The sequence below is a fragment of the Streptomyces caniscabiei genome (assembly GCF_014930365.1).
Classification (GTDB): domain Bacteria; phylum Actinomycetota; class Actinomycetes; order Streptomycetales; family Streptomycetaceae; genus Streptomyces; species Streptomyces caniscabiei.
Map to the genome: position 1 here is coordinate 1 of NZ_JABXWI010000032.1, position 91,405 is coordinate 91,405.

83 protein-coding genes are annotated in these 91,405 nt (G+C 71.4%); 16 read left to right on the forward strand and 67 right to left on the reverse strand.

Annotated elements, in window-relative coordinates:
- Nucleotides 1-1,130 precede the first annotated feature (1,130 nt).
- From HW837_RS45440 to HW837_RS45450, 3 genes are all read left to right on the forward strand, one after another.
- On the forward strand, nucleotides 1,131-1,847 hold the full coding sequence (locus HW837_RS45440) for a hypothetical protein (RefSeq protein WP_045563678.1): 717 nt from the start codon (nucleotides 1,131-1,133) through the stop codon (nucleotides 1,845-1,847).
- Complete coding sequence (locus tag HW837_RS45445; RefSeq protein ID WP_045563677.1) at nucleotides 1,844-2,317, forward strand: helix-turn-helix domain-containing protein; 474 nt, start codon at nucleotides 1,844-1,846, stop codon at nucleotides 2,315-2,317. Before HW837_RS45440 ends, HW837_RS45445 begins: the two co-directional genes overlap by 4 nt.
- 798 nt (nucleotides 2,318-3,115) lie before the next feature.
- Nucleotides 3,116-3,808, forward strand: a complete 693-nt coding sequence (locus HW837_RS45450; RefSeq protein ID WP_193381945.1) for an SMI1/KNR4 family protein — start codon at nucleotides 3,116-3,118, stop codon at nucleotides 3,806-3,808.
- A 55-nt stretch (nucleotides 3,809-3,863) separates the two neighbouring features.
- Here the strand turns inward: HW837_RS45450 and HW837_RS45455 are convergent, their stop codons facing one another.
- Both HW837_RS45455 and HW837_RS45460 read right to left on the reverse strand, forming a co-directional pair.
- Nucleotides 3,864-4,706 (reverse strand): nucleotidyl transferase AbiEii/AbiGii toxin family protein, encoded by an 843-nt coding sequence (locus HW837_RS45455; protein WP_234442876.1) that lies wholly within the window; start codon nucleotides 4,704-4,706, stop codon nucleotides 3,864-3,866.
- A 157-nt stretch (nucleotides 4,707-4,863) separates the two neighbouring features.
- Nucleotides 4,864-5,793 carry a type IV toxin-antitoxin system AbiEi family antitoxin domain-containing protein gene (locus HW837_RS45460; protein WP_078854020.1) on the reverse strand — a complete coding sequence of 310 codons (930 nt, stop codon included), beginning with the start codon at nucleotides 5,791-5,793 and terminating at the stop codon, nucleotides 4,864-4,866.
- 194 nt (nucleotides 5,794-5,987) lie between these two features.
- On the opposite strand from HW837_RS45460, the gene HW837_RS45465 reads away from it, so the two are divergent.
- Nucleotides 5,988-6,494, forward strand: coding sequence for a GNAT family N-acetyltransferase (locus tag HW837_RS45465; RefSeq protein ID WP_045563607.1), 507 nt, complete (start codon nucleotides 5,988-5,990; stop codon nucleotides 6,492-6,494).
- A 152-nt stretch (nucleotides 6,495-6,646) separates the two neighbouring features.
- Here HW837_RS45465 and HW837_RS45470 read toward each other — a convergent pair whose 3' ends face one another.
- Together HW837_RS45470 and HW837_RS45475 are read right to left on the reverse strand one after the other, a co-directional pair.
- Nucleotides 6,647-6,958: a replication initiation protein, RepL2 gene (locus HW837_RS45470; RefSeq protein WP_045563608.1), complete on the reverse strand. Its 312-nt coding sequence runs from the start codon at nucleotides 6,956-6,958 to the stop codon at nucleotides 6,647-6,649.
- 228 nt (nucleotides 6,959-7,186) lie between these two features.
- On the reverse strand, nucleotides 7,187-7,648 hold the full coding sequence (locus tag HW837_RS45475) for a carboxymuconolactone decarboxylase family protein (protein WP_045563602.1): 462 nt from the start codon (nucleotides 7,646-7,648) through the stop codon (nucleotides 7,187-7,189).
- Nucleotides 7,649-7,715: 67 nt separating this feature from the next.
- Here HW837_RS45475 and HW837_RS45480 point away from each other — a divergent pair, with 67 nt between their 5' ends.
- Entirely contained in the window at nucleotides 7,716-8,600 is an 885-nt protein-coding gene (locus HW837_RS45480; RefSeq protein ID WP_045563603.1) for a sigma-70 family RNA polymerase sigma factor, read from the forward strand.
- Between the two features lie 246 nt (nucleotides 8,601-8,846).
- The gene (locus tag HW837_RS45485; protein WP_045563604.1) at nucleotides 8,847-9,305 is read left to right on the forward strand and encodes a carboxymuconolactone decarboxylase family protein; all 459 of its coding nucleotides are present in this window, start codon (nucleotides 8,847-8,849) and stop codon (nucleotides 9,303-9,305) included.
- A 175-nt stretch (nucleotides 9,306-9,480) separates the two neighbouring features.
- On the opposite strand, the gene HW837_RS45490 is transcribed toward HW837_RS45485, so the two are convergent.
- Nucleotides 9,481-11,022 (reverse strand): MFS transporter, encoded by a 1,542-nt coding sequence (locus HW837_RS45490; protein WP_093792645.1) that lies wholly within the window; start codon nucleotides 11,020-11,022, stop codon nucleotides 9,481-9,483.
- Nucleotides 11,023-11,396: 374 nt separating this feature from the next.
- Here HW837_RS45490 and HW837_RS45495 point away from each other — a divergent pair, with 374 nt between their 5' ends.
- Both HW837_RS45495 and HW837_RS45500 read left to right on the forward strand, forming a co-directional pair.
- Complete coding sequence (locus HW837_RS45495) at nucleotides 11,397-12,965, forward strand: MFS transporter (protein ID WP_093792647.1); 1,569 nt, start codon at nucleotides 11,397-11,399, stop codon at nucleotides 12,963-12,965.
- Between the two features lie 209 nt (nucleotides 12,966-13,174).
- Nucleotides 13,175-13,858, forward strand: coding sequence for a gamma-glutamyl-gamma-aminobutyrate hydrolase family protein (locus HW837_RS45500; protein WP_063819975.1), 684 nt, complete (start codon nucleotides 13,175-13,177; stop codon nucleotides 13,856-13,858).
- A gap of 33 nt (nucleotides 13,859-13,891) precedes the next feature.
- Here the strand turns inward: HW837_RS45500 and HW837_RS45505 are convergent, their stop codons facing one another.
- The 23 genes from HW837_RS45505 to HW837_RS45615 form a co-directional block, all read right to left on the reverse strand.
- Nucleotides 13,892-15,100, reverse strand: coding sequence for an FAD-dependent monooxygenase (locus HW837_RS45505; RefSeq protein ID WP_045563636.1), 1,209 nt, complete (start codon nucleotides 15,098-15,100; stop codon nucleotides 13,892-13,894).
- Nucleotides 15,101-15,316: 216 nt separating this feature from the next.
- Complete coding sequence (locus tag HW837_RS45510) at nucleotides 15,317-16,786, reverse strand: FAD-dependent monooxygenase (protein ID WP_060888029.1); 1,470 nt, start codon at nucleotides 16,784-16,786, stop codon at nucleotides 15,317-15,319.
- Between the two features lie 77 nt (nucleotides 16,787-16,863).
- Complete coding sequence (locus HW837_RS45515; protein WP_060888028.1) at nucleotides 16,864-17,763, reverse strand: alpha/beta fold hydrolase; 900 nt, start codon at nucleotides 17,761-17,763, stop codon at nucleotides 16,864-16,866.
- A gap of 40 nt (nucleotides 17,764-17,803) precedes the next feature.
- The gene (locus tag HW837_RS45520) at nucleotides 17,804-18,640 is read right to left on the reverse strand and encodes an NAD(P)H-binding protein (RefSeq protein ID WP_045563671.1); all 837 of its coding nucleotides are present in this window, start codon (nucleotides 18,638-18,640) and stop codon (nucleotides 17,804-17,806) included.
- A 34-nt stretch (nucleotides 18,641-18,674) separates the two neighbouring features.
- Nucleotides 18,675-20,150, reverse strand: a complete 1,476-nt coding sequence (locus tag HW837_RS45525) for an FAD-dependent monooxygenase (protein ID WP_045563672.1) — start codon at nucleotides 20,148-20,150, stop codon at nucleotides 18,675-18,677.
- A gap of 188 nt (nucleotides 20,151-20,338) precedes the next feature.
- On the reverse strand, nucleotides 20,339-21,418 hold the full coding sequence (locus HW837_RS45530) for a ScyD/ScyE family protein (protein WP_094030735.1): 1,080 nt from the start codon (nucleotides 21,416-21,418) through the stop codon (nucleotides 20,339-20,341).
- Nucleotides 21,419-21,615: 197 nt separating this feature from the next.
- Nucleotides 21,616-23,058, reverse strand: a complete 1,443-nt coding sequence (locus HW837_RS45535; RefSeq protein ID WP_193381944.1) for a nitrosuccinate lyase — start codon at nucleotides 23,056-23,058, stop codon at nucleotides 21,616-21,618.
- Nucleotides 23,055-25,061 (reverse strand): FAD/NAD(P)-binding protein, encoded by a 2,007-nt coding sequence (locus HW837_RS45540; protein ID WP_193381943.1) that lies wholly within the window; start codon nucleotides 25,059-25,061, stop codon nucleotides 23,055-23,057. Before HW837_RS45540 ends, HW837_RS45535 begins: the two co-directional genes overlap by 4 nt.
- Before the next feature lie 190 nt (nucleotides 25,062-25,251).
- The gene (locus HW837_RS45545; protein WP_193381942.1) at nucleotides 25,252-26,067 is read right to left on the reverse strand and encodes an MFS transporter; all 816 of its coding nucleotides are present in this window, start codon (nucleotides 26,065-26,067) and stop codon (nucleotides 25,252-25,254) included.
- A 234-nt stretch (nucleotides 26,068-26,301) separates the two neighbouring features.
- Entirely contained in the window at nucleotides 26,302-26,973 is a 672-nt protein-coding gene (locus tag HW837_RS45550) for a response regulator transcription factor (RefSeq protein ID WP_234442864.1), read from the reverse strand.
- Nucleotides 26,974-27,288: 315 nt separating this feature from the next.
- Nucleotides 27,289-27,693, reverse strand: coding sequence for a GNAT family N-acetyltransferase (locus HW837_RS45555; RefSeq protein WP_045563482.1), 405 nt, complete (start codon nucleotides 27,691-27,693; stop codon nucleotides 27,289-27,291).
- Nucleotides 27,677-28,963, reverse strand: coding sequence for an adenylosuccinate lyase (purB, locus tag HW837_RS45560; protein ID WP_078854009.1), 1,287 nt, complete (start codon nucleotides 28,961-28,963; stop codon nucleotides 27,677-27,679). The genes HW837_RS45555 and purB overlap by 17 nt, the downstream gene beginning before the upstream one ends.
- 380 nt (nucleotides 28,964-29,343) lie before the next feature.
- Nucleotides 29,344-30,849, reverse strand: a complete 1,506-nt coding sequence (locus tag HW837_RS45565) for a type I glutamate--ammonia ligase (RefSeq protein ID WP_045563480.1) — start codon at nucleotides 30,847-30,849, stop codon at nucleotides 29,344-29,346.
- 4 nt (nucleotides 30,850-30,853) lie between these two features.
- Nucleotides 30,854-32,272 carry an amidase gene (locus tag HW837_RS45570; protein WP_193381941.1) on the reverse strand — a complete coding sequence of 473 codons (1,419 nt, stop codon included), beginning with the start codon at nucleotides 32,270-32,272 and terminating at the stop codon, nucleotides 30,854-30,856.
- Nucleotides 32,262-34,208, reverse strand: a complete 1,947-nt coding sequence (locus tag HW837_RS45575; protein ID WP_193381940.1) for a hypothetical protein — start codon at nucleotides 34,206-34,208, stop codon at nucleotides 32,262-32,264. Before HW837_RS45575 ends, HW837_RS45570 begins: the two co-directional genes overlap by 11 nt.
- On the reverse strand, nucleotides 34,205-34,534 hold the full coding sequence (locus HW837_RS45580; protein WP_199819172.1) for a 4Fe-4S dicluster-binding protein: 330 nt from the start codon (nucleotides 34,532-34,534) through the stop codon (nucleotides 34,205-34,207). The genes HW837_RS45575 and HW837_RS45580 overlap by 4 nt, the downstream gene beginning before the upstream one ends.
- A gap of 71 nt (nucleotides 34,535-34,605) precedes the next feature.
- A complete protein-coding gene (locus HW837_RS45585; RefSeq protein WP_045563477.1) occupies nucleotides 34,606-36,045 on the reverse strand; it encodes an alkaline phosphatase family protein in 1,440 nt (479 codons plus the stop codon).
- A complete protein-coding gene (eboE, locus tag HW837_RS45590; RefSeq protein ID WP_093792533.1) occupies nucleotides 36,042-37,214 on the reverse strand; it encodes a metabolite traffic protein EboE in 1,173 nt (390 codons plus the stop codon). The genes HW837_RS45585 and eboE overlap by 4 nt, the downstream gene beginning before the upstream one ends.
- Nucleotides 37,215-37,217: 3 nt before the next feature.
- Nucleotides 37,218-38,090, reverse strand: coding sequence for a TatD family hydrolase (locus HW837_RS45595; protein ID WP_045563687.1), 873 nt, complete (start codon nucleotides 38,088-38,090; stop codon nucleotides 37,218-37,220).
- 175 nt (nucleotides 38,091-38,265) lie between these two features.
- On the reverse strand, nucleotides 38,266-38,820 hold the full coding sequence (locus HW837_RS45600; RefSeq protein ID WP_045563688.1) for an EboA domain-containing protein: 555 nt from the start codon (nucleotides 38,818-38,820) through the stop codon (nucleotides 38,266-38,268).
- The gene (locus HW837_RS45605; protein ID WP_093792529.1) at nucleotides 38,817-39,662 is read right to left on the reverse strand and encodes a sugar phosphate isomerase/epimerase family protein; all 846 of its coding nucleotides are present in this window, start codon (nucleotides 39,660-39,662) and stop codon (nucleotides 38,817-38,819) included. The genes HW837_RS45600 and HW837_RS45605 overlap by 4 nt, the downstream gene beginning before the upstream one ends.
- Entirely contained in the window at nucleotides 39,659-40,663 is a 1,005-nt protein-coding gene (locus tag HW837_RS45610; RefSeq protein ID WP_093792527.1) for an SCO3242 family prenyltransferase, read from the reverse strand. The genes HW837_RS45605 and HW837_RS45610 overlap by 4 nt, the downstream gene beginning before the upstream one ends.
- Nucleotides 40,660-41,790 (reverse strand): inositol-3-phosphate synthase, encoded by a 1,131-nt coding sequence (locus HW837_RS45615; protein ID WP_093792525.1) that lies wholly within the window; start codon nucleotides 41,788-41,790, stop codon nucleotides 40,660-40,662. Before HW837_RS45615 ends, HW837_RS45610 begins: the two co-directional genes overlap by 4 nt.
- Nucleotides 41,791-42,542: 752 nt before the next feature.
- On the opposite strand from HW837_RS45615, the gene HW837_RS45620 reads away from it, so the two are divergent.
- Nucleotides 42,543-43,628, forward strand: coding sequence for a methyltransferase (locus HW837_RS45620; RefSeq protein ID WP_078854030.1), 1,086 nt, complete (start codon nucleotides 42,543-42,545; stop codon nucleotides 43,626-43,628).
- 170 nt (nucleotides 43,629-43,798) lie between these two features.
- Here the strand turns inward: HW837_RS45620 and HW837_RS45625 are convergent, their stop codons facing one another.
- The 10 genes from HW837_RS45625 to HW837_RS45670 all read right to left on the reverse strand — a co-directional run bounded on the left by HW837_RS45625 (nucleotide 43,799) and on the right by HW837_RS45670 (nucleotide 54,386).
- Nucleotides 43,799-45,334, reverse strand: a complete 1,536-nt coding sequence (locus tag HW837_RS45625) for an FAD-dependent monooxygenase (protein ID WP_093792521.1) — start codon at nucleotides 45,332-45,334, stop codon at nucleotides 43,799-43,801.
- Between the two features lie 106 nt (nucleotides 45,335-45,440).
- Nucleotides 45,441-46,928, reverse strand: coding sequence for an FAD-dependent monooxygenase (locus tag HW837_RS45630; RefSeq protein WP_193381939.1), 1,488 nt, complete (start codon nucleotides 46,926-46,928; stop codon nucleotides 45,441-45,443).
- A gap of 2 nt (nucleotides 46,929-46,930) precedes the next feature.
- Nucleotides 46,931-47,875, reverse strand: coding sequence for an aromatase/cyclase (locus tag HW837_RS45635; RefSeq protein WP_045563582.1), 945 nt, complete (start codon nucleotides 47,873-47,875; stop codon nucleotides 46,931-46,933).
- 29 nt (nucleotides 47,876-47,904) lie between these two features.
- Nucleotides 47,905-48,693: a 3-oxoacyl-ACP reductase FabG gene (fabG, locus tag HW837_RS45640; protein WP_045563581.1), complete on the reverse strand. Its 789-nt coding sequence runs from the start codon at nucleotides 48,691-48,693 to the stop codon at nucleotides 47,905-47,907.
- A gap of 15 nt (nucleotides 48,694-48,708) precedes the next feature.
- Nucleotides 48,709-48,978 carry an acyl carrier protein gene (locus HW837_RS45645; protein WP_045563580.1) on the reverse strand — a complete coding sequence of 90 codons (270 nt, stop codon included), beginning with the start codon at nucleotides 48,976-48,978 and terminating at the stop codon, nucleotides 48,709-48,711.
- Between the two features lie 58 nt (nucleotides 48,979-49,036).
- The gene (locus HW837_RS45650; RefSeq protein ID WP_060887407.1) at nucleotides 49,037-50,251 is read right to left on the reverse strand and encodes a ketosynthase chain-length factor; all 1,215 of its coding nucleotides are present in this window, start codon (nucleotides 50,249-50,251) and stop codon (nucleotides 49,037-49,039) included.
- Nucleotides 50,248-51,519 (reverse strand): beta-ketoacyl-[acyl-carrier-protein] synthase family protein, encoded by a 1,272-nt coding sequence (locus HW837_RS45655; RefSeq protein WP_045563578.1) that lies wholly within the window; start codon nucleotides 51,517-51,519, stop codon nucleotides 50,248-50,250. The genes HW837_RS45650 and HW837_RS45655 overlap by 4 nt, the downstream gene beginning before the upstream one ends.
- A complete protein-coding gene (locus HW837_RS45660; RefSeq protein WP_045563577.1) occupies nucleotides 51,516-51,845 on the reverse strand; it encodes a TcmI family type II polyketide cyclase in 330 nt (109 codons plus the stop codon). Before HW837_RS45660 ends, HW837_RS45655 begins: the two co-directional genes overlap by 4 nt.
- A 281-nt stretch (nucleotides 51,846-52,126) precedes the next feature.
- Complete coding sequence (locus HW837_RS45665; protein ID WP_045563576.1) at nucleotides 52,127-52,822, reverse strand: antibiotic biosynthesis monooxygenase family protein; 696 nt, start codon at nucleotides 52,820-52,822, stop codon at nucleotides 52,127-52,129.
- A 52-nt stretch (nucleotides 52,823-52,874) separates the two neighbouring features.
- Complete coding sequence (locus HW837_RS45670) at nucleotides 52,875-54,386, reverse strand: FAD-dependent monooxygenase (protein WP_456340291.1); 1,512 nt, start codon at nucleotides 54,384-54,386, stop codon at nucleotides 52,875-52,877.
- A gap of 124 nt (nucleotides 54,387-54,510) precedes the next feature.
- Here HW837_RS45670 and HW837_RS45675 point away from each other — a divergent pair, with 124 nt between their 5' ends.
- Nucleotides 54,511-55,017, forward strand: coding sequence for a nuclear transport factor 2 family protein (locus HW837_RS45675; protein WP_193381937.1), 507 nt, complete (start codon nucleotides 54,511-54,513; stop codon nucleotides 55,015-55,017).
- A gap of 62 nt (nucleotides 55,018-55,079) precedes the next feature.
- Here the strand turns inward: HW837_RS45675 and HW837_RS45680 are convergent, their stop codons facing one another.
- The 6 genes from HW837_RS45680 to HW837_RS45705 form a co-directional block, all read right to left on the reverse strand.
- Complete coding sequence (locus HW837_RS45680) at nucleotides 55,080-55,499, reverse strand: pyridoxamine 5'-phosphate oxidase family protein (protein ID WP_193381936.1); 420 nt, start codon at nucleotides 55,497-55,499, stop codon at nucleotides 55,080-55,082.
- A gap of 42 nt (nucleotides 55,500-55,541) precedes the next feature.
- A complete protein-coding gene (locus HW837_RS45685; protein WP_159041017.1) occupies nucleotides 55,542-55,685 on the reverse strand; it encodes a hypothetical protein in 144 nt (47 codons plus the stop codon).
- 36 nt (nucleotides 55,686-55,721) lie between these two features.
- Complete coding sequence (locus HW837_RS45690) at nucleotides 55,722-57,278, reverse strand: condensation domain-containing protein (RefSeq protein ID WP_093792512.1); 1,557 nt, start codon at nucleotides 57,276-57,278, stop codon at nucleotides 55,722-55,724.
- A gap of 292 nt (nucleotides 57,279-57,570) precedes the next feature.
- On the reverse strand, nucleotides 57,571-58,389 hold the full coding sequence (locus HW837_RS45695; protein WP_045563491.1) for a 4'-phosphopantetheinyl transferase family protein: 819 nt from the start codon (nucleotides 58,387-58,389) through the stop codon (nucleotides 57,571-57,573).
- Between the two features lie 152 nt (nucleotides 58,390-58,541).
- Nucleotides 58,542-60,320, reverse strand: coding sequence for an acyl-CoA dehydrogenase family protein (locus HW837_RS45700; protein ID WP_052683223.1), 1,779 nt, complete (start codon nucleotides 60,318-60,320; stop codon nucleotides 58,542-58,544).
- Complete coding sequence (locus tag HW837_RS45705) at nucleotides 60,317-61,270, reverse strand: aromatase/cyclase (protein WP_045563492.1); 954 nt, start codon at nucleotides 61,268-61,270, stop codon at nucleotides 60,317-60,319. The genes HW837_RS45700 and HW837_RS45705 overlap by 4 nt, the downstream gene beginning before the upstream one ends.
- A 427-nt stretch (nucleotides 61,271-61,697) precedes the next feature.
- Here HW837_RS45705 and HW837_RS45710 point away from each other — a divergent pair, with 427 nt between their 5' ends.
- The gene (locus HW837_RS45710; protein WP_045563493.1) at nucleotides 61,698-61,943 is read left to right on the forward strand and encodes a DUF6059 family protein; all 246 of its coding nucleotides are present in this window, start codon (nucleotides 61,698-61,700) and stop codon (nucleotides 61,941-61,943) included.
- Between the two features lie 108 nt (nucleotides 61,944-62,051).
- On the opposite strand, the gene HW837_RS45715 is transcribed toward HW837_RS45710, so the two are convergent.
- The 4 genes from HW837_RS45715 to HW837_RS45730 form a co-directional block, all read right to left on the reverse strand.
- A complete protein-coding gene (locus HW837_RS45715) occupies nucleotides 62,052-63,317 on the reverse strand; it encodes a ketosynthase chain-length factor (protein ID WP_045563494.1) in 1,266 nt (421 codons plus the stop codon).
- Nucleotides 63,318-63,319: 2 nt separating this feature from the next.
- A complete protein-coding gene (locus HW837_RS45720; RefSeq protein WP_045563495.1) occupies nucleotides 63,320-64,591 on the reverse strand; it encodes a beta-ketoacyl-[acyl-carrier-protein] synthase family protein in 1,272 nt (423 codons plus the stop codon).
- The gene (locus HW837_RS45725) at nucleotides 64,588-65,370 is read right to left on the reverse strand and encodes a thioesterase II family protein (RefSeq protein WP_045563496.1); all 783 of its coding nucleotides are present in this window, start codon (nucleotides 65,368-65,370) and stop codon (nucleotides 64,588-64,590) included. The genes HW837_RS45720 and HW837_RS45725 overlap by 4 nt, the downstream gene beginning before the upstream one ends.
- 339 nt (nucleotides 65,371-65,709) lie before the next feature.
- Complete coding sequence (locus HW837_RS45730) at nucleotides 65,710-66,531, reverse strand: AfsR/SARP family transcriptional regulator (protein ID WP_045563497.1); 822 nt, start codon at nucleotides 66,529-66,531, stop codon at nucleotides 65,710-65,712.
- 290 nt (nucleotides 66,532-66,821) lie between these two features.
- Between HW837_RS45730 and HW837_RS45735 the strand changes: the two genes are divergently transcribed.
- Nucleotides 66,822-67,067 (forward strand): hypothetical protein, encoded by a 246-nt coding sequence (locus HW837_RS45735; RefSeq protein ID WP_143671839.1) that lies wholly within the window; start codon nucleotides 66,822-66,824, stop codon nucleotides 67,065-67,067.
- A 204-nt stretch (nucleotides 67,068-67,271) separates the two neighbouring features.
- The gene (locus tag HW837_RS45740; protein ID WP_045563499.1) at nucleotides 67,272-68,288 is read left to right on the forward strand and encodes an AfsR/SARP family transcriptional regulator; all 1,017 of its coding nucleotides are present in this window, start codon (nucleotides 67,272-67,274) and stop codon (nucleotides 68,286-68,288) included.
- An 81-nt stretch (nucleotides 68,289-68,369) separates the two neighbouring features.
- Here the strand turns inward: HW837_RS45740 and HW837_RS45745 are convergent, their stop codons facing one another.
- The 9 genes from HW837_RS45745 to HW837_RS45785 all read right to left on the reverse strand — a co-directional run bounded on the left by HW837_RS45745 (nucleotide 68,370) and on the right by HW837_RS45785 (nucleotide 76,662).
- Complete coding sequence (locus HW837_RS45745; RefSeq protein ID WP_045563500.1) at nucleotides 68,370-69,215, reverse strand: AfsR/SARP family transcriptional regulator; 846 nt, start codon at nucleotides 69,213-69,215, stop codon at nucleotides 68,370-68,372.
- Between the two features lie 286 nt (nucleotides 69,216-69,501).
- A complete protein-coding gene (locus tag HW837_RS45750) occupies nucleotides 69,502-70,110 on the reverse strand; it encodes a ScbR family autoregulator-binding transcription factor (protein ID WP_045563501.1) in 609 nt (202 codons plus the stop codon).
- A gap of 11 nt (nucleotides 70,111-70,121) precedes the next feature.
- Complete coding sequence (locus HW837_RS45755; protein ID WP_193381935.1) at nucleotides 70,122-71,711, reverse strand: acyl-CoA carboxylase subunit beta; 1,590 nt, start codon at nucleotides 71,709-71,711, stop codon at nucleotides 70,122-70,124.
- 119 nt (nucleotides 71,712-71,830) lie between these two features.
- Nucleotides 71,831-72,028, reverse strand: a complete 198-nt coding sequence (locus HW837_RS45760; RefSeq protein WP_045563524.1) for an acyl-CoA carboxylase subunit epsilon — start codon at nucleotides 72,026-72,028, stop codon at nucleotides 71,831-71,833.
- A gap of 238 nt (nucleotides 72,029-72,266) precedes the next feature.
- On the reverse strand, nucleotides 72,267-72,893 hold the full coding sequence (locus HW837_RS45765; protein ID WP_193381934.1) for a ScbR family autoregulator-binding transcription factor: 627 nt from the start codon (nucleotides 72,891-72,893) through the stop codon (nucleotides 72,267-72,269).
- 170 nt (nucleotides 72,894-73,063) lie between these two features.
- Nucleotides 73,064-73,735, reverse strand: a complete 672-nt coding sequence (locus tag HW837_RS45770; protein WP_045563522.1) for a ScbR family autoregulator-binding transcription factor — start codon at nucleotides 73,733-73,735, stop codon at nucleotides 73,064-73,066.
- 140 nt (nucleotides 73,736-73,875) lie between these two features.
- On the reverse strand, nucleotides 73,876-74,649 hold the full coding sequence (locus tag HW837_RS45775; protein ID WP_045563521.1) for an SDR family NAD(P)-dependent oxidoreductase: 774 nt from the start codon (nucleotides 74,647-74,649) through the stop codon (nucleotides 73,876-73,878).
- A complete protein-coding gene (locus tag HW837_RS45780; protein WP_045563520.1) occupies nucleotides 74,646-75,389 on the reverse strand; it encodes a haloacid dehalogenase in 744 nt (247 codons plus the stop codon). Before HW837_RS45780 ends, HW837_RS45775 begins: the two co-directional genes overlap by 4 nt.
- Nucleotides 75,390-75,426: 37 nt before the next feature.
- Entirely contained in the window at nucleotides 75,427-76,662 is a 1,236-nt protein-coding gene (locus tag HW837_RS45785) for a cytochrome P450 family protein (protein WP_045563519.1), read from the reverse strand.
- Nucleotides 76,663-76,948: 286 nt separating this feature from the next.
- Here HW837_RS45785 and HW837_RS45790 point away from each other — a divergent pair, with 286 nt between their 5' ends.
- Nucleotides 76,949-77,887, forward strand: a complete 939-nt coding sequence (locus tag HW837_RS45790; protein ID WP_045563518.1) for a ScbA/BarX family gamma-butyrolactone biosynthesis protein — start codon at nucleotides 76,949-76,951, stop codon at nucleotides 77,885-77,887.
- A 225-nt stretch (nucleotides 77,888-78,112) separates the two neighbouring features.
- Here HW837_RS45790 and HW837_RS45795 read toward each other — a convergent pair whose 3' ends face one another.
- The 7 genes from HW837_RS45795 to HW837_RS45825 form a co-directional block, all read right to left on the reverse strand.
- The gene (locus tag HW837_RS45795) at nucleotides 78,113-78,514 is read right to left on the reverse strand and encodes a DUF6009 family protein (RefSeq protein ID WP_045563517.1); all 402 of its coding nucleotides are present in this window, start codon (nucleotides 78,512-78,514) and stop codon (nucleotides 78,113-78,115) included.
- Nucleotides 78,511-80,025 (reverse strand): DNA primase family protein, encoded by a 1,515-nt coding sequence (locus tag HW837_RS45800; RefSeq protein ID WP_045563516.1) that lies wholly within the window; start codon nucleotides 80,023-80,025, stop codon nucleotides 78,511-78,513. Before HW837_RS45800 ends, HW837_RS45795 begins: the two co-directional genes overlap by 4 nt.
- Nucleotides 80,022-81,143: a bifunctional DNA primase/polymerase gene (locus HW837_RS45805; protein WP_193381933.1), complete on the reverse strand. Its 1,122-nt coding sequence runs from the start codon at nucleotides 81,141-81,143 to the stop codon at nucleotides 80,022-80,024. Before HW837_RS45805 ends, HW837_RS45800 begins: the two co-directional genes overlap by 4 nt.
- Nucleotides 81,144-81,720: 577 nt before the next feature.
- A complete protein-coding gene (locus HW837_RS45810; protein ID WP_193381932.1) occupies nucleotides 81,721-82,104 on the reverse strand; it encodes a DUF6009 family protein in 384 nt (127 codons plus the stop codon).
- Between the two features lie 190 nt (nucleotides 82,105-82,294).
- Nucleotides 82,295-83,827 (reverse strand): DNA primase family protein, encoded by a 1,533-nt coding sequence (locus tag HW837_RS45815; RefSeq protein WP_093792901.1) that lies wholly within the window; start codon nucleotides 83,825-83,827, stop codon nucleotides 82,295-82,297.
- The gene (locus HW837_RS45820; protein ID WP_193381931.1) at nucleotides 83,824-84,843 is read right to left on the reverse strand and encodes a bifunctional DNA primase/polymerase; all 1,020 of its coding nucleotides are present in this window, start codon (nucleotides 84,841-84,843) and stop codon (nucleotides 83,824-83,826) included. The genes HW837_RS45815 and HW837_RS45820 overlap by 4 nt, the downstream gene beginning before the upstream one ends.
- Before the next feature lie 734 nt (nucleotides 84,844-85,577).
- On the reverse strand, nucleotides 85,578-85,778 hold the full coding sequence (locus HW837_RS45825) for a hypothetical protein (protein ID WP_193381930.1): 201 nt from the start codon (nucleotides 85,776-85,778) through the stop codon (nucleotides 85,578-85,580).
- 194 nt (nucleotides 85,779-85,972) lie between these two features.
- On the opposite strand from HW837_RS45825, the gene HW837_RS45830 reads away from it, so the two are divergent.
- Together HW837_RS45830 and HW837_RS45835 are read left to right on the forward strand one after the other, a co-directional pair.
- Nucleotides 85,973-87,235, forward strand: coding sequence for a ParA family protein (locus HW837_RS45830; RefSeq protein ID WP_193381946.1), 1,263 nt, complete (start codon nucleotides 85,973-85,975; stop codon nucleotides 87,233-87,235).
- Nucleotides 87,232-88,290, forward strand: a complete 1,059-nt coding sequence (locus HW837_RS45835; protein WP_193381929.1) for a ParB/RepB/Spo0J family partition protein — start codon at nucleotides 87,232-87,234, stop codon at nucleotides 88,288-88,290. Before HW837_RS45830 ends, HW837_RS45835 begins: the two co-directional genes overlap by 4 nt.
- Before the next feature lie 558 nt (nucleotides 88,291-88,848).
- On the opposite strand, the gene HW837_RS45840 is transcribed toward HW837_RS45835, so the two are convergent.
- The 3 genes from HW837_RS45840 to HW837_RS50195 all read right to left on the reverse strand — a co-directional run bounded on the left by HW837_RS45840 (nucleotide 88,849) and on the right by HW837_RS50195 (nucleotide 90,387).
- Entirely contained in the window at nucleotides 88,849-89,112 is a 264-nt protein-coding gene (locus HW837_RS45840; protein WP_193381928.1) for a hypothetical protein, read from the reverse strand.
- A gap of 205 nt (nucleotides 89,113-89,317) precedes the next feature.
- Complete coding sequence (locus HW837_RS45845) at nucleotides 89,318-89,713, reverse strand: hypothetical protein (RefSeq protein WP_193381927.1); 396 nt, start codon at nucleotides 89,711-89,713, stop codon at nucleotides 89,318-89,320.
- Entirely contained in the window at nucleotides 89,707-90,387 is a 681-nt protein-coding gene (locus tag HW837_RS50195; protein ID WP_193382975.1) for a replication/maintenance protein RepL, read from the reverse strand. Before HW837_RS50195 ends, HW837_RS45845 begins: the two co-directional genes overlap by 7 nt.
- Between the last annotated feature and the right edge of the window lie 1,018 nt (nucleotides 90,388-91,405).

The following is a 91,405-nucleotide window of genomic DNA, read 5'->3' on the forward strand; positions in this document are numbered from 1 at the left end:
GGTCCCCTATCGCTGCGCGATAGGCAAGCGAACACCCGCGCTGCGCGCGGGTGTTGCGTTCCCGCTCCGCGGGAACGCCGACGGGATGCTGCGCATCCCGCTCACCTCCGTTGCTGCGCAACGGAGGTGACGCTCCGTCCGCTGCGCTCCCGGAGCCTACGGTCGCTCCCGGAACCTACCGTCACGCAAGCGGCCTCCGCTGCGCTCCAGCCGCCCGAACACTCTCCGGCCAAAAGGCCCGCCCGCTGCGCAAAGCGGCCCGGGCAACGGGAGGAGTCTGAGGGGCGGGACACAACCCTGGAGTGCGAGGGGAGGTGACGGAGGGTCAAGTGCGAATGAATCGCCGAGGCGCACCTGCCCCCATCGGGTGGTCGGCAGCGACTTCACATGCATCACTTTGCAGTAATAGATAGAGTCTGGAACCGATAGGGCGTACCACTGCCACCGGAAAAAGCTGTTCAGATTTTGCTTTTGATTTCACCGAAAGCCAACACGGATAGAGGATGAAAAATTCACCTTCGCTGCACTGGCCTTAACCACAGAACGGAACCTCAGAAATGAGTAACTCGAAATTCGGCGTGCGGAGGTACCGGAGCCGTACGGCCCCCAGGGCCGGGCGGCGGAACCCATTGCAGGCCTACGCCACGCCTTTGCTGCTGCTTGTTCGTCACGGCCGGCACCACCCGAGACTCAGAGCCGCTGATGCCGCCTACGGTCTACGCGGGCCCACGGGCCCGCACGCGAAGCCGCCTCAGCCACAACGGGTCCGGCCAGCGCCTGCGGGAAGACCTCAGCCACCTAATACTTACCCAGATCAAGAACCCGCAGGTCAGCGACGCGCACATCCGGCGATCTGTCCCCTCAGGAGGTACACAACGCCCTCGATATGTACCTCTTGAGGAGTCACATCGACGGCTAAATGTCAGCCAGGCCGACAGTTCCGGGCCCAAAACGTCAGCCACGCCGACATTCGCAACGGCGTCCCGTTGAGCGGTCCGCAGGAGCACCCAGGGGGAGATCTGTCCCCCTGAGGGGACACAACACGCCGGAACGTCAGCCAGACCGACATATCTGTCGGTCTGGCTGACATACTTCCCCCGTCGAAGATCAGCGAAGTGGAGAGCAGCCTCGTGTCATCCGAGCCACAGCGCCGCCGTCCCGCACCGAAGCGCGCGCCGCGCCGACCGCCGGAGCTGCCCCTTGTTGATGACGAGATCCAGGCATGGTCCAAGCCGGTCCGGTCGGTAGGGGACGACCTGGACTCCGTCGCCAACCGCTACCCCGACCGGCATCTGTCGCTGAGCAGCAAGCGCAAGCCGATGGAGTTCTACGACACTCCAGAGCGGCCCAAGGCGTTCTCCATGGACTCGCTGGAGTTCTTCTTCCTGATCGCGCAGTACTTCCGTGAGGCACTGCCGCTGCGGTTGATCCTGCTGATGATCGCCTGCCAGAAGGCCGGCGGGCAGATCCGCCTGACCCAGGACGAGATGTCGACGGTCCTGGACGTGCAGCGAGCGAAGCTCAACGAGGCCCTCGCGGAAGTCATGTCGCACGGCATCGTCTTCAAGGTGCGCCGGGGCGTCTACCAGTTCAACCCGCCCTACTCGTACCGTGTAGCTGAGTTCATCCCGGGCACCGAGCTGGTCGAAGCCGAGTATGTCCAGGTCGACCAGGACAAGACGATCGCAAAGATCCGCAAGGATGAGAGCCTGCCGCAGCTCGTGCGGTTCCCGTCGCTGGAGCACATGCGCGAGGCGATCGAGGAACTGCGCAAGCAGCGGGCCGAAGAACGCGCTGTACGCCGGTTGACCCGTGCCCAGCGCCAGGAGGAGGGAACAGCCCAGTGAGCACCCTGAAGTGGGCAGCGACGAACGCCGACAGCCTTCTCGCCGACCTGGACCTGCCGCCCGCCGCCTACCGCGCGCTGCTGAAGCTCCGGGCACGCAGCGAGCCCGGAGGCCGTATCGCGATGGACCAGGCCACCCTCGGTGAACTGCTCGGGCTCAGCCGCCCCAGCGTGAACGCCGCGCTGCGGGAGCTGGAGCTGGCCAGGCTCGTCAAGAAGGTCCGCAACGGCGTCTACCAGATCAACCCGATGCTGGCCGGCTACACCTCCCCCGAGGACGCCCTGGCCGCCGTCCAGGCGATGCCCAAGGCCGACCGCCTGGACAGCAAGAGCTACGTGGCGAACTACCACAAGGCCGTCGCCGACTACCAGGACCAGCTTGCCGAGCAGCGCAAGAAGCGAGCAGCTGCCGCGGCCGCGAAGAAGGCCGCGGCAGCCAAGAGGCGCGGATCGCTGCATGCCGTCGGCTGACCCAGCCGCCCGCCCGGTCGGGTGACGCGACATCGCGGCGCTGCACCTGCGGGTGCAGCGCCGTTCGTGTGCTTGGTGGCGACGTCGACACCAGAGATCCCCGTCAGCGTGTACAGCGCTCCGGAACTCAACAGTTCCGGAGCGCTGTCAGGTACTCGAGGAACGTACGCGACGATCGTGATCGACCCCAGGGCGCTCACGTAGTAGATCACCCGCACGCCGTCGATCTCGGCGACGTAGTCGCGCAGCAGGGTGTCGGGCACCTCAGTGCCGAGCAAGGGCGGCATCCGGGTACTCCGCCATGCTCCACACCCGGCCGACGTGGCCACGAGGGTGCCGACGTCGATTACTTCGCCGAACCAGCCGTCGAATAGCAGAGCCGGTCCGTCGAGCTGCCCAGCCTGAAGGAGCAACTCGGCAAAGCGGTCGGCCTAGAGCAACTCGGGGTGCCGGTAAGAACGCTGTCACCTGTCGCAAACGAGGTGTGTCACGTGCGGCGGGGTCGCGTTCAGCGACGTGTCGGGCGACTGAGTCGACGCCGGGGCGGACGTACCGCTGCAGGGAGCGGACGGAGGCGTGGCGGGAGCGGGCCAGCAGCATCGGCGTGGACGTGCCGTCCTCGGCGTCGTGCGGGAGGGCAACTGGTCAAGGAAGCCGACACTGGCCGGCTGATGCTGTCAGGTGCCTGATCAGCCGGGCAGCCGCCTCAAGGCCACGTCCCTACTTCGAAATCTGTCGTCACGGCAGAGGCCGTGAGCAGGTCACTTATGATCATTGCGGACGGAACGCTCACTCGCAGTGAGTGATGATCCCATCGGCTTGGGGCCTGCCATGATCAAAGAGTTGCTTCAGGAACTCATGTCGACCGCGTTCGGTGGCTGCAATCCGAACGACGGATGCACTGATGCCGAAGTCACGGCTGTCGGGGATCGCTTGGGGATCAGTCTGCCGGACGCATTGCGTGACTTTTACGCTGCCGCAGGCCGGCACCCTGGGCTGATGGGCATGAGCGGCCACGAGCACAGCCTCCGGGTGACGGCTCCCGAGCACCTGGGTGTCGAGGACGGGCATCTGGTCTTCTGCGGGGAGAACCGATGGCCCGCCCAGTGGAGCGTGCGCCCGGATGATGCCGGCTGGCCCGACCCCAGGGTCTATGGCCGAAGCGAGCCGGGCGGGAAGTGGTACAGCGAATCCCGGAGACTGTCGTCCTTCCTGATCAATGTCGCCGGCAGGCAGGCCGTGAGGTCGCTGCCGCACCAGGCCACCTGCCGGATCCGTGAGCAGCAACTGGGGGTCGTCGAGTCACTGCTCAGCTACGTTGGGTCTCGCGAGATGCAAAAGGGCGGTGACTGGCTGAGCTTCGTCGACCCATCGCGACGCATTCTGGCCAGTTACTCCTACAACACCGACTCTTTGCGCGTCGCGGCCGTGGACCACACCGCACTCGAATCCCTGCACGAGCGTTCAGGTCTGCCACTCGAAGCGGCATGAAGCCGGGAATCGGCTACACGCACTCAAGGCAGACGGCAGACGCGCCGGATGCCGTTCAGGAGTCCGAATGACGCCATGCTGCGCGGGCGGGATCCCAGTCGCCGGCGACGGTGCTGTCCAGGAGCGGGTCGAGGAACGTCTGCGCTGCCTGCACAGCTTCGGGAAGGGTCCGACAGCCCTTCAGGCCGAGCACCAGGGCGGCGGCGCTCGGGTACTTGTCGTGCCAGTCGGGGCCCGGCACTTCGAAGGAGCGGGGCAGAGTGACATCAATGCCGCCCTGGCGACGTTGTTCCGCTTCCTGATGAATGGCCTGGCAGGCGGCCGCGCCGTTGATCTTCTCCCGCTGGCTGATCAGCAGGAGGTCTGCCAGGTCGCGGTAGCGACTTGAGGTCCCCTGGGGGTGGCGTTCGTAGAGGGCGCAGACCTTGTCGGCGATGTGATCGATGAGTGGGTAGAGCCGGACGACGGGCCAGTCGACGGGCCAGGGCAGGTCGACGGCCGAGACCAGGGGTGTGGTTTCCGGAGCTCCGGTGAGCGTGCGCCTCACGGCGATGTCGACCTTGACGCCGTCGACGCGGGTGGGGCCGAGGAAGACCTGGAAGTGCTGGGAGCCGCCGCGGTCCGGATCGGCGGAGGTGGTGTACTTGCCCGGGGCGAAGCGCAGGAAGTCGCCCAGATCGTGGGCGGCTGCTTCCAGGACACGGGCACGCGCCTCTTCGGGAGCCAGTCCGGGCTGGGCGGCTTGCAGGTCGATGTCGCCGCTGAGGCGTGCGGCGCCGCGGTAGCGGACGAGGAGGGCCTGGCCGCCCTTGATGAGCCACCCGTCCGGGTCGAGGGTGAAGACCCGGGCTGCGAGCCGGTTGAAGTAGAAGATGCGCATCAGGTCAGAGACGTTCATGCCCGTCTCCTTGGACATCTTCTTCGCGGCAAGGTTCAGAGCGGTTCTGAATGCCGTTGGAGTCGCGTAGGTCTTGCCCATGATTGGCCCCCTGGCGTACTGGCTTGAGTCTGCAGACTCTACGCCCGAGTTGATCACCCTTCAGCTCCGTTGCGGGTCAGTCGGTGTCCTCTCCTTCGGGCGGCAGAACGCCGGCCTGCCGGAGAGAACGCACCACAGCAGGGTCGAGCTGCTTCAGCGTGCGCTGTGCCTCTTCCAGGGGCGGACTGGACTTGTTCAGCTGCCGGTCCATCTCCTGGAGTGCTTTGAGCACTGCGGATTTTCCCGTGGTTCTGGTGTGGACAAGAGCCAGCGCAAGGTCAGGGCGTTCGGCCAGGAGATGGACGGCTGCGTCGAAGCCTTCCTGACTGGCCCGGTCGACCTCCTGGCGGCGCAGGCTCTCACCGGCCTGGGTGACGAGATGGTCGATGAGGTCGCGTCCGGTAGCGGTGGCTTTGAGGCCGTACTTGCGGGCATAGGGCTGCAGATGTTCGGCGAGATCGTCCACAGTGATCAGGTCGCGGCGTTCGGCTTCGGCGATGACGCCGCCGACGTGGCCGCCGTCTGCTTTGGCCTTCAGCAGGTCGGTGATGGTGCGGGTGGCGGTGGTGACGGGAAGGCCGTCGACCACTGTGATCTCCGTTGAATCCAACGGTGCGGTGCGCAGGCGGACGAACGGCTCGTGCGTGGTGCGCCGACGGGGCACAGTGATCTCCACATCAGGGGCGGGAATGTCGCCCAGTTCGTGGAGCTGGCACGCCGAGGCATGAGAGATGACGCCGGAATCGGGGTGACCGGGAGGGCGGTTCCAGGCGAACTCTCCCGGCTGCAGACGCAGCCAGGCTGCCTTGATGTCCAGGTGCCGGGGCATGCCGCTGGTGGACAGGAAGTACACGCCCCGGCTGACGTTCTCCAGCAGGCCGACCTCGGTCAGGCGCAGCAGCTGGACCGCGTTCAAGCCGAGCTCTTTGGCCTGCGCAGTGGTGACCAGGCCCCACTGGTCGGCTGCGGCAGACGAGAGCACGGCAAGCTGTTCAGCACGGTTCATACAGAGATGATTACATAGTTTGGCAGAGATAGTTACACCTGAGCGTAACCATCTCTGCGTCGATCACGGGAAAGGCGTAATTAACTCTGCTTCTTACCACCGAAGGAGGTGAGAAGGCGGCGGAGCCTGCGGCGGTATGGGTCACGGAGCCAAATGGTTCGCGGATCAACCGTGTGGTTCGTAGCCTGATCTCCGTGATCACCCTTGGGCTTTCCGACAGGGCGGGGCGACGTGTCGTCCTGCATGAGGTGAATGACGAGAACTGGCGTGCTGTCGCGGACGTCGCTCCGCTGGACGACCAGCGCCGATACGTGCCCGCGTTGGCGGCTCGCTACCTGCTTCTGTCACTGCGCGAAGGCATCTGGCACTCGATGGCGGTCTGCGCCGACGACACCGTGGTGGGGCACATCATGTGGGGTCGTGACGAAGACGGCTCCTACTGGCTCGGGGGCATGGTGATCGATGGCCTCGAGCAGGGCCAGGGGGTCGGGCGGGCGGCGGTGCGAACCCTCATGAAGTGGCTGGCCCAACGTGAGGGCTGCCAGGAGCTTCGTCTGTCCTATCACCCGGACAACGCCGTGGCCGCGAGCCTGTACGCCTCCGTGGGCTTCCAGCCGACGGCCGAGTCTTCCGGTGACGAGGTCGTTGCCAGTCTGTCCTTGCTCGACCATCCGAAAGCCCCGGTCGGTTCGCAGGCCTGAGGGGCGAAGGGCTTCGTTCCGCCGCGTGGATCTCTGCGCACACCGCGCTGGGCCCACCCCACCAGAACTCATGTACGTGAGGTCAATGAGCACCGCTCCCGGGAGCGGTGCTCATTGACCTCACGTACATGAGTTCTGATCCTTGGAACCGTTCAGGTCGCGCGGTGCAGAGGGACGACGACGTCCTCGCCCGTGCTCTTCTCGCTGAGCCGGTAGTAGCTGATGTGCGCGAGGCGTTCGGATTCCTCGAGCCATCCGGCCTCCACGACCTGTCGACGGGTGCGGGAGAAGACGGTCGGGGACATACCGACGAGCTTGGCGAGGTTGGCGCCGGTGTCGATGACGGCGCCGCCGCGGTCGGTGGGGTGCACCGCGTAGAGCATGACGACCAGGCGCTGGTTCGCGGTCATGCCGGCGGTGCGGTGGAGGACGTCCAGGAGCTTTCGCTTGTCGTCGTTGTTCATGAACACCACCCGACAAGCCGCAGCCGCCCGACCACCAGCGGCTCCCTCGGCGCATCGGAGGCCCCCAAGGGCCGAGGATGTGGCGAACCCTGGGCGCGGAGAGCGGAATCTCGTCCGCTGAGCCGGGGTCAGGAGGCGCGGCTCCTCGCCCCTCGCCCTCAGCTGTCCGCCGATCCGGCGGGCCCTGCGGGTGCGTGCGTCGAGCGCACCCGCTTCGCCTGCGGCGGGTCAGTTCCAGGAGGCGCCGGCGGGTTCTTCGATGGTGGTGTTGATGCGGTTGAAGAAGTTGGTCAGGCTGATCATCAGGATGATCGCGGAGAGCTGCTCCTCGTTGAAGTGGTCCGCCGCCTGGTCCCAGATCTCGTCGGGGACCGCCTTTCCGGGGCGGTCGGCGATGCGTGTGGCGGTCTCGGTGAGTGCCAGTGCGGCGCGCTCCTCCTCGGTGAAGAAGGGGGCCTCGCGCCAGGCCGCGACGGAGTGCAGGCGCTCGTCGGTCTCGCCGTGCTTCTTCGCGCCTTCCACACCCGCGTACACGCAGGCGCTGCACCCGTTGATCTGGCTCGCGCGCAGGTGGACCAGTTCCAGCAGCGTGGGCGAGACGCCGCCCTGGTACATGGCCTTGTAGATGCTCTGGATGCCCTTCATGGCGTCCGGCAGTACCACCGCGGGGTTCTTCATGCGAGCGTTCATCTCAGTCTCCTGTGCATCGGTTAGCGTCCCTCACCAGTACGACGGACGCCGACACGAGGGTGTGACAGTGCGGGAAGAGAAAGTTCTGGCCGAGCGGTTCGAGGCGGAGCGGGTTCGGCTCCGGTCGGTGGCCTACCGGATGCTGGGGACGATCGCCGAGGCGGAGGACGCTGTCCAGGAGGCGTGGTTCAAGCTCAGCCGCAGTGACGTGAGTGAGGTGAAGAACCTCGGCGCGTGGCTGACGACCGTGGTGGGGCGGGTCTGTCTGGACATACTGCGCTCGCGTGCGTCGCGGCGGGAGGATCCGCTGCCCGAGCAGGACGGGCGGGTGCGGTTGCCCGATCCGGTGGTCAGCGGGCTCGGGGTGGTCAATCCGGAGCAGGAGATCATGGTCGCGGACTCGGTCGGGATCGCGCTGATGGTCGTACTGGAGACGTTGTCGCCCGCGGAGCGGCTGGCGTTCGTGCTGCATGACATGTTCGACGTGCCTTTCGAGGACATCGCGTCCGTGCTGGGGCGGACGTCGGCCTCGACCCGGCAGCTCGCCAGCCGGGCCCGGCGCCGGGTGCAGGGGGCCGCTCCGGCCTCCGACACGGACACGGCGCGCAGGCGTGAGGTGGTGGACGCGTTCCTGAGCGCGTCGCGTGGGGGTGACTTCGAGGCGCTGCTGGCGATTCTCGATCCGGATGTGGTGGCCTGCTCGGACGGGGGTGTGCAGGTGGCGAGTGTGTTGCGGCGTGGAGCCGCCGATGTCGCCTCGCAGGCGGTCGAGTTCGCCCGGTTCGCTCAGGACGCTCATGTGGTGTTGGTCAACGGGTCGCCGGGGGTGGTGTCGTTCGCCGATGGGCGGGCGATCTCGGTGCTGTCGTTCACGATCCGGGGCGGGCGGGTCGTGGCGTTGGACGTGCTCACCGATCCGGGGCGGCTGGAGGCGTTGGGGCTGATTCCCTGAGGGTTCGCTCAAGGGTGGGTCGAGGAACGCTTTTGCGCTGGTGGAGGGGTGGTCCGGGTGGACCGTGGGGGTGCGGGAGGTAGGGCATTGTGGTTCTCGGTCTCCTGCGGACGCAGGCCGGAGGGGCGACGTCGGGCGCGTGTCGGGGGGTTCCTTGTCGCGTGCTCTGCCGGTGCCGCCCTCACTCGTCGTGGTCCGGCTCGTCAGTGCGAGAGCAGTAGGCACCCTGTGGATTTTGGAGGAATCATGACCGCCCGTATCCCGAACCCCGCCTTTGCCGCCGGCCCGGACGTCCTGCCGGCGCTGATGGGGGTGGCGGGGGCCGTGAACAAGACCGGGCTGCCGGAGACGACGCTCAACCTCGTCTACCTGCGGGCCAGCCAGATCAACGGCTCCAGCTGGAACGTGAACAAGCACGCCTTCGATCTGAAGGCGGCCGGAGAGAGCGACGAGCGTGTGAACGCCGTGGTGGCCTGGCGCGACACGCCGTTCTTCACGGACGCCGAGCGTGCGGCGCTGGCGCTCGCCGAGGAGGCGACCCGTCTGGCCGGTCCCGACCCGGTGTCGGACGACGTGTGGGCCGAGGCCGCCAAGCACTACAACGAGCAGGAGCTCGCCGGTCTGCTGCTGGCGATCGGTTTCAACAACCTGTGGCACCGGTTGATGCCGACCACCCGTCAGCCCGCGCAGTCGCTGGCCGGCTGAGCGTCGTAGCGTCGGTCGAGTTCAAGTTCGAGTTCGTGTCCGGCCGTTCCTCTTTTCCGGCGGCGTCGTCGGGCTGAACCGGGCCCGGATCGCGCGCGGTTGGCCGCGCTTCACGGCATGACGAGGCCCCGCCGCTCCTGGGTGGGGCGGCGGGGCCGGGGGTGGGTGGTGGGGTTCAGTGCTTGCTGTCGGTGGCGAGGACGGCGCCCGCCGGTGCTGCCGGTGCGACGGCCTCGGTGGGCTGCTGGGTGGGCTCCTTGGTGGTGGAGCTCGTCGGCTTCTGACCGCGCGGCATCAGGAAGGTGACGACGAGCAGGGCGACGAAGCCGAGGACGGCGGCCGACAGGAAGGCGTGGTGGTTGGCGGTCTCGTATGCCTTGGTGATCAGGCCCGGGTCGCCGTCGGCCGAGGCCAGCCTGGCGCCCATGCCGTTGTAGGCGATGGTGGCGATGATGGCGAGGCCGAGGGCGCCGCCGGCCTCCTGGCTGGTGTTGATCATGCCGGCGCCGACGCCCGCCTCCTCGCCGGAGACTCCGACGAACGCGGCGATCTGCAGGGTCACGAAGACCATGCCGCAGCCGAGGCCCAGCAGGATGAACGGGGCCAGCAGGTCCACCGCGTAGTGGCCGTCGGCCGGAGCGCGGACGAGCAGCAGGAGGCCGGCGACCGTCAGGGTCAGGCCCAGCATCACCACGGCGCGTGCGGCGACCTTGTTGACCAGGCCGGACGCGACGCCGGCGCCGACGGCGACGGACACGGCCAGGGGCACGTAGGCGAAGCCGGCCTTCAGCGGGGAGTAGCCGAAGACGTCCTGCATGAAGAGGCTGGCGAAGAAGAACAGGGCGCTGAAGGTGCCGAAGACCAGCACCGCGGACAGGTTGGCGGTGCGCATGGTCTTCAGGCGGAAGAACCGCAGCGGCATCATCGGCGACTTGACCTTGGTCTCGATGACGAGGAAGGCGGCGAGCAGCGCGGCGACACCGACGAGCGAGCCGATGGTGCGGAAGCTGTCCCAGCCGACGGTGGTGGCCTCGCCGAGCGTGAAGATCAGCAGCAGCAGGCCGCCGGTGAGGGTGGCGGCGCCGAAGGTGTCGAACTGGCCGCGGTTGTCGGCCTTGCTCTCGGGGATGAGCCGCGGGGCGAGCAGGGCGGCGCCCAGGCCGATCGGCACGTTGATCCAGAAGATCCACCGCCAGCTGGCCGCGTCGGCGAGCACACCGCCGAGGATGACGCCGAGGATGGAGGCGATTCCGGAGAGAGACCCCCACAGGCCGAGGGCCTTGTTGCGCTCGGGGCCCTCGGTGAACGTGTTGGTCAGGATCGCCAGCGCGGCCGGGGTGATCATGGCGGCGCCCAGGCCCTGGACGGCGCGGGAGATGATCAGCACGTCGCCGCTCTCGGCGAGGCCTGAGGTCAGGGATGCCAGGGCGAAGATCGTGAAGCCGATCTGGATCATCCGGCGGCGGCCGAAGGTGTCGGCAAGGCGTCCGCCGAGCAGGAGGAAGCCGCCGAGAACCGTCGCGTACGCCGTGACGATGTAGTTGAGACTGACGTCGGACATGTCGAGCCCGCTCTGGATCGACGGCAGAGCGAGGTTCACGATCGACACGTCGGTGAAGACCATGAACTGGCCCATGCACACGAAGGCCAGGATCGCCCCGGGGTTGAATCCCGCCCCGAGGCCTGACCGGCTCGTGGTTGAGTCGGGGGCAGCCATTGTGAACTCCTCAACTGTGCAGGATCGGGTCGTCAAAAGCGGTCCTGGACGAAGGAGCCGCCGGGTTTGCCGTAACTCCCGTTGTCGGTGACAAGGTCACGAACGTGGCGTGGAGCCCTGCGGTCCGAAGACGGGTCTCGGAAAGTACACAGGCCCCCGGCACAGAACGGCTCGAGAGAGACTTGAGCCCGCCGTCCTCCCGGACGGTCGGCCCGGCGCATGTGCGCACGGGCTTCGGCGGGTCTGCCGGTCAGGGGACCGACGTGAGCCTGGTGTGCGGGGCTTGAGCTCCGCTCAAGAAGGCGTCCAGCAGGGCGTGATCGGTTGTCGGCAGTCGTGTTATGCCCGACCGCCCCCGGCAAAGGACGCCCGCCATGACGACCAGACCCCCCGCCCGGCCGGACACCGTCTCCGTGTTCCGGTCGTCCGGTGCGCAGCCGGCCGGGACCGGTACCCGACCGGCCGGGACCCCTCCGCGGGCGGCCGGGCCCGATCCTCGGGCGGCCGAGCCCGATCCGCTGCGCTGGTGGGCGCTGACGGTGATCGCCCTGGCCCAGTTGACCGTCCTGCTGGACGGCACGATCGTGAACATCGCGCTGCCCTCGGCGCAGGCCGATCTGGGCATGGGGGACGGCAGTCGGCAATGGGTGATCACCGCCTACTCGCTGTCGCTGGGCGGGCTGTTGCTGCTCGGCGGGCGTGTCGTGGACCTGGTGGGACGCAAGCGGGCGTTCGTCGTGGGACTGCTGGGCTTCAGCGTCGCCTCCGCCGTGGGGGGTGCCGCGACGACACCGGTGATGCTGTTCGCGGCGCGGGCCGGGCAGGGGGCGTTCGCCGCGCTGCTGATGCCGACCGCCCTGTCGCTGGTGGTGACGATGTTCACCGATCCCAGGGAGAGGGGCCGGGCGTTCGGGGTGTTCGGGACGATCTCCGGGGTCGGGTCGGCCGCCGGGCTGATCCTCGGTGGACTGCTCACCGAGTACCTGGGCTGGCGGTGGTGCATGTACGTCAATGTGCCGATCGCCCTGGTGGCGATCGGCGGCGGGCTACGGGTGCTGCGCGAGGACGAGCGGAGCGCGGGCGGGGCGCGGCTGGACGTGGTGGGGGCGCTGTGGGGCTGCGGCGGGGTGGCTGCGGCCGTGTACGGCTTCAGCACGGCCGAGGCGCGGGGCTGGGCGGACGCGGTGGTACTGGGGGCGCTGGCCGCGTCCGCGGTCCTGCTCGTGGTGTTCGCCGTGCGTCAGGGGCGGGTGCGTGATCCGCTGCTGCCGCTGCGCGTCGTGCGCGAGCGGATGCGGGCAGGTGCGCTCGGGATCGCTGCGCTGGGGCAGATCGGCACCTTCGCGGTGCTGCTGTTCGTGACGTACTACCTGCAGGTGGTCCTCGGGTATTCGGCGGTCGCCGCGGGGGTCGCGTTCCTGCCGCTGACGGTGGGGATGACCTGCGGAGTGACGCTCGCGGCGCGACTGGCTCCACGGCTGTCGGCGGGGCCTGCCCTGGTCATGCCGGCGTTGCTGGTGGCCGCGGCCGGGGCGCTGCTGCTGACGCGGGTGGGAACGGACTCCTCGTACGCGACGCTGGTGCTGCCCGCGCTGGTGCTGTGCGGGTTGGGGCTGGGCGGTGCGGCGATGACGGCGATGACGGTGGCGACGGCGGGGGTCGCGCCCGCGGACTCGGGGGCGGCGTCAGCGGTGTTCACCACCGCGCAGCAGGTCGGCGGGTCGGTGGGTACGGCTGTGCTGAACACGGTGGCGGCGTCCGTGGCGGCCGACCGGCTCGCGGGGGCGGCGTCCGAGGGCGCGCGGGCCGAGGCCGTCGTGCACGGGTTCACCGTCGCGCTGTGGGCGGTGGTGGGGCTGCTGGTCGCGGGTGCGGCGGCGGCGCTGTTCCTGACGACGCGACGAGGGGCCGGCGTGGCGCGGGGGCGGGCGGGGGCACGGTGAGGTGCCGAGGCCCTCGGTGGGGGTGTGCGGCGGTGCGCGAGTGAGGGTCCAGGGGTGTGCGGTGGGCTGCCTTGTGGAGCGGACCGCGGGGCGTTCGGCGTGGTCATCGGTGGTGGTGGCTTCGCCCGGTGACGGGGCGTGGGTGCGGGCCGTCCGCGTGGGCCTCAGCAACGGACAGACGTCGACTCAGTGAAGGATGTGCATTGTTCATGAGCGGACCGGTGGTGGCCGTCACGGCCGATACGAGCGTGCTCAGCTGGACCATCTGGAAGGACGTGCCCAGCGCCGTCCTGCCGCTGGCCTATCTGGAGAAGGTGACCGGTGCGGGCGGCTCGCCGTTGCTGGTGCCGCCGTTGCCCGACGCGGTCGAGGACGTGATGGGCCGTGTCGACGCGCTGCTGATGAGCGGGGGGCAGGACATCGATCCCGCCCGTTACGGCGCCGTGCCCGGGCCGTACGCCCTGCCGTCGGACCCGGTGCGTGACGAGGCGGAGCTGCGGGCTCTCGCGGTGGCCGAGCGGCGTGGTATCCCGGTGCTCGCGATCTGCCGGGGCCTGCAGTTGGTCTCGATCTCCCGCGGTGGCACCCTGCACGAGCATCATCCGGAGCACTCGCCGAAGGTGCCCGGTCACTACGACCGGCGCGCCGTTCGTCTCGCGCCCGACTCGCTGGCCGGGTCGGTGATGGGCGCGTCGGCGAGCGTGTACTGCCATCACCACCAGTCCGTCGACGTGTTGGGCGCGGGGCTGGTGGCCACCGGCTGGGCCGAGGACGGGCTCGTCGAGGTCGTCGAGGATCCCTCGGCCCGGTTCATGGTGGGCCTGCAGGCGCACGCCGAACTGGGCGAGGACACAAGGCCGTTGTTCAGGGCGTTCGTCGACGCCGCCCGCTGACCCGGCCCCGCGCGGGGCCGCACCCGCACTGGGTCACACCCGCGCGGCCAGGTCCGCCTCCACGTCGTAGGACTGCGCCAGGGCGACGTCCCGGACCAGTTGCTGGATGCCCGCGCGGGGCGCGTCCGGGGCGTTCCGCGGGGCGGACAGGCGCTCGGAGCCGCCGCCGAGGGAGCCTTCGCGTACGCGGCTGGTGTGCGCGAGGCGCAGGTTCTCGTAGCGGGTCAGGGCGGCGGTGAGCGCGTGCGCGCCGTCACCGCGTCCCGCGAGGCAGGCCGCCAGGGCCACGGCGTCCTCGACGGCCTGGCTGGCGCCCTGGCCGTGGTGGGGCAGCATCGGGTGGGCGGCGTCGCCCAGCAGGGTGGTGCGGGCGGTGCTCCAGCGTGGCAGGGGAGCACGGTCGTACAGGCGCCAGTGCCCGGCTTCGGTGGCGGCCTCGACGAGGGTGCGTGCGGCGGGTTCGGCGCCCGCGAACGCGGCCCGCAGCGCGGCCAGGTCGGCGGGGCGGCTCCAGGAGTCGCCGGAGGCTGCCGTGCCGTCGGAGGCCTCCGTGTCGTCGACGACGGCGACGAACGCCCATGCCCGGGTGCCGCGCACGGGGTGCGCCAGGAGTCGTCCGGCCGGACCCGCCCAGGTCAGCAGGGTGTTCGTGGGCAGGCCCGGGACGTCGCTCGCGGGGACGACGGCGCGGATCGCGGCGCTGCCGGAGAACACCGGCCGCTCGGCGCCGACGAGTGAGCGGCGCAGCACGGAGTGCACGCCGTCCGCGCCGACCACGACGTCCGCGCGGCGGGTGGTGCCGTCGGTGAAGTCGATCGTCACGCCGTCGGTGTCCTCGGTCATCGCGACGGCGCGCTTGTCCAGGTGGATGTGCGCGGCGGGCACCTGGGCGGCGAGCAGGGCGTGCAGGTCGGCCCGGTGCAGGGTGTAGTGGGGGCCGTCGAACCGGTCGGCCCAGGCCTTGCCCATCGGCTGGCGCATGAGGACGGCACCGGTGGCGAAGGCCCGTACCTCCATCGCCTCGGGCTGTACGGCCACCGCGTGCAGCTGTGCGCCGAGGCCGAGGCGGGCGAGCAGGCGGCTGCCGTTGGGGGCGAGGTGGATGCCGGCGCCGATCTCGCCCAGCGCGGGCGCCTGTTCGTAGACGTCGACGTCGATGCCCACTCGGCGCAGGGCGATCGCGGTGGTCAGTCCGCCGATGCCTGCTCCGACGACGGCGACGTGCGGCTGTTGCTGGCTCATGTGGTGCCTTTCGGCTCGCGCGTCCTGGTGCCCCGCGCGGTGTGCGCGCCGCCGGTGTCCGGGTCTTCGCCGGTCCGGTACGGCAGGCGGGAGGTGGCGGCAGGGGGCGCGTGTGCGCCGCGTCCAGGTCCCTGCCGCCGCCTCCCGCGTGGCGCCCGGGGGCGCCTTCGACCCTAGGGCCGCCCCGCTGCCCGGGGCGGCCCGGTGGACCGGTCCTCAAGCGGTCCCGAACCACCGCCTGAGCGCCTGTGTGAGGTCCGCGTCGTCGGGCGCGGCCCAGGCGATGTGCCCGTCGGGGCGCACCAGCAGGGCGTGCGGGGTGTCGGGGTGGCGGGTGTCGTCGTCGAAGTCGCCGGTGACGACGTCGACCCGGCTCGCCCAGGGTGCGGCGGCGGTGCGCAGGGTTTCGGCGTCGGGGGCGGCGGAGGTGATGATCAGGACGCCGCGGGCGGTGTGCAGCAGGTCGGCCACGCGGGCGGGGTTGCCGTCGGCGAGCTTGAGCGGCAGGTCGGGGCGGAGTCTGAGGCCGAGGCGGGGGTGGGAGCCGGCGCCCATGTCGTAGCGGACGTCGAGGCCGCTGACCTGGCCGGCCAGGTGGCGGGCGACGTCGGGGTCGGCGACGAGTTCCTGCATGACGGCGCGCAGCGGTTGCATCTCCTCGCCGCTGAGGTAGAGCTTGGTCTGGGCGCGGGTGTTGCGCATCAGCAGTTGACCGACGGGGTGCCGTTCGGTGTGGAAGGTGTCCAGCAGTCCTTCGGGGGCCCAGCCGTTGATGGCGGCGGCGAGTTTCCAGCCGAGGTTGGCGGCGTCCTGCACGCCCACGCTCATGCCCTGGGCGCCGGCGGGCATGTGGATGTGGGTGGCGTCGCCGGCGAGGAAGACACGGCCCTTGCGGTACTGGGCGGCCTGCCGGGTGGTGTCGGTGAAGGAGCTGATCCAGCGCACCTCGGCGTCGTGGATGCTCTCCCCGGTCATGTCCTGCCAGGCGTCGGCGATCACGGAGAACGTCAGGCCGCTCTTGTCCTCCGGCGGGCGCAGGGACTCGTTGTGGATGACGATGCGGGTGACGCCGTTCTGGAGGTTGAAGGACATCACCATGCCGCCGGGGACGCGTTCGCCGATGGGCCGGTGGGGGATGTCGGTGTTCACCAGGTCGGCCATGTACATCCCGCGGGTGGCCTCCCAGCCGGGGAAGTCGATGCCGGCCATCCGGCGTACCAGGCTGCGGGCGCCGTCGCAGCCCACGAGGTACCGGGCGGCGAGTTCGCCGGGGCCGTCGGGGCCGCGGTAGTCGACGACGACGCCGTCGGCGGTCTCGCGGTAGCCGAGGACCTCGTGCGAGCGGCGGATGTCGACGCCGAGTTCGTCGAGCCATGCGCACAGGATTTCTTCAGTGCGGTACTGCGGGATGCCGCGCACGCTGAAGTGGTTGTCCTGCAGTTGGGAGAAATCGATGCGCACGCCGCCGAAGTGGCCCTGTGCCCATTCGACCTCGCCGAAGCGGGCGAGCAGGCCGCGCTGGTCGAAGACTTCGGCGGCGCGGCGGGTGAAGCCCACGCCGCGGGATTCGCCGCTCGGGGCGGGCAGTCTCTCCAGCACCGTGACGTCGACGCCGCCCAGGCGCAGTTCACCGGCGAGCATCAGCCCGACCGGCCCGGCGCCGACGATGATTGCGCCCTTTGGCATGTTGTACTCCTCACACAACTGGCCGCCGCGGGCGGGCGGTTGCCAGGTCGGCTGTGGTCAGTCAGGTCAGCATCGGGTCAGCGGAAGAAGTCCAGCAGGTAGTGGGTGACGAGCTCGGGTTCCTCTTCGGGGAAGTAGTGCACCGACTGCTTGACCCGTTCGACGCGGACGTCGTCGGCGAGGGTGGGCAGCGTGGTGCGGAAGTGGTCGTGGGAGAAGCGGGAGCCGATGCCCAGCAGGGGTGCGGTCACCTTCGGGTACGTCTTCAGGTCCTCGATGTCCTGGTGGTAGGCCTGGTACCAGCCGCAGGCGGCGCGGATGCCGTCGGGGCTGTCGTAGGCGGCGGCGTAGATGTCGCGGTCGCGGTCGCCGATCAGGGACTGGTCGGCGAGGGCGTGGCTGAACAGCCAGTCGATGACCTGGCGCATGTGGCCGGCGTAGAGCACCTCGGGCAGGTTCTGGACCTGGTTGAACGCCCACCACCAGCGGGTGATGCCGGTGCCGGGGCGGGCGATGAGCCGCAGGTCGTAGTAGCTGTCGTCGGGGTGTCCGGTGTCCAGGAGGGCGACCTTGCGGGTGGCTTCGGGGTGGTTGGCGGCGAAGGCGAAGGCGACCATGCCGCCCATGTCGTGGCCGGCGATGTGGACGTCGTCGTGGCCGAGGTGGCGGATCAGCGCGTGGATGTCGGCGGCCATCGTCTTCTTGTCGTATCCGCCCGCGGGCCGGTCGGATCCGCCCATGCCGCGCAGGTCGGCCGCGATGACGGTGAAGTGCCGCGCCAGGTCGGGCAGTACCTTGTGCCAGGCCCACCAGGTCTGCGGGTAGCCGGGCAGCAGCACCAGTGGTTCGCCGGTGCCGCCGGTGACGTAGTGCAGGCGGGTGCCGCCCGCGTCGGCGTGGTGGCTGGTGAAGTCGCCGGGCAGTTCGCGCGCGAGTGCGTCGTCGGTCGGGGCGGTGCGGCCGGCTTGCGCTGTCATGTCGCTCTCTTCCGTGCTGCGGCGTGCGGCGGGCGGTCCGTCAGGCGGCGAAGGCGGCCGCGTTCTGCTTCGCCCACTCGCTGAAGGGGCGGGCGGGGTGCCCGGTGAGGGTCTCGACGTCCCGGCTGAGGGGGACGGGCCCGGTGGAGGCCGCCCACAGCTCGATCAGGGCGTCCGCGATGTCGTCCGGCATGGAGTCCGGTTTGTGGGCGCGCCACACGGCGGGCGGGATCGGCTGGACGGGGATGTCCCGGCCGGCGGCCTCGGCGATGACGGCGACCTCCTCGCGGAAGCTCAGTGAGGCGGGGCCGGTGAGGTGGTAGGAGCGGCCGTGCACCTCGGGGCGGGTGAGGGCGGCGTAGGCGCACTCGGCGATGTCCCGCTCGTCGATGGGGTCGGCGTAGCTGTCGGGGAAGGGCAGGGTGACGGTGCCGCGGGCGCGGAGCACGTACGCCCAGGAGGCGGCGTTGGAGGCCAGCGCTCCGCAGTTGAGGGTGGTGACGGTCAGCGGGGAGGCGGCCAGCGCACGTTCGACCGCCAGGTGCGGGGCGGCGATCGGGTTGGTGTCGGCGTCGGCGCGCAGCACGGCGTCGGCGGACATCACCACGACGTGCTCGACGCCCGCGGCGACGGCGTCGGCGGTGAACTGCCGGATGTGGGTGGAGTCGCAGTACAGGAACACCGAGGTGACGCCGGAGAGGGCGGTCGCGAAGGTGGCGGGCTCGTCCAGGGCGAGTCGTACGGTGGGGACGCCGTCGGGCGGCGTCAGTTTCTCGGGGCTCGCGGAGCCGGCTCTGACGGGCACGCCGCGTTCGGCGAGGAGCCGGACGAGCAGCGATCCGACCTTGCCGCGGCTGCCGGTGACGAGGACGGTCATGACGGGTTGCCTCTCCTAGGGGGTCGCGGGGCCGTCAGGCGGTGGGGCGGCCGAACCAGCGGTTCAGTGCCTCGCGCAGGTCTGTGCCGTCGGGGTCCGTCCACACGATGTGGCCGTCGGGGCGCACCAGGACGGAGGTGAGCTGCTGCGCCGGGCCGGTGTCCTGCGGGGCCCAGGTGCCGGTGACGACGTCGACGCGGTCGGCCCAGTCGGCGGCTGTCTTCGCGGCGGTCTCGTCGTCGCCGGTGACGACGAGTACGCCGCGGGCGCCGTGGAGGAGTTCGGCGACTTTCGTCCGGCTGCCGTCGGGGCGTTCCACCACCTGGTAGGGGGCGAGACGCAGGCCCAGTTGCGGGTGGCCCGCGGGGCCGACGTCGTAGCGGATGTGCAGGCCGCTGACGCGTCCGGCCAGTTGGCGGGCGACGGGCTCCAGCCGCACCAGTTCGCGCATGACGGCGCGCAGGGGCTCGATCTCCTCGCCGCTGAGGTAGAGCAGCGACATGGCGTGTACGTCGGCCATCAGTTTCTCGCCGATGGGGTGCCGTTCGCTGTGGTAGGTGTCGAGGAGTTCGTCGCCGGCGTGGCCGCGCAGTACGGCGGCGAGTTTGAAGCCGAGGTTGACGGCGTCCTGCAGACCGACGCTGACGCCCTGGGCGCCGAGCGGGGCGTGGTCGTGGGCGGCGTCGCCGGCGAGGAGGACGCGGCCCTTGCGGTACTGCTCGGCGAGGCCGGTGGCGTTGGTCAGGGCGCACATCCAGGAGGCGTCGGCGTGGTGGATGTCCTCGCCGGTCAGCCGCTGCCAGGCGTCGGCGACCTCGGCGAAGGTCAGTTCGCCCTCGCCGTGGTGGGGGCGGACGCCGGGTTCGTGGATGACGATGCGGTCGACGCCGGGTCGGAGGGTGACGGACAGGACCATGCCGCCGCCCGGGACGCGTTCGCCGATGGGCCGCATCCGCAGGTCGGCGCCGACCACGTCCGCCAGGTACAGGCCGCGGGTGGCCTTGTCGCCGGGGAAGGCGATGCCGGCCAGGCGGCGTACGGTGCTGTTGCCGCCGTCGCAGCCGACGAGGTAGGCGGCCGTGTCCTCCACGGGGCCGGTGGGGCCGTCGAAGTGGGCGACGATGCCGTCGTCGGTCTCGGTGAAGGAGGTCAGTTCGTGTCCGCGGCGCACGTCGACGCCGAGTTCGGCGACCCAGGAGCCGAGTGTGTCCTCGGTGACGGACTGGGCGAGGCCCATGACACCGAAGTGGCTCTCCTCCAGCAGTGAGAAGTCGATGCGGATGCCGCCGTAGTGGCCCTGTTTGCCCCAGCGGATGTCACCGAGGCGTTCCAGCAGGCCCCGCTGGTCGAACACTTCGGCGGTTCGGCTGGTGAATCCCAGGCCGCGGGATTCGCCGCTCGGGGCGGGCAGCTTGTCGTAGACGACGACGTCCGCGCCACCGAGGGCGAGTTCGCCCGCGAGCATCAGGCCGACCGGACCGGCTCCCACGATGATCACGCCGTGTGGCATGTCGACTCCTCGGTACAGGTGGATGGGCATCAGGAAAGCCCGCTGGTCTCGACGGGTGGTGCAGTCCGGCTCAAGCGGGGGGGGGTGGCGCAGGGGGGAGGGCGGGGTGGCGCGAGGGCCGTGGCCGGGGCAAGGGGGCGGCCCCGCCGGACGGGGGAATGCCGACGGGGCCGCGCTGGGGGATGGGGTCAGTAGCGGACCCGGACGAGCTGGCCGTCGGCGCTGTGGGCGTTGTTGGTGACGTACACCTGGTTGCGGGGGCCGACGGCGAGGCCGGTCGGCTGGTTCAGCAGGCCGCCGGTCGGGATCTCGGTGACGGTCCTGGCCGCCGTGTCGATCTTCGACAGCTTCGCCGGCAGCGGCGGTCCGGCCTGGAAGCCCTCGGTGAAGGACAGGGCCAGCAGGTCGCCCTGGCAGTCCACCGCCAGGTCGATCAGGTTCGTCAGGCCGGTGACGAGCACCTCGGGCTGCTGCCCCGGCACGGCCTTCCAGATCCGGGCGGAGCCGGCGACCATGCCGCTCATGTCGGCGAAGTACACCGTGCCGTCCTTGGCGCGGACGATGCCGGTGGGTACGGCCTCGGCGGTGCGTACGGGGGTGACGTTGACCGGTACGAGGAAGTCGGTGGAGGTGGTGCCGTCGCCGTGGACGCGCACGATGTCGTTGGAGCCGGCGTCGGTGACCTGGAAGCCCGAGCCGCTGCGGATCAGACCCCACGGGTTGGCGTGCACCTCGCCGGCGTCCGGGTTGAGCCGGGTCTCGTGGGCGGCGAGGTCGCCGAGGATCTTGCCGTCGCGGGTGCGGAAGACGGTGCCCAGGGTGGCCGCGTCGGGGCCCAGCGAGTCCCGGTAGTCGGTGGTGCCGCCGAGGTTGCTGACGACGTCGTAGCCGCCGCGCGGGTCGGGAACGACGTCGGTGGGTCCGGTCGCGCTGACCGGGGCGCCGGCCGCCACGCCCTCGGCGTGGGAGGCGAGTCCGGTCACCACGCGGCCCTTGGAGTCGCCCTTGACCTTGTAGACGCCACCGGTGCGGCCGACACAGCTCTGGCCCTCGGCGCAGCCGGGGAGGCCCTCGCCGGCCTCGGCGACCAGGATCGTGCCGTCGGACAGGACGGTGATGCCGCGCGGGTTCTTCAGGTGGTCGGCGACGACCTCGATCGTGGCCGTGTCGGCGTGCGCCGCCGGAGCGGTGAGCACGGGGGCCGCGACGGCCGCGGCGGCGGCCGCCGTCATCAGGCCCGTTCTCCAGGACCTGCGTGATATCGACATGATTCTCCCTAGCTCGCTTCTCGCTCCCCGTTTCTTCCGGAGCAGCAGCTGTGCAATCTGCGCCAGAATAGGGGAGAAATGGGTTTCACATAACCGAGAAAAACAATTTCCAAGTTAGTCGCCAGATATTTTCGAGGCACTTACCAGGAAATTCCCAAGATTATTGGATCGATATTCGAGTGAGGCTCCACGGGTATTTATTCCGGCCGTCGCCCGGAGGGTCGCGCCCGGTCGAGCGCCTGGTCCACCAGGGCGGCGGCGGCTCCCGTGTAGTCGGCCGGGTCGAGCAGCCGGGACAGCTGACGGGGTGTCAACAGACGCTGTACATCGGGGTGTTCGGCGAGGATGTCGGCGAGCGGCCTGGCCGTGTTCGCCGCCCGCAGCGAGGCATCGGTCAGCAGCTGCCGCGCCGCGGCCCTGCCCAGTCGCGGGGCGAGGGCCGCCGCGAGGCGTTCGGAGACGAGTTGCCCTCCCGTGGCCGCCAGATTGGCGCGCATCCGTTCCGGACGGACGGTCAGACCGCGGGCCAGTTCCACGGCGGTGTGGGCGGCGCCGCCGGTCAGCCGCAGGCATTCGCGCAGGGGCTGCCATTCGGAATGCCACAGACCCGCCGAGCGTTCGTCCTCGGTCGCCAGACACTGCGACAGGACGGTGGCAAGGGCGGGCACCTGGAGGGCGGCGGAACGGATCAGGGTGGCCAGGACCGGGTTGCGCTTGTGCGGCATCGCCGACGACACGCCGCGGCCCTCGGGAGCCGACTCGGCCACCTCGCCGATCTCCGTACGGGCCAGCACCAGCACATCCGCGGCGATCTTGCCGAGGGCGCCCGTGGCACAGACGAGAGCGGCCCCCAGGTCGGCGACCGGGGTGCGCAGCGCGTGCCAGGGCAGGGCGGGCACGCAGAGCCCCGTCTCCGCGGCGAAGGCGGCCGGCAGGGTGTCCAGCAGGCCGGCGGGGGTGGTGTCCTCGCCCGCGTACTGCGCATAGCCCGCGAGCGTGCCGGCCGCGCCGCCCAGGGACACCGGCAGCCCGTCCCGCGCCACCCGCTCCAGGCGCTCGACGGCGTCGAGCACCAGCTGCCGCCAGCCGGCCGCCTTCAGCCCGAACGTGGTGGGTACGGCGTGCAGGGCGAGCGTGCGTCCCGCCATCACCGTGTCCCGGTGCTCGGCGGCGAGCCCCGCGAGCGTGTCGGCCACCGTCCGCAGGTCGGCGGTGATCAGCCGCAGCGCCCGGGCGGCCACCAGCATGGCGCCGGTGTCGAAGATGTCCTGGCTGGTGGAGCCCCGGTGCACGTACTCCACGGCGTGCGGCGCGTCCTCGGCCACCGCCGCCGTCAGCGCCCCGATCAGGGCGACGACCGGGTTCGCCGTCTCCCGGGACGCCAGCGCCACCTGCCGTACGTCGACCCGCTCGGCGCGCGCCGCGGCCGTGATCGCCTCGGCGGCCGACGGCGGAACGGTGCCGCAGCGCGCCTGGGCGCGGGCCAGGGCCGCCTCCGCGTCCAGCATCGCCTGCAACCAGGCGACGTCGCCGACCGCGCCCTCGACGGGGGTGCCGGCGCGCACCGGGGAGAGCAGTCCGGTGTCCGGTTGGGACGTCCGCTCCCGTGCTCCGAGCGGTCGTTCATGCGTCGCGGTCATGCTGCCCTCCGCGGCGTCACCGGTGCTGCCGTCGGGGCGGTGTCACGGGTGGCGAGGGCCGACCGGAGCTTGGCGGGGGCCCGGGTGCGGGCCGCGGGGAGGGCGAGGACCGCGCCCGCGATGGCGTCGGAGTCCTCCAGCGTGACCGAGCCGACCCCCGGCCTGATCCCGGCCGCGGTCACCCAGTGCACGGACTCGGTGGGCACCCCGTAGGCGAAGCGCCGCGGATGCGGCACGTCCTCGGCGTCCAGCAGGTGGTAGGGCCGCTCGCTCACCGCCAGGCCGCCGGTCTCGTAGTCGCCGCCACTGCCGGGGACGCGATGGGGCCGGCACCGGCCGGTGAGGAGCAGATGCCGCATCAGCGGGTCCGCGGTGCGCCGCAGGTCGATCTCGGGCAGCCGGGCCTCGATCAGGACTCCCGCCCGCACCCGTACGTCCTCGATCTCCGTGGAGGTCGCGACGAAGCAGGGGCCCTGCGGATCGGCCTCGACGCGGATGCCGGGGCCGGTGACCTGGAGGATCCCGGCGTCCATCAGCGCGGCCATCTCCTCGATGCGGGAGGCGGGCGGACCGATCGACAGGTAGGCGTTGAGCGGCGTGTACCAGCCGTCCAGTTCCTCGCGGTGCGAGTCGGCGTCGAGCCCGGCGTGGTCGACCGCGAGCCGCACCTCGTTGCGCAGGTCCCGCAGCACGTCCAGGGCCGCCTTCACGGGGCCGCTGACGTTGCCCTCGCGGGCCAGGCGCACGTCCTCGTCCAGGTAGTCACGCAGCCAGAGGTGGAAGGACGCGGCGTCCTCGAAGCGACGGTCGCCGTAGGGGCGGGTGATCAGCCGCCAGTCCCAGCGCTCCTCGGGCCCGATGCCCACCTCCTGGAGCAGCCGGGTCTCCTCGGGGCTGCCCGTCCCGCAGGCCAGGTAGCGGCGGGCGAACTCGGCCACCCGCTCCGGCTTCTCACGGTCCGCCAGCAGGGTCTCGCTGTAGACACAGGCCACTTCTTTCGAGATCAGCGGCCACAGGTCGGTGCCGAAGCGCAGCGGCCTGCGGCCGGGCGCGCGCAGCGAGGCCAGGTACTCCGGGGTGAGCAGGCGCGGGAGGTAACGGCCGTGCGCGCCCTTCTCGTTGTCGCCGCGCGCCTGGTACGGCACCCCGCGCCGCGAGCCCGCGTACAGGCGCGGTTCCCGGCCCGAGGGGCGGTAGACGAGGCGGCCGTCGGCGTCGCGTGCGAAGACACCGCCGCGGGCGTGCGTGAACAGCGCCATGTAGTCGAAGAAGTTCAGGCCCAGACCGCGCAGCAGTACGGTCTCGCCCGGCGCGATCCCCGACAGGTCCACGTCGGCGGGGTTGGCCGGGAGGACGTAGGTCAGGCCGTGGCGGTCGGCGAAGGCGGCCAGGTCGCGTTCGGTGTCCGTCGGTGCGACCGGCACATGGCCCTGGGCCAGCACCACCGCGGACAGCCCGGTCAGGCGTGTGCCGTCCTCCAGCACCACGGTCTGGGGGGCCGCGGCCGGCTCGACGCGGGGGTCCTCCTCCAGGGCCACGGCCCGCTGGGTGTGCACCCGTACGGTGACATGGTCCGGGGCGCCCGCGGTGACCTGTTCGAACACCCACGTCAGGTAGTGGCCGTACAGGGCGCGGGTGGGGTATCCGTCGGGGCCGAGGTCGCGTGCCTCGGCGAGGGTCTCGTCGTCGTGGGGCAGGCCGGTGCCCGGGACCCGGGCGTCCGGCAGCAGGGCCGCCGCCCACTCGTACAGGCTCGGGCCCCCCTCCAGCGGTCCTTCGATACTGACGCTGGCGTCGGTGTAGACCGTGACCTGCGAGGCGACGGTGTTCATCAGCAGGTGCCGGGACTGCGTGGGCCGCCACACCCGGCCCGATCCGGCCGGGCCGGGGTCGACCACGTGCACGACGAGTTCGGCCCAGCGGGGAGAACCGCGTTCCTGGGCGCACAGCCGCTCCAGGACGGACAGCCCCCGCGGTCCGGCGCCGACGAGGCACACTTCCATACGTCCGCTCCTCACAAGGACAGACCTCTTCCTGAGGGTTCCGGGCGAGCGGGACGGGCACCTTCATCCCCCACGACGCCTCCTTCCTCCGCCGCCACGGTCGGCCGAGGCGCTCAAACGGGGGTGGGACCTCGGTGGAGAGGGTGGTGGCGCGGGGTGACCCAAGCGCCTGACGGGGCGTCAGGCGGCGTCAGGTGACGGGGAGTCCGGGCAGCAGTGGTGTCAGCCAGCCGATGGCGTCGAGGATCACCCGCAGCGCGCCGTCCACGGCCGGGGCGGGTGTGGTGCGGGCGCGGGTCGTGAGGTGGACCAGGGCGGTGACGGCGAGCAGCAGCAGGCCCGCGCGGCGGTAGTCGCCGCAGGCCCGCTCGTGCCGCGGCGGGGGCAGGGCCGTGGCCAGGGCGAGCGCCAGCGCGCCGAGGGACACGGTGGCCCAGGGCACCCACAGGTGGGTGGCGAGTGTGACGTCGGCCAGGCGGCCGGTGGACAGCGCCAGCACGCTCGCACCGACGAGGGTGGCCAGGTAAGGGCCCCGTTCGCGCGCGGGGACGCGTTCGGCGAACAGTGCCACCACGCCGGCCGTCGCCCCGCCCGTCCCGAGGCCCTGGACGACGCGCGCGGCCAGCAGCGGACCCGCGTCCCGGGCGGCGGCGCCGAGTACCGTGCCCGCCACCAGGAGGGCGAGGGAGCCGATCACGGCGCAGCGGCGGCCGTGCCGGTCGGCGAGGGCACCGAGGGCGGGCAGGGCGGCGGCCGTCAGCAGCGGGGACCCGGTCGCCGTCCATGACGGACCGCCGTGCGCCGCGGACAGGTCCAGCTGGCAGAGCAGGATCGTGAGGACGAGCGGGGGCAGCAGCAGGCTCGCGGCACGGTCGCGCACCATGGGCCCGGTGCGCCGTACGGCTGCCATGAGCGGTGTGTGCCGGGTGTGCCGCGTGTCCCGCGTGTGCGGCGTGGTCGTCGCCGCCTCGGGGCGCAGCGGCGCCCGTCCCGGTCGCTGAGGCAAACCGGACTCACCCCCTCTCCCCCCGCTCGTTCGTCGACGCCACCGCACGGGGCTGGCAGTACAGCAAGGGCCGCTCAAGGGCGCGTAGAGGCCGGGTGCACGGCGGGGTGCAGGGAGGCTCGGGGCGGGGAGGCTCGGGGGTCGGCCGCGGGCCGGGGGCGGTGGTCGGCCGTGAGGGCGAGCGGGGGTCGGCCGTGGGCCGGAGGCGTGCTCAGCCGTGCCGTTGGGCGGTGCTCAGCCGTGCCCGAGTTTGAAGCCGACACCGCGCACGGTCACGATCCAGCCGCTGGCGCCGAGTTTGCCGCGCAGGCTGCTGACATGGGTGTCGACCGTACGCCGGGACCAGGTGTCACCCCAGACCCGGTGGAGCAGTTGCTTGCGCGGGATGACCGTCTCGGGATGCGAGGCGAGCAGGCACAGCAGGTCGAACTCCTTACGGGTCAGGGCCACCTCGACGCCGTCCACGGTGACTTCGCGGGAGTTGACGTCGATGCGCAGCGAGCCGTGCCGGATCTCCTGGACGGCGCTCGGCTGCCACTGGGCGCGGCGCATCACGGCCTCGATGCGGGCCATCAGCTCGCGCATCCCGTAGGGCTTGGTGACGTAGTCGTCGGCGCCGGCCTGCAGGCCGAGCACACAGTCCAGTTCGGAGTGGCGGGCGGTGACGATGATGACCGGGACGCGGCTGACGGAGCGGATGGCGCGGCACACCTCCAGCCCGTCCAGGTCGGGCAGTTCGAGCGCGAGCAGTACCAGGTCGGCGTCCCCGTAGGCCTGGAGCGCCGCGCTGCCCCGGGTGACGCCGACGGGTGCGTGGCCGTGCCGGCGCAGCTGCGCGATCAGGGGGTCGCCGAGGTCGGGGTCCACCACCAGGACGCGCACCGCCGTGGAGGTCGGGGTCGCCATGGAGGCCGGGATCGCCGTGGAGACCGGGGCCGTCGTAGCAGCCGGGGCCGCCGGGGCCGTCATGGAGGCCACGGGTACGCCGTCGGCCGGGCGAACCGGCTGCGGGGCGGGTGTGTGAAGCTCCGGCAGCGCCTGTGCCGTCGTCATCTGGCTCATGCCTCCCCCAAGGGTCCTGCGCGGTCCGCTCACGACCGTAGGCACCGGCGGTCGAGTCCCGCTGAAGCGCGGGTATGTGCCCGCGTCCAGCCGAATGATCGACGACTCGGTGATCCGGTGCCCCCGGGTGCCCGGGGTGACCCCGGCCGTTCGTGTTCGCTAAGGATTCAGCACCCACGCCGAGTTGTGGGCGGTGAAGCCGAGGTGCGGGTAGTACTCCGTCGCGGCCGGGGCCGACAGCAGCACGATCTTCGCCGTCGGGGCCTCCTTGCGGGTGGCGTCGATCAGGGCGCGGCCGATGCCGGAGCGCTGGTGGGTGCCCGACACCGCGATGTCGGACAGGTAGGTGACGTAGGAGAAGTCGGACACGCTGCGGGCGATGCCGACGAGGGTGCCGTCGGATTCGCGGGCGATCAGGACGAGGTTGGCGTTGCGCACCATCGCCGCCATCCGCTCGCGGTCGTCGGCCGGGCGCCGCTCGCCCAGGCCGGAGGAGCGGTACACCTCCAGCACCTCGTCCAGGTCCAGGGCGGCGCCCTCCACCCGCTCAATCGTCCAGGTCACGAAGAATCTCCAATCGGCTGCGCACCACGTCGTGGTGGGTGAGGAAACGCTCGGGCTCGAGCGCGGGAAGGTCGATCCCCTCGTGGGCGAGCGTGGCGGAGAAGTGCTCGCCGGTGGCGATCGTCCGGTTGGCCGCGGCCTGCACCGAACGGTAGGCACGCTCTCGCTCGACGCCCTCGCCCAGCAGGTCGGCGAGGACCGACGAACTGTAGATCAGGCCGTCGGTGGAGTCGATGTGCGCGCGCATCCGCTCGGGGTGCACGGTCAGCGCCTCCACCAGCTCGGCCGCCTTCGTCGCCTGGAAGTGGCCCACGGACAGGCTGTCGGGCAGGGCGACCCGTTCCACCGACTGGTGGGCGAGGTCCCTCTCGTGCCACAGCGCCACGTTCTCCAGGGCGGCGGAGGCGTAGCCACGCAGCAGGCGGGCCAGCCCGCACAGCCGCTCGCTGGTGGTGGGGTTGCGCTTGTGCGGCATGGCGCTGGAGCCCTGGTAGGCGCCGGTCCGGGGCTCCTCGACCTCGCGGACCTCGGTGCGTTGCAGCAGCCGCAGTTCCAGGGCCACCTGTTCGACGCAGGCGCCGAGCGCGGCGACGGCCTGAAGGAGCTGGGCGTGCCGGTCGCGGGCGACGACCTGACTGGGTACGGACTCCACGCCGAGGCCGAGCGCCTGGCACACGTGGGCCTCGACGGCCGGGTCGATCAGGGAGTAGGTGCCGACCGAGCCGGAGATCGTACCGACGGCCACGGCCTCGCGGGCGGCGGCCAGCCGGGTCAGGGAGCGGTCGACGGCGAAGGCGTAGCCGCCGAGTTTGTGCCCGAACGTGGTGGGCTCGGCGTGGACGCCGTGGGTGCGGGCCACCATGACGGTGTCCCAGTGTTCGAGGGCCTTGTCGACCAGGACGCGGCGCAGCCGCCGCGCCGCGGCGATGAGGAGGTCGGTGGCGCGGGCCAGGGTGTGGCCGAGGGCGGTGTCGACCAGGTCGTAGCTGGTCATGCCGAGGTGGACGAAGCGGGCGGAGTTCTCCGGGATCCGTTCGCAGTAGGCGGCGAGGAAGGACAGCACCTCGTGGTCGCGTTCCTTCTCGATCTCGGCGACGCGGGCGGCGAGCGGGACGGGCGCGCGGCGCATGTCGTCGAGGGTTTCCCCAGGTACGCGGCCGAGTTCCACCTGGGCCTCGGTGGCGAGGATCTCGACCTTGACCCAGGTGGCGTAGCGCGACTGATCGGCGAAGAGGTCGGCCATCTCGGGCAGGGTGTAGCGAGCAATCATCGTCGGCCTTCGTCCGGGGGCGGTTGGGAGAAGGGGGTGGGGCCAGGGGTCTGCCGCGGCTATTACGCCGTAATAGCCGTGGGAGGGAACGGGGCGAGAGCCGGGGACCCGGTCAGGGACCCGCCGCTAGCTATTACGGCGTAATAGCTACGGGCGGGCAGGGGCGAGAGCCTGGGACCCCAGCCACGGACCCGCCGCCCGTAGCTATTACGGCGTAATAGCCGCGGACGGTCAGCGGCGAGAGCCTGGGACCCCGGCCACCGACCCGCCGCCCGTAGCTATTACGGCGTAATAGCCGCGGGCGGGCAGAGGCGGGGGCTTGGGGCCCGGTGCGGGGGTGGCTTCAGGTCCGCACCGGGCCCGGCTTCGGCAGCGCTCCCTCAGTACGCTCCGAAGTACTCGCGCTGCTCCCACTCGGTGACCTGCCCCGGGGTGGGGGCGGCCTGCGTCGTCCAGGCCTCGTAGCGGCGCAGTTCGCTCTCCTTGAGCCTGGTCAGGCAGGCGGTCAGCGGGGCGCCGAGGAGTTGCTCGGCGCGGCCGCCGGCGAAGGCCTCAAGGGCCTCGCGCAGGTGCTGCGGCACCACCTGGCCGGGGCCGTCGTCCGGTCTGTCGCCGGCTCCGGCCGGGGCGGCGGTCAGGCCGTCGAGACCGGCGAACAACTGGGCGGCGATGTTCAGGTAGGGGTTGGCGCACGGCTCGCCCATGCGGTTCTCGATGTGGGCGCCGGCGCCGCTGCCGACCAGGCGGAGCATGGCGGTGCGGTCCTCCACGCTGTAGCCGACGTGGGTGGGGGCGAGGGCGTGCTCGGCGGCCAGGCGGCGGTAGCCGTTGACGGTGGGCACCGACAGCAGGCACAGCTCGCGGCCCCAGGACAGCAGGCCCTCGGCGTACGCCTTGCCCTGCGGGGACAGCCCGCCGGAGAAACCCTCGGCGGAGAAGGTGTTCCGGCCGGTGGCTGTCTCCACGACGGACTGGTTCAGGTGCCAGCCGCTGGGGTCGGCGGCGTCCAGCAGCGGCTGCGACATGAAGGAGGCGTGGTGGCCGCGGCGGGCGCAGAACCGCTTGGTGTGGGTGCGGAACAACAGCATCGCGTCGGCGGTGTCCAGGGCCGACATGGGGCTGAAGGTGGTCTCCACCTGGCCGGGGCCCGACTCGTGCTCCATCGACCTCAGCGGCAGGCCCAGGGCGAGCAGGTCGAGGGCGAGCGGGTCGGTGACGGGGGCGACGGTGTCGTAGGCGGCGTCCAGGTTGAACTGGTAGCCGGCGTTGACGGCGGACACCCGCGGGGCCCGGCCCTGGAGGCCGAAGCCGTTGCCCTCGTTGCCGGGCTCGTCGTCGAGGCGGCGGGTGAGGTACCACTCGACCTCCAGGCCGAGCACGGGGGCGAGTTGCCGGTCGGCGTAGGCGGCGAGGACGCGGCGCAGGACGGCACGCGCGGACAGCGGGTGCGGGGTGCCGTCGCGCAGGTACTCGTCGCCGATCACCCAGGCGGTGCGCGGGCCGGGGCCGGGCAGCACCTGGAAGGTCAGCGGGTCGGGCACCAGGATGAAGTTGCCTGCGCCGGTGATCTCGTCGACGCCGATGCCGTGGTCGCCGCGGAAGTCGACGGCGACGGCGTGCCCGGTGTCGAACAGGAACGGGCCGGGGCTGAAGTTCATGCCGCCCTTCAGCACGCCGCGGAAGGCCTGCGCGGTGAGCGTCTTGGAGCGGGCGAGCCCGTGCGGGTCGGCGAAGGCGACCCGCACGAAGTCGACGTCGTCGAGGCCGGCTTCGATGTGTTCGGCGGCGTCCAGCTGGGCGGCGTCCCACAGCCCGTGGTCGGTGACGAACGACGGGCGCCCGACACTGCCTTCCGCGACGGGGACGGACCATGACCTGGCATACATGGCTTCAGAGCGTCCTTTCGCCGGTGACGGCGGGGGTGAGGTCGGGCACGGGCGGGTGCGGCATCGGTGGCAGCAGCGCCTCCAGGCGGCGGGCCACGGTCAGGACGAGGTCGTCGGCGCCGACCGGACCGACGAGTTGGAGTCCGGCCGGGAGCCCTGAGCGGGTCAGTCCGGCGGGCAGGGACACGGCCGGCTGGCCGGTCATGTTGTAGGGGTAGGAGGCGGGCGCCCAGGACAGCCACATGAGGTCGCGCGGGTCGGCCGCCCAGGTGGGTCCGATGGCGTCGGCGTCGAACGGCTCGACGGGCACGGTGGCCATGGCGAGCAGGTCGTAGCGGTCCATGACCGAGCGCAGGGTGGAGCGCAGGTTCTGACGTACTTCCTCGGCCTGGATGACCCGTACGCCGCTGAGGGTGCGGCCGTGCCGGACGATCTCCAGACGGCCGGGGTCGCAGAAGGCCTCGATCTCCGGCGGGGTGCCGGCGGCCTCGGTGGCGGCGAGGATGTCGACGACGGCCGGATAGAGGTTCTGGCAGCGCACCTCGACGTCCTCGACGCGGTGCCCCTCCGCGAGCAGCGCCAGCTTGCCCTGCTCGGTGACGCGGCGGATCTCGTCGTCGGTGCCCTCGTACTCGATCCAGCCGATCCTGAGGGCCCGCAGGTCGCGCGGGGAGTCCAGGGAGCCGAGCCCGGAGTCGGGGTCGTTGGGGTGGGGGCCGGCGATGACCTGGCCGAGCAGGCCGACGTCGGCGACGCCGGCGGCGAGCGGGCCCTGGTGGGCGAGGCGGTCGGCGCCGTTGGGCCAGTAGGGCACCCTGCCGTACGACGGCTTGTAGCCCACGACGCCGCAGAACGCGGCCGGGATGCGGATGGAGCCGGAGCCGTCGGTGCCGAGCGCGCCCTCGCACAGTCCGGAGGCGACCGCCGCGCCCGCGCCTCCGCTGGAGCCGCCCGCGGTCAGCCGCGGGTCGTAGGGGTTGCGGGTGGGCGGGGCGACGCGGCCGACGGTGGAGGCGCTCCAGCCGAACTCGGAGGTCGTGGTCTTGCCGACGACGACGGCGCCGGCCGCGCGCAGCCGGGCCACCGCCGGGGCGTCCTCGCGGGGCCGGTCGTTGGGCAGCAGCGAGCCGCGGGAGGTGGGCAGGTCCCGGGTCTGCAGCAGGTCCTTGACGGAGACGGTGACGCCGAGCAGCGGCTGCTCCCACCAGGCCTCGCGGCCTCGTTCGCGGATGAGGGCGTCGGCCTGCTCGGCGGTTCGCAGTGCCTCCTCGCCCGCGACAGCGACGTACGCGCCCAGGGTGTCCCGTTCGTGGATGTCGGCCAGGACGGAGCGGACGTGGTCGACGACGGTGAGCTCTCCTCGGGAGAGGAGGTCCTTGAGGTGGCTGATGCCGCGGGGTCCGCCGTGCGGGTCAGGACGCACGGCGGACCTGCCCGGTGGCGGCGTGGGTGCCGCCCGCGACGGCCGACCAGTGCCAGGCCGAGTCGAACGCGGTGACCTCGACGGGCCGGCCGGCGACGGCCAGGGCCGCGACGAGACTCGTGGCGCGGGCGACGAACGCCGACACGCGGTGTGCGGCGAGCAGGTCCTGCTCGTGGAAGGGTTCGCCGGCGCAGCGCAGCAGCCTGAGGTCCATGAAGCCGTTGAAACGGTGTCCGTCGACCTCGACCGCCTGCGGGGTGCGCAGCGCGAACCGCACGTTGTTGTTGACGTGCCCGTGGTGGTGCTGGTCGGAGTAGAAGGAGATGTCGGGGATGGTCGGGGGCACGAAGTGGTCGCGGTCCCTCACCTCGGGTTCGCGGGGCAGGTTGCCGGCGATGAAGTGCCAGGAGTTGTACTGCATGCGTGAGGACATCGCCCAGGCCGCGTCGGCGAGGGCGGCCTCGGAGCCGCCGAAGTGGCGCCGCGCCTCGGGGTCGGGCACCACGCAGCAGAAGAAGCGGGTGATGTCCCAGTCGCAGATCTCGGCCCAGCGTTCCTCGCGCAGTGCCGTGATCAGCTCGGGCAGCGAGCGCATGCCGCGGCTCATGGTGAAGTCGGCCTCGAACGCCTCGGTGGTCGCGGCGACCGTCTCGTAGACGAGGGCTTCCAGGCCGGTGCCGAAGTCGCCGTGCGGGTCGGCGAGCCAGTCGGGGGAGTCGGCGAGGTGGTCGCCGAGGTCGGCGAGGGTGGCGCCGGTCAGCGGGAGTCTCTCGCGCAGTCTGGCGCAGACGGCGTCCTCGCGGGCTCGGGCCTGTTCCCCGGGGGCGTCGGCCACGCGCTCGATCTTGTGCATGAGGGCGCCGTGGATCTCGCGGTAGAGCTGGGCGCCGCGCTGCGTCTCAAGGCGGTGTTCGCGTAGTGAGACGGCGAGGGCGTCGAGCGCGCGGATGTCGTCGGAGGCGGCCGGTGGGATGGTCTCGCCGCCCAGGACGGAGTTGTAGCCGCGCCGGATGCGTTCCAGCATGTGGGCGACGTGTCCGACGGTCAGCTGGGTGCCGTTGGCCTCCTCGACCCGGCCGGGGCCGGCCGAGCGGATGAGCAGGGTGAGGCAGACCAGCAGCTGCACCTCGCTGTCCGACCACAGGTCCAGCGATGTCTGCTGAAGGCTGCTCAGGGCGCAGTCGGGGTGGCCGGGCCACAGGGTCTTGCCGGTGAGATTGTTGGGGCCGCGGAAGTTCGTGTACAGCTTGTCCTGCTGGTACAGCACGAACGGGGCGGTGCGCAGCGCCGCCTCCTTGGCCTGCTCCAGCAGTTCCTGCCGGCCCTGTTCGCCCTGCTGGTGCAGCCAGGTGCGGCAGTCGGCGGCCGAGCGGGCGTCCCGTTCGGCGGCGTGGCGCAGTTGCTCCCGGTAGGCCTGGAGGGTGCGGGCCGTCCACGGCACGGGCCGTGCCCCGCCGACCAGTTCCTGTCGGCCGAGGGGCTCGCCCTCGGGCACCCGCACCCTGATGCGGCCGCCGGTGGACAGGCCGATCTCGCCGAGGAAGGCGGGCTCCTGCCCTTCCCGCGGGGCGGGCGCCGACGTGTTCTCCTCGCGCGACGCATCGCTCGGGGAGTCGTGCGACGACTCGCGCCAGGACATCCCGCACAGCGCCCGCAGGGCGGCCTCCTCGGGGCCGCTGAGCGCGCGCAGTTGGATGTCGGCGGGGACGTGCCCGTCGAGGGTCAGCAGCACGTCGACGAACGAGCGCAGGTCGTCGGCCTGTTCGGCGCGGCGCCAGGTGTCGTTCAGCAGTCCGGGGAAGCCCGCGTCCGGGTCGAAGGCGTGGTCCGGTTTCTGGGTGCCCGCCGGGATGCCGAGCCGGCTGGGACGGCGGCTGATCCGCTTGCGGGCGTTGGCGGCGCGGCGGCTCTCGGCGCGTTCGGGCGAGCCTCTCATGGGGTTTCCTCGGCGGTCAGCCCGATGTGGTTCCACATCGCGTCGTCGGTGGGCGTCCAGTCCTCGTCGACGTAGATGCAGTCGACGGGGCACTCCAGCACGCACGAGGGGCACCCCGAGCACAGCTCGGGAATGATCACCACGTCCAGGCCTCGGTCGAAGATGGCCCCGAACTCGGCAGGGCAGCTGCGCAGGCAGGTGTCGCAGGTGATGCACTCGGACTTCTCGATGCGGCGGGGCGGTTTCTTCCAGGTGTCGGGGCGGGCGCGTTCGGCGATGCGTTCGGCCCGCCCGGACAGCGCGGCCGACGAGGCGATCTTTTTCACGGGCAGAGACCTTTTCGTGAGTCGTCTTGACCACAGCCGGAGTCGGACGCCCTTGATGCTCCGGCACGTATCTAGACCGGTCCCTGAGCTGAGTTAAAGACCGGGTCGAGCCCTTGGGAGGGACTGCTTCCGGTCAGCCCCGCCAGCTCCAGCAGCAGCCCTTTCACTCCGGTCGCCGGTACCCGGCCGGACACCGTGCCCGGTGCCGAGCACAGCAGCACCGGGGCGTCGTCGTCGCGGTCGGGGAGCCGGCCGTGGCTGCCGCGCACCGGCGCGGGGTCGAGGGGGACGACGTCCATGAGGTAGCGCAGGCCGAGCTTCTTGCGGGCCAGGGCCGTGGCCGCCCGGACCCTCACATAGGGGTCCTCGGGGTCCAGGAACAGTTCGGCGGGGTCGTAGCCGGGTTTGCGGTGGATGTCGACGAGCCGGGCGAAGTCGGGGGCGCGGGCGTCGTCGAGCCAGTAGTAGTACGTGAACCAGGCGTCCGGCTCCGCGACGGCGACGAGGTCGCCGGAGCGCGGATGGTCGAGGTGGTGGGCCTTCTTGCCGTCGTCGTCGAGGAGTTGACCGATCCCGGGCAGGTCCGCCAGGGCTGCCCTGGTGGCGTCGAGGTCCTCGGGGCGGCGTACGTACACGTGGGCGATCTGGTGGTCGGCGACGGCGAACGCCCGCGAGGCGAGCGGGTCGAGGTACTCCATGCCCGCCTGGGTGTGGACCTCCAGCAGTCCGGCGCGGCGCAGGGCTCGGTTGATGTCGACGGGCCGGCTCACCCGGGTGATGCCGTACTCCGACAGCGCGACGACGGTACGGCCCTGGGCGCGGGCGTCGTCGAGGAGCGGTGCCAGGGCCCGGTCGAGGTCGGCGGCGGCCCGGTGCGCGCGCGGGTCGTCGGGGCCGTGGCGTTGCAGGTCGTAGTCGAGGTGGGGGAGGTAGGCCAGGGTCAGGTCGGGGGCGCGGGAGGTCATGACGTGCCGTGTGGCGTCGATGATCCAGCGGGAGGAGGCCAGACCCGCGCCGGGCCCCCAGTAGGAGAACAGCGGGAACGTGCCCAGTTTCGCGGTGAGTTCGTCGTGCAGGGCGGCGGGGCGGGTGTAGCAGTCGGGTTCCTTGCGGCCGTCGGCGTGGTAGACGGGGCGTGGGGTGACGGTGTAGTCGGTGTCGGCTCCCATCGCGTACCACCAGCAGATGTTGGCGACGGTGTAGCCGGGGTGGGCACGGCGGGCGGCGTCCCAGAGGCGCTCGCCGTCGATGAGCCGGTGGCTCTGCCGCCACAGCAGGACCTCGCCGAGTTCACGGAAGTACCAGCCGTTGCCGACGATGCCGTGTTCGGCGGGGGTGCGGCCGGTGAGGAAGGTGGTCTGCACCGAGCAGGTGACGGCGGGCAGCACGGTGTCCAGTACGGCCCGGGACCCCTGTGCGCCCAGGGCGGACAGGCGCGGCATGTGGGCCAGCAGGGCGGGGGTGAGTCCGACGACGTCCAGGACGAGCAGCGGGGTCGGCTTCCGGGTCACGGCAGTTCCTTCAGCCCGAGGTCGGTCAGCAGGTCGTGGGCGAGGCCGAGTTCGGCGGCGATGCCGTCGGCGAGCTCGTCGCGGGTGGCGGGGCGCAGCCGGGGCGGCAGGGCCTGCCAGGTGTACGTCTCCACCTCCAGGTGCCGCGTCAGCGGTGCGGGGCCGGTGAGCAGGGCGTCGAGCGTGCGGCGCAGCACCGGCAGCGTGGAGGTGAGGGGCGGGGTGGGGGCGGCGTGCAGGGGGACGTGGAAGTGGGCCCGCCAGGGTGCGGTGTCGGGCAGGGGGCCGTCGTCCGCGAGGGCCTCGGCCAGGTCGTCGGTGCCGTACAGGCCGGCCGGCGTGCGGGTGCGGGTCTGGTGCAGGAAGCGGGGCTCGGCGAAGGCGGCCAGTGCGCGGCGGACCTCGGGCCGGTCGGGGTGCTCGGCGTGCAGGGCCGCCGACAGCTGGGTCTTGACCACGCGCACCCCGGCGGCGGTGAGCCGGTCGACGGCGGGCCCGGGTTCCTCGAAGGAGGTGGCCAGGTGGCAGGTGTCGACGCACACGCCGACCCGGTCGTGGCCGAGGGCGGTCAGCGGGCCGACGGCGTCGTCGAGGGTCTCCACCACGCAGCCGGGTTCGGGTTCGAGCGCGAGGCGGATGGAGCGGCCGGTGGCGTCGGCGATGTCGTCCAGCCGCCGGGCCATCTCCCCGAGCCGGGCGTGGGCGCGTTGGTCGCGGGGGGTGCCGCAGCGGGTGCGCCAGGCCAGCGGCAGGGTGGAGATGCTGCCCTCGGTGACGTCGTCGGGCAGCAGGGCGGCGAGGATCCGGGCGAGCGCGGTGGTGTGCTCCAGGCGTTCGGGATCGGCCCAGTCCGGCTGGTAGACGCGGTACTTGACCTCGCCCGTGCCGAACCCTTCGTAGGGGAAGCCGTTGAGGGTGACGACCTCCAGGCCGTGGCGGTCCAGTTCGGCGCGCAGCCGGGACAGGGCGCGCGGGTCGGTGTCCAGGGTGCGGGCGGCGCCCTCGGCCAGCCACAGGCCGACGCCGAGCCGTCGCACGCCGAGGCGGCGGCGCACCGGCGCGCAGTGGTCGCCGAGTTGGGCGAGGACGCCGTCGAGGTCCTCGGCGGGGTGCACGTTGGTGCAGTAGGCGAGGTGGACGACGCTGCCGTCGTCGTGCCGGAAACGCATGGCTCACCGCCCGGCGGGGGTCGGTCGCGCGGAGGTGCCGCGCAGGACGGAGTTGCCCTGGTGGGTGGGTTCGGTGGCGGTGACGGAGAGGTCGAGGCGGCCGGAGAGGGAGTAGAAGGCGACCGGGTTGCGCCACAGCACGAGGTCCACGTCGTCCTCGTCGAAGCCCGCGGCGAGCATGGCGCGGCCCACCTTCGCGGTCTTCAGCGGGTCGCTTCTGCCCCAGTCGGCGGCGGAGTTGACCAGCATCCGCTCGGGGCCGTACTCCTCGAGCACGGCCACCATCCGGTGCTCGTCCATCTTGGTGTCGGGGTACACCGAGAATCCCAGCCAGCAGCCGCTGTCCCGGGCGGCGGCGACCGTGGTCTCGTTCAGGTGGTCCAGCAGCACCCGGCCGGTGTCCAGCGCGGATTCGCGTACGACGTCCAGGGTGCGCCTGAGTCCGGCGAGTTTGTCGCGGTGCGGGGTGTGCACGAGGGCGGGCAGGCCGTGGTCGGCGGCGAGGTGCAGCTGGGCGGCGAGTGCGGTGTCCTCGGCCGGGGTCATCGCGTCGTAGCCGATCTCGCCGACGGCCACGACGCGGTCCTTGACCAGGTAGCGGGGCAGTTCCTCCAGGACCGGCAGGCAGCGGGGGTCGTTGGCCTCCTTGGGGTTGAGGGCGATCGTGCAGTGGTGGGCGATGCCGTACTGGGCGGCTCTGAAGGGCTCCCAGCCCAGGAGGGTGTCGAAGTAGTCCACGAAGGAGGCGGGTGAGGTGCGGGGTTGGCCCTGCCAGAAGGAGGGTTCCACGACCGCGCGGACGCCCGCGGCGTGCATGGCCTCGTAGTCGTCGGTGGTTCTGGAGGTCATGTGGATGTGTGGGTCGAAGATGCGCATCGGCGTTCTCCTCCGGCGGGGCCTTGGTGGGGTGCGGGTCGGTGGGGGCTTGTCGCGCGGGTCCTCGCGCCCCTAGGGCGTGTTGCGAAAGTCCCGTCGTTCGCCCGAAGGGCGGGCCTCGCGGCGAGAGTGCGTGCATGGCGTCGCGAGGCAGGCGGGACTTTCGCAACACGCCCTAGAGGGGCTCGGTCAGGGTGAGGACCCGGGTGAGGTCCTGGGGGATCGGGCGGCCCGCCGCGGTGCGTTCGGTGGCTTGGGCCCGCAGCATGCGGGTCAGCTCTGTGTCCCCGCGGGCTCGTTCGGCGAGCCCGGCGATGCCGCTCACGGGGACGCCGGTGAACAGGCACTTCAGGACGGCGTGCCGCCAGGTGTGGGCGTCCAGGTGCCGGGCCGCGTACGGGCCGAGGGCGGCGGCCAGCAGGCTGGTGTCGTTGGTGCGCAGGGCGTCCTCCACCAGTGGCACCCCGGCCGCCGCCGGGAGGTCCAGGCGGGGCAGGGCCAGCAGGACGGCGCGGCGCTCGGCGGGCGTGCCCTGCCGGTACAGCAGGCTCACCTCGGCGGGGTCGGGGCGGGCGGCGGTCAGCAGCCGCACGCGGGCGTCGAGCGCGTCGGCGCCGCAGCGGCGGCCCGCTTCGGCGAAGCGCAGCGTCCAGCCGGGTGCGCGGGCGGCGGCCTGGGCGAGGGCCTGCTCCAGCCAGCTCTGCCGTGCGGTGTCGAACGCGGCGGTCATCTCGTCCCTCCGTTGCGCAGGAAGTCCAGGGATTGCGCGGCGAGGGCGGGGCCGGCGTGGGAGTGCCGGGGCAGTTCCACCACGGTCAGTCCCTGGTAGCCGCTGTTCTCCAGGGCCCGCAGCACGGGCGGGAAGTCGATCTCGCCGTGGCCGAACGGCAGGTGCTCGTGCACCCCGCGCCGCATGTCCTCGATCTGTACGTGCCTCAGCCAGGGCGCGGCCTGCCGCACGCACTCCTGCGGCGGGAGGGGCTCCAGGCACTGGCAGTGGCCGATGTCGAGCGTCAGGCCGAGCCCGTCGGGGTCACCGAGTTCGGTGCGCAGCCGGTGGAAGCCGGCGAGGTCGGCCAGCAGATGGCCGGGTTCCGGTTCGACGGCCAGCGGCAGTCCGGCCTCCTCTGCGGCCTCCAGCACCGGGGCGAGCGTGTCGGCGAGCCGTGTGTAGCCCGTGTCGGGGTCCACGCCGTCGGGCAGGGTCCCGCTGAAGAGGTGTACGGCGTGTGCGCCGAGGTCGGCGGCTACGCGGACCGCGCGGATCAGCAGCCGGACGCGGGCCCAGCGGCCGTCCTTCTCCTCGTCCAGCAGGCTGGGCCCGTGCTTGCGGCGTGGGTCGAGGACGTAGCGCGCGCCGGTCTCCACGGTCACGCCGAGCCCGAGAGCGTCCAGTCGCTGCCGTACGCGGCGGGTCCGGGCGGCGAGTTGCGGGGCGAACGGGTCGAGGTGCATGTGGTCGAGCGTCAGTCCGACGCCGTCGTAACCGAGGTCGGCCAGCAGGGCGAGGGCGTCGTCCAGGCGCAGGTCGGTCAGCCCGTTGGTGCCGTATCCCAGGCGCAGTCCGCTCATGTCACGCTCACCCGGCGGGCCAGCCGCGCGGCGGCGGGCGCGAGCGCGGCCGTCAGCAGCCCCGTGCCGGGTGCGCCCGCGCGCGCGGCGAGGGCGCCCTGGAGCGGGATCATCGCCCGTATGCCCGCTCCGACGGCGCGCTGGGTCAGGGGTGGCGAGGGGTTGAGGGCGGCGTGCAGGAGAGGCCTGGCGACGGTGAGGGCGTAGCCGGCGGCCAGGGCGGCGGGCACGACGGCGGCCCGCCCGGCTGCGGGGGCGGCCTGGCCGGGTGCGGTGCCGGGGCGGCGGGTGAGGGCGGTGGTGAGGGCTGCCGCCGTGGCCAGGCCCAGCAGGGGGGCCGTCGCCGAGCCGCCCTCGGCCTCGCGGCGGGAGACCAGGGTGACGGCGCAGGTGTGGGCGCCGAGTGCGACCGCCGAGGGGAGGGCCGGGCGCAGGGCCCGCGTGGTGGCCGCGCCGAGCAGCAGGTCCAGGGAGCGGGCGGCGGCCATGGCGGCCGGTCCCGCCGCGGTGTGCTTCAGCTTCAGGTCGTACGCCCACACCGTCGCCGCGAGCGGTGCCGCGACGGCGAACGCGCTGCGGCCCGCGCAGGCGGCCAGGGCGAGGCCGGCCGCGGTGAGCGTCCCGGCCGCGGTGAGGGCGGCGCCGGGCCGGACGCGGCCGGAGGGCAGCGGCCGGTGCGCGCGGGTCACGGCGTCCTCCTCCCGGTCCGCCCAGTCGTTGAGCGCCATTCCCGCCTGGTACAGGCAAAGTGAGGTGCCCACCGCCAGGGCGGTACGGCGTCCGGGCCGTGCCCCGGCGGCCGCGGCCCCCGCGAGCGCGTCACCGGGGACCGTGAACAGCGCCGGGAGCCTGAGCAGTTCGGCCCAGGCCCGGACCCGCTCCGGGGCCGGGCGTCGCACGCCCCGGGCGGTGCCGGCGGACACCGGTCCGCGCGCCTGCCGGGCCTGCCCCTTCGGTCCCGTCGGTTCTGTCGGTCCCGGCGGTCCCGTCGGCGTGCTCATCGGGGGTCCTTCAGGCGTTCGGCGAAGGCGAGCAGGTTGGCGTACTGCTCGGCCAGGGGGGCGGGGGCGCCGGGGTCGGGATCCTTGAAGTAGAAGGCGAGTTCGGGGCGTGGGCCGGACAGGCCGCGTTCCTGGGCGCGGGCGAGCAGCCTGGCCAGATCCAGGACCAGCGGGGCGGCCAGGGCCGAGTCGCAGCCCTGCCAGATCGTCTGCAGGACCATGCGGGCACCGAGGAAGCCGTCGAAGGCGACGTGGTCCCAGGCGGTCTTCCAGTCACCGAGCGCCGGTACGTCGTCGATGTGCACCTCGCCCTCGGGCGTCGTGCCGAGGGTGTCGGTGAGCACCCGCTCCTTTCCGGCGTTCTTCGCGGCCGCCGCGGCCGGATCGGCGAGCGAGGCCCCGTCGCCGCCGCCCAGCAGGTTGGTACCGGACCAGGCCCGCACGGCGAGCGCCCGCTGGGCGAACATCGGCCCGAGGACCGAACGGAGCAGCGTCTGCCCGGTCTTGCCGTCCTGGCCGGCGTACGGCAGACCCGTCACCGGCGCGGTCACGGCGAGTTGGGGGTGGCGCAGCCCGGTCGAGGGCGTGAAGTTGACGTAGGGGCAGCCGACGCGCAGGGCGGCGGCCGCGTACAGCGAGCTGGCGGGCCAGCCGCCCTGCTCGGGAGCGGGCTCGGTGCTGGCGACGTTCACCACGACGGTGCGGGCCGCGCCGGTGGTGTGCGCGAACTCCCGCAGGTGCCCGGCGAAGACGCCGGTCAGTTCCTCGTGGCCGCGTTCGTCACCGGGCAGGGGCCCGCCGGGGCGGATCCGCGCTTCGACGGCGGCCAGTTCCTCCTGCACCGCGGCCGGCAGCCAGTGGGGCAGCACTTGCTGGGCGGCCAGTTCCTCCGCCCGCTTGGCCAGCGGGGTGTCGGCCGTGTCGTGGCCGCCGAAGACCAGCGAGGGCAGCGGGGGCAGGCCGCTGTCGGCGAAGGGCTCGGTCTCGGTGACCAGGCCGGTGGGCGGAATCAGACCGGCCGCCAGCGCGGCGCAGCCGGCGATCGCCGTGGTGGCGACCGATCCGCGCGCCCCGATCAGCCACACACCGGTCGGCGCGGGGGCGGGAGTCTTCGGGTGAGGGGACACAGGCAGCCTCCAGTAGCGTCGGACGAGGCGGGTCGGCAAGCGGATGCCCGGTCAGAATGCCGAGCGGCCCGGCGGGCGGGCGTCGTTCTCCGGCGTGCGTCGAGCGAGCTCCGAGCCGGTCTGCGCCGGATGTGGTGCGCGGCTGGGGCTCTTCCTGTGGACGGCCGCAGGGGCGGCGGACTCATGGCCGCGGCCGGGGTGGCGGGGGCCGGTGGATCCGGGGCCGGGTGGGGTCGGGGGGCGAGTGGGTCCGGGGCCGGGTGGATCCGGGGCCGGGTGGGGTCGGGGGGCGAGTGGGTCCGGGGCCGGGTGGATCCGGGGCCGGGTGGGGTCGGGGGCGGGTGGGGTCGGGGGCGGGTGGTGGATCCGGGGGCGCGCTGCCGTGTGCGGGAGCGGAGGATCCGGTTCATGGCCTGTGGTGGTGGGGCGATACTCACCGGCGTCGGCCGAGTGCCGCCGAGCCCGCCCTCACCCCTGTGCGCGCTCACTCCCCCGTCCGCACCCTCACCCCCCGTCCGCGCCCGCCTTCCCCCGTCGCCGTCGCCCCGGGGAGGGCCCCCGGCGGCAGGAGCGTCCACGGCTCGGATCGGTCACGGCTCGGAACGGTCGCCGTTGTCAAACCGGTGCGCCGGAACTCCAGCGGTGTCCGAGTCGCTCTCCAGGGCTGCGCCAAGGCCCGTCCCTACCGTGGTGGCCGGGTCCCTTCCGGCGGTTGGGACGCCCCTTTCCCGCTCCTGTCCTGGAGGAATCTGATGCCCGAACTGCCGCCCCCGCACGTCGTCCGGGAAGCGGAGAAGGCCCGTGCGGATCTGCAGCGGCAGAGCCGTCAGCTGGCGCCTCCGCCGTTCGCCCTGCTGGAACTCGCCATGGGGTCCATGGTCACGCAGGCGTTGTATGCCGTGGCACGGCTGCGGGTCGCCGAGGCGCTCGTGGACGGTCCGCTCGGCGTCGAGCAGATCGCCGAGCGGACCGGCGCCGACGCCGACGCCCTGGGCCGGGTGCTGCGGCTGCTCGCCTCGCACGGTGTCTTCGCCGGACGGCCGGACGGCACGTACGAACTGACCCCGATGGCCGACGCGTTGCGCGCCGACCACCCCATGACGATGCGTGACATCGCCGTCCTGATGGGCCATCCCACACACTGGGACGACTGGAGCCGTCTGCTGGACTCCGTCGTCACCGGCGAGCCGAGCCTGCCCAAGCACCGCGGGATGGGTGCCTTCGAGTACCTGGAGCAGAACCCGGAGTACGGGGAGGTGTTCATCCGGGGCATGGGCAACATGTCGGACACCGAGACCGACCCGGTCGTCGCCGCGTACGACTTCTCGCGGTTCGGCACGGTCGTCGACTTCTGCGGCGGACGCGGCGGGCTGCTCTCCGGCATCCTGCGGCAGGCGCCCGGGGCGCGGGGCATCCTGTCCGACCCGCGGGTGGAGGGCAACGGCGCGGCCGAGTTCCTCGCCGGGCAGGGCGTCGCCGACCGCTGCACCACCCACGCCGGCGGGCTGTTCGACCCGGTGGTGGAGGGCGGGGACGCCTATGTGCTCAAGCACATCGTCCACGACTGGCCCGAGGAGCAGGCCCTGCAGATCCTGCGCAACATCCGGTCCGCGATCCGGCCGGACGGCCGGCTGCTGCTGGTGGAGATGGTGATCCCGGAGGACGGCGACGGGCCGCACTCCGGCAAGCTCGTCGACCTGTGGCTGATGCTCCTGGTCGGCGGCCGGGAACGCACCGCCTCGCAGTACGCCGACCTGCTCCAGCGGGCCGGCTTCCGCCTGGAGCGTGTGGTGGAGACGGCGTCCGCGGTCTCGATCGTCGAGGCGATCCCGGCCTGACCGGCCCGGCACGACGTACGGCCCCCGTGGCACCCACCTGGACCAGGTGGGCGCCACGGGGGCCGTTGCCGTATCCGCGGGGGCCGTCCGCGTGCCGCGGGTTCCACGAACGCCGGAGCGGGGCACCGCGTCACCCGGTGCCCCGCTGCCCGCGCCCCGCCGCCCGACGGTCAGCGGGGCGGGCCGAACCACCGCCGTAGGGCCGGCTCCAGGCCGGTCGTCGTGGCGGTGTCCGTCGCCCAGGCCACGTATCCGTCGGGGCGGATCAGGACGGCCGTGGTGGTGGCCAGCGGGTCGGGGCCGTCGGTGGGCTTCAGGGTCGCGGTGACGACGTCGACCCGGTCTTCCCGGCCGGTCGCCGCACTGCGGGTCGCCGCGTCGTCGGCCAGGTCCAGCAGGACGCCGTGTCCGGTGTGCAGCAGCCGCGCGACACGGGCCTCGCCGGTCGCGCCGATCAGCAGGCGCGGAGGCATCCGAAGACCGGTCAGGGGGTGGGCCGGGGCTTCGGCGTCACCGGGCGCGGTCAGGTCGTAGCGGATGTCGAGGTGGCTGACGAGGCCAGCCAGGTGGCGCTTGACCTCGTCGTGGGCGATGAGTTCGGTGAACAGCGCGCGCAGCGGCTCGGACTCGGCGCCGCCGAGGTAGACGGTGCCCTGGGCACGGGTGTTCATCAGCAGGCGGCGGCCGACCGCGTGACGTTCGCCGTGGTAGGTGTCCAGCAGCGCCTCGTCGGCGTCGCCGCGGATCACGGCGGCCAGCTTCCAGCCGAGGTTGGCCGCGTCCTGCACGCCGGTGCTCAGCCCCTGGCCACCGGCGGGGAGGTGGATGTGGGCGGCGTCGCCGGCCAGCAGGACACGGCCCCGCCGGTACTCGGAGGCCTGACGGGTGGCGTCGGTGAAGGAGCTCACCCAGGAGGCACTGCCGGCGCTGATGTCCTCCCCGGTGATGTGCCGCCAGGCCTCGGCGACCTCCCCGTAGGTGACGGTGCGCTCGCGCTCGTGGGCGGGCTGGCCGTCGGGGCAGACGATGATGCGCCAGACGTCCTCGGTGAGCGGGGCGGACATCACCATGCCGTTCGGGTAGCGCTCCCCCAGGTGCCGGGCGCGCAGCGTGACTCCGGTGATGTCGGCGAGGTACATGCCGCGCCGGGCGTCGCTGCCGGGGAAGTCGAAGCCGGCCGCCTTGCGCACCCGGCTGGCGCCCCCGTCGCAGCCCACCAGGTAGGCGGCGCGCAGCGTGCGGTCCTCCCCCGCGGGGGTGCGGACGGTGATCTCGACCGTGTCGCCGTCGAGGTGGCCGTCGGCCAGGGACACGAACTCCCAGCCGCGCCGGATGTCGGCGCCGGTCTCCGCCGCCCAGCTCTCCAGCACCGCCTCGGTGTCGCCCTGGGGGATGCCTCGGGCGCCGAAGTGGGCGTCGGGCAGCACGGTGAAGTCGAAGACGGTGCCGCCGAAGTGGCCCATCGGGCTGGTCTCCAGGCTCTCGCCCTGTCCGAAGCGGGGCAGCAGGCCGCGCTGGTCGAACGTCTCCATGGCGCGGGCGGTGAAGCCCAGGCCGCGGGACTGCCCGGTGGGGGCGGCGAGCTTCTCGATCACGACCACACGGGCCCCGCCCAGGCGTAGTTCACCGGCGAGCATCAGTCCGCTCGGGCCGGCCCCGACGACGATGACGTCGGTGTCGGTCGCGGTGCCTTCCACGGGTTCCATAGGGGTTGTTCCTTCCTGGCTACGGGATCATGTCGGGCCCGGCAAGGGGGTGGCGGTCACCGGCAGGGCGGGGAGAGGGAAGGGGGTGGGGGGTGGGGTCGGTGGTTCAGTACTCCAGCCGGGGCACCGGCTTGGGCGGGCCGAACCAGCGCGTCAGGGCCTCCTCCAGGCCGGCCCCGGTGCCACCCTGGCCGACCCAGACGATGTGGCCGTCGGGGCGCAGCAGCAGGCGGTCGGCGCCGTGCAGGAGGCTGTCGTCCTCCGCGCGGACCGGCACCGCGCTGACCCGGTCGGCCCAGCCGGCCGGCGGTTCCGTGGCGGCCCGGGCGCGCAGGTCCACCAGGACGCCGCCGCCGGTGCGCAGCAGGCGCGCGGGGTGGACGCGGCGGTTCGCGATGTGCAGGGCGGTGTGCGGCATCCGGGCGCCGAGCAGCGGGTGGGGATCGCCGTCGAGGTCGTAGCGCACGTCGAGGCCGCTGATCATCCCGGCGAGGTGGGTGCGTACGTCCTCCTGTCCGATGAGTTCGGCCAGCAGCGTGCGCAGCGGTTCCACCTCGGGTCCGCCGAGCAGCAGCTGGGCCTGGGCCCTGATGTTGGCGAGGACCCGTCTGCCCACCGCGTGCCGTTCGGTGTGGTAGGTGTCCAGCAGGTCGTCGCCGATCTTGCCGCGCAGGTGCAGCGCCAGTTTCCAGCCGAGGTTGAAGGCGTCCTGCAGGCCGAGGTTGAGGGCCTGGCCGCCGATCGGCATCTTCTGGTGGGCGGCGTCGCCGGCGAACAGGATCCGGCCGTGCCGGTAGTGCGTCAGCTGCCGGGAGGCGTCGCCGAAGGCGTTGACCCACAGCGGGGTGCCGCCGCTGATGTCCTCGCCGGTGACCCGTTTCCAGACGGTGATGATCTCCTCGAACTCGGCGTCCCCGGGGCGCTGCCCGGCGCTGGAGCCGAACTCGTGGACCATCACCCGGGTCACGCCGTCGGGGCGGCGCGCGGCGATGGCGAGCCCGTGTTCCCGGCGTTCGAAGCGCCGGTTGGGGATGTCGATGCCGGCGATGTCGGCGCGGATCAGCTCCCGGTGGGCGTCCTCGCCGGGGAAGTCGGCGCCGATGAGCCGGCGGACGGTGCTGTCCTCGCCGTCGCAGGCCACGAGGTAGCGGCAGCGCATGCGCAGGACGCCCTGGTCGCCGAGGGCCTCCAGTTCGACCCAGTCGCCCACCTCGCCGACGGCGACCAGCTCGTGCTTGCACTTCATCTCGGCGCCCGCGGCAAGCGCCCACTCCTCCAGGACGGCCTCGGTCTTGGTCTGCTGCACCTTCCACTGGCCCGGGTGGGTGCTGGGCAGGGTGAGGTCGAGGGGGATGCCGCCGAAGTGGCCGCGTACCTCGTTCGGCGGCTCGCCGAGATCGGGGATCAGTCCCCGGCTCTCCAGGATCTCCATGGTGCGGGCGTGCAGGGTGGAGGCCCGCGACGTGGTGTCCGGCGCGCGCCGTTTCTCCACCAGCACCACGTTGACGTCGCGGGCCAGTTCACCGGCGAGCATCAGCCCGACGGGACCGGCCCCGACGACCACCACATCGGCAGTGAGGCGCTCCGCTGTCACGGTCAGGCCTGCTTCTGCTCGGCGTAGGCCTTGGCGTGGGACAGCGTGGCGCGGCTGTTGGTGGACAGCGCCGTGTGCACGTACTCGCGGGCGTCGGCGACCGTGGCGTCGGGGCCGAGGATGCGCGCGATGTTGGCGGTGTTGAGGGTGACGGTGTGCTGCGAGGAGGCGGCGGTGCCCTCCTCGGTCTCCACGAACGTCCATTCGCCGGTGTGCAGGGTCATCAGTGCGGGCAGCGTGACCTGCTTGTAGGCGATCTTGTGATGCGGGAAGACCACCCGGTAGGACTTGGTGGTGTGCACCGAGCCGTCCTTGGCCCGGGTGTCCATCTCCAGTTCCTGCAGGCCGGGCGTCTCCTCGGCGAGGCGTACGACGGCCACGTGCGGCAGTCGCTCGGCCCACCGGTCGGCCTCGTTGACGAAGTCGTAGACGTCCTTGGCGCTTCCGGCGACGTGCACGGTGTCGGTGAAGGAGAAGGTGAGCTCCTCGGTGTCGGCGGCGTGCGCCCGCTCGACGTTCTCCTTCAGCGCGGCGAGTTCCAGGGTGCTGTTCTTGTCCACGGCCCGCTCGATCCACAGCAGGTCGTGCGGGTCGTCGCCGAGGGCGCTGTAGTCGTGCAGGAGGCGCACCCGGGAGCTCGCCTCGCCGAGCGGTTCGATGATCCAGGTGCCGCCCATGTGCTTGACGGGCGGTGCCGGGATCTCCTGGCGGAAGGTGATGGTCAGGTTGGCGGGGTCCAGGGTCCGGCGCGAGGTCCAGTCCTTGGGCTTGCCGTTGGCGGTGGCCCAGATCCGGATGCGCTCCTCGTCGGCCTGTGCTTCCAGGCGGTCGACGTGGATGGTGGGCGGGAAGATCCGCGGCCAGTTGGTCACGTCCGCGAGCAGTTCGTAGATGGCGGCGGCGGGGGCGTCGATGCCGATCTCGTGCTCGACCTCACGCGTCGTCATGAGGTTCTCCTCGAAGAAGGTCGGGTCGGTCAGAAGTTGCCCAGGCCACCACAGACGTTGAGGGCCTGGGAGGTGATGGAGGCGGCGGTGTCGGAGGCCAGGTAGCCGACGAGGCCCGCGACCTCCTCGGGCGTGGAGTAGCGGCCGAGCGGGATCTTGGACTGGAACTTCTCGAGGATGGCGTCCTCGGAGGTGTCGTAGGCGGCGGCGTAGCCCTGGCGGACCCGCTGGGCCATCGGGGTCTCCACATAGCCCGGGCAGACCGCGTTGACGGTGATGCCGGTCGGGGCGAGCTCGTTGCCGAGGGCCTTGGTGAAGCCGACGACGCCGTGCTTGGAGGCCGAGTAGGGCGCGCCGAGGACGACGCCCTGTTTGCCGGCCGTGGAGGCGATGTTGATGACGCGGCCGCGGTTCTTGTGGCGCATGCCGCCGGTGGTGAGTACGGCGCGGGTCATCCGGAAGACGCTGGTGAGGTTGGTCTCCAGGACGTCCTCCCACAGTTCGTCGGTGAGGTCGGCGGTCACTCCGCCGCCGGAGCGGCCCGCGTTGTTGACGAGCACGTCGACGGTGTCGAAGCGGTCGACGGCGGCCTGCACGAAGGCGTCGACGGAGGCGCTGTCGCGGACGTCGACGACCGTGCCGTCCACCTCCAGGCCCTCGGCCTGGAGTTCCTTGACGGTGGCGGCGACGTTGTCGGCGTTGCGGGCGCCGATGAAGACGCGGTGGCCGGTGGAGGCCAGCAGTCGTGCCGAGGCCAGGCCGATGCCGCTGGTGGCGCCGGTGACGACGGCCACCTTCGCGGTGCTGTTGTCGGTCATGTCGGACGGTCCCCTTCAGGCGGCCTGGGCGGGCGCGAGCTGCGCGTTGACGACGTCGATGAAGGCGCGCGGCGTGTTGGCCTCGCCGACGGCCTCCTCGTCCAGGGAGATGCCGTACTCGCGTTCGATGAGGCTGCCGGCCTCCAGCAGGGCGAGGGACTCGTAGCCGATCACCTCGAACTCGGTGTCGAGGATGTCGGCGTCCAGGTCGACGCCCTCGGCGACACCCGCGGCCTCCGTCAGGGTGCGCTTGAGGTCCTCGAGGGTGAAGAGCTTGGCGGTCATGGGTGCGTCCTTTCGTCGATGGTGCTCGTCGGTTCGAGTCCGGTGCGCGTCCGGTGCGTCATGCGGGGCGGCGTACGACCATGGCGGAGTTGAAGCCGCCGTTGCCGCGGGCCAGGACCAGGGCGCAGCTCACCTCGGCCTGGCGGGGCCGGCCGAGAACGAGGTCGAGGTGGTAGTCCGCGCACGGGTCGATGTGCACCGTGGGCGGGATGACCCCGTCACCCATCGACAGCAGGGCCGCGGCGAGGTCCAGCGGCGCGCCGCCCGAGTACAGGCGTCCGGTCATCGTCTTGGGCACGGTCACGGGCACGCCCCGCTCCCCGAACACGTCGTTGATCGCGCGGGCCTCGACCAGGTCGCCGGCCGCGTCGCCGGCGCCGTCGGCGAAGACCACGTCGACGTCGCGCGCGTCGACACCGGCGTCGCCGAGGGCGATCTCGACGGCCTTGCGCAGGGCGGGCGGGCGTCCGCTGCCGGGCCGGGGGTCGATCGTCGCGCCGTAGCCGGCGATCTCGCCGTAGATCTTCGCGCCCCGCGCGCGGGCGGTGCCGGCGTCCTCGGTGATGAGGATGGCGCCGCCCTCGCCGGGCACGTAGCCGCGGGCGTCGCGGTCGAAGGGCAGGTAGGCGCGGGCCGGTTCGTCGCTGGTGGACAGTTTGCCCGTGGTCAGCTGCGCCACCCAGCCCCAGGGGCAGATCGAGGCGTCGACCGCTCCGGTGACGATCAGGGGGGTGCCCTTGCGGATCTGCCGGCGTGCCTGCGCGACGGCGTCCAGGCCGCCGGCGCCCTCGCTGACGACGACCCCGGCGGGGCCCTTCATGCCGTTGCGTATGGAGATCTGGCCGCTGTTGACGGCGTAGAACCAGGCGAAGGACTGGTAGGCGGAGACGTACTGGCTGCCCCGGCTCCACAGGTTCTGCAGTTCGCCCTGGCCGAACTCGAAGCCGCCCGCGGCGGACGCCGTGATGACGCCCATGTCGAACTCGGCGAACTTCGCCCTGTCGGCGTCCGCGTCCTTCAGCGCCCAGTCGGTCGCGACCAGCGCCAGCCGGGTGACCCGGTCGGTCTGCGGCAGCAGCCGGCTGGGCAGGTGGTTCTCGGCGACGAACCCGGGGATCTCGCCCGCCAGACGGCTGGGGTAGTCCGACGGGTCGAAGCGGGTCACCCGGCCCAGTCCGTGCTTGCCGGACAGCGTGGCCGACCAGTAGTCCTGCACTCCGAGGCCGTTGGGCGCGGCGACGCCCAGGCCGGTCACCACCACGGAGGTGGTCATACGAGGCTCCTCTCCGGGCTGGCCAGCACCATGGCGCTCTGGAAGCCGCCGAAGCCGCTGCCGACCGTCAGGACGGCGTCGACGAGTTGGTCACGGGCCACGACGGGCACGTAGTCGAGGTCGCACTCCGGGTCGGCGTGGTGCAGGTTCGCGGTCGGCGGGACCACGTCGTACTCCATGGCCAGCGCGGAGGCGGCGATCTCGATGGAGCCGATCGCGCCGAGCGAGTGGCCCACCATCGACTTGATGGAGCTGACCGGGGTGCGGTAGGCGTGGTCGCCCAGGCTGCGCTTGAACGCGGCGGTCTCGTGCCGGTCGTTCTGCTTGGTGCCCGAGCCGTGGGCGTTGACGTAGTCGATCGCCTCCGGGTTGAGCCGTGCCTCGGCGAGGGCGAGGTCGATGGCCTCCGCCATCTCCTTGCCGTCGGGCCGCAGACCCGTCATGTGGTAGGCGTTCGACCGGGTGGCGTAGCCGGCGATCTCGGCGTAGATGTGCGCCCCGCGCTCCTTGGCGCTCTCCAGTTCCTCCAGGACGAAGAACGCGGCGCCCTCGCCGAGCACGAACCCGTTGCGGGTCTTGTCGAACGGCCGGGAGGCGCACTCGGGTTCGTCGTGCCGGGGCGTGGTCGCCTTGATCGCGTCGAAGCAGGCCATGGTGATGGGCGAGATCGGGGCGTCGGAGGAACCGGCGATCACGACGTCGGCCGAGCCCTCGCGGACCAGCTCCACGGCGTAGCCGACGGAGTCGATGCCGGAGGTGCAGCCGGTGGAGACCACCGTGGAGGGGCCCTCCGCGCCGACGGCCCAGGCGACCTCGGACGCGAAGGAGCTGGGCACCATGTAGTCGTAGAGCTGCGGCACCGCGTAGGTGTGGTCCAGCACGTCGAGCCGGCCGCCGTCGCTGACGACCCGGTACTCCTGGTCCAGGCCCATGGTGGCGCCGACGGCGCTGCCGACGGTGACGCCGACACGGTGCGGCTCCAGGGCGGCCAGGTCGATGCCGCTGTCGGCGACCGCGCCGCGCGAGGCGACGACGGCGAACTGCGCGGCCCGGTCCAGGCGGCGCACCTCCTGCGGGGTCAGACCGTGCTCGTAGGGGGAGAAGTCGGCCTCGGCGGCCACCCGGGAGCGGAACGGGGCGGGGTCGAAGAAGGTGATGCCGCGCGTGGCGGTACGGCCGCTGCTGAGCAGCTGCCAGAACTTCTCCCTGCCGACACCGCCGGGGGCGATCACCTCGATGCCCGTGATGACAACGCGACGTCGGCTCACGCGGACGCCTCCCAGTTGTAGAAGCGGGTGGCCATCGCGTCGGCCGGGGAACGCCAGGTCGCGGGGTCGTAGGCCTCGATGAAGGGCTTGAGGTCCGCGCTGATCCGGACGAAGCGCGGGTCCTGCTTGGCGGCCTCGATCAGTTCGCCGCCGTTGTCCTCGTCGAAGTCCTGGAGGTGGAAGTACAGGCCCCGGTAGGAGAACAGCTGGCGGCGCCGCGTTCCCATGCGGTGGGGCATCTCGGTCTGGTCGAACTCGGCGAACAGCCGGGCCACGTCGGTGCTCGAGGTGGCTGTCATCCGGGCGACAATGAGCGTGCTGTGCATAGGTTTGGCTCCTCGGCGTGTGCGTGGAGGGGTTCGCTTCGTTCGCTTCTTCGCTTCGTTTCGCCTCGACAGTGCGGCCCGGCGGTAGCGCCCGGCCCGCGGAACACCTGAGTCCGGCCAGAGCCGCCGACGGCGGGCGGGCGGAGCGGGTACGGCTTGCGGATGCGAGTACGGCTTGCGGATGCGGACATGCGTACGCCTCCGGAGGCAGCGGCACACCGTGGGCGGCCGGGGAGTCCGGAGGCGTGCGGGAGGGCGGCGCGTCGCGAGGACGCGCCGGGTCACTCGCCGGCGGAACGGGTGTGGGCCACCCGGTAGGTGTTCACGTCCGCGGAGGTGGCGACCCCGCGCACCCGGCCAACGGCCTTGGCACGGCCCTCGGGCCACTGCTCGGCGGGCTGGTCGCGGTAGGCCTCGAAGGCCTCCTTGCTCTCCCACTGCGAGTAGGAGACGACGAACAGACCGTCCAGGCCGCGGGCGCGCAGCCCCTTGAGGACGACGTGCGAGACGAAGCCGGGCACGTCCAGGAACCAGGTCTGGCCCTCGCCGAGCGCGTCGACGAGCTCGTCCTGGTCGTTCGCCTCGACACCGAAGACGCCGATGACGGTGTAGTCGTCGCGGTGCGGGCCGATGTCGACGACGCCGCCCTGCGCGGGCTGGGTCAGGACGAAGGCGACCTCGTTCTGCAGCAGGCGGATGGAGGTGGTGATCTCACCGAAGACCGGCAGCGTGCGGTGCTTGAACTCCTCGCCCGCGTACCGCTTCTCCAGGTCCTCACCGCTGCGCCACTGGATGAAGTTGGCGGTGCCCGGGCTCTGCACGCCGGCGTGCACGGTGGAGGACATCCAGCCCTCGTACGTCGCCGCGTCGACGATCTTCGTCATCTCCTCGATCAGCTTGTCCTGCTTCTCGGGAGCGTCCGTGGTGAACAGGTTGAGGACGGTCAGGTGCTTGTCCTCGACGGAAATCTTGGGCATGGGGTCCTTCGCTTCCTTTGGGTACGGACGAGTTGCCGGTGCACGGCGGTGGTCAGTCGGCGGGGCCGAACCAGCGGGTGAGGGCGTCGGTGAGGCCGTCGGCGCCGGTGCCGACCGGGCCGACCCAGGCGACGTAGCCGTCGGGGCGGACGAGGATGCCGTCCACGGGCACGTCGCAGTCGAACTCGACGTCGACGACGTCGACACGGTCCTGCCAGCCGCCGGCCGCGCGGGCGAGGCCGTGGTCCCCACCGAGTTCGAGCAGCACGGGCCGGCCGGCGTGCAGCAGGGTGGTGCTGGAGACCTTCTCGCCGCCGACGACCAGTTCGCGCTCCGGCAGACGCCGGCCGAGCAGCGGATGGTCGGCGCCGCCGACGTCGTGGCGGATGTCCAGGCCGGTGACCATGCCGACCAGATGGCGCTGTACGGAGGGGTGGGCCCGCACCAGTTCGGAGAAGACCTCGCGCATCGGCTCCATGTCGTCGCCGCCGAGGTAGAGGCTGCGCTGGGCGAGGGTGTTCGCCAGGATCCGGGCGCCGACCGGGTGGCGTTCGCTGTGGTAGGTGTCCAGCAGCCCCTCGGGAGCCTGGCCCTTGATCTCCAGCGCCAGCTTCCAGCCGAGGTTGACGGCGTCCTGGACGCCCGCGCTCATGCCCTGCGCGCCGATCGGCAGGTGGATGTGGGCGGCGTCCCCGGCCAGGAAGGCGCGGCCCTTGCGGTACTGGGCGGCCTGCCGGCTGACGTCGGTGGTGGAGCTGACCCACAGCGGGGTGGCGCCGCTGATGTCCTCGCCCGAGAGCCGCTTGAACGCCTCGGCGACCTCCTCGAAGGTGATCGGGCCGTCGGCGGTACGCAGGGGCTCCGTGGCGTCGTAGTAGATGACGCGGCAGCGGTCCGGGCCGAGCGGCATCACCATGATCATGCCGCCGGGCACGCGTTCGCCGCTGAAGCGGGGGCGCAGGCTCACGCCGGTGATGTCGGCGAACCGCAGCTCCAGTGTGGGCTCGGTGCCGGGGAAGTCGATGCCGGCGCTGGTGCGCACGATGGAGCGGGCGCCGTCGCAGCCGACCACGTAGCGGGCGCGCAGGCGGTCGGTGCCGCCCGCGCCCTGGACGGTGACGCTCACGCCGTCGTCGTCGAGGTCCACGCCGGTGACCTCGACGCCGCGGCGGACGACGGCGCCCAGCTGCACCGCCCAGCCGCCCAGGACGCCCTCGGTGCGGGCCTGCGGAACACCGCGGGCACCGTAGGAGCCGCCCTCGATCACCTGGTAGTCCAGCGGCACGCCGCCGAAATGGCCGGCCGGAATGACGCCGACCTCACCGAATCGGGCCATGAGTCCGCGCTGCGCGAACTCCTCTATGGTCCGCGCCGAAAATCCCAGGGCCCGTGATTCACGAATCGGTTCGGCCAGCTTGTCCAGCACGGTAACCGAGACTCCATTGAGCCTCAGTTCACCCGCGAGCATGAGTCCGGTGGGACCGGCCCCCACAATAATGACATCCGCGTCGAAGAAATTCATTTGTCCTCTTCTCACTGGTGTACGGCCAGTATCGCGAGGCATTTCGAGGGCGGTAAATAGCCATCGGTACAGGTCTTCTGCAGGGAATGCCAGAAGAACGTCGGGAACGTCAGATCTTTGTCAGGTGCACTTGCCGGGCACGGGCATATCGGCGGCATTCTCAGGCATGAACTCCACTCGGACCGTCGATCACTCCGCCCAGACCAGAGATCACCCCGCCACCGTCGGTCGATCCCGCGCCGATGTCGCCGACCTTCTCGCCCGCTATTTCGTCTCCCTCGACGACGAGGAACTCGACGACACATGGGCGGCCGGCCTGTTCACGAAGGACGCCGTCGTGGCGTTCCCGATCAGCAGGCACCAGGGCGTCGAGGGCATGGCCGCCTACCACCGCGCGGCACTCGAGGCGTTCGCGGCCACCCAGCACCTGGGCTCCCCGCCCGTGGTGACGGTGGACGGCGACCGGGCCGTGCTGCGCGCCAACCTGATCTCCACCCATGTCCACCACGCGCACCACGCCCGCCCGCAGGGGGAGTTGGCACCGCTGTTCGCCACGGGGACGTTCGTCGACGGCGAGGCCCGCCGTACGCCCGCGGGGTGGCGGCTGAGCCTGCTGTCGTTCCGGCTGCTGTGGGCCGACGGCACCCCGCCGCCGCCGACGACGGCGGGGTGAGCTTTCGGCCGCGTTCAGGGGGCGGCACCGGGCGTGGTCCGGTGCCGCCCCCACCACGTCGGTCAGGTGTTGAGGTGCAGGACGCGGTCCACCGCGATCTCGATGACCACCCGGCCCGGCGGGTTGGGAGGCGCGGACCAGTACCGCTTGGCGTAGAGCCCCGCGCCCAGCGTCACCCGCGCGGGATCGTCGACGACCGTGCCGGTGCCCTCCAGGGTCACCCAGGTGAAGCCGTGGACCTGGCACAGGGCCACCCGGCTCCCCGGCGCGGCCAGCAGGTTCCTCGCCTTGCGCGAGGAGGCGACCGTCATGACCCGGGCCAGCCCGGCCTTCGGGTCCCAGGTGAAGCGCACCGGCGCCACGTGGAGCGAACCGTCCGGCCGGATCGTCGTGAACGCCGCGACCTCGGCCGGGTCGTTCAGGAACGCCTCGACCGGGGCGGGCACCAGCACGGCGGCCGGGCGCTGCTTCGACAGCGACATGTTCCTTCTCGTCCTCCCCCTCGTACGGGCCCTGGGCCGTGTTCAGTCGATGCTGCGGACGATGGTGAGGAACTCGTCGTCCTCGTCGTCGGCCCCGGCCAGCCTGAGCAGCGGCGCCACACCCACCGGCACCATCCCGAACACCGCCATGTCGATCTCCCGGAACTCCTCTACGCGCTCGCTCATGGGGCGCCTCCTTCCGTGGTCGGTCGCCTCAGCGTGTCAAGACTCGCTAGGGGTACGGTCGACGGAGCCTTTGGAACCCGTGGGGCGCGGCCGGAGCCGCACGGTGCGCCGGCTGTGGCGCGGCGGCGCGATGACGGGCGGCGCGTCGGAGCCGAGCGCGGACAGTACCTCGCCGGCGGTCGCACCGGCCGCGGTGACGGGCAGCAGGCGCAGCAGCCGGGCGCAGTGCGCGGCCAGCAGGCGGGCGTCCCGGTCGGAGACCCGGGCCCGGTCGTGGACCACGGTCAGGCGCAGGGAGCCGTCCGCGCTCCGGTGGGCGAGGAGGGCGACGGGCAGGGCGGGGTGCGCGCCGTCGGCGTGTTCCATCTCCAGGCGCACACCGGCCGCGCCCAGTTCGGCGCGGAGCCCGGCGGGCGGACGCGGGCCGTTCTCCACGGCCACCAGGCTCTCCAGCAGTTTTCCGCCCGACGCGGCGCGCCCCGTCCACTCGTGGATCTGCCCGATGGCGACCCATTCGTAGGCCGCCATGTCCAGTGCCCGGTCCCGCAGGGCGGCCAGCAGTCGGCGCAGCGGTTGCTCGGGGTCGACGACCACGACCATCGGCAGGCTCGTGCGCAGGGGCCCCACCAGCCGCTCGACGCCGTCCAGGGGGATGCCGCGCCCGGAGACGGCGACGCCGAAGCCCACCGGCAGGCTGCCCGGCACCCGCTGCGCGCGGTAGACCAGCAGCGCCCAGACGGCCTGCAGAGCGCTGGAGTCGGGCAGGGCACGGGCGGCGGCCCAGCGGTGCAGCCGCCCGGCCTCGCCGGCGTTCAGCCGTACCTCGGCGCGGCCGCAGCCGGTCTGCCGGGTGTCGGGGCCGGGCAGCAGCGGCAGCAGCGCCGGTTCGCCGGCCGGCACGGTCCGGCTCCACAGCTCCCGGGGCGGGGCCGGGTCCTGGCCGTCGAGCCAGCGTGTCCAGTCCCGCAGGTCGGGCCTGCGTTCGCCACCGGGCAGCACCCCGTCGGCGAGGTAGGCCCGGCAGAACTCCTCCAGCAGGACGAAGACGCTCCCGGTGTCCAGCAGCGCGTGATGGAAGGTCAGCAGCACCCGCGTCCCCGACGGCGAGGGGCCTGGCGTGTTCCGGCCGGAGATGTTCCGGCCGGTGTACTGGCCGGTGTTCCGGCCGGGCGGATCGACGAGGGTGACGCGCAGCGGGCCGGGATGGCGCAGGTCGAAGCCGCGCTGCCGGTCCTCGGCCAGCAGTCGCGCGAAGTCGGCGCCGCCCGCCGACTGCCGTACGACCTCGATGCGGGCCCGGTCGTGGACCACCAGGCGGGGTGGCGGGCCCCAGACGAACGCCGAACGCAGGACGGTCTCGCGGGCGGTGACGGACTGCCAGGCGGCGGCGAACCGGTCGGTGTCCAGGGGCCCGTGCCAGCGCCACGTCAGCTGCTCGACGTGCCTGCCGCTGCGGCGGTGGGCGAGGGAGTCGATCAGGACGTCGTACTGCTGCCGGGTCACGGGCAGCGCGGTACGTGTCGGACGGCCGGAGGGGGCGATGCCGCCGCGGACCCGGTCACGCCCGGAGCGCGGGCGCCTCGGCCTCGCCATGGTTCCCCCTTCCCGGCGCGGCGGCCAGTACGGTGCGGGTCAGCCTCTCGGAGCCCGGGAGAGCCACCCGAGGGCGTATCGCTGTCGGCAGCAAGCGTGCCGGGACGTACTGACGCACCGCTGACACCGCGCTGACACCGCTCGGGGCCCGCCGGAGCGTCGCTCGCGCCCGGGACGAGCCGCGGGTCGGGGGCACCGCGTGTGCCGTGCGCGGCGGGCGGTGAGGGGCGGCGCGGTGACGGGGGGCGCGATGACGGGCGGCGCGTCTTCGTGGAGAGCCGTCAGCGGGACCTCAGGACTCCTCGGATGCCTTGGGCTGCATGGCGGAGAGGAAACCGCGGTCGAGCATGGTGTGCACGGAGGTGTCGTAGGCGGTGTTCAGACCCGCGTCGTGACAGGCCACGCTCAGCAGGTACCGGTCCATCACCGGGTGGGTGGCGAAGTCCCACTCGCCGCGGCTGGCCGAGCTGCCGTCGGGGGCGCGCAGTCGGCCGCCCGGGCTGAAGCCGAACTCGTTGAAGCCGAGCCGCAGTCCCTGGCCGAGCGCCTTGCTGTAGGCCTCCTTGAGGGTCCACAGCCGCAGGATGTGGGCGGTGCGCCGGTCCTCGGGCATCGCGGCCACCTCGCGCGCCTCGGCGGGGGTGAGGATCTGCGTCTGGAGCAGGTCCAGCCGCACCAGGCGGTCGGCGGGCTCCACGTCCACGCCGATCCGGCCGGTGCGGCTGAGCCCGACCGCCATGAGGTCCCCGGTGTGACTGAGGCTCAGGTCGATCTGGTCGAAGCCGCGCAGGTACGGCCGTCCGCCGAGGCGGTAGGCGATCTCCAGGTACTCCGGCGGGGTCGCCAGGGCCGCGGCGGCCGTGTACTTGATGAGCAGCCGCGCGGCGGCGAACCGGTAGCGCACGGTGGCGTCGGGCGTACGCCGGTAGCGGGGCCAGTCACGGCCGAGCAGTTCCCGCAGCCGCGGGGTGGTGAGGACACTGGGCAGCCACTCGCTCCATGTCGTGTACACCAGTGCGTTGCCGAGCCGCGCGAGGTCCTCCTTCACCCCGCGCCAGGGCCCCGCGGGCCGTGGCACATGGAGGGGCACGGCACATCTCACCCGGTTCATCCTGGTCTCCCTGCGTGTCGTGGTCTCCCGGGGGCGGGCGCCGCGGGGGCGCGGCCCGGTCGGGGCGCGCGTGAGCCACGCCGGGCACGGGTCCGGTCGGCCCGGGTCGCCTGTCGCTTCGTTCGCCCCGGCCGTCACAGCCGTCGGCCCTCTCAGCCGTCGGCCGTCCCGGCCGTCAGCCGGGTCGCGTACAGATCCAGGCTGTGCCCGTCGCGGCAGCGTTCCAGCAGTTCGGCCAGGACGGTGCGTTCGGCCTGGGCCGGTACGTCGGGCACGTCGGCGCCGAGTCTGCGGCCGATGCGTCCGAGGGCGAGCACCGCCCAGGCGGGGTCGGAGAGGAAGGCGTCACCGCCGTCCTGGTTCTCGAAGACCCCGAGACAGGCCGCCGCGGCCAGCACGAGGGCGTAGCGGTCGGCCAGGGCGCAGGCCTGCGGGTCGAAGGCGGCGCCGCTCGCGGCCGGCAGGGCCGCGCACCGCGCGCGCAGGACCTTCAGTTCGTCGACGAACGCCCGCGCCAGAGCAGCGAGGACACGGTCCAGCGGACCGCCCCCGGCCCGGTCCGAGAGTCTGTCGGCGGCGCCGACCAGGGTCGCGGTGAGCAGGTCGTCGGTGCCGGAGTGGGCGAGTCGGCGGTGATCGAGGACGGGCAGTGGCGCGCCGGGCGTGAACAGCGCGGCCGGTGGCTCGGCGGACCGGAACCAGGTCGTACGGGCCAGTGTGGGCAGCTGGGGCACGAGCACCGCCTGGCACACGGCGGTGCCCGAGTGCCCGAGTCCGGCCACCGGCAGGTCCCGCGCGAGTTTCTGGAAGCCGCCGTAGAGCGGGCCGCGGTCGTAGCCGCGGGCGCCCAGTACGGCGGCGAGCTCCTCCAGGTTCTCGCGCAGCAGGTCCGGCATCGTGTACTTGACGGCTGCCGCGAGCAGATAGGCGTCCTCGGGTACGAGGCTGAGCGCGCGCAGTCCGGTGACGGCCATCGCGTCGCAGGCCAGCAGGTCGGCGAAGACCCCGGCGAGCGCCCGCTGCCGACGGCGCGAGGGCTGCCGGTCGGGGCGGTCGACGGTGGCCGCTCGCACGGCCTGGCGCAGCACGCTGTCCACGCCGGCGAGGACGGTGCCGGGGATGAGGCAGTGGCTGATCTGGAAGCTGCGCAGCGCCAGCGACACCCCGTCGCCGACCTCGCCGACGACTGCCGTGGAGGGCACCGGCACATCGACGAGTTCCAGTCCGCAGAAGCGTGCTCCGCGCATGCCGGGTGTCTGGACCCGCTCCAGCCGCCGTACCTCGCCGGAGGCCGGTGGTTCGGGCCCCAGCAACAGCACGGAGTGGCTGTCGGGGCCGTCCTGGGCGCGGGTGCGGGCGTAGGCGACGAAGGTGTCGGTGCGGTCGGCGTTGATGACGGCGTCCTTGCGGCCGTTGAGCAGGAACCCGCCGCCGGGGGCGGGCACGGCGCGCAGTTCGTGCCGGAGGATGGCGTTGGCGTGCGCCACCTCGCGGTGCACGATCGAGATCCGTCCCCCGTCGTTCAGTACCCGGGCCAGGGTGCGGCGTTGGGCGTCGTCGCCCGCGGTCCACACGGCGGAGGCCGCGAACAGCGAGGTGATGCCGAAGCCGTAGCCGAGCGCCAGGTCGCGGCGGAACAGCGGGCGCAGCACCCGTGCCAGCCGCTCCAGGTCCTCGAGGTGCCCGCCCAGGTCGGCGGGGACGAACTCGGCGGCCAGGCCGACGTCGGCGAGCAGCGCTTCGGTGGCCTCGGGGACCTCGCGGGCGTCGTCGGCCCGCAGCAGCGCTCGGTGGCCGTGCGGGTTGCCGGGGTCGAAGGGGTCGCCGAGCGCGGCCTCCAGGTGGGCGGCACGCTCGGGTTCGCCTCCGCTCCGGCGCGCGGGGCGGGACACGGCCGCGAGGTCCGGGGCCGGTCGTCCGACGGTGGTCACAGGACACGCACCGCGCTGAGGGCGTACTGCGTGGCGTACCGCAGCACCAGCAGCCCTGCCTGTCCGATCCGGTCGCGCACGTGCCGGGCTGCCTCCGCCGTGTCCGCGTCCGGGCCGAGAACGGCCGTGGCGCCCCGCTCGTCGAGGAGCACGTTGTGCCGGGCGGTGAGGTTGACGCCTCTCTCGTCGGGTTCGAGCAGCCATTCGCCGGTGTGCGCGGTCAGCAGCGGGGAGGTGCGGGTCTGCTTGTAGACGATCCGGCCGGCGCTGGGGAAGCAGATCCGTACCGACTCCGACTCGTGCGCGGTGCCGTCGACGGTGAGGCTGCCCATCGACATCACCTGCACACCGGGGGCCTTCTCGGACACCTCCAGGGTGCGGACGTGCGGCAGTTCGGCGGGCCAGTCCTCGGCCCGGTAGAGGAAGTCGAAGATCAGCTCGGCGGGTGCCCTGACGTGCACGGTGTCCTCGAAGGACAGGGTGAGGTCGTCCAGGCGGGTCCAGCGCTCGGCCATCCAGGCCAGCCGGTCGAGCTGGGCACGGCTGTTGGCGGCGGTGACCTCATGCACCCAGGACACGTCGGCGGGCGCGTCGTCGGCGACGGTGAAGCTGTGCTCCAGGGTCACCCGGGAGCGGTCGCCGAGCGGCTGGACGGTCCACACGCCGCTCATCGACGTGATCGGGGCCTCGGGCAGGTCCTGTGTGAACTCCACGCGCAGGGCCGAGACGTCCAGGCGCCGGCTGGAGACCCAGGAGCTGACCCGTTCCCCCGCGACGGCCCACAGGCGCAGTCGCTCCCGGCTGCCGTCGAAGTCCAGTTGCTCCACGTGGACGCAGGGTGGGAAGAACAGCGGCCATTGCGTGGCGTCCGCGATCAGCCCGTACAGCACGCCGGCCGGGGCCGAGGCGGTCACGTCGCTGACGGCACGGTGTACTCGCGGTTCGGGCATCGTCCACACCCTTCGTTGTTCGAGGCGTCGCCGCCGCGCCGGTACGAGATCTCCGCGTCCGGGTCCCGCACGTGCGGCGGCTCCACGCGACACGGGCGGCATCCGGACGGTGGCCAATCGTTTCGGCGTTGTCGGCGGCCGTGGTTTCGACCCTGTCCGGAACCGCTCGTGATGCGCACGCGCCGCGCTCGATCTCCGCTGGAGCCCGGCCGGGTCGGCGCAGGTCGCGGGCTCCCGCCCCGCCTCGTACGCCGTACCCGCGACGCGCCGCCACCAGGCCGGTGGTACGGCCTGTGCCGTCCGGCCGGTCCGGGGCGCCCCGTCGTCGCGGTGACGCGTCCGGCCGCGCTCCACCGACAACCGGCGCGCGCTCGAGGACGACGGCGGACGGTGGCCACCCGGAGAGCGACGACCGAGGAGGTCCACGGTGAAGCCCCTGCGCCCCTGCCTCCGCCTCGTGCGCGGACTGTGGGACGGTCTCGTGGTCTACGGCCTGCTGCTGGTGTGCGGCGAGACGTCGGCGTACGAGGCCGCGGCCCGCCGGGCTCCCCTGCGGGGCCTGCCCCCCGGCCACCCCGAACGCCTGCGCACCGACCTGCCCCTGTCTCCCCTGGAGCGCCGCCTGGCCCGCGAACTCGCCGTGCCGGCACCCGGCCGGCGGGAATCGGCGTAGGGGAGTTCCGAAGGCCGGCACGGTGTCCGCGACGCCCGCCGGACCTCACCCGGAGGCCCTCACCCCCTCCCCCACCGGGCGCCGTGACGGCGCCCGGTTCCGCTCGTCTCACGTGCCCGGCGCCCTCAGGACGGCTGCCGCGTTGAAGCCGCCGCGGCCTCGGGCGAGGACCAGGGCGGTGCGCAAGCCGGGCCGGGGGCGGGGGCGGTCGACGACCAGGTCGATGGGGCAGTCGGGGGCGATCGGGCTGGTGCCCGTGGTGGGCGGGATGACCTCGTCGCGCAGGGAGAACAGGGCCGCCGCCAGGTCCAGGGACGAGCCCCCCGCCGCCAGGCGGCCGGTCATCGTCTTGGGCACGGTGACGGGCACCCCGTACGGCCCGAACAGCGCGCACAGGACGGCGCTCTCGGCGAGGTCGCCCGCCCGCTCGCCCGCGCCGTCGGCGAAGACCACGTCGACCTCCCCCGGTGTCACCCCCGCGTCGGTGAGGGCGAGTTGGGCGGCCTCCCTCAGCCGGGGCGCGTCGGGCCCGTCGAAGGTGGCGGCGCAGCCGGCGACGATGCCGTACCCGGTCGCCCCCCGCCGCTCGGCGGCCTCGGCGTCCTCCAGGACGAGCAGGGCCCCGCCCTCCCCCACCACGTGGCCGTCGGCGGCCGCGTGGAAGGGCCGGTAGGCGCGCAGTGGATCGGCGGTGCGGCTCATGCGGCCGTCGGCCAGGTGTGCCGCCCAGCCCCACGGGCACAGGGTGGAGTCGACGCCGCCGGTGACCATCAGCTGCGCGCCCTCGCGGATGCGGCGCCGGGCGCGGGCGAGGGCGTCGATGCCGCCGGCCTGTTCGCTGATGATGGTGGACCCGGTGCCGCGCAGTTGGTGGCGGATGGCGACCTGTCCGGGCCCGGCGCCGTGGAACCAGCCGGAGGACTGGTAGACGCTGACGTCCCGGGCGCCCTTGCCCCACAGCGCGGCGAGCCCGCGCTGGCCGAACTCGGCACCGCCCGCGGAGCTCGCGGTGATCACACCGGCGGCGTAGCCGGGCAGGCCCCCCGGGTCGGCACCCGAGTCCTCGATGGCCTCCCTGGCCGCGCAGAGCATGAGGCGGGTGGCCCGGTCGGTCTCGGGCAGCAGCCTGCTGGGGATGTGGTCGGCGTCGACGAAGTCGCGGATCTCCCCGGCCAGGCGCACCGGGTAGCGGGAGGCGTCGAAGCGGGTCAGCGGTCCGATGCCGCTGCGCCCGCGCAGCAGGGCCGGCCACCAGGCGTTCGCGCCCAGCCCGTTGGGGGCGGCGACACCGATGCCGGTGACGAGCACCTCGGCCGTCCGGCCGCCCGGCTGTGTCAGGGCTCCGGCCGGGCCGGTCGCCGTGTTGTCCCGCATCGTCACACCGCCTTCTTCAGCTGCGGCTGGGTGAGCACCGTGGCGCTGTGGAACCCGCCGAATCCGCTGGCGACGCTGAGGACCGTGCTGGTGCGCATCTGCCGCGCGATCAGCGGTGTGTAGTCGAGGTCGCAGGTCGGGTCCGGTTCGCGCAGATTGGCGGTGGGCGGCACGGTGTCGTGCTGGATGGCGAGTGCGCTGGCCGCCACGTCCAGGGCGCCGGCCGCGCCGAGGGCGTGCCCGATCATCGACTTGATGGAGCTGATGGGGATGGAGCGGGCGTGCTCGCCGAGGCCGGCCTTGATGGCGTGGGTCTCGTGCCGGTCGTTGGGCCGGGTGCCGGCGCCGTGGGCGTTGACGTACTCGACGTCGACCGGGTTGAGCCGTGCCTCGTCCAGCGCGGCCCGGATGGCGGCGGCCATCTCCTGTCCGCCCGGGCGCAGTCCGGTCATGTGGTGGGCGCTGTTGAGGGCCGCGTACCCGGACAGTTCGGCGTAGGCGCGGGCGCCGCGGCGCCGGGCGTGTTCGAGTTCCTCCAGGACGACGACGGCGGCGCCCTCGCCGAGCACGAACCCGTCGCGGGTGCGGTCGAAGGGGCGCGAGGCCGTCGTGGGGTCGTCGTTGCGGGGGCTGGTGAGCCGCATACGGTCGAAGCAGGCCATGGTGATCGGGGAGATGGGTGCCTCCGCGCCGCCCGCGACGACGATGTCGGCGCTGCCCTCGCGGATCAGGTCGGCGCCGTGCCCGATGGCGTCCAGGCCGGAGGTGCAGCCGCTGGAGACCAGGCCCACCGGGCCCTGTGCGCCCACGTCGCGGGCCACGACGGCCGCGAGCGAGCTGGGCACGAAGTAGTCGTAGAGGAACTCGCCGGCCTTGCTGTGGTCCACCGTCCAGGTGCTGCCGAAGTCGCTGAGGATGGCGTACTGGGTGGCCATGGCCGTGGTGCAGCCGATCGCGCTGCCGAGGCTCACCCCGGTGCGCAGCGCTCGGGCGTCCCCGCCGTCGCCGAGTCCGCTGTCGGCGATCGCCTCGCGGGCGCTGACCAGCGCGAACTGGGCGACACGGTCGAGGCGTTCGGTGTCGGCGAGGGTGAAGCCGTGCGCGGCGGGGTCGAAGTCGACCTCGGCGGCGACCTGGGAGCGGTAGCCGGAGGCGTCGAAGAGGGTGATGCCGCGGGTGGCGGTGCGGCCGGAGGTCAGCAGTGACCAGAAGTCGGCGGCGCCCACCGCGCCGGGTGCGACGACCCCGATGCCCGTGATGACGACGCGCTTCATCGCTGTCCTTTCGTCTCGTGCGCGGCGACGCGGTCGCGGCAGGCCAGGGCGACCAGGTGCGGCAGGTCGGGGGAGTCGGCGAAGAAGTGGTCCCCGGTGACGGTGTGGCTGACGATCGGGCCGGTCGCCCACCGCTGCCAGTGTTCGAGCGTCTCCGGCTCGGTCAGCGGGTCGTCGCTGCCGGCGAAGACCAGCACCGGGCAGGTGACGGGTCCACCGGTGGCCGGGTCCAGGGCGGCGGCGCGCAGCGAGGCGGCGAGGCGCAGGTCGTCGCGGAGCACGGGCAGCACGCTGCGCCGCCACAGCCCGCCCGGGGACGCCGAGGCGCCCTGGGGCAGTGAGCCGAGGTCGTCCAGCAGGGGCAGCAGGTCCCTGTCGGGCAGGTCGGCGGCGCCCACGAGGGCGGTGCTCGTGTCCGGCGGCGGGCAGGCGCCCACGGCGAGGAACAGGGGCGGGGGGGCGCCGGCGTCGGCGAGGGCCCGGGTGAGGGTGTAGGCGACGAGGGCGCCCAGGCTGTGCCCGTACAGCGCGTACGGGCCCGAGTGGGCCGCGGTCAGCAGTTCGGGCAGCAGGTCGGCGAGGAGGGCGGCACGGTCGGTGACACGTGGCTCGCGCCGACGGTGGTCGCGGCCGGGCAGCGGCAGCGGCGTCACGTCGACGGCCGTGCCCGCCGCCAGGGGCCAGCGCCGGTAGCTGGCCACTCCCGCGCCGGCGTGGGCGAGGCAGTAGAGCCTGACCCGCCCGTCCCCCGCCCCGTCGTCCTGCGTCCGGGAAGCCATCCGTCGCCCTCCTGTAGAAGTCCTGGGCCGCGCAGGGGTCTGCTGCGGCCTGGTCGCGGTGCGGTGCCCGCCCGCGCCGGCGCGGACTCCACCTCCAGAGCCTGACGTGCGCGACTCGGGTGACACTCGACCGGCACCGGCTTCCGCGGGCCCCCGCACCCTCGGTGTGCGTGCCGTGTCCTTTCCGGCCGTGTCCCTTCCGGCCGTGCCCGTCCCGCCGTGTCCGTCCCGCCGTGTGCGTGTCCTTCCCGCCGTCCCGGCGCGGGGCACCGGGTGTGTGTCCCCTGCCCGGCCGGGCGGAGTGCGGGCAGGGCGCGGACCTCCGGGCCGTACGTCCGCTCAGGCGGCGTACAGGTCGAAGGTGGAGGTGCGCCGGGGACCGGACAGAACGTCCAGGCGGGGGTCCACGGCGAGCATCGCCTGGTGCATGCGCTGCAGTTGGGGGGACGGCTCCACGCCGAGTTCGTCGATGAGCCGCTGGCGCAGCCGGCGGTACACGTCCAGTGCGGCGGCCTGCCGTCCTGAGCGGTAGAGCGCCAGCATGGCCTGCGAGTGCAGCCCTTCGTGCTGGGGGTGACGGGCGATGAGGTGGGTGAGCTCGGCGATGAGTTCGACGTGCCGGCCGAGTCTGAGGTCGGCGTCGATGCGGCGTTCCTGGGCGACCAGACGGCTCTGGTCCAGGCGCATGACCTCGATCTCGAGGATCGGCCCGACGCGGACGTCGACGAGGGCGGGTCCGTCCCACAGGTGCAGTGCCTCGCGCAGAAGCGTGGCGGAGCGTTCGTCCTCGCCGTCCTCGAAGGCCTGCCGGCCCTCGGCGACCAGCCGCTCGTAGCGGTAGACGTCGACGGACTCGGCGGGCATCTGGAGCAGGTAGCCGCCGTAGCGGGTGGCCAGGACATCCTTGGCGGTGCCAGGGGCGCCGGGACCCATGGCGGTGCCGAGCATGCGGCGCAGCTGGAGGATGTACGTCTGGAGCGTGGTGAGCGAGCTCTGCGGCAGCTTGGTTCCCCAGATCTCCTCCATGAGCGTGGGTACCGGGACGACCCGGCCCGGATAGAGCGCCAGCAGGGCCAGGATCTGACGGGGCTTCCCTGCGGTCGGAACGATCGACATTCCATTGACTTCGGCATTCAACGTGCCCAGGACTTTTATCTCCATGATTCCTCCGAGCAGAGTCGTCCTTCGGTTGCGCGTTCGGTTTTCGACTCTCTGAATAGTGTCCTGCCGCAGCATTCTTTGTCATTGCCGAGAGGCACAGGCTAGAGGAACCTGATCTTCTTCCGAGCCACTCGCCAGGCAGTCTCGAGAATTTCTCGAGTCCTTTTGCAGCCGGACCGGGCATCCGTACTGACGTCCGACTGATAAACCGCTGACACCGTGTTCCCGGGGCGTCCCTCCGACACCGAAACCCTGTCCCGGGGCGCACGGGGGCTGTTAGCTTTCCGGCCATGGCGAACGAACCGCGAAGCACGCCCCCCGGCCGTGGCGCGGACCCGATCACCCGGGAGGTGCTGAGCCGTCTCGCGAAGCCAGCGGGGTCCGCGCACCCGGACGCAGCGATCGTCGGCGCCGCGCGGCAGGGGTACGAGTTCTTGCCAGACGTGCCCGATCGGGCGCTGCTGACCCTGCTCGGCGCCCACCATCGCCGCACCCTCCAGGTCGGCTTTCCCGATCTGGGGGTGGATGCGGCCTGAGACCCTCTTGAGGCAGCCTGCACAGGCCCCTGAAAACAGCTGGTGAATCCGGCGGACCGACCGCCGGCCAACTAGCGTCACCCGAGGAAGAAAGCCCCCGGGACATTGCGTCCGAGAATTTCGGAGATCGTTTCCGGTGGGTGATTCGGCCGCCCGTTTCCGGGTGCGGCCACCGCTTCACTGGTTTTCTCGGGGCAGGACTAAATGGAATTTCAGATTCTTGGTTCGGTCCAGGTCCACGACGAGCGCACCGGCGTGTTCATCGTGCCCATGGGCGCGAAGCAGCGTGCGCTGCTCGGCACCCTCGTGGTGCGGGCCGACCGACTGGTGCCCACCGAGCTGCTCGTCGACGAACTGTGGGGCGAGCACCCGCCGGCCAACGCGGCCAATGCCCTGCAGGCCCATGTGGGCCGACTGCGGCGGCTGTTGCCGGGGGGAACACCGGGCTCGGGCGAGCAGCACCACGAGTTCCTGGTGACCCGCCCCCTGGGCTATGTGCTCAGACTGGGCCGTGCCGAGACGGACGTGCGGCGCTTTCGCCGCCTCGCGGAGGAGGGCCGGGCCCTCGCCCTCGACGACCCCGCCGGCGCGGCCGAGGTGCTGCGTCGGGGCCTGGCGCTGTGGCGCGGCCCGGCCCTGCAGGGCAGCGGACGCGGCGCGGTCTGCTCGGCCGAGGCGGCACTGCTGGAGGAGATGCGGCTGACCGCCCTGGAGCGGCTGTACGAGGCCGACCTGCGGACGGGGCGCAGCCAGGAGATCACCGGCGAGCTGGAGGAACTGACGGCCGCTCACCCACTGCGGGAGCGCTTCTACGAGCTGCTGATGACCGCGCTGCACCGCTCGGGCAGGCAGGCGGAGGCGCTGGGCACGTACGACCGGGCCCGCCGCGCCCTCGTGCACGACCTGGGCATCGAACCGGGCCCGATGCTGCGCGCCTGCCTGGAGACGATCCTGCGCCAGGACCCCTGGCCCCTCGCCCCGGACCCGTCACCGCCCCCGGCGGGCGACGTACATCCAGCGGGCGTCACGCGTCCGGAGGGCGACGCACATCCGGAGGGCGACGCACATCCGGAAAGCGACGTGCTGAGCGTACGGGGGCTGTACGAGGAGCTGCTCCGGCTGCGTGGCCATGTCGAGCGTCTCACCCGTGAACAGCGCGCCCTGACCGAGCGTCTGAACCGCCCGGACCGCCCGGCCGCACCACGGGCGGTGGGCCGATGAGGGGGCCCGCGAGCGGTGGGCCGATAGGGCCCGCCGCCCCCGGTCGGGCCGTTGGGCGCCGGCCCGACCGGTGAAGCCGCCTCAGCGGCCTGCCAGTTCGGAACCGCGGGGCATGATGCGTCCGCCGGTCGCGCGGGCCGGGGCGGGCGTCGGCAGCTCGGGGCGGGCCACGAGGACGGAGCGCTGGAGCCGGCTGAGCGCCGTGGAGGGCTCCAGGCCCAGTTCCGCCACGAGGGTGGCCCGCAGCCGCTGGTAGACACTCAGCGCTTCGCCGCGTCGGCCGGAGCGGTGCAGCGCGAGCATGAACTGGCCGTGCAGGCTCTCGTGCATGCGGTACTGCTTGACCAGCACCGTCAGTTCCGACAGCAGCTCACGATGGCGGCCCAGCCGCAGATCGGCCTCGATGCGCTGGTCCAGCGCGCACAGCCGCGCCTCCTCCAGCCGCCGGATCTCCATGTCGATCTGATGGCCGGCCTGGATGTCGGTGAGCACCTGGCCGTTCCACAGCGAGAGCGCGTCGGCCAGCCGGCGCGCGGCTCCGGTGTAGTCCTCGGCGTCCATGGCCCGGTAGCCCGCCCCCGCGCGCCGCTCGAACTCCCGGAAGTCCACGGTGCCGCCCCGGCTCTCCAGGCGGTAGCCGCCGGGGACGGTGGTGAGGATGTCCTTGGCGGTGCACCGCTCGTTCTCGTCGTGCGCCAGCGCCTCGGCGATCAGTTCGCGCAGCTGCAGCACGTACGTCTGGAGCGTGGTGCGCGCACTGCGCGGAGGGGTCTCGCCCCACAGCTCCTCGATGAGCGTGGCCACGGAGACCACCTGGTCGGCGTTGAGCGCGAGGAGGGCGAGAACCTGCCGCGGCTTGGGCGCCGTGGGGACGACCGACACTCCGTTCTCGCGCACCGACAGCGCTCCCAGCACTTCGATGTCCACGTTCTCCCCCTGGAGTCAGGCTTCAGGACCGATGCATCTCGACCTGTGACTCCATAAAAAAACAGCGCAGTTGGTTTGTCAATACCAGACCAGCTATGCTGTTTGTAACAGACTGCCCCGGGACCGGTCGAAGCCCCGTCACACCAAGGGCGACCCCTCCGCCCCAAAGATGCTGGAAAATAGCCTTATGTCAGGCAATTGGCTTCGGAGATCACGGGGAGGTTCGAGTCGGAAGCCGACCTGGGAACCCTCGAAGAGTGAACCAAAAAAAGACCGATTGGTCGGATCAGTGAGTTCCGCGGGCATCCAAGGCGGGGAGCAGCTCCGTGGTGGCCAGCGTGGGCAGCAGCAGCTCCCAGAACCTCGCGACGGTTCGCCGGGAGAGCCAGTCGCCGTCGCGCCGGGCGAGCACCTCGAACCCCGCGGTCGTGGCCACCACAGCGGTGGCCACGGCCCGGGTGGAGACGTCCGCCCGTAGCTCACCGGCCCGGTCGGCGCATGTGAGCAGATACTCGACGCGGTTCTGCCAGTGCCCGCGCACGTCGGCCCGCCGCCCGCGGCCGGCGTCCCTGCCGAGTTCGAACCCGGCCCGCAGCACCACGTCGTCCCGCAGTTCGCGCGCCAACTGGTGCGTGGTGTCCACGAGGTTCTGCAGGCCGCCACCGGCGGAGGGTTGGTCCACGAGGTCGCGCAGGCGCAGGGCCGCCGCCTCCGCGACCGCCTCCGCCAGTGCCGCCTTGCTGGCGAAGTGGAAGTGCAGCGCACCGTTGCTCACCCCGGCCCGCGCGCTGATGGTGGTGATCGAGGCGACCGCGTACCCCTCCCGGTCGAAGACCTCGGCCGCAGATCTGATCAGGTTCTCCCTGGTCCGCACCGCCCTTTCCTGTTTGGCCATCGCGTGCTCCGTTACTGAGGGGGATTGCCGTGCTTGCGCGCGGGAGCGTCGGCGTGCTTGGTGCGGAGCATGGTCAGGGAGTTGATCAGCACTTCACGGGTCCTGGCGGGGTCGATGACGTCGTCGACCAGACCGCGCTCGGCCGCGTAGTACGGGTGCATCAGCTCGGCCTTGTACTCCTTCACCATGCGCTCCCGCATCGCCTCGGGGTCGTCGGCCTCGGCGATCTGGCGGCGGAAGATGACGTTGGCGGCACCCTCGGCGCCCATGACGGCGATCTCGTTGGTCGGCCACGCGTAGCTCAGGTCGGCGCCTATGGACTGGGAGTCCATGACGATATAGGCCCCGCCGTAGGCCTTGCGCAGGATGAGGGAGATCCGGGGCACGGTCGCGTTGCAGTAGGCGTACAGCAGCTTCGCGCCGTGGCGGATGACCCCACCGTGCTCCTGGTCCACCCCCGGCAGGAACCCGGGCACGTCCAGGAGAGTGATGATCGGGATGTTGAAGGCGTCGCACATCTGCACGAACCGCGCGGCCTTCTCGCTGGCCTCGATGTCGAGGACACCCGCGAGGGACTGCGGCTGGTTGGCGACGATGCCGACCACCTGGCCGCCGAGGCGGCCGAGGGCGCAGATGATGTTGCGGGCCCAGCGCTCGTGGACCTCCAGGTAGTCGCCGTCGTCGACGATCTCCTCGATGACCTTGGCCATGTCGTACGGCCGGTTGCCGTCCGCCGGAACCAGGTCGAGCAGACTGTCCGAGGTCCGGGTCTGCGGATCGGTGCACGGCACGCACGGCGGGAACTCGCGGTTGTTCTGGGGCAGCATCGACAGGAGGTAGCGCACCTCGGCGATGCAGGTCTCCTCGTCGTCGTACGCGAAGTGCGCGACGCCGCTCGTCTCAGCGTGCACGTCCGCGCCGCCGAGGCCGTTCTGGGTGATCTCCTCGCCGGTGACCGCCTTGACGACGTCCGGGCCGGTGATGAACATCTGCGAGGTCTCACGGACCATGAAGACGAAGTCGGTCAGGGCGGGGCTGTAGGCCGCGCCGCCCGCACACGGACCGAGCATCACCGAGATCTGCGGGATGACACCCGAGGCCCTGGTGTTGCGCTGGAAGATGCCGCCGTACCCGGCCAGCGCCGAGACGCCCTCCTGAATACGGGCCCCCGCGCCGTCGTTCAGCGAGACCAGCGGCGCACCCGCCGCGATGGCCATGTCCATGATCTTGTGGATCTTCGTGGCATGGGCCTCGCCCAGCGCACCGCCGAAGATACGGAAGTCATGGGCGTAGACGAAGACCGTACGGCCCTCCACCGTGCCCCAGCCCGTGATCACACCGTCGGTGTACGGCTTCTTGGCCTCCAGACCGAACCCGGTCGCCCGGTGCCGGCGCAACTGCTCGACCTCGTTGAACGAACCCGGGTCCAGCAGCAGCTCGATGCGCTCCCGCGCAGTCAGCTTCCCCTTGGCATGCTGCGCCTCGGTCGCCTTCTCACTGGGACCGGCCAATGCCTCCGCCCGTACCAACCCCAGTTCCGCCACACGTTCGCGGGCGTTTGCCGCCCCCGAGGTCCGCGGGATGTCATTCACAATGGTCACGGCGTGTCCCTCCCTCGTGGTGAGGCCCGGAGGAGCTTCTTCCACCTTAACAAACCGTCTGAGCGGTTTTGAGGTGGGTGCGGGCCGTTCATGCATCAGCCATGGATGACGACGGCGGCCTACTGCCAGCTGTACGGGGAGCGGTAGGCGTCGGGAGCCCGCTCCGGGCGCCACGGCGGGACGTCGGGACTCTGCTCCTCCCCGGCGTCCTCACCCCGGGCCGCCAGCACGGAGAACAACACGACGGTGACCGCGGCCAGTTCGACGTCCGTGGCTCGCCCCCGCTCCACCCGGAGTACCGCTTGCGTGCTGCTCATCCGGCCGGCTCCCTCTTCGTCGGAATTCCCCGCAACGGTCGGGCACCGCACTCAAGAAACGCTTTCGGCCCGGTCGAGATCCGTTTCCTTCGCGGAGGTTCGGCGCGCTCGTGGGAAGGCCGCGCGGCGGACGGCGACGGCACGCCGGCGAGGAGGCACTGTCGTCCCGGCTGGTCCGTCGACGCGGGCACGGCCGGTACGGACGAGCTTCATCGCGTCCCCGGTCCCGCCGCCCGGCTCAGTCGGCCGCCTCGGCCCTCTGCGCCGTCGGGATCGCCCCGTGGTGCAGCGAGGCCGCCAGCCGTGGCAGGAGCACGGTCCAGAACTGCGCGAGCCGTTCGGTCGAGAGCCAGGTGGCGTCCGTCATGCCCAGCGCCCCGAATCCGACCATCGCGGCGACGATGGCGGTCGTCGCGGCATCCGCCGAGACGGCCGAGGTCAGTTCCCCCGCCTCCTGCGCCTCGACGACGAGGTCACGCACCCGGCGCTGCCACCAGCACAGCATGTGCGCCTCGTTCTTGCGGGAGGGGTCGCCGCACAGCCGGAAGCCGGCTCGGACCATGGGATCGGCGGCGACGGCGAGCAGCAGACCGGAGACGGTGTCCACGAGTGTCTGGAGCGAGCTGCCGGTCGCGGAGCGGCAGCTCTCCGCCAGTTTCTCGGCAGACTCGGTCGCCGCGCTCTCCACCTCCGCGGCCAAGGCGTCCTTGCTCGCGAAATGAAAGTGCAAAGCCCCTGCGCTGACGCCCGCCCTACGGCTGATGAGGGGCAGCGTGGCCAGAGCGTATCCCTCGTCGGCGAAGATCTCGGCCGCCGCGACGACGAGGGCGCGCCGCGTCCTGGCAGCTCGCATCTGCTTGACCACATGGCCCCCTCCCGGTCTGACTCCACGATAGCAAACCGCATATTTGGTCTGTTTGCTAGTCCGATCACGGTGTCTTCACGAGAAGCCCTTGACACATAGCGAGTCCCTGTCCAGCGCGGGACGGGGCGCCTTCAGAGTTCGTGGAAAGACAGAAAGCGGTCGCCGAGGAGTCAGACCTCGGCGTGCTCCAGCTCGCTCCCGGCCTGCCGGAGGCGCTCCGCGTTCTGGATGACCCGGGCCCCCCGGTCCGGGGCCGTGTCCAGTCGGATCAGCGCCGCGGGCGTGGCGATGGCCGGCAGCATGTGGTTGAACAGGACCGAGACGCGCTCACTGAGATCGGACCAGTTCGAGGTCGCCTCGGAGAACATCTGCGTGCCGAGCCAGGCGCCGAGGAAGCACTCGGCGGTCTCCTTGGGGACGACGTGGGGCAGCACCTCGCCCCGTTCTTTCGCCAGGCCCAGGTAGGTGGTCGACAGTTCGATCCAGGCGGGCCAGGCACTGCCGAACAGCCGTCGGCTGTGCAGGTCGGCCGAGAGACGGATCCCCGCGAGGAGGACGGCGTCACGCGGGATCTGGTAGGCCAGCACCATGCCGACGTCCACCCACTCCTGGAGCTTCAACTCACAGGGAACGTGGCTGTCGCCGGTGATCTGAGCCTCGATCACACCGCGGGCCAGGGCCTCCTTGGAGTCGAAGTGGAAGTAGAGCGCTCCCTTCGTCACCCCGGCCCGGTCGAGGATCTCGGCGATCGTCGCCGCGGCGTAGCCCCGTTCGGCGAAGACTTCCGCTGCGGCCCGGATAACAGCATGACGGGTCCGTACTGCACGTTCCTGCCGCGCCATGCTGTCCTCCTCAAGCGAAAATTAAAACCGAACGTTACGTACCTTACCCACGACACAACGGTCTGCTCCTGCTTGCGGCACTTCTCTCGCCCTGTGCGCCTCTTCGGGTGGGCGGACGGGGGCGAACGGGGGGCGGACGGTTACCAGGCCGTGCGACCCCCGTCCACCGTCAGCGTCGCACCGGTGACGAAACTCGCCTGGTCGCTGCACAGCCAGGCGGCCGCTTCCGCCACCTCCTGCGGGTCGGCCGCCCGGGCCTGCGGGGCGGAGGAGAGGGCCCGCTTCTCCGCCTCCGGACTCAGGGCGAACCACTGCTCGACCATCTCCGAACGGGTCAGGCCGGGGGCGATCGCGTTGACGCGTATGCCGTGCGGCGCGTACTCCACCGCCGCGGCCTTGGTCAGACCGATCACGGCGTGCTTGGAGGCGATGTAGGGGGCACCCGCCGCGGACGCGACCAGTCCGCCCACGCTGCTCGTGTTGACGATCGCCCCTCCCCCGCCCGCCAGCATCGCGGCGATCTCGTGCCGCAGGCAGTTCCAGGTCCCCCGGGCGTTCGTCCCCATGACCAGCTCGTACGACGCGTCGTCGATGAGATGCAGAGGCGTCTTGTCGAGTCCTGCCCCGGCGTTGTTGAACGCCACGTCCAGGCGGCCGTACCGCCGCACCGTGAGGTCCACCGCCTGTCGGATCTCCTCGCCGTCACGCACGTCCACCACGTGGAAGCTCGCTTCGGCTCCGCTGCGACGCAGCTCGTCGACGAGTTCACGCAACCGGCTCTCCCGGCGCGCCGCCAGTACGACGACGGCTCCCTGCCGGGCGAAGACCTGGGCCGCGGCCGCTCCGATGCCGCTGCTGGCACCGGTGATGAGCGCGACCTTCCCGTCGAGGGGAGTCGCGAGATCGCCGGTCATGGCCGCACCCCTCTGGTGAGGAGTGCGGCCTGAGCCTCGCGGCGCCGCCAGACGGTCCCCTCGGCAGCGTCACGGTCGAGGGTGAGGAGCAGGTCCTCGTCGATGTCGGACAGGGAGTCCACCATGTGCCGGACGCCCGCCGCCCGCATGAGTTGGCGCTGGAAGCCGTGGGCGAAGGAGCTGGGGTGACCGACGAAGGCGACGCCCAGTTCCTTCGCCTCCTCGGCGACGCTCGCCACGTCGTCGATGAAGAGCACCTGGTCGAAGCCGAGTCCCCACACATCCCGGGTGATCTCCGCGATTCCCGGGCGGAAACCGTCGGTGCAGACGTAGCGGGGCCCGGCGAAGTAGGAGGCCCATGCACCGAGGTGACGGTCGAAGTGGCTCTTGTCCAGGCCGCCGTAGCACACGATCTGCAGCCCGGCGGCGCGCAGCCGCCGCAGCAGGGCGAGCGCTCCGTCGGCGACGCGTACCGGATGGGTACGCAGGTACCGCTCGCGCTCGGCGAAGTAGGCGTCGATCATCCTGTGCGGGAGCACCGGGGCCCCTGCGGCCTCCACGAACGCCTGGGCGGCCGTGAGGCGCGACCGGGAGAAGACGGCATGCTCCAGCTCGGGTGTGTAGTCGAGTCCCCAGCGGACCGCGAGGCGGTGGATCACCGGGCTGAAGGTGTCGTCGAGCAGCACGCCGTCGATGTCGACGGCGGCGAGGCGCAGGGTACGCAGTGGGGCCTGGGACATGGAAGTCTCCTGGGTGAACGCGGAGTTCGGGCGGGAGTCAGAACGCGGGTGTCAGCAGCACCGGAAGTTCCGTGTGCCCGCTGGAGATGAACGACTCGAGAAGGCCGAGTTCATCGGCCGGGACCGCGGGCCTCATGTCGGGGAACCGCTCGAAGAGGGCGGGGAGCGCGGTCGTCGCCTCGCTCATGGCCAGGAGTCGGCCCAGGCAGTGGTGCACCCCGTGTCCGAAGGCCAGGTGGTCGCGGCGAGTGGGGCGGGTGACATCGAACGTGTTCGCGTCGTCGCCATGGGTGCCGGGGTCACGGCCGGCGGTGACGAGCGAGAGCACCATGGGGTCGCCGGCGGGGATGACGGTTCCGTCGAGGTCGATGTCCTCGACGGCGAAGCGCAGCGGGATGTTCGCCACCGGCGCCTGACTCCGCAGCGTCTCGTGGACCACGTCCTCCCAGCCGACGGTGCCCTCGCGCACGAGACGGAGCTGTTCGGGGTGGGTGAGCAGGGCGCAGATGGTGTGGTCGAGGAGGTTGACGGTCGTCTCGTGGCCCGCCCCGAGGATCAGGTGGAGGGTGTCGACCAGTTCCTTCTCGGAGAGTCCCTCACCGTCCTCGTCGCGTGTCGCGATCAGCGCGCTGGTGAGATCGGCGGCGGGTTCGGCGCGCTTGCGCCCGACGAGGTCGCCCAGCAGTGCGTACAGCTCGGCCTGGTTCTCCTGGGCCTGGACGGGGTCCGTGGAGGTGGTGAACAGGACGTTCACCACCCGATGGAAGTCGTGGCTCTCCCGGCCCTCGAGCCCGAGGAGCTCGGAGATCACTCGGATGGGCAGTTCGTAGGCGAACTCCCGGCGCAGGTCCACCGTGTGACCGGGCGGGACCTTCTCCAACCGGGTGAGCAGTTCGTCGGTGATCTCGCTGATCCTCGGTTGCAGATCGGCCACGCGCCGGGCCGTGAAAGCACCGGCGACCAGCTTCCGCAGACGTGTGTGCTCCTCGCCGTAGGCGGTGAGCATGCTGCGCACCGACACCCACATCGCCAGCGGCCACGAGTCGTTCACCTCGCCGCTGATCCACTTCGGCCAGTGCCGGTAGGCGTCCTTGGACACCCGCGGATCCATCAGTACCTGTTTGATCAGGTCGTACCGGTTGACCGCCCAGGCCGTCACGCCTCCGGGGAGTACGACCGGGGCGACGGGTCCGAGCTGCCGCAGCCGGCGGGCTTCGCCGTGCAGATCCTGGCCGGAGGGATCGAGGACGAGCGGGACAGGGGGTGTGTGCACTTGCTGCCTCCTTGCGAACGACTCAAAACAAACCGCATACGAGGTTTCAGCTTCTCACGGGATGATCGCGAAGCGTAACGTGACCGGAACCTATCGTCACCTATCGAGCTCAAAACTTGTCAATACCCCACGCCCGTCGGCAACTTGACCTGGCACGGCGGAATATTTCATTCAGCGAGCCGGTTAGCCTTGGCCAATCCTTTACCTGAGGGCTCCATCAAGAAAACCGGTAGGTCCGTATCTTATTAGCCGTTGTCGCACAGACATCAAGTCAGGGGGATCTTCGATGGTTCTGCACGCAGCTCAGCCCGGAATCGCCCTACCGGCGTTGCCCCGGCTCACCACCACGGTCCCGAAGGAGTACGTCCACCGGGCCTGTCTGGCCGAGGTGTTCCTGACCGGCTGCACCAGCGAGGGGGATCAGCGGTTCTCCCTCACAGGGCAGTGGCCCAGGGCGCACACGTTGTTCAGCTACGGAATCCGGCACGATCCCCTGCAGGTGGCGGAGACGTTCCGTCAGGCAGGGATGTTCCTCGCGCACGCCGAGCTCGACGTCCCGCTCGGACAGCGGTTCGTGATGTGGAACCTCAGCTACACCACGTATCCGGAGCACATGCGGATCGCGGCGGCACCGACCGACTTCGATCTGCGGGCGCGATGCACGGAGATCACCTGGCGTCGGGGCGTGGCCAACTGGATGCGCATGGAGCTGTCCATCCACCGCGAGGGAAACCTCGTGGCGACCGGGGCCGGTACGTTCTCGACCACTCCACCGGCCGTGTACAAACGCCTGCGGGCGAACCGGAAACCCTGGTCGGGGCCCTCGTTCGACCTGCGCGCCGACCGCGCCCCCCTCGCCCCGGCGAGCGTGGGCCGTACCTCCGTGACCGACGTGGTCCTCTCCGCCACCGACACTCCCACCCGCTGGTTGCTCACCCCCGATCTCGCCCACCCGATCTTCTTCGACCACTCCGACGATCACCTGCCCGGCATGGTGCTGCTGGAGGGCGCCCGCCAGGCGGCCTGCGCGGCAGCCGCCCCGTACAGGCTGCTCCCCGTGAGCGCGTCGACCGAGTTCTTCCAGTACGCCGAACTAGACCGGCCCTGCTGGGTCGACGTCGCCCAGGTGACTCCGGCAGGAGATGGCACAACGACCGTGGAGGTCACCGGCCATCAGGACGGGAAAACGGTCTTCACCTCGACGATCACCGGCCCGGTCGACTGACGACAACGACGCCGGACCGTCGTCCCGGCACCCTTGCCACGTACCACCGTCCGGCCACCGTCCGTCCGCGGGCCCGCACGTGCAGGCCCGCGGACGGCGCCGTTCCGCCACCACCCCGGCCGTCTCGAAGCCGCTGCCTGGGGCACCCGCAGGCTCCCCGCACCCGGGGCACCGCCTCCGTGCATCCGCGCGACACGACCGCCTGCACCAGGTGCGCCCGGCCGGCTACAGCGGCAACGCGTTCCCCAGCCCCCGCAGCCCCGCTGACGGCGGCCCCCCTTCGGACCGCTCGGTCTTGCGCCCCTTGCAGCCGGGAGCCAGCGTGCGTGGGTCGACGGCCTCCGCCGGCGCCCCGGTCGCGTACAGGCCGTCCGGGTCGCTGTCCCGGTCGTGCGGCAGCAGCCAGAAGACGCGGCGCCGGAAGGTGCCCGAGGAACGGGACGGTTTGGCCTCCGGTCCCAGCAACGCGTAGCCGACCATGCGGCCGTCCCGGTGGTACGGGGGCCTGCCCCGGCGGTTCTGCAACCGGTCCAGGCTCTGCCGCACGTAGTCGAGACCGCCGACGTCCTCGAGCCACACGAGGTCCGCCTCGTGAGCGATCTCGTTCTCCTCGATGAGGGCGCTCATGCTGTCTCCTCGTCGGCGACCAGTCCGATACCCGGGTAGTACTTGCGCTGGTTGGACAGGATCATCTCCTTGGGGGAGGCGAGTCCCACCAGTTCTCGGACACGTGCCGCGAAGGCACGTGAGGAGATGGCCGGGGCCTCCTCATTCTGGCACCAGGCCTTGTATGCCGCGTACAGCTGCGCCTGTTCGGACCTGAGGCCTCCCTCGAGCCGGCAGCACTCGCCGAAGAAGCGCCCGGTGTGGTCCTCGGTCTCCGCGTACGCGCTGGTGGCGATGCGGACCCGTGCGGGCCCGGTGAGGTCCCTCTCTCCGTTGAGGTACCGACGGGCCCCGAGGATCAGCCAGTTGAGGATGCCGGGGCCCTCCTCGGTGACGAGGATGTCCGCCAGGTTGTCGATCTTGCGGTCGTAGGGGACGACACGCTCGAACGGGATCAGCCGCATGCGCCGCCAGAACGCGAAGCCGCCTGTCCCCACCTCGGGCCGGTGGTTGCCCAGCAGCCACAGCTTGTGGGTCGGTTCGAAACTGAAGAAGTCCTGGCGCATCCGCCGGGCCTTGATCCGGTCGCCGCCCGTCAGCAGCTTGACCCGGGCCTCGTCGAAACGGTCTCCGGGCCTGACCTCACTGCACACGATGACGCGGCGGCCGTGGAGCTCCGCGAGGTCGGTGGGGTGACCCTCGTACGGACGGGCCATCAGGAAGCCGGGCGGGGCGGCGTCGGCGTAGTCGCCGAGCAGCTTCATCAGCACGTCGAGCAGCACCGACTTGCCGTTCCTGCCGGAGCCGAAGAGGAACGGCATGATCTGCCCTCCCACGTCCCCGGTGATCGAGTACCCCAGCAGCAGGTGCAGGAAGTCGATCATCTCCGCGCCTTCCGGGCCCTCCCCGAAGGTGTCGCTGAGGAACCGGTGCCAGCGAGGGGTGCGCATCGGCTGGGGTGCGGCCGTGGTGGAGCGGGAGTGGAAGTCCTTGTCGGGGAGCGGGGTGCGGATCAGTCCCGTGTGCAGGTCCACGATCCCGGCCGGCGTGCACAGCGCGTACGGGTCGGCGTCCAGCAGCGCCGCGTTGAGGACCATGCCGGGCGCCGTCCTGGCCTGGGCGAGCATCGCGTTCATCCCGCTGGTGCTCAACGCCCGCCGCCGGTGCTGCTGCAGTGCGGCGGGGGTGAAGATCCCGCGCGGGTCGGTCGTGGCCAGTGACTCCGCCAGGTCGCCCGCGGCCCACACCACGGTGTCGTCCTCGTCGACCTGCCAGCGGGTGCTGTCCCACCGGAACCAGCCCAGACCCGGTACATGACGGTAGTCGTGGGCATAGAGCCTGACGAACAGTTTGGCGTTGCCGCGGTCGCTGAGCGTGTCCGGCAGCAGCCCGGCAGCCGTCGCCTCTCCCCCGGCCACGGGCGCCGGATCAGGTTTCCCCACCTGCGGGGCGGTCTCCGGAGGGGACTGGTCGAGGATCTGCTGGGCGACCATGTGCGCGTCGAAGAGGCCGTTCTGACCGCCGGACGTCATGCGCGGCCTCCAGGCGTCAGCGGGCGCCGCCGCCCGGCACTCAGACCACTGCGGATGACGGCGCCGTAGCGCCGTCGCTGCCCGGGCCGGGCCTGCTCGGCAACCTGCCGCAGCAGCGTCTCGGCCTCGTCCTGCCCGAGCTGCCCGGTGGCCACCAGACCACCCGCCGTGTACGCGGCTCGGTTCAACTTCTCGGAGAACGCGGCGCCTTCGGGTACGGCCGCGCAGGCGGCGACCTCGGCGAGCACCGAGGCGAGCGCCCGGTCCACGACGCTCCTGCCGCCCGCCGCGAGCACCGCCTGCCGGGCACGCGGCGGCACGGACCGGCGCGCGGGTGGATTCGCCGACGGCAGGTGTCCGGTGCGCTCCAGCTCGCGCGCCAGCCAGCCGGGCAGCGGAGCGACCTTGCGAGCGGTTCCGACCGGGGTGTACGCACCGCTCTCGGTCATGGTGCCGGGGGCCACGATGTACCCGCCGTTCGCACGCACGTCGACCTGCCAGGCCAGGGCTCGGCTGCCGCTCGACCCGGTGGAGCACTGCCACCGGTGCCCGTGGGAGGCCAGGTACCACACGTGCAGCCCCCCGGACGGGGTCCGTACGCGCAGGGTCGTCTCGTCGTCGGCGGGGTGGGTGACGCCGCGCAGGGCGGCCAACAGGCCGAGGGTGTGGAACCCGTTGGCGAGTCCGGTCAGGTCGACCCCGGCAGGGATCCTGATACCGGGCAGCAGACGGTCGCGGTCGGGCAGTCGCTTCTCATGGGCGTCGACATCGATGATCACCAGCCCCGCGGGCCCGCAGGAGACTCCCACACCGAGGCCCGGGTGGGCGCCCCACCACTGCTCGATCCTCGCCTCGTCCACAGTGGCGGCGCGGAATCCGTGACACCAGCGGCCCTCGGCGTGACAGGCACACCCCACGTGGGTGTGCCCGGTTCTCCGGCAGGCCGCGCAGTTGCCCGCGGGGGTCTTGCGGCCCGGGGCAAGAGGATGAACCGGCCAACCCTGTTCGGCACACCATCGGGCGGTGGCCAATGAGCGAGTGACGCCTGACCCACGGTCAGCGGATCGGTCCCCAGATGCCCGTGAGTCGCTGCGTAAGAAAGGCAGCTCAGCAGCCATGCGCATCCCCCGTAAGCGACTCAAGCGACTGAACGACTGGAACAGACTAGCTAAACGGGGGCGGCAGAAGGAGAGACTCGGTGTAACGGGAAACAGAACACGCCAACAGCGGCACAAGCGACTCAGAAGGCGACCAGCGACCCTTCCGGCTTGGGTCGCTTCTTCATGTGTCGGGCAGAGAACCAGGTCAGAGGCCTTGATACGGAACGAACAGCGACCGAAGCGACTCAAGCTCTCCATATATGAGTCGCACGCGCACACGAGGGATATGTCCCAGGGAGCTGATATACCCGCCCACTGAGTCGCTTGGGTCGCTGGCTACTCCCCGATATGGGCACTGACCTGCGGATATGCCCTGCCGCACGCAAGCGACCAACCCTGTGTTGTGTCGCTGTTCCTCGGTAGCTGCCGCAGTCCCCCGGTCCACGAGGGCCCCACGGCCGGATCCACCCCAAGCGGCTGGAGCGACTCAAGCGACTCTCGAGCGAACTGTTCCGCGAAGGGCTGCCCGCATGGGAGCCGCGGGTCGAAATCCAGATGGTCGAACTGGACCGTCCTGCCGGTCAGGAGTCAGGGGTCAGGAGCGGGAGCCGGTTATGGCGCCTGGCCCGCTCTGCGAGCGGGGCGTCTTCTCTCCGACCTTCTTCACCTCGATGGTGCGCGGGTCCACGGCTTCGCCGGGAGCCCCTTCGCGGTACAGGCCACCGGGGAGGCTGTCGCGGTCGTGCGGGAGGAGGAAGAAGACCCTGCGCTTGTACAGGCCGCTGTCCGGGTCGGGTTCCGCCTGGTCGTCGAGCAGGGCGTAACCGACCATGCGGCCGTCTCGCGCGTAGGGGGGTTTGGTGTTCCGGCGCCGGGTCTTGTCGAGCGCCTGGCGGACATAGTCGAGATTCTCGGGGTCTTCCAGCCACACGACCTGCTCTTCGTGGGTGAGGTCGCTCTCGTTCAGTAGCGAGCTCATGGCTGCTGCCCTTCCTTCGTCTGCCGGACCGGGCGGCGGCCCGCCTCGTGGTGTGGGGTGCCGCCCGCTGCCGTACGTGGCCCCGCGATGTCATGGTAAGCCCGGCGCCCGGGGGCGTTTTGGGTGCTGCGGGTGTGCTGCTGGCCGGCGCTGAGGCTGGTCAGTCGGCCGAACGGGTGCGGGAGTCGCTTCATGAGGTGGCGTCCAGGAGCGCGAGGCCCGGGTAGTACTTGCGGCCATTGGATTTGATCATGTCGGAGGGCGAGGCGAGCCCGACTTCCTGTCGTACACGGGTGGCGAAGGCGCGGTTGCCCGCTGGGCGGATGCCTTCGCCTGCGCTGCACCAGGAGGCGTAGGCGGTGTAGAGCAGGCCCTGCTCGACGCGCAGGTCGGGGTGGGCCTCGAGATCGCGGGTGCAGCATTCGGTGAGAAAGCGTCCGATGTGGTCCTCGGTGTGGGCGTACGCGGTGGTGGCGATGCGTACCCGGTCGGGACCTTCGAGGTTGTCACGGGTGGACAGGTAGCGGCGGGCGCCCTCGATGAGCCACTGCAGGATGCCGGGGCCCTCGTCGCGGACGAGTTCGAAGGCCAGGTTGTCGATCTTGCGGTGGTCCGGGACGGTGCGTTCGAAGGGCAGCAGGCGGATACGGCGCCAGAACGCGAAGCCGCCGGTGGACACTTCGGGGCGGTGGTTGCCGAGGAGCCACAGGTGGTGGGTGGGGCTGAAGGAGAAGTAGTCCTGCCTCATCCGGCGGGCCTTGATCTTGTCTCCGCCGGTCAGGAGCCGCACGCGGGCTTCGTCGAACTTGTCGTTGGGCTTGAGTTCGCTGCAGACGATGAGGCGGCGGCCGTGGAGTTCGGTGAGTTCGGTGGAGTGTTCGGAGAACGAGCCCCGGTCCATGAGGAAGCCGGGCGGGGCCGCGTCGGCGTAGTCGCCCAGGATCTGGATCATGGTGTCGAGAAGGACGCTCTTGCCGTTCTTGCCGTGTCCGTACAGGAAGGGCAGCACCTGTGCGCCGACGTCGCCGGTGATGGAGTAGCCGAGCAGCAGGTGCAGGAAGTCGATCATTTCCTGGCCTTCGGCGTCGTCGCCGAAGGTGTCGTGCAGGAAGCGGTGCCAACGGGGTGTGGGGGCCTGCTGCGGGGCGACGCTCGTGGCGCGGGAGTGGAAGTCGCGTGTGGGGTCCGGCTTGCGCAGCAGGCCGGTGTGCAGGTCGACGACACCGGCGGGGGTGCACAGCGAGTAGGGGTCCCCGTCGAGGGTGTCGGGGTCGACGGACAGGTCCGGGGACGCCTTGGCCTGGGTGAGGAGCGCCTTCATCCCCGTGGTGGACAGGGTGCGCTTCTTGTGATGGTGGAGCTCACGGTCGCTGAACAGCCCGCGCGGGTCGCTGTCCGGGATGTCCTCGGCCATCTCGCCGGCGGCCCACAGGGCGGCCTTCTCACCCCCGCCGCGCTTCCAGCGGTAGCCGTCCCAGGAGAACCAGCCCAGGCCTTCGACGTGCCGGAACCGGTCGCGGTAGAGCCTGACGAACAGCTTGGCGTTACCCCGGTCGGTGAGCGTGCCGGGCAGGGGAGCCGACTGCGCCCAGGAAGGGGCGGCAGGGGTGGAGTGTGCCTGGGCAGGCAGAGCCGCCGCGGGCGGTGGGGACACCTGCTCCAGGTCCAGCATCTGCTGAGCAGCGGCGCTGGCGTCGAAGCGCGGGGTTCCGGCGCTGCTCATGAACGTCCTTCGAGATGAAGCGGGCGGGCCGATCCGGCTGCGAGGCCGTCGTCGACGATGCGTTCGTTGCGGGCGCTCTGCCAGGGACGCGCGGCTTCCGCCGCCTGGAGCAACAGGGCCCTCGCGGCCGGCTCGTCGAGATGACCGGCTCCAGCGAGTCCTCCGGCGGTGTAGGCGGCCTTGTTGAGCTTCTCGGTGAAGGCAGCGCCCTGCGGGGTTGCCGCGCACTCGGCGACCGCGTGGAGCAGAGGATCCAGGACTCGTCGGCCGTGCTCGGCCCTCCCCTTCCGGCGGGCTCGGGGCACTCCGGGCCGGGGGCCGAACGCAGGCGGCTGGATCACATGACCGGTCCTCACCAGCTCCTCGCCGAGCCACTCGGGCAGAGGCGCGGGCAGTCGGGTCGGGCCTTCCCTCGTGTACGTTCCCTGGGCCGTGCGGGTCGTGGGGGCGACGATGTAGCCGCCGTCGGCCCGTACGTCGACCTGCCACGCCAGGGCGACCTTGGGGCTGGACCCGGTCGAGCAGCGGAACCGTGTGGCCGGGTGGGGATTTCGGTACCAGACGTGCAGCCCCCCGGACGGAGTCCGCACACGCAGGGTGCTGTCGTCGTCGGCGGGGCTGGGCTGCCCGCGCAGTGCCGCCAGCAGCGCGAGGGTGTCGAAGCCGGACGCGAGCCCTTGCAGATCGACGGAGTCATGGATGGGGATGCCGGGCAGCAGCCGGTTGCGATCGGGGACCTGCGCGGAGTGCGCGTCGACATCGATGACGATCAGGTCCGCTCCCCCGCAGGCGACACCGACCCCCCAGGACGGCGTACGGGACCACCAGGCGTCTATGCGGGCGGAGTCGGTCGTGGCGGCATGGAAACCGTGGCACGGACGGCCTGCGGGCAGACAGGCGCAGTCGGCCGGCAGGTGATTCTGCTCCCTGCACTCCGCGCAGTTTCCCGCAGGCGTCTTGCGGCCCGCTGCGAGGGGATGCACCGGCCAGCCCTGCTCCGCACACCACCGCGCCACGGCGTGCGGTGTGACAGGCCTCGCAGGGCCTGCGGGCACTCTCGTCACGCTGGAGCCGGCCACGCGTCTGTCCTTCTTCGAGGGTCACGGCCCTTCGGTGCCTGACAGGCTCCGGCCACTGCGGTGCTGGAGCAAGAGGCCCAAGGGACTGGAGGGACTGTGTTTCGAAAGAGTCTAGGACCCGGCACCGACAGCAGGGAGCAGCTCCCCCGCGTGGCGGCGTATCAGCTCCCCGGCCCCTACGGTCCCTTGATCAGCTGAGCCTCACAACCTGCGGGGAGAATGCCCGACTTGCGCCCAGCAGGGACCGAAGCCAGGACCATCACCACGCACTGTGCCGGGCCGTGGCGCACGGAGCGTCCCGGAAAAAGCCTCCCAGTGACTCTGGCAGCGGCATCCCGCAGGGATTCAGGGACGGAGGGACTCTTGCGACCCTTCGGTCCCTGTCCTTCAGTCCCTGAGAAAAGTGCAGGTCAGAGCAGCAATGAACCCTTCAGCAGGGACTGAAGGGACTGAAACTCGCAATTATCAGCTAACTATTTACATGAGAGGGGATACGTACGCGCCCGCACGTACACGCACGCAGGATTGGCTCATAATAGAGAGTTTCAGTCCCTTCAGTCCCTCAACAGGGCCTCGCACCTCTCTGACCTGCACTTTCTCCAGGGACTGAAGGACAGGGACCGAAGAAGCACGACTGCCGCTGCTACGGCACCCATGACCATGGGCTCGCCTCACCCGCCCAGGTGGCTGCCGCACGACGCGCAGAGCAGTAGCCGGATCCAGATCGAGAACTGTGATCCTGGGAAGAGCAGCCAGACGCTCCGCCACCCCTGGCCGCCGCCGGTCGGCGGGTAGCTGTTCCACTCCCGCAGCGCGGCCAGCCCCCGCCGCCGCCCGGCCGGGGGCGGCAGCATCTCGGAGAAGCGGCTCACCAACCGCCAGCAGCGCCGCAACAGCCAGGGGGAGTGGTTCGACGATCCCGCAGTTCCCCCGCGTAATAGCGTGCGGCCAACTCGGGACCGCCAGATGTGCCGATTACGGCGTAATGTCCCTGACGCTCCAACAAGTGATGCAAACTAACGCATCGATGACGCAAAGGATCATCGACGTTAGTAAGGTGTCCCACATGAGTTCGCCAGCCACCTCCAGCGACCGCGAGAAGGTCGTCTCCAAGCTGCCGGGATGGCTCCGGCAGAACCTCAAAATCAGAGCCGCCCAACACGGCATCGAGATTCAGGCCGCCGTCGAACTGGGCATTCGAGACTGGTGCGGCCTGGCCTCCGCCACGGCCCCGGTCGACACCGCAGGTGCCGACTCCTTCTCTACCTTCCTCCCTCCCGGACAGTGGGAAGAGTTCCGCCAGGTCGCCACAGACCGCGGTGTCTCCCTCATCCAAGGCCTGGCCCAGTCCGTCCAGCTGTGGCTCGACGCCAACCCGGCCCCCGACGTCGCACGCCCCGAGGTCACCCGCCGCATCATCGTGTGCAACCAGAAGGGCGGCGTCGGCAAGACAGCGATCACCGCGGGCCTCGGTGAAGCGCTCGCCGAAGACCCCAACAACCTGTACGCCGTTCGCGTTGCCAAGGCGCTTGCCAAAGCCCTGCGCGCGAGCGACGTCCACTCCGGTGACGCACCGACGAACAACCCACTCGACATCGAGAACTTGCCAGGCCTCGGCCTGCGCGTCCTGCTCGTCGACTTCGACCCGCAGTGCCACCTCACCAACCAACTCGGCGCCGCACCGCTGCCGATGAACGGCGACAGCCTCACCAACCACATGGCCGGAGACCCCAAGGGAGACCTCCGGGACCTCATCGTCTCCATCGACGACACCGCTTTCGGCGATCGACTCCACCTGCTGCCCGCCTGCAACGACGCCTTCCTCCTCGACGTGCGTCTGTCCGCTGTACGAGCCCGCGAAGCCGCCCTGGAACGCGCACTCGCCCCGCTCGAAGCCGAGTACGACGTGATCCTCGTCGACTGCCCGCCCAGCCTCGGGCTCAGCATGGACGCAGCCGCCTACTACGGCCGCCGTCGCGACGGCGAAAAGCCGGGCCAGTCCGGCGCCCTGATCGTCGTCCAGGCAGAGGACAGCTCCGCCGACGCCTACGAACTGCTCACCACACAGATCGACGACCTGCGCGGAGACCTTCAGGTCGACATCGACTACCTCGGCATCGTCGTCAACCTCTATGACTCCCGCCGCGGCTTCATCGCCACTTCCTCACTCCAAGGATGGGTCGACATAAAGGATCCACGAGTGGTCGGACTCATCGGCGATCTCAAGGAACAGAAGGAAGCAGTTCGGATGAAGCAGCCCCTGCTGTCATACGCCCCCAAGTCACAGCAGGCGATCGGCATGCGCGCACTGGCCCGGGAGATCGCATGAGCAAGGCTGACCAACTGGGCGCAGGCCGCTTCGGCGGCGGAGTACGTTCCATCAGCGCGCGACGACAGGCAGTGGCAGCCGCGACCGGCGTCCCCACCGACGGCGCCGCACCGCCCACCGAACTCCCCCCACACCGCATCAGCCTCAACCCCGACAACCCCCGATCCACTCTTGGCGACCTCACCGACCTCGCCGGCAGCCTGACTACCCACGGCCAGAAGCAGGCCATCACGGTCATGAACCGCGACGCCTACATCAAGGCCAACCCCGAGCGCGAAGCCGACCTCGAACCCGACACCACCCATGTCGTCATCGACGGCAGCAGCCGCCTGGCTGCCGCTCGTGAGGCAGGCCTCGCCACTGTCAAGATCATGGTCAGCGACGACCAGGGCACCACCTCCGAGGAACTTCTCGAATCAGCCCTCGTCGCCAACATCCACCGCCAAGACCTCGAAGAACTGGACGAGGCCCGTGCCCTCCAGCGCCTCCTAACCATCCACGGCAGCCAGACCGCACTAGCCAAGCGGCTCCATCGCTCCCAGGGCTGGGTGTCGCAACGGCTTGCCCTGCTCAACCTCACGCCGGAACTCCAGGCCCGGATCGGCCAGGAACCCATCGACTTGCTGCGTGCGGTGGGCAACAGGCCGGCCGCCGATCAGGAGGCGGCCCTCGAAGAGCTGAAGGAGCAACGGGCCCGCAAGGAAGAAGCCAAGCGAGAGCGCCGCAAGGAGCGGGAGACGGCCGACACGTCGGCCGTCCACCACACCAAGACGACTGACGGCTATTACGGCGTAATAGAGGATGACCTCTCGAACGAGTCGCCTGCCGAGGGCGAGAGTGAACCAGCCGCGAGCGGGCAATCCGTCCCAGAACCACGCCCACATGGCGACCCACTTGGGGACCAGACGGCAGGCAAGCAGCCGAAGCGCTTCCCCTACGAGGACGGACAGCTGGCGGCGATGTACCTGATCCACCGGATGCCGCCGACCGAGTTCGACAAGATGCTGCAGCTGCTCCTCCAGCACAAGGACCGTGAAGCCGCCCCTTCCGATTGATCTCGGCACCCGGAGAGCAGTAACCGGTGTGCTGACCATGAGGGTGGGCCTCCCGACTCGGGAGGCCCACCCTCATGGTCAGCACACCGGTTACTGCGTTCGACCTTGGCTGCAGTCGGCCTCGCCCTGGCAGGCCGCGCCGGCGCCCACCTGGAGCAAAAGCTGCAGTCTCCATCAAAAACGAGTACAGGCTGATTTCGCATGATCGCCTCATGCCGCGCCTACAACAGGGTGGTCGCTCCGCCGACGGATACAGGCCACGAAGCGTGATCGAGTACGGAAGCTGTGCCAGAACTCATTCTCTGGGCAGAGCCGGTTCTGTCCCGCTCCGGGGACAGAACCCGTGCTGGTCGTGCATCGGCGTACTGCACCGCTCAGCTACTGCCGGTAGCCCACTTCTCCATCGGGCTCGGGTCCTTCTTCACCAGGGCGTCGGCGGCGGTACTGCGCGGTGGCCCGGGTGACGCCCATCGAGGCGCCAGAGTGCCGTACGAGCCGCGCTGCGCGGCGTGCTGGCGTCCCGGATGCCCTCCAGCCGGTTCAGCAGGCCGTTGGACATCAGGATGGTCGTCGCGAGTGGAAGGCGCGCCGGACGTCGCCCGCGGCCCCGGCGAGGTTGTCGACGTGGAACCGCTCGTCGCAGTCGTACGCGTCGTCGACGGCGTCCATGACGCGCTCGGAAGCAGCGTCGAAGACGCCGGCGAACGCCTCGTGGACACCGGCGGCCTTGAGGGCCTGGACGATGTTGCCGTGGTCGGCGCCGCCGCGCCGGACGGCGTTGACGAACAGGTTGAGCGCGGCGGCCGCAGCCGGGGCGAGCACGGCCAGGTCCCCGCCGCCGGAAGTGCCTGCGGTCCGTTCGGCCGACGTCTCACCACTCTGACCTGCTCGTTTCCCGCCTGCGGGAAACGAGCGTACGGATCTGACACTCGCTGCCCGCACACGAAAGCGGCGCCGCGTACCTGTCGAAAGGGGTGCGGCGCCGCTGATGTCATGTCACCCGCCGGGCGGGCGGCCGGGCGGCCGGTCAAGCGCTGTGACGTGTGGGCACGGCGGACAGATGCCGCTGCGGGGCGGGGAGCGCCGGGGCGGCCAGGGCGCCGGCCTTGATGGCCTCGGTCGCCTCGCGCAGCGCCTCCTCCATCTCCTCCTGGGAGGCGTACGCGGCGAAGTACGGGTGGATGAAGTAGCTGCGGTAGCGGCCCTCGGGCCGCAGGACGATGTTCCGCTCGACCAGATGGCTCATCGCGATCGACGTGCGGTTCTTGCTGAGACCCACGCGCGCCCGTAGTTCGGCCTGTGAGGCGTTCACCTCGCCGCCAGGGTGCTGAACCTCCATCATCGCGCCCAGCAGGTCGTAGTCGGCCTTGGAGAGCTCCAGACGGTGTAGCTGCGCGAACCCGAGATGAGCTTGGATCAGCATGCCTGCTCCTCCACGTCGTTGTCGCCGAATGCCAGCTGCCGCGTGCGCGGGGCCGGCGCGGCCGGGGCCGTGAACTCCGGGAAGCTCTCGCTCGCCGCCTTCTCCAGCGCCACTACATTTTCCCGCATCTCAGGGAAGTGCTTCCTGAGCGCGGCCCTGGCGTCCTGGCGCAGTTGCTCCAGGGCCTCCTGCTGGAGGTCACCGTTGCCCTTGAAGCAGATCAGCGGGTTGACCACGATCAGCGAATTGGCGCGGCGCTGGAGCATGTGCCAGTTCTCCAGGCTGCCCAGCGCCCGGGTGACGTTCGCGCGCTCGACTCCCAGGTGCCGGGCGACCTTGATGTGGGTGATCTTCAGGCGCCCCTCGACCTGGCGGCCCATGCAGAACAGCAGGACCGCCGACTGCACGGGCGACATCCCGTACCGGGCGATCAGCACGGCCAGGACGTCGACAAGGAAGGCGTTGCTGACCATGCTGTAGCCGCTGCGGCCCCACGCGTCGTGGGGAGCCCGGTACGTGTACTCGACGTTCGCGGACCGCACAGGCCGACCGGGCTTCGGCGGCGTACGGTCCAGCGCCTGGGCGAAGCTGTCCGCCAGCGGCGACGTGACGGGCTCACTGCGGTCCGCCGACTGCTGACCCCTGTTGGTGGAGCGACTCGCGTCCCCAGGCACCCTGGCTCCTGCTGCTCGATCTCCTGTGGTTCCCGGAACCCTAGCCGAGATTGTCCCCGTGCAGAGGGACCTTTGTACCCGTCGGCGTGGCCCCTTGGTGTCGACGCCGACACACCGCCTCCCACGGGACGACAGCCGAATGTGGGCCTGACCAGGGCAAACACATTTTGTCCCTCTCTACAGGGCCAAATCGGGTTCGGCTGTGTCTGAGGAGGCACAAAACCGCAGGTCGATGTGTCAGGGCTAACACATCGCCTCTCGCGAAACCGCAGGTCAGCGCACCTTTCCGCGCGGTGCCCTTTTATCAGTAAAACGCGCACGCGCGCGAGGAGCAGTGCGACCTGCCTGGCGCTCGCCCACCCGCTCGCTACCGACGGCTCCGATCAGTGGTACCCCGCCGTGCGCATCTCTCATCACCACCCGCACTCGAACGCCACCCGGCCCATTTCTGCTAATCGCCCGCGAACGCACCCATCCATATTTCCCACCGTTTCCCGAGCCGCTATTTCCAGGCTGCCATTTACTACAGCTCGCCATTTCTTCTATTCCTCGCTCTCTGTGCATATAGGGATTCAGCGAACTCCTTTTCCTGATCAGGAGTGGTGCAGTACCATTCCAGTCTTAAGCTAGCACTACCTTTGAAGCACACCCCCGATCAAGTCACCCTCCCCCAACCTCTGTTCGACTCGTCACTCATCCGACTGCCTGTCACCACTCCTCCTTTTGCTGCCGCTTGTGGTGCGAGCCCCGCGGGTGGGCCGCGCGGAGCGTGGCACGTCTTGCCCGCAAGCGAGTTGGAGGGTCCACTGTGGGTGGCTGGAGCGCAGCGGAGGCCACCGGTCGGCCGGAGGCCGGCCGCGCCTCGCAACGCGAGGCGCCTGCCCTGCGGTTGGCGGTCGCGCGGAGCGCGTGCCGCCTGGCGGAGAGCGGAGCGAGCCGCATCCGCTCACGCGGAGCGTGAGCGGCCGGGGAGCGCAGCGACCCGGCTCGCTTCTTCGCGCGCAGCGCGAAGGGACCC

Excerpts from the sequence above, each read along its gene's own strand:
- HW837_RS45760 (WP_045563524.1), bottom strand. The coding sequence starts at position 72,028 with ATGAGCAGCACGCAAGCGGTACTCCGGGTGGAGCGGGGGCGAGCCACG.
- HW837_RS45725 (WP_045563496.1), bottom strand. The coding sequence starts at position 65,370 with ATGGCTTCCCGGACGCAGGACGACGGGGCGGGGGACGGGCGGGTCAGG.
- HW837_RS45680 (WP_193381936.1), bottom strand. The coding sequence starts at position 55,499 with ATGTCGCTGTCGAAGCAGCGCCCGGCCGCCGTGCTGGTGCCCGCCCCG.
- fabG (WP_045563581.1), bottom strand. The coding sequence starts at position 48,693 with ATGACCGACAACAGCACCGCGAAGGTGGCCGTCGTCACCGGCGCCACC.
- HW837_RS45660 (WP_045563577.1), bottom strand. The coding sequence starts at position 51,845 with ATGCACAGCACGCTCATTGTCGCCCGGATGACAGCCACCTCGAGCACC.
- HW837_RS45485 (WP_045563604.1), top strand. The coding sequence starts at position 8,847 with ATGACCGCCCGTATCCCGAACCCCGCCTTTGCCGCCGGCCCGGACGTC.
- HW837_RS45500 (WP_063819975.1), top strand. The coding sequence starts at position 13,175 with ATGAGCGGACCGGTGGTGGCCGTCACGGCCGATACGAGCGTGCTCAGC.
- HW837_RS45475 (WP_045563602.1), bottom strand. The coding sequence starts at position 7,648 with ATGAACGCTCGCATGAAGAACCCCGCGGTGGTACTGCCGGACGCCATG.
- HW837_RS45805 (WP_193381933.1), bottom strand. The coding sequence starts at position 81,143 with ATGGCTGCTGAGCTGCCTTTCTTACGCAGCGACTCACGGGCATCTGGG.
- eboE (WP_093792533.1), bottom strand. The coding sequence starts at position 37,214 with ATGCGTTTCCGGCACGACGACGGCAGCGTCGTCCACCTCGCCTACTGC.
- HW837_RS45505 (WP_045563636.1), bottom strand. The coding sequence starts at position 15,100 with ATGAGCCAGCAACAGCCGCACGTCGCCGTCGTCGGAGCAGGCATCGGC.
- HW837_RS45690 (WP_093792512.1), bottom strand. The coding sequence starts at position 57,278 with ATGGCGAGGCCGAGGCGCCCGCGCTCCGGGCGTGACCGGGTCCGCGGC.
- HW837_RS45525 (WP_045563672.1), bottom strand. The coding sequence starts at position 20,150 with ATGCCACACGGCGTGATCATCGTGGGAGCCGGTCCGGTCGGCCTGATG.
- HW837_RS45795 (WP_045563517.1), bottom strand. The coding sequence starts at position 78,514 with ATGAGCGCCCTCATCGAGGAGAACGAGATCGCTCACGAGGCGGACCTC.
- HW837_RS45540 (WP_193381943.1), bottom strand. The coding sequence starts at position 25,061 with ATGGAAGTGTGCCTCGTCGGCGCCGGACCGCGGGGGCTGTCCGTCCTG.
- HW837_RS45530 (WP_094030735.1), bottom strand. The coding sequence starts at position 21,418 with ATGTCGATATCACGCAGGTCCTGGAGAACGGGCCTGATGACGGCGGCC.
- HW837_RS45845 (WP_193381927.1), bottom strand. The coding sequence starts at position 89,713 with ATGCTGATCCAAGCTCATCTCGGGTTCGCGCAGCTACACCGTCTGGAG.
- HW837_RS45610 (WP_093792527.1), bottom strand. The coding sequence starts at position 40,663 with ATGAGCACGCCGACGGGACCGCCGGGACCGACAGAACCGACGGGACCG.
- HW837_RS45650 (WP_060887407.1), bottom strand. The coding sequence starts at position 50,251 with ATGACCACCTCCGTGGTGGTGACCGGCCTGGGCGTCGCCGCGCCCAAC.
- HW837_RS45515 (WP_060888028.1), bottom strand. The coding sequence starts at position 17,763 with ATGACAGCGCAAGCCGGCCGCACCGCCCCGACCGACGACGCACTCGCG.
- HW837_RS45735 (WP_143671839.1), top strand. The coding sequence starts at position 66,822 with ATGGCGAACGAACCGCGAAGCACGCCCCCCGGCCGTGGCGCGGACCCG.
- HW837_RS45715 (WP_045563494.1), bottom strand. The coding sequence starts at position 63,317 with ATGCGGGACAACACGGCGACCGGCCCGGCCGGAGCCCTGACACAGCCG.
- HW837_RS45740 (WP_045563499.1), top strand. The coding sequence starts at position 67,272 with ATGGAATTTCAGATTCTTGGTTCGGTCCAGGTCCACGACGAGCGCACC.
- purB (WP_078854009.1), bottom strand. The coding sequence starts at position 28,963 with ATGATTGCTCGCTACACCCTGCCCGAGATGGCCGACCTCTTCGCCGAT.
- HW837_RS45645 (WP_045563580.1), bottom strand. The coding sequence starts at position 48,978 with ATGACCGCCAAGCTCTTCACCCTCGAGGACCTCAAGCGCACCCTGACG.
- HW837_RS45600 (WP_045563688.1), bottom strand. The coding sequence starts at position 38,820 with ATGACCGCCGCGTTCGACACCGCACGGCAGAGCTGGCTGGAGCAGGCC.
- HW837_RS45810 (WP_193381932.1), bottom strand. The coding sequence starts at position 82,104 with ATGAGCTCGCTACTGAACGAGAGCGACCTCACCCACGAAGAGCAGGTC.
- HW837_RS45830 (WP_193381946.1), top strand. The coding sequence starts at position 85,973 with ATGAGTTCGCCAGCCACCTCCAGCGACCGCGAGAAGGTCGTCTCCAAG.
- HW837_RS45620 (WP_078854030.1), top strand. The coding sequence starts at position 42,543 with ATGCCCGAACTGCCGCCCCCGCACGTCGTCCGGGAAGCGGAGAAGGCC.
- HW837_RS45625 (WP_093792521.1), bottom strand. The coding sequence starts at position 45,334 with ATGGAACCCGTGGAAGGCACCGCGACCGACACCGACGTCATCGTCGTC.
- HW837_RS45635 (WP_045563582.1), bottom strand. The coding sequence starts at position 47,875 with ATGACGACGCGTGAGGTCGAGCACGAGATCGGCATCGACGCCCCCGCC.
- HW837_RS45495 (WP_093792647.1), top strand. The coding sequence starts at position 11,397 with ATGACGACCAGACCCCCCGCCCGGCCGGACACCGTCTCCGTGTTCCGG.
- HW837_RS45800 (WP_045563516.1), bottom strand. The coding sequence starts at position 80,025 with ATGACGTCCGGCGGTCAGAACGGCCTCTTCGACGCGCACATGGTCGCC.
- HW837_RS45835 (WP_193381929.1), top strand. The coding sequence starts at position 87,232 with ATGAGCAAGGCTGACCAACTGGGCGCAGGCCGCTTCGGCGGCGGAGTA.
- HW837_RS45670 (WP_456340291.1), bottom strand. The coding sequence starts at position 54,386 with ATGCCTCGCGATACTGGCCGTACACCAGTGAGAAGAGGACAAATGAAT.
- HW837_RS45595 (WP_045563687.1), bottom strand. The coding sequence starts at position 38,090 with ATGCGCATCTTCGACCCACACATCCACATGACCTCCAGAACCACCGAC.
- HW837_RS45675 (WP_193381937.1), top strand. The coding sequence starts at position 54,511 with ATGAACTCCACTCGGACCGTCGATCACTCCGCCCAGACCAGAGATCAC.
- HW837_RS45520 (WP_045563671.1), bottom strand. The coding sequence starts at position 18,640 with ATGACCGTCCTCGTCACCGGCAGCCGCGGCAAGGTCGGATCGCTGCTC.
- HW837_RS45510 (WP_060888029.1), bottom strand. The coding sequence starts at position 16,786 with ATGCCAAAGGGCGCAATCATCGTCGGCGCCGGGCCGGTCGGGCTGATG.
- HW837_RS45770 (WP_045563522.1), bottom strand. The coding sequence starts at position 73,735 with ATGGCGCGGCAGGAACGTGCAGTACGGACCCGTCATGCTGTTATCCGG.
- HW837_RS45565 (WP_045563480.1), bottom strand. The coding sequence starts at position 30,849 with ATGTATGCCAGGTCATGGTCCGTCCCCGTCGCGGAAGGCAGTGTCGGG.
- HW837_RS45455 (WP_234442876.1), bottom strand. The coding sequence starts at position 4,706 with ATGAACGTCTCTGACCTGATGCGCATCTTCTACTTCAACCGGCTCGCA.
- HW837_RS45695 (WP_045563491.1), bottom strand. The coding sequence starts at position 58,389 with ATGAACCGGGTGAGATGTGCCGTGCCCCTCCATGTGCCACGGCCCGCG.
- HW837_RS45775 (WP_045563521.1), bottom strand. The coding sequence starts at position 74,649 with ATGACCGGCGATCTCGCGACTCCCCTCGACGGGAAGGTCGCGCTCATC.
- HW837_RS45750 (WP_045563501.1), bottom strand. The coding sequence starts at position 70,110 with ATGGCCAAACAGGAAAGGGCGGTGCGGACCAGGGAGAACCTGATCAGA.
- HW837_RS45535 (WP_193381944.1), bottom strand. The coding sequence starts at position 23,058 with ATGACCGCGACGCATGAACGACCGCTCGGAGCACGGGAGCGGACGTCC.
- HW837_RS45780 (WP_045563520.1), bottom strand. The coding sequence starts at position 75,389 with ATGTCCCAGGCCCCACTGCGTACCCTGCGCCTCGCCGCCGTCGACATC.
- HW837_RS45815 (WP_093792901.1), bottom strand. The coding sequence starts at position 83,827 with ATGAGCAGCGCCGGAACCCCGCGCTTCGACGCCAGCGCCGCTGCTCAG.
- HW837_RS45575 (WP_193381940.1), bottom strand. The coding sequence starts at position 34,208 with ATGAGAGGCTCGCCCGAACGCGCCGAGAGCCGCCGCGCCGCCAACGCC.
- HW837_RS45685 (WP_159041017.1), bottom strand. The coding sequence starts at position 55,685 with ATGAGCGAGCGCGTAGAGGAGTTCCGGGAGATCGACATGGCGGTGTTC.
- HW837_RS45470 (WP_045563608.1), bottom strand. The coding sequence starts at position 6,958 with ATGAACAACGACGACAAGCGAAAGCTCCTGGACGTCCTCCACCGCACC.
- HW837_RS45790 (WP_045563518.1), top strand. The coding sequence starts at position 76,949 with ATGGTTCTGCACGCAGCTCAGCCCGGAATCGCCCTACCGGCGTTGCCC.
- HW837_RS45550 (WP_234442864.1), bottom strand. The coding sequence starts at position 26,973 with ATGGCGACCCCGACCTCCACGGCGGTGCGCGTCCTGGTGGTGGACCCC.
- HW837_RS45490 (WP_093792645.1), bottom strand. The coding sequence starts at position 11,022 with ATGGCTGCCCCCGACTCAACCACGAGCCGGTCAGGCCTCGGGGCGGGA.
- HW837_RS45605 (WP_093792529.1), bottom strand. The coding sequence starts at position 39,662 with ATGAGCGGACTGCGCCTGGGATACGGCACCAACGGGCTGACCGACCTG.
- HW837_RS45460 (WP_078854020.1), bottom strand. The coding sequence starts at position 5,793 with ATGAACCGTGCTGAACAGCTTGCCGTGCTCTCGTCTGCCGCAGCCGAC.
- HW837_RS45665 (WP_045563576.1), bottom strand. The coding sequence starts at position 52,822 with ATGCCCAAGATTTCCGTCGAGGACAAGCACCTGACCGTCCTCAACCTG.
- HW837_RS45705 (WP_045563492.1), bottom strand. The coding sequence starts at position 61,270 with ATGCCCGAACCGCGAGTACACCGTGCCGTCAGCGACGTGACCGCCTCG.
- HW837_RS45720 (WP_045563495.1), bottom strand. The coding sequence starts at position 64,591 with ATGAAGCGCGTCGTCATCACGGGCATCGGGGTCGTCGCACCCGGCGCG.
- HW837_RS45730 (WP_045563497.1), bottom strand. The coding sequence starts at position 66,531 with ATGGAGATAAAAGTCCTGGGCACGTTGAATGCCGAAGTCAATGGAATG.